Below are 98257 nucleotides of genomic sequence, written 5' to 3'. Positions count from 1 at the left end.
TTGCGGCTGCCTGTCGATCGACCGGTGTAGCCTTGCGAACCCTGCCGATATGGCAGGACGCAAGGGGCCGGGGCCGAGGTATTGGCTGGGGTGAGTTGGCAGCCAAGTGCGAGACGCTGCGGACCGGTAACGTTCAGCGGCGGTATCGTTTGTCGCTGACTTTCTCGATCCACTCGACGGCGTTGCCATCAATTGCTTGCGCCGTCCTGCCAGACGGTTCGTTCCTTCTAAAGATGCGGCTGCATTTCAGCGGGCCAAGCGAAATAAGGAAATACGTCGAACTGCTCCGGGTGCGGCAGTCATCAACCTCTTCAGCCCCCCGAAACGCTGAGCATTGGAGCCGTTGCGCGTTGCCACAGGCTGATCGGATTGATCCGGCGGTTGGCGATACCTTTCTTGCGGCAACGAAGGACGAAAACGGTGTCTAGGCCATCGGTAATGGTAGCCTGTTCAAAATTTCGCCAATCGTTGGCTGATCGCCCGCACGGTACTGCATTCGGACAGCATGACCCAAGACTTTACATTAAGTATTCGAATTTGTTCGCTTTCGGCGCAGTTGGTCCCGCCCATCATTGAACCGACACGAATCTCATGACCGATTTCCTGCCAAGCGATCGCCGTGTGAAGCTTGTCAAACTCACCCCAAAGGTGCCGCAATATCGAGGAATGCTAATGATAAGGTAATCATAAGCGACCTCCCGAGATACTCGCGCTCCCACGCACTGATCCGGATCAGCTGATTGCCTCTCCTCAGGTAATTATAGCCCACCAAATCCGGCATTGCCTGCGTCCTCCGATCGGTTTGGTCGGATCGGATGAGGCATTCCGGCCCGCCGACAGCCTGCGGATCGATTCGGTCTCGTGTCCGGTTCAAGGGCATCGACCCGTCTGAGTCCGCTCAGCAATTCATGTGGCCGGATGTGGCTAGCTGCATCTGACAGTGCAGAGTTGCCGCAAGCGTGTTTTCCGATTTCTACGTCGAAGTATCGCCGCTGCACGATGCGGGAGGCAAACCGCTTTTCTCACCTGCGCCTGCTGCCATTATCTCGTCTGTGTCATCGCCGAACAGGAAACAGACGGGACAGACAATGACCTGTGTTCTGCCACAGGTAAGCACTGTTCCTGAGCCCGTGACCTTAGACAGAATTGACCGCGCTCTGGATACGCTCGCCCTAGCTATCCACAAGGCTGGCAACAAAGGACGAGCGTATCTCCCGATTTACGAGCGTCTTGAACGGGAGAAGAAGAAATTGATTGCAGAGATGGGCGCAATGCTGCGCGTCCAGGAACGGCTCAAACGATCTCGGGATCGAAAGGCAAAGCAATTTTTTTGAGTTCGTCTCGTCGCCATTGCAACGATCCGCCCGTACCATACTCTACACGCTCTATCGTATGGCCCATCAAGATTTTGCGAAGCTCGCTGTCGATACCTGCCTCCTTCATACGATCCTCGAAACTGTGCCGGAGCGAATAAATCTTGTGCTTCGGTGTCGGGAAAAGTTTGTGTGTTTTAAAGAATTTATTGAGGTTTGCAGAAAGCGCCTCTTCACGATTGCGGTAGCGCGGAAAGCCCTGCGGATTTTTCTTAAAAACTTCCAGCGCGACGCCTACCAGCGGTACATCTCGCACTGACCATTCGGTCTTGATCTCGCGCGGATCATCGGCGTCCTCTCGTGGGGTAATACGAACATACGGAACCGGCGTGTCAAGGAAGATCACGGTCTCATCAAGATTGCATATCTCGCTTGGGCGTGTGCCTGTCTCGATCAGCGCCAGAACGCAGCGACGCGCTTGAGCATCCAGGGATGCTAAAGCGCCCGGCCTCATGATCTGATCGGTTATCCATTTGGGTTCGAATGACGGCCGTTTACGACGGCGCTTGCCACGCTCCGAAAAGCGGAGGTCATCGAATGGGGTGCCTTTTTGTTCCTCGCCCAAATGAGCGAAATAACGCCTGTAGAGATCCCGCATGTTGCCGAGGTCTCGATTGCCGGCAGACGCCGAATGTGTCGCGGCTCCGATGTCTGGCGGCGGCGCGATGCGCTTGAGCCAGAACCGGTAGAAGGTCAGTCCGTCTTCACGCGTGACGTCGCCGATCGGCTTGTCACCAACCAGGGCAACGAAATTGTTTACGGCTCTCTGCTTTACCTTCTTCCACATTCGGCGCTGCGACTGGCTCTTACCCGCGACTTCATGGGCCATGATCTCATCGGCGTAGAGATCAAAAGCTTTGGAGACTTTGACCGGCGGCACCTGCACCCCGCCGAGGAGAGCGTCGGCGACCGCGGGGGCCGCTTGAACGCGCTCCAGCGCCTCGACACGCTTTAAAATTGAATCGACATTCTGAAAGCCTGCCACCTGTCCATTTGAAAGGTAGGAAACGCCCATGGCTTCAGCCCGGCGAACGGCGTCGCGATACTGATCGAGTGCTGACCTTGTCTCGCCGCCGCAAAGAAGCACCGCCCACAGGGTCTTGTCCGCGTCTTCGAGCTTGTCGCGCATGGCACGTGCGAGGCGGCGTTCGTCCGTTCCCAGGGACTTGCGAATGAACCTGCCGCGATCGTCGATGCCGACCATCTTGGCGGGCATTCGCCGATGATAATAGAAAATTCCGTCGCGCTGGACGAGGTAGCGATCCGGGTCTCTGGCGGGCTCTGCGACGGCCTCTTTTCGCATGGGCCAAACTCGCGATGTATCTCAGTTTGTATCCCAAATTGTATCGCATTTCGGCAAGAACGCCAAGCGCCCTCATCAACGGGTGCTCTGCCGGACTGGAGTTTCAATGGCTTAGAGGGCCAAGTTCACGAATTTGATGGTGCGGTCGAGAAGACTCGAACTTCCACGGGTTGCCCCACAGCGACCTCAACGCTGCGCGTCTACCAATTCCGCCACGACCGCACGTGGTAGGAGCCGGAACCAACCGGCCCGCGGCGTGTAGCAAATCGTTTCCGGTGAAACAAGTGCGCGGCCAGCAATAATCGGCCGGACATCGGCATAACTCTTCAAGGGCCGAACGTGCCGGAACTGGACGTTTGTACCGATTGCCGCCATATGAGTGGCGAGACGAGATATCATGACAGAACGCAGCCAGATCGCCACGTCGTTCCTGCCCTTGCCCGGCTCGGCGCCGGTCGAATGGCGCATCGAGCCCGGGCTCACCGCCTATCCCGATGCGCTCGCCGTGATGGAGGCGCGCGCCGAGGCAATCCGCAGCGGCGCCGCCGGCGAGATGGTCTGGCTGGTCGAGCACCCGCCGCTCTACACCGCCGGCACCAGCGCCCGCATCGAGGACCTGATCGAGCCGGACCGTTTCCCGGTCTTTGCCGCCGGGCGTGGCGGCGAATACACCTATCATGGGCCGGGCCAGCGAGTCGCCTACGTCATGCTCGACCTGAAGCGGCGGCGCGAGGATGTCCGCGCCTTCGTCGCCGCACTCGAACAATGGATCATCGGCTCGCTGGCCGCCTTCAACGTACGCGGCGAACGCCGCGAGGACCGCGTCGGCGTCTGGGTGGTTCGGCCGGACCGCCCCGCTTTGCCCGACGGCTCGGCGGCCGAGGACAAGATCGCCGCCATCGGCATCAGGCTGAGGCGCTGGGTGAGCTTTCACGGCATCGCCATCAATGTCGAGCCGGACCTTAGCCATTTCAGCGGCATCGTGCCGTGCGGCGTCCAGCATCACGGCGTCACCAGCCTTGTCGACCTCGGCCTTCCCGTGACCATGGCCGACCTCGACCTGGCGCTGAAATCCGCTTTCGAGGACGTGTTCGGGCCCGCCGCGGTGTCGCCTGTCGAAGTGTCCCGCAAGGCCGGCTGAAACACTCGCCCAATGCCTGCGCCAATATGCGAAGGCGGCCCTCGCTCATCAGCATCGAGCCCGCCCTTGAGCTCAATCCTCACATCGCGCCGATCCAGATTGCCATGGAAATGAGGAACGTGCTCATGCACACCAGCGAGACGACATCCTGAACAAGATCGGTCATAACTCTCTCCTGTTGTTAGTATGTTCGTATTTTGTTCTAATTTTGTTCGAATGTCAACGATCGCAGTCCGGGCGTCACCCGAATTGCGCTCGGTCATTTCGACAGGGTTAAGAAAGGGTTGAGAAGGAGATGCCGAGCGTTTCGGGGCCGACAGGCGCGCGAAAGCGGCGGGACGGCGCACGGCAGCTCGCGGGCCGTCATCGCCTCAATTGCAGCGCACCCTAAAGCGGCACAACCTTGCCGTCGGACAGCGTCACGCGGCGGTCCATGCGCGAGGCGAGCTCGTGATTGTGGGTGGCGATGAGCGCCGCCAGGCCCGATTGCCGGACCAGTGCTGCCAGCGCCTCGAACACATAGGAAGCGGTCACCGGGTCGAGATTGCCGGTCGGCTCGTCGGCCAAAAGCACCAGCGGCGCATTGGCGACGGCACGCGCAATGGCGACCCGCTGCTGCTCGCCGCCGGAGAGCTCGGAGGGGCGATGCTGTGCCCGCTTGCCGATCTGCATATAGTCGAGCAATTGCGCCGCCCGCTCGGCCGCCTCCTTGCGCGGCAGCCCTTTTATCAGCTGCGGCATCATGATGTTTTCCAGCGCAGAAAACTCAGGCAACAAATGATGGAACTGGTAGACGAAGCCGACATCGTTGCGGCGGATCGCCGTGCGCTCGTCGTCGGAAAGCCGGCCGCAGGCGCGCCCCGCCAGGATCACGTCGCCGGCGTCCGGTCGCTCCAGCAGCCCGGCCGTGTGGAGCAGCGTCGACTTGCCGGTGCCCGACGGCGCCACAAGCGCCACCATCTCGCCACGCTTCAGCGAAAAATCGGCGCCGTTCAGGATGGTCAGCTTGCGCGGCCCCTGTACATAATGGCGTTCGACGCTCTTCAGCTCGATAATGGCCTCGGCCATCATTCGTACCTCAGCGCTTCGACCGGATCGAGCCTGGCAGCGCGCCACGCCGGAAACAGTGTCGCCAGGAACGACAGCGCCAAAGCCATGAGAACGACCGAGATCGTCTCGCTGGCATCCATGCGCGCCGGCAGCTGGCTCAGGAAATAAAGCTCGGGATTGAACAGCCGCTCGTTGGCCAGCCAGGAGAAGAACTGGCGGATGCGCTCGACGTTGAGGCAGATCACGATGCCGAGCAGCACGCCGGCGATGGTGCCGACAACGCCGATCGCAGCCCCGGTCATCAGGAAGATGCGCAGGATCGCGCCGCGCGTGGCGCCCATGGTGCGCAGGATGGCGATGTCGTGGCCCTTGTCCTTCACCAGCATGATCAGGCCCGAAATGATGTTGAGCGCCGCCACCAGCACGATCAGCGTCAGGATCATGAACATGACGTTGCGCTCGACCTGCAGCGCGTCGAAAAACGTCTTGTTACGCTCCCGCCAATCGACGAGGGTGATCGGCCGTTGCGCCGCCTCTTCGACCTTCGGCTTCAGCGCGTCGATATTGTCGGGATTGTCGGCGTAGATCTCGATCGTCTGCGCCCTGCCGTCCATGTTGAAATAAAGCTGCGCTTCCGAAAACGGCATGTAGACGATGGAGCTGTCATATTCCGACATGCCGACCTCGAAGATCGCGGTTATCGGATAGCCTTTCATGCGCGGCGTCGTGCCGAGCGGCGTGACGTCGCCCTCGGGCGAGATCAGCGTGATGGTATCGCCGAGCACAAGGCCGAGATTCTCGGCCATGCGGCTGCCGATGGCGACTCCCTCGCCGGTGTCGAAGCCGACGATCGAGCCCGCCTTGATGTTGTTGGCGACGATCGTGATCTTGCCGAGATCCTCGCCGCGTATACCGCGCACCAGCGCGCCGGTGCCGCCGCCGACATTGCCTTGCGCCAGCACCTGCCCGTCGATCAGCGGAATGGCATATTTGACGCCGGGCACGCCGTTGATGCGGCCGGCGACCTGGTCATAGTCCTCCAGCGGCATGTCGAGCGGCTGCACGATCAGGTGCCCGTTGACGCCAAGGATGCGCGTCAGCAGTTCGGCGCGAAAGCCGTTCATGACCGCCATGACGACGATCAGCGTGGCAACGCCCAGCATGATGCCGAGGAAGGAGATCGAGGCGATCACCGAGATCACCGTCTCCTTGCGGCGCGAGCGCAGATAGCGCCACGCCACCATGCGCTCGAAGCCGGAAAAGGGTCCTGCCGCCGAAGGTTTGGCTGCTGCCGCTTCACTCATACGGCGGCACCGAAACGCTTTTTCACGTCGCCGATCGGCAGCGTCTCGCGCTCGCCGGTCCTGCGGTTCTTGATTTCGACCTCGCCGGCGGCGACACCACGCGGCCCGACGATCACCTGCCACGGGAGCCCGATCAGGTCGGCGGTGGCGAACTTGCCGCCCGGCCGCTGGTCGGTGTCGTCGTAGAGCACCTCCTTGCCGGCGGCGGCAAAGGCGGCATTCAGCTCGCGGCAGACGCGGTCGCATTCGGCATCGCCAGCCTTCATGTTGATCAGGCCGACATCGAACGGTGCCACCGCCTCCGGCCAGATGATGCCGTTATCGTCATGGCTGGCCTCGATGATCGCCGCGACCAGCCTGGACGGGCCGATGCCGTAGGAACCGCCAGAAACGAAATGATCCTTGCCGTCCGGCCCGGTCACCTTGGCGCCCATCGGCTTGGAATATTTGTCGCCGAAATGGAAGATATGCCCAACTTCGATGCCGCGCGCCGAGACCCTGTCGCCTTCGGAGAGCTTTTCCCATGCCGCCTCGTCATGCATTTCGTCGGTGGCGGCATAGGGCGTCGTCCACGTCTTGACGATGCCGCCGATCTCGGCGTCGTTCGAAAAATCGGTATCCGCCCCCGGCACCTCAAGCGAGAGATAGTCGCGATGGCAAAACACCTGGCTCTCGCCGGTGTCGGCCAGGATGATGAACTCATGGCTGAGGTCGCCGCCGATCGGCCCGGTGTCGGCGCGCATCGGAATGGCCTGCAGCCCCAGGCGCGTAAACGTCCTGAGATAGGACACGAACATGCGGTTATAAGCGGCCTTGGCGCCTTCATAATCGAGGTCGAAGGAATAGGCGTCCTTCATCAGGAACTCGCGCGAACGCATGACGCCGAAGCGCGGGCGCACCTCGTCGCGAAACTTCCACTGGATATGATAGAGGTTGAGCGGCAGGTCCTTGTAGGACTTGACATAGGAGCGGAATATCTCGGTGACCATCTCCTCGTTGGTCGGCCCGTAGAGCATATCGCGGTCTTGCCGGTCCTTGATGCGCAGCATCTCCTTGCCGTAGTCTTCATAGCGGCCGCTTTCGCGCCACAGCTCGGCCGATTGGATGGTCGGCATCAGGATTTCGAGTGCGCCGGCGCGATTCTGCTCCTCGCGAATGATCCGGCAGACCTTGTCCAGCACCCGCTTGCCGAGCGGCAGCCAGGAAAAGCTGCCCTGCCCCTGCTGGCGGATCATGCCGGCGCGCAGCATCAGCCGATGCGAGACGATCTCGGCCTCGCGCGGATTTTCTTTGAGAATGGGCAGGAAATAGCGCGACAAACGCATGGACTGGTCCGTGAGAGAGGATGGCGGCGCCGGAATCGGCGCAGCGCAGGCTTGCTTGCCCCGGCTTCATAGCCATTTCATGGCGGAATGGAAACCCGGCCCAAGCGCTGCACAGGCGCCGCAATTGCCGCACGCGGCTTGCTGGGCGTTTCGCAAGCAACGCCTGCCGTACTATTGTGCACTGCAGCACGAGATTGCCTGTTTCCGGGCAAAATTCTTCGTGACATTTTCACCCGCCTTAGGCTAGTGTGCCCCCATAACCGAGAGGGTAGAGAAAAATCTGCCCTCCTACGCGGTCAAAGTCTTGGGAGGATGCGATCTAGGCGCGGTAACTCGCTGCCGCCGGACACCGGAAACAGATCGGACGCGTTTAAATTGCAAGGCCTCGCGCCTTGCATTTTTTTTGTGCAATCATCTGGTTAGCACGACAGATTACCAAACTACATGACGTTGCGTCAGCCCAAACCCGCCCCGGCCTTTACTTTGGATTGACCTTGCTGGCTCAGCTTGATTTCAGAGCCTCGGCTAGGCTGGGATAGTCGGACACGGTAGGTAGCCGGCTAATGCGCTGGGCTCTGGTTGAAATCCGGCACGATGTGCGGGATGTCGTCGATACCGAGGCCAAGCCCTCTCGTGATGCCGTAGAAGATACCCATGAGGACCAGCGTGACGATCGTCGTGCGCAGCGCCGCGCGCAGCATGTGCGGTCCGCGCGGTGCGCTCGGAACCGTGCCAAGCGTCACGTCCCGATCCTCGTCCTGCGTCCGCATGCTGAACGGCAGGACGGCGAACAACACCACCCACCATGTGGCGAAGAACAGGGCGACAAACGAAACCCAACTCATGCTTGCTCCAGTTCGACCAGCGTGCCGAAGAAATCCTTGGGGTGCAGAAACAATACCGGCTTGCCATGTGCGCCGATCTTCGGATTGCCGTCGCCCAGCACGCGCGCGCCGCTGGCCTTGAGACGGTCGTGCGCCGCAACAATGTCGTCCACCTCATAGCAGACATGGTGCATGCCGCCGGACGGATTCTTCGCGAGGAATGCGGCGATCGGCGAGGCTTCGCCGAGAGGCTCGAGCAACTCGATCCTGGTGTTGCCGACGTCGACGAACACCACCGTAACGCCATGCTCCGGCAGCGCCTGCGGCGCGGTCACGCGAGCGCCAAGCGTATCGCGATAGACCGCCGCAGCCGCGGCCAGATCCGGCACCGCAAGCGCGACATGGTTGAGGCGTCCGAGCATAGCGTACTCCCGGGTTAGGGGAGTAGGGGAGTAAGGCAGTAGGGGAGTAGGGAAAAAAGGATCTAGAAGTGCATCTGTTTGCGCTCCTACCTCCTACTTCCCTACTCCCTTACTGCCCTACTCCCCTACTCCCTTGTTCGTCACCTCGTGACGAACACCGTCACCAGCGGCTTCTTGCCCCAGGCTTCGTTGGCCGCGCCGCGCACCGCGCGCCGCACTGCCTCCTGGACCAGGTCGAGGTCTTTTCGGCGCTGGCGGGGGATGGAGTCCACGGCGCCGATTGCCGCATCGATCATCAGGTCTTCCAGGCTCTCGCCGCTGCCGTCGGCCTCGGCGACGCCGATGGCGACGAGATCGGGATCGCCGGCAAGCTCGTATTTGTCGTCGAGCACGACATTGACGGCGACATGGCCGGCAAAGGACAGCTTGCGGCGGTCGCGAATGCCCATCGCCTGGTCGGTGCCGATCAGCCTTCCGTCCTTGTAGATGCGGCCGAACGGCACCTGGTCGATGATGGCGGCGGCACCCGGATACAGCCTGAGCATGTCGCCGTCGCGCACCTGCGCGACCTGGCCGATGCCGGACGTCGACATCAGCGAGCCCTGCGCCACCAGATGCGCCGCTTCGCCATGCACGGGAACGCCGATCTGCGGCCGCACCCATTCATACATCTTGCGCAATTCGCTGCGGCGTGGATGGCCGGAGACATGCACCAGCGCATCGCCGTCCTCGATGATCTTGATGCCGAGATCGATCAGGCGATTCTTGATTTCGAGGATCGCCTTCTCGTTGCCGGGAATGGTGCGCGAGGAAAACACCACCGTGTCGCCGGCCGTCAGCGCCACCGACTTCATCTCGTCGCGCGACAGCTTGGCAAGTGCGGCAAGCGGCTCGCCCTGGCTGCCGGTGCAGATGATGACGAGGTTTTCGCGCGGGATGAAGCCGTAATCCTCCTCGGCGATGAATTCCGGCAACCCGTCCATATAGCCGAGTTCATCAGCCACATCGATGACGCGCTTCATCGAGCGGCCAATCACCAGGCACTGGCGGCCGGCATCCCGCGCCGCCTTGGCGATGGAGACGATACGCCCGACATTGGAGGAGAAGCTGGTGACGGCGACCCGGCCCTTGGCGTTCTGGATGACGCTCTTGAGGCCCTCGCCCACCGCCACTTCGGACGGCGATTCCCCTTCCCGCATCGCATTGGTGGAATCGCAGACCAGCGCCAGCACACCCTTGTCGCCATAGGCTCGGAAGCGCGCCTCGTCGGTCATCGGCCCGACCGTCGGCGCCGGATCGATCTTCCAGTCGCCGGTATGGATGACGACGCCGGCCGGCGTCGTGATCGCCAGCGACATCGGTTCGGGAATGGAGTGCGCAACAGGGATGGCCTCGATCTCGAACGGGCCGACGGTGAATTTCTCGCCGGCCCGGTAGATCGTCACCGGGATCTTCGGCGCCCCTTGCTCGCCCTGCCGCTTGGCTTCCAGCAGGCCGGCGCTGAACGGCGTCATCCACACCGGCGCCTTGAGCTTCGGCCAGATGTCGTGGAGCGCGCCGTAATGGTCCTCATGCGCATGGGTGATGACGATGCCGCGCAGATTGGCGACATTCTCCTCGATGAAACGCGTGTCGGGCAGAACCAGGTCGACGCCGGGCAGGGTTGCATCGGGAAAAGTGACGCCGACGTCGACCACGATCCATTCGCGCGCATTGGCCGGCCCATAGCCGTAGAGGGCGAAGTTCATGCCGATCTCGCCGACACCGCCGAGCGGCACGAAGACAAGTTCGGCGTTTTCCGCTATCGCCATGGTCTTTCCTTCCTTGCCGGTCAAAATTGTGGGCCGGTCAAAATTGTCGGCCGGTCAAAATTGTCGGCCGGTCAAATTCAAGCTGGTCAAATACCTGGCCAGTCAAACGTATTGGCCAGTCAAACGCCGGCCGAGGCAACCGCGCCGAAATGCACGTCGCCGGCGGCGATCGTCAGAACCGAACCTTGATCGTCGCGGATCACGAAACGGCAGTCCTCGTCAATGGTCTCGAAGGTGCCGCGCACCACATTACCGTCAATTCTGACAGCAACCTGCCCGCCAAGCCCCGCCGCACGCGCCAGCCACCGCCGCCTGACGGCGGCAAGCCCGCGCCCTTCGTTCCACAGCCGCGCATTCTCGCTCCATGTATCCGACAGCGCCAGGAACAGCGTCTCGGCATCGCAAGCAGACCCCAGCGCGCTGAGCGACGTCGCTGGATAAGGCAAATCCTCAGGGTATGCCACCACGTTGACGCCGACACCGACAGCCACCGCGGAACGGCCACCATCCAGCATCGCCGATTCCAGCAGGATGCCGGCGAGCTTGGCGCCCGAGGCAAGCACATCGTTGGGCCATTTCAGTTCGAAACGGTTCTTGCCTTGGCTCGCACCATCGAGGCCGATCGCGATCCTGCCCTTCGGCACGACAGCGTCGAGCGCGTCGGCCAGCGCCAGTCCGGCAACGAAGCCGAGCGTCGCGGCAAGCCGAAGCTCGGTGTTGGTGATCACCAGCAACGTCGCTGCCAGATTGCCCTCGGGCGTCGCCCAGGCGCGGCCACGGCGGCCACGCCCGGCTTCCTGCTTTTTGGAGACGACCCAGAGTTTGCCCGGATCGCCGGCCCGTGCATGCTCCAGCGCCAGCGCGTTGGTGGAGCCGACCGTGTCGTGCGCCTCGAGCCGGAACCCGTCCGAAGCCGCGGTTGGAGCCAGCCTGAAAGTCATTCCGTCAGAAGAAGGTCTTGGCCGCGGCTGCGGCGTAGGTTCCGATCGGGCCGCCGATCAGCACGTAGAACAGCACGAAGGCGCCACAGACACCGAGCACGACGCGCAGTTCGGACGCCATCGGCACGAAGCCGCCGACCGGTTCGTCGAACCACATGATCTTGATGATACGCAGATAATAGTAGGCGCCCACCACAGAGGCGAGCACGCCGATGATCGCCAGCGCGTAGAGGTTGGCATTGATGGCGGCGAGGAACACGTACCATTTCCCCCAGAAGCCGGCGAGCGGCGGGATGCCGGCCAGCGAGAACATCAGGATGGTGAGGATCGTCGCCATGATCGGATTGGTCGCCGACAGGCCGGCGAGATCGCTGATCTGCTCGACATTGCCCTCCTTGCGCCGCATGGCGAGGATGAAGGCGAAGGTGCCGAGCGTCATCACCAGATAGATCAGCATGTAGATGGCGACGCCGCGCACGCCATCCTGGCTGTTCGCGGCAAGGCCGACCAGCGCATAACCCATATGACCGATGGAGGAATAGGCCATCAGCCGTTTGATGTTGGTCTGGCCGATGGCCGCAAAGGCACCAAGCGCCATCGAGGCGATCGAGATGAAGACGATGATCTGCTGCCAGTCGGCGGCGATCGGCTTGAAGGCGCCCATGGTGACGCGCACCATCAGCGCCATCGCCGCCATCTTCGGTGCCGCCGCCAGAAAAGCCGTCACCGGCGTCGGCGCGCCTTCATAGACGTCGGGCGTCCACATATGGAACGGCACCGCCGAGATCTTGAAGGCAAGGCCGGCCAGCACGAAAACCAGGCCGAAGACGAGCCCAAGCTGGCGCTCACCGCCGCTCAGCGCCGTGGCGATCTCCTGGAAGCCGGTGTTGCCGGTGTAGCCGTAGACCAGCGAGATACCGTAAAGCAGCATGCCCGACGACAGGGCGCCAAGGACGAAATACTTCAGCCCGGCCTCGGTCGAGCGCAGATTGTCCCGGTTGATCGCCGCCAGCACGTAGATCGCCAGCGATTGCAGCTCGAGGCCGAGATAGAGCCCGATCATGCCGTTGGCCGAGATCATCAGCATCATGCCGAGCGTGCAGAGCAGGATCAGCACCGGATATTCGAACTTGTCGAAACGCTCCGCCTGGGCAAAGCGGACCGACATGACCAGCGTCACCGCCGAGCCGACGAGCGCCAGCACCTTCATGAAGCGGGCGAACGGATCCTGGATGAAGGCTTCGCTATAGGCGTTGCCCTGTCCCGGCGAAAAGACCAGCCAGGCGCCGGCGATCACCAGCACGGCGACGGCAAGGCCGCTCACCGTGACAGTGGTGTTGGCGCGCGAATAGGCGCCGAGCATCAACAGCGCCAAGGCGCCGATGGCGAGGATCAGCTCTGGCGTCGAGAGCGACAGGCTTGAGAGAAGGTCCGGCGTCATGGTTCGCAAAACCCCCAGTCAGTTCGCCGCCGCGGTCTGCGCGGCGCCGATGGATGCGGTGACATTGGTAACGAGCGCCTTGACCGATTCGGCGGTCGCGTCGAAGATCGGCGCCGGATAGACGCCGAAGAAGATGACCAGCGCGACCAGCGGATAGATGATCACCTTCTCGCGCGTCGACAGGTCGAGCAGGCCTTTCAGGCTTTCCTTGGTCAGCGCGCCGAAGATCACCTTGCGGTAGAGCCAGAGCGCATAGGCCGCCGAAAGGATGACGCCGGTGGCGGCGAAGAACGCTACCCAGGTGTTGACCCGGAACACGCCGAGCATGGTCAGGAACTCGCCGACGAAGCCGCTGGTGCCGGGCAGGCCGACATTGGCCATGGTGAAGATCATGAACACGGTTGCATATTTCGGCATGTTGTTGACCAACCCGCCATAGGCGTCGATGTCACGCGTATGCATGCGGTCGTAGACGACGCCGACGCAGAGGAACAGCGCGCCGGAGACCAGGCCGTGCGACAGCATCTGAAAGATCGAACCCTGGACGCCTTCCTGGTTCATCGCGAAGATGCCCATGGTAACGAAGCCCATGTGAGCGACCGACGAATAGGCGATCAGCTTCTTCATGTCCTCCTGCATCAGCGCCACCAGCGAGGTGTAGATGATGGCGACAACGGAGAGCGTGAAGATCAGCGGCGCGAACATTTCGGATGCGATCGGAAACATCGGCAGCGAAAAGCGCAGGAAGCCGTACCCACCCATCTTGAGCAGGATGGCGGCCAGGATCACCGAGCCGGCCGTCGGCGCCTCGACATGCGCGTCCGGCAGCCAGGTGTGCACCGGCCACATCGGCATCTTCACCGCGAAGGACGCGAAGAAGGCAAGCCATAGCCAAGTCTGCATATTGGCCGGGAAGTTGTGGGTCAGAAGCGTCGGGATGTCGGTGGTGCCGGACTGGAAGAACATCGCCATGATGGCGAGCAGCATCAGCACCGAGCCGGCCAGCGTATAGAGGAAGAACTTGAACGAGGCATAGACGCGCCGCTTGCCGCCCCACACGCCGATGATGATGAACATCGGGATCAGGCCGGCTTCGAAGAAGACATAGAACAAGACGATGTCGAGCGCGCAGAACACGCCGATCATCAGCGTCTCGAGCAGCAGGAAGGCAATCATATAGGCCTTGACGCGCTTCTCGATCGATTCCCACGAGGCGAGGATGCAGAGCGGCATCAGGAAGGTGGTCAGGATGACGAACAGCATGGAGATGCCGTCTACGCCCATATGATAGGAGATGCCGGAATCCAGCCAGGCAAACTTCTCGACGAACTGGAAGCCGGGCTGCGAATTGTCGAAGCCGGTCCAGATGAACAGCGAAATCACAAACGTGAACGCGGTCGTGAACAGTGCTATGGCGCGGATGTTGCGGCGCGCGTTCTCGCTGTCGTCACGCACGAAAAGGATGAGCAGCACACCAACCAGCGGCAGGAAGGTGACCAGCGATAGGATCGGCCAGGCGGTCATCAGAGCATCATCCAGGTGACGAGTGCGGCAACGCCGATCAGCATGGCGAAGGCATAGTGGTAAAGATAGCCGGTCTGCAGCTTGACGACCCGGTTGGTGACGTCGACGACGCGCGCCGAAATGCCGTCCGGCCCGAGCCCGTCGATGACGGTGCCGTCGCCGGTCTTCCACAGGAAGCTGCCGAGGCGCTTTGCCGGCCGCACGAACAGGAAGTCGTAGAGCTCGTCGAAATACCATTTGTTGAGCAGGAAGGCGTAGAGCAGGCGATGGTTGGCGGCGACGCTCCGAGGCATTTCCGGCGCGCGAATATAGAACTGCCAGGCAATCGCAAAGCCGATCAGCATGGCGATGAACGGTGACAGCTCGACCCACAACGGCACTTCGTGGATTTCGTGCAGGATGTGGTTGTCCGGCAGCGTGAACAGCGACGCCTTCCAGAATTCGGCATAGCCCTCGCCGAAGAAGGCGCCGTGGAAGATCACGCCGGCAAACAGCGCGCCCGCCGCCAGGATGAACAGCGGCACCAGCATGACCGGCGGCGATTCATGGACATGGTGCATGACCTCGTGGCTGGCCCGCGGCTCGCCGTGGAAGGTCATGAAGATCAGCCGCCAGGAGTAGAAGGAGGTGAAGCAGGCAGCAATGACCAGCAATATGAAGGCAAACGCGGCGACCGCATTGTGGCCGGCGAAGGCCGCTTCGATGATGGCGTCCTTGGAAAAGAAGCCGGCCGTGCCGATGATCGTTACCGGGATGCCGACACCGGTCAGCGCCAGCGTGCCGATCACCATCATCCAGTACGTTTTCGGAATGAGCGTCCTCAGGCCGCCCATCTTGCGCATGTCCTGCTCGTCGGAGACGGCGTGGATGACCGAGCCCGAGCCGAGGAACAGCAGCGCCTTGAAGAAGGCGTGCGTGAACAGATGGAAGATCGCCGCGCCATAGGCGCCGACGCCGAGCGCCACGAACATGTAGCCGAGCTGCGAACAGGTCGAATAGGCGATGACGCGCTTGATGTCGTTCTGGACGAGACCGACTGTCGCCGCGAAGAAGGCGGTGAAGGCGCCGATGAAAGTGACCACGGTCAATGCCGAATGCGACAGCTCGAACAGCGGCGACAACCGCGCCAGCATGAACACGCCTGCCGTCACCATGGTCGCGGCATGGATCAGTGCCGAGACCGGCGTCGGGCCTTCCATGGCATCCGGCAGCCAGGTGTGAAGCGGCACCTGCGCCGACTTGCCCATGGCGCCCATGAACAGGAGCAGGCAGACAACCGTCATCGCAGCCTGCTTGTCGAGCGCATAGCCGAGGAAGGTCAGCACGGCCGGGCCTTGCGGCGCGCCTTCCGCCGGAATGAACGTCGCCGCATTGGCGAAGATGGTGCCGAGATTGACCGAGCCGAACAGCACGAACACGCCGAATATGCCGAGCGCAAAGCCGAAATCGCCGACGCGGTTGACGACGAAGGCCTTGATCGCAGCCGCATTGGCCGACGGCTTCTTGTACCAGAAGCCGATCAGCAGATAGGAGGCAAGGCCGACGCCTTCCCAGCCGAAGAACATCTGCACGAGGTTGTCGGCCGTCACCAGCATCAGCATGGCGAAGGTAAACAGCGACAGATAGGCGAAGAAGCGCGGCCGGTCCGGATCGTGATGCATGTAGCCGATCGAGTAGATATGGACCAGCGACGACACCGTGTTGACAACTACCAGCATCACCACCGTCAGCGTGTCGATCCTGAGCGCCCAGGACGCCTCCAGCCCGCCCGACTGGATCCAGCGCATCACCGGCACGGTGAACACCTCTCCGCCGCCGAAGCCAACCGAGAAGAAGGCGACCCACGACAGCACGGCCGCGATCACCAGGAAGCCCGAGGTGATGTATTCGGAAGCCTTGGCCCCGAGCGAGGTGCCGAACAGGCCGACGATCAGAAAGCCGAGCAGCGGAAGGAAGACGATGGCCTGATACATGGTGGTTCCGTCAACCCTTCATCATGTTCACGTCTTCGACCGCGATCGAGCCGCGGTTGCGGAAGAAGACGACGAGAATGGCAAGGCCGATCGCCGCTTCGGCCGCCGCGACCGTCAGCACGAACAGTGCGAACACCTGGCCGACCAAATCGCCGAGCGCCGCCGAAAAGGCGACGAAATTGATGTTGACCGCAAGCAGGATCAGCTCGATCGACATCAGGATGACGATGACGTTCCTGCGGTTCAGGAAGATGCCGAACACGCCGAGCGTGAACAGGATCGCCGATACGGTCAGGTAGTGCGCGATGCCGACGACCATCTCAGACTCCTTCGCCCGTCTTGACCTTGCGGATTTCCACTCCGGTTGCCGCCGTGCGGCCGACCTGGGCGGCGATCGACTGCCGCTTGACGCCCGGCTTGTGGCGCAGCGTCAGCACGATGGCGCCGATCATGGCGACCAGCAGCACCAGCCCCGCTACCTGGAAGTAATAGAGGTAATCCGTATAGAGGATGTCGCCGAGCGCTGCCGTGTTCGACCGCGCGGCCAGGTCCGGAATGGGTTTCGCGACCGTCGCCGCCAGTTTCGGCGCGAATGTATAGCCGCCGAGCACCACGATCAGCTCCGCCGCCAGGATCAGCCCGACCAGCGCGCCGATCGGTGCATATTGCAGGGCGCCTTCCTTCATTTCGGCGAAGTCGACGTCGAGCATCATGACGACGAACAGGAACAGCACCAGCACCGCGCCGACATAGACGACGAGCAGGATCATCGCCAGGAACTCGGCGCCGGTCAGCATGAACAGGCCGGCGGCGTTGAAGAAGGTCAGGATCAGGAACAGCACCGAATGCACGGGATTGCGCGCCGAAATGACCATGAACGCCGATGCCACCGCGACAAAGGCGAAGAGGTAGAAAAAGGCCGCCTCTAGTCCACTCAGCATGGGTTCCCCCGGGTTTCCTGTCAGAACAGGACGTTCGTCCTGTTTTTTGCCACCGCCTCCGGTCGGCAAGTTGCGTGTTCCTTAAACCAGGCCCCTCGCCCCGTCCATGCGTCAAATATCAGCGGTAAGGCGCATCCAGCGAGATGTTGCGCGCCAGCTCACGCTCCCAGCGGTCGCCATTGGCCAGGAGCCTGTCCTTGTCGTAATAAAGCTCCTCGCGCGTTTCCGTCGCGAATTCGAAATTCGGCCCCTCGACAATGGCGTCGACCGGGCAGGCTTCCTGGCAGAAGCCGCAATAAATGCATTTCACCATATCGATGTCGTAGCGCACGGTGCGCCGTGTGCCGTCGTTGCGGCGTGGGCCGGCTTCGATGGTGATGGCCTGTGCCGGGCAGATCGCCTCGCACAGTTTGCAGGCGATGCAGCGTTCCTCGCCGTTCGGATAGCGGCGCAGCGCATGTTCGCCGCGGAAGCGCGGGCTGACCGGCCCCTTTTCATGCGGATAGTTGATCGTCTCCTTCGGCGCGAAGAACTGGCGCATCGACAGGAAGAAAGCGCTGACGAAATCCTGCAAAAGCAGTGACTTGGCGGCCTGGGATAATGCTGACATCAGGCAAACCCGGTGAGTTTGAGAAAGGCGGCGGTGGCGACCACCATGAACAGCGAGATCGGCAGGAAGACCTTCCAGCCGAGCCGCATCAGCTGGTCGTAGCGATAGCGCGGCACGAACGCCTTCACCATGGAGAACATGAAGAACACCAGGCAGACCTTGAGCACGAACCAGATGAGCCCCGGCACCCAGGTGAAGGGTGCGAAGTCGAAGGGCGGCAGCCATCCGCCGAGGAACAATATGGTGGCCAGTGCGCACATCAGGACGACGGCGACATATTCGCCGAGGAAGAACAACAGGAACGGCGTCGAGGAATATTCGACCATATGGCCGGCGACGAGTTCCGATTCGGCTTCCACAAGGTCGAAGGGCGGCCGGTTGGTCTCGGCCAACGCCGAGATGAAGAAGACGATGAACATCGGGAACAGCGACAGCCAATGCCAGTCGAGGAAGGTGTTGGGCAGGCCGAGCCGCGTGCCCAGCCCGTCCTGTTGCGACAAGACGATGTCGGACAGGTTGAGCGAGCCGACGCAAAGCAGCACGGTGACGATGACGAAACCGATCGAGACTTCGTAGGACACCATCTGCGCCGCCGAGCGCAGCGCGCCAAGGAACGGGTATTTCGAATTGGAGGCCCAGCCGCCCATGATGACGCCATAGACCTCGAGCGAGGAGATGGCGAAGACATAGAGGATGCCGACATTGACGTTGGCGATCGCCCAGCCTTCATTGACCGGGATCACCGCCCAGGCAGAGATCGCAAGCACCGCCGACACCAAGGGCGCCAGCAGGAAAACGCCCTTGTTGGCGCCGGACGGGATCACCGGTTCCTTGAAGACGAATTTCAGCAGATCGGCGAAGGCCTGCAGCGTGCCCCACGGGCCGACGACGTTCGGGCCGCGGCGCAATTGCACCGCCGCCCAGATCTTGCGGTCGGCGTAAAGCACATAGGCGACGAAGATCAGAAGCACGACGATCAGCACGACCGATTTCAGAAGAATCAGCAGCGCCGGCAGCACGTAGAAGGAGAAGAAGGTGTCCATGTCTACTCCGCCGCCTGCCTGAAGCCGTTCTTCGCCAAGGCCGAACACTCCGCCATCACCGCTGACGCCCGCGCGATCGGGTTGGTCAGGTAGAAATCCTTGACCGGCGAGGTGAAGGTGCCCTTGTTCAGCCTTCCGCCGAGCTTGGCCACCCTGGCGATGTCGGCCGGGTCGCCGGCAGCGACATGGTCGATGCGGGCGAGATGCGGGTATTCGCCATAGAGCTTTGCGCGCAGCTGCGGCAGCGAATCGAACGGTAGCTTCTTGCCCAGCACATCCGACAGTGCCCGAAGGATCGCCCAGTCCTCGCGCGCTTCGCCGGGCGCAAAGCCGGCCCGGTTGGTCTGCTGCACGCGGCCCTCGGTGTTGACGAAGGTGCCCGACTTCTCGGTATAGGCGGCACCCGGCAGGATGACGTTGGCGCGATGCGCGCCCTTGTCGCCATGCGTGCCGATATAGACGACGAAAGCGCCGCCGGTCTTGGCCATGTCGATTTCGTCGGCACCGAGCAGGAACAGCACATCGGTCTCGCCGAGCATGCCGGCGACATTCCTGCCGCCCTCGCCCGGCACGAAGCCGACATCGAGGCCGCCGACCCGCGCCGCCGCGGTGTGCAGTACGGCAAAACCGTTCCAGTCGGCCCTTGCGGCATTGACGGCGACGGCGAGCTTCGCCGCCTGGCCAAGCACGGCCGCGCCGTCCGGACGCGCCAGCGCACCCTGGCCGACGATGATCAGCGGATGCGTCGCCTTCTTCAGTAGCTGGAAGAACTTGCCGTTGCCGTCGGCCAGATCCTTCAGCGATTCCGGCCCGGCGCCGAGCTGCTCGTAATCATAGCGCGTATCGCCGACGTCGCCGATGACGCCGACCGGCAGATTGCCGGCCCGCCAGCGCTTGCGGATGCGGGCGTTGAGCAAGGATGCCTCGAAGCGCGGATTGGCGCCGATGATCAGCACCGCATCGGCCTGTTCGATGCCTTCGATGGTCGGGTTGAACACATAGCTCGCCCGGCCGAGCGACGGATCGAGTGCGGCGCCGTCCTGGCGGCAGTCGGTGTTCTTCGAGCCGAGCGAAGCCATCAGAAGCTTCAGCGCGTAGATCTCCTCGACGGCGGCAAGATCGCCGGCAATGGCACCGATCTTTTCGGGTGCCGCATTCGACACCGCTTCCTTGATCGCGGCAAAAGCCTCGGCCCAGCTTGCCGGGGCCAGTCTGCCGTCCTTGCGCACATAGGGGCGGTCGAGGCGCTGCGTGCGCAAGCCGTCCCAGACGAAGCGGGTCTTGTCGGAAATCCATTCCTCGTTCACCGCCTCGTTGGTACGCGGCAGGATGCGCATCACTTCGCGGCCCCGGCTATCGACACGGATCGCGGAGCCGACGGCGTCCATCACGTCGATGGATTCGGTCTTGGTCAGTTCCCACGGCCGTGCCTGGAAGGCGTACGGTTTGGAGGTCAGCGCACCGACCGGGCAAAGGTCGATGACATTGCCCTGCAGTTCCGAAGTCATCGCGCTTTCGAGATAGGTGGTGATCTCGGCATCCTCGCCGCGGCCGATCAGGCCGAGCTCGGATATGCCGGCAATCTCGGTGGTGAAGCGGACGCAGCGCGTGCAATGGATGCAGCGGTTCATGATCGTCTTGACCAGCGGCCCGATATACTTGTCTTCGACCGCCCGCTTGTTCTCATGGTAGCGCGAGGAATCGACTCCGAACGCCATCGCCTGGTCCTGCAGGTCGCACTCGCCGCCCTGGTCGCAGATCGGGCAGTCCAGCGGATGGTTGATCAGCAGGAATTCCATCACGCCTTCGCGCGCCTTCTTGACCATCGGCGTGTTGGTGAAGATTTCCGGCGGCTCGCCGTTCGGGCCGGGGCGCAGGTCGCGCACGCCCATGGCGCAGGACGCCTGCGGCTTGGGCGGGCCGCCTTTCACCTCAATCAGGCACATGCGGCAATTGCCGGCGATCGACAGCCGCTCGTGGAAGCAGAAGCGCGGCACTTCTGCGCCGGCGTCCTCGGCCGCCTGCAGCAGCGTGTAATGGTCGGGTACAGTGATCTCTTTCCCGTCGACCTTGAGCTTTGCCATTTCGCCTCAAACCCCTGCGGACGTTCCGCAATCTTTCCTTCCGGGCGCAGCCGAGACCGCGCACGATATTGAATTCACTTTTTGGCCCCGGCCAACGCGGCCGCCTGACCGATCCAGCCGTCACGGCCGATGCGGCCCTTCAACGACAGGTAATCTTCGACCCAGGCGATCTCTTGCGGCGTCCACGCGGCGATCTGGGCGTATGTCCAGATGCCAAGGCCGTTCAGCAACTTTTCCAGTTTCGGCCCGATGCCCGATATCGCCTTGAGGTCGGCGGGCTTGGCTGGCCGATCCATCGGCCTGGGCTGCTTGAAATCTTCCGGCATCAGCCCGGCCGACGCATCCGCTGCAACGGTGCTCGCATTCGCCAAGCTCCGCGCCGCGGTGCTCGTCGCAATGTCGGTCACATCGTTGGCGAAGGACTGCGCCTCGGCAATCAGGGTTTTGGTCGCTGCGCGCGCCTTTGTCGAGGAGCTTTTGCCGGTCGCGGAAAAGCGTTCCGTCCGGGCCTCGAAATCCTCGGCGACCGGCTGCCAAAGCCGCTGCGAGGTTTCGGCCGCGCCCGAAAGCACGCCCATCCAGATGCCAAAGGCGTGGTTGGCAAGACCGATGCCGAGTGCCGTCATCGCCGCCGCGCCCGCGACAGGATGCGCCAGGAGATTGACGGCATTGGCCATCTCCTTCGGCATCATCCTGGTCAGATCCTGGTTCATCTTCAACAACGGGTCCATATCGGGCGTAAAATCGTCGGGTGTCGAAAACAGCGACATAGGTGGTCTCCTGGTCGTTTCCGTCTGCCCCGCGCTCGTTTCCTCGTGTCGGACATTCGTCCGCATTTTGAATACTTCTATTCCGCCGCCGCCAGCACCGGTTCGGCACGGTGCGCGTTGCGCGAAAACTCGTCGATGCGCCGCTCCACCTCGCCGCGGAAATGCCGCATCAGGCCCTGGATCGGCCACGCCGCCGCGTCGCCCAGTGCGCAGATCGTGTGGCCCTCGACCTGCTTCGTCACGTCGAGCAGCATGTCGATCTCGCGCTTCTGCGCTTCGCCGCGCACCAGCCGCTCCATCACCCGCCACATCCAGCCGGTGCCTTCACGGCAGGGCGTGCACTGACCGCAGCTTTCGTGCTTGTAGAAGTAGGAAAGCCGCGCGATCGCTTTCACGATATCGGTCGATTTGTCCATGACGATGACAGCCGCCGTGCCGAGGCCCGATTTCAGATCGCGCAGCGCGTCGAAATCCATCGGCGCGTCGATGATTTGCTCGGCCGGCACCAGCGGCACCGAGGCGCCGCCCGGAATGACCGCCAGCAGATTGTCCCAGCCGCCGCGGATGCCGCCGCAATGTGTCTCGATCAGCTCGCGGAACGGGATCGACATCGCCTCTTCGACGGTGCACGGATTGTTGACGTGGCCGGAGATGCAGAACAGTTTCGTGCCGACATTGTTGGGCCGGCCGAAGGACGAGAACCAGGCGGCACCGCGGCGCAGGATGGTCGGCGCGACAGCGATGGACTCGACATTGTTGACTGTCGTCGGGCAGCCATAGAGGCCGACATTTGCCGGAAATGGCGGCTTCAGCCGCGGCTGGCCCTTTTTGCCCTCGAGGCTTTCGAGCAGCGCCGTCTCCTCGCCGCAGATATAGGCGCCGGCGCCGTGATGCATGTAGATGTCGAAATCGTAGCCGGATGTGTTGTTCTTGCCGATCAGCTTGGCCGCATAGGCCTCGTCGATGGCGCGCTGCAGCGCCTCGCGCTCGCGGATGAACTCGCCGCGCACATAGATGTAGGCTGCGACCGCGCCCATGGCGAAGCCGGCAAGCAGGCAGCCTTCGACCAGCGTGTGCGGGTCGTGGCGCAGTATGTCGCGGTCCTTGCAGGTACCGGGCTCGGACTCGTCGGCATTGACGACGAGATAGCTCGGCCGGCCGTCGCTTTGTTTGGGCATGAACGACCATTTCAGCCCGGTCGGGAAACCGGCACCGCCGCGGCCGCGCAGGCCCGATGCCTTCATCTCGTTGACGATCCACTCGCGCCCCTTGGCAACGATGCCGGGCGTGTTGTCCCAGGCGCCGCGCGCCATGGCACCGGCCAGCGACTTGTCGAAGCGGCCGTAGATGTTGTTGAAGATGCGGTCTCTGTCCTGAAGCATTGCTCGTTCCTCAGACCGGCTTCTTGCCGGTCGGCCGGCTCTTGTTTCCGAGCGACGGTTTGGTCGCCTTGGCGGCAGCCTTCGCCGGTTTAACCTTGGCCTCCGGCGCTTTGAAAGCAGACGCCGGCTCGGCCTTGTTCTTGGGGCCTCTGCGCTGTTTCGAGACGTCCTCGACCTGCGGTTCGGCCTTGTTGGCATTGGCGGCCGAATGCAGAGGCGCTGCGACGCTCGCCGCCCTTTCCGCCGCGGGCGCGACTTTCGTCGCCGACGGCGATTTCAGCGCCGGGTTGGTCTCGACCGCGTCGGTCTTCGGCTTGCTGGCATTCGAGGGCGCAACCGGCGCCGGCGCGGCAGGAGCAGCTGGCGGAACTGATGCTGCGGCGGCAGCCGCCGGCTCTGCATCCTTGGCGGCCTTGGTCGCCGCCCTGGTTTCCCGGTCGCGGGTCGCCTTGAGGATCGCCTTTTCGCTCTTGAGGGTCGTCAGGCCGCTGGCCGGCTCCGAGGTGATGCGGCCGTTTTGCGGTCCTGGCGTCACCGAAGCACCTTTGCCGGCGTCATAGAGGTCGATGATCTCGGCAAGCCGCTCCGGCGTCAAATCCTCATAGGTGTCCTTGAATATCATCACCATCGGTGCGTTGACGCAGGCGCCGAGGCACTCGACCTCCTCCCACGACAGCGTGCCCTTGTCGTTGGTGTGAAACTGGTCGTGATGGATCTTCGAGCGGCAGACATCCATCAGCGCTTCCGAGCCGCGCAGCATGCAGGGCGTGGTGCCGCAGACCTGGATATGCGCGCGGGTGCCGACCGGATTGAGCTGGTACTGGGTATAGAAGGTGGCGACTTCCAGCCCACGGATATAGGGCATGTCGAGCATGTCGGAGATCGTTTCGATCGCCGCCTTGGTCACCCAGCCTTCCTGTTCCTGCGCCAGCATCAGCAAGGGGATGATCGCGGATTGCTCGCGTCCCTTCGGATATTTCTTGATCCACTGCTTCGCCGCTGCCGCATTCGCCCGGTTGAAGGCGAAGGAGGCTGGCTGGAGGCTGGCTTCTGCGAGACGGCGGACTGACATGGAGTTTCGCTTTTATGTTTCTTATTGAACCGAACTGGAGACGCGATAGCAGTTCTCAGATTGCCCTAACACGCATACAAACTCTTCCTTACCGCGCTTCAGACGGATGTATTCATCATAACGATCGTCAACCCAAGAGACACAGTAAGGCCTCGGCCGGCTGGGCACTTGGGCAACAAACGACTCGATCGGACACGGAAGAGAATGAAAACCCATCCCCTCATCCATCGGCGCATGCCTCTCGTATGTACGCCCCATCAGCAAGTCGCCCTCCGAGACCAGCTCAAACCCGATCTTGAGCAGGTCTCGCGAAAGCAATCGACCATCCGGGGCCCAAGCAGGAACTTGGGCCGCCATGGTCAGAACCGCTGCGGTAACAAGCGCGTTCATTGCTACCGATCCACCTCACCAAACACGATGTCGAGGGAACCAAGCACAGCGGTAACGTCGGCCAACATGTGGCCGCGACACAAAAAGTCCATGGCCTGGAGATGCGCGAAGCCGGGCGCGCGCAGCTTGCAGCGATAGGGCTTGTTGGTGCCGTCGGAGACGAGATAGACGCCGAACTCGCCTTTCGGCGCCTCGACGGCCGCATAGACCTCGCCGGCCGGCACGCGGTAGCCTTCGGTGTAGAGCTTGAAGTGATGGATCAGCGCTTCCATCGAGCGCTTCATCGCCGAACGCTTCGGCGGCACCACCTTGCCGTCGAGGTTCGACACCGGCCCGCTGCCCTCCTTGCCGAGCAACAGGTCGACGCACTGGCGCATGATTTTTGCCGACTGCCGCATCTCTTCCATGCGCACCAGATAACGGTCGAAACAGTCGCCGTTCTTGCCGATCGGAATGTCGAAATCCAGCTCGGCATAGCATTCGTAAGGCTGCGATTTGCGCAGGTCCCACGGCGCGCCCGAGCCGCGCACCATGACGCCGGAAAAACCCCAGGCCCAGGCGTCCGCCAAGGAGACGGTGGCAATGTCGACATTGCGCTGCTTGAAGATACGGTTGCCGGTCAAAAGCGCGTCGAGATCGTCGACCGATTTCAGGAATGGGTCGATCCACTTGCCGATGTCCTCGATCAGCTTCTGCGGCAGATCCTGATGCACGCCCCCGGGGCGGAAATAGGCAGCATGCATGCGCGAGCCCGAGGCGCGCTCATAGAACACCATTAGCTTTTCGCGCTCGACAAAGCCCCACAGCGGCGGCGTCAGCGCGCCGACATCCATCGCCTGCGTCGTCACATTGAGGATGTGCGACATGATGCGGCCGATCTCGGAGTAGAGAACTCGGATCAACTGCCCCCGCTTCGGCACCTCGATACCGAGCAGCCGCTCCGCGGCAAGCGCGAAGGCATGCTCCTGGTTCATCGGCGCGCAATAGTCGAGCCGGTCGAGATAGGGCACGGCCTGCAGGTAAGTCTTATGCTCGATCAGCTTTTCCGTGCCGCGATGCAACAGCCCGATATGCGGATCGACGCGATCGACGACTTCGCCGTCGAGTTCTAGAACCAACCGCAAAACACCATGGGCAGCAGGGTGCTGAGGCCCAAAGTTGATATTGAAGTTGCGAACGGAAGTCTCAGCCATTTTGGCGTCTCAATTCGTCTTGGCTTTTTCGTCGCCTGGAAGGACGTAATCCGTCCCCTCCCAAGGGCTGAGAAAATCGAAATTGCGGAATTCCTGTTTGAGCTCGACCGGCTCGTAGATGACGCGCTTGGCTTCGTCGTCGTAACGCACCTCGACGAAGCCGGTCAGCGGAAAGTCCTTGCGCAGCGGATGGCCTTCAAAGCCGTAATCGGTCAGAATCCGCCGCAGATCCGGATGGCCTGAAAACAGCACGCCGTAGAGATCGTAGGTCTCGCGCTCGAACCAGTCGGCGCCGGGATAAATCCCGGTGATCGACGGCACGAGCGTCTCTTCGTCGGCCTGGACCTTGATGCGGACGCGGATATTCTGTCTCGGCGACAGCAAATGATAGACCACGTCGAAGCGCTTTGCCCGCGACGGATAATCGGCGCCGCAAACGTCGATGATCGAGATGAACTGGCATTTCGGATCGTCGCGCAGGAAGGTGACCACCTCGATCAGGTCGCGCGGCTCGACTGGGATGGTGAGTTCGCCATAGGCGAATACCGCCTCGCCGATCCGGCCGACCAGTTTCTCGCCGAGATAGGTCGAGAGATCATTCAACGCCTGGGTCATGACAGCCTCGCCAACCAGTCCAGAATCTTGCGTGAGTCTTCCGGATCTTTCTCACCGAACCAACCGCTCTCCGTGGCCGCGTCAATGGTCAAAAAAACCTGGCATTCATCATCGTCACCCAGCTCGCCAAAAAACAGCTTTCCGACAAACTGCCGGGTTTCGAGGTTTGCCGGGTCCCCGTTCAGGGCAACGCACTCCACAAACAACTTTTCGGTAACTGCTCCCTGGCCCGGCGCCGAAGAGGAAAGCTTGGCCGACATTTCAGCAATCAGGTTCTTGGTTCGATCGCCAAGCGAACGCAGTCTCACGTCGCCATGATAAAAGACTATTCGTGGGTCGCTTGTCGGCTCAGCCTCCCAATCATTTAGTCGAATGTCGACACCGAGACCAGCAGCACCAAATTTCGTATCTGCTAAAAGCGCAGAAGAATAAAACGTCGAACCGGCGTCCGTTTTTACAAATCGCTGTTCAGACGTCTTGAACATCAAATCCAGCCAAGGCTTAGGGTTGCCATGAATAATCCCATCTTCATCCACGGCGATTTACCGCTCGATCGTGCCGGTGCGGCGGATCTTCTTCTGCAGCAGAAGGATGCCGTAAAGCAGCGCTTCGGCGCTCGGCGGGCAGCCGGGCACGTAGATGTCGACCGGCACGATGCGGTCGCAGCCGCGCACCACCGAATAGGAATAATGATAATAGCCGCCGCCATTGGCGCATGAGCCCATCGAGATGACGTAGCGCGGCTCCGGCATCTGATCGTAGACCTTGCGCAGCGCGGGCGCCATCTTGTTGGTCAGCGTGCCGGCAACGATCATGATGTCGGACTGGCGCGGGGACGCGCGCGGCGCGACACCGAACCTCTCCGAGTCATAGCGCGGCATCGACGTATGGATCATCTCGACGGCGCAGCAGGCGAGGCCAAACGTCATGAACATCAGCGAGCCGCTGCGCGCCCAGGTGATCAGCGCCTCGGTCGAGGTGACGAGAAAGCCCTTGTCGGCGAGCTCGTTGTTGATCTCCAGGAAGAATGGATCGTCGGACCCTACCGGCCTGCCGGTGTTGGGGTCGATGAGGCCCTTGGGCTTCGGCGCGACGAGCGTGCCGGAACTGTCGTTCAATCCCATTCCAGCGCTCCTTTTTTCCATTCATAGGCAAAGCCGATGGTCAGCACCGCCAAAAACACCATCATCGACCAGAAACCGAGCATGCCGATCTGACTGAACGACACCGCCCAAGGAAACAGGAAGGCCACCTCCAGATCGAAGATGATGAACAGGATCGACACCAGGTAGAAGCGGATATCGAACTTCATGCGGGCGTCGTCGAACGAGTTGAAGCCGCACTCATAGGCCGAAAGCTTTTCCGGATCGGGGTTGCGGTAGGCCACCAGGAAGGGTGCGGCGAGCAGCGCCAGTCCGACGACCAGCGCCACGCCGATGAACAGGACGATGGGCAGGTACGAACTCAACAATGCGTTCATTCTGCAGCTTTCCGTTGCGGCCAATCCACTCTGATTACAGCACCGGACCCACTTGCGGAAGCGTGACAGTTTAACCACTGAACCGTTTTAAGGGGGCTCTATGCTGCAACGCGGCGAGGGTTAGCGCAGCGCTTTCGGCGAAGCAAGTCAAACCTTGTTCAAATCGCGGTGCTGGAACGGCATATCCGGGAAAACTGGTCCGATCCGCTCCTGTTTGATTTCCTTCACTTTTTACTCCACTTTTCTCTCCTGACATGGATGCCGCCAAAACCCTGTTAGCATGGCACGGAATCGCAGGTCATTTTCTCGTCTAACATCGTCTGGATGCCGCCTTCATGAAGGAAAAAATCTCGCTTGCCATGGCCCGTCGCATTGCGCTCGCGGCACAGGGATTCAACGACCCGCGCCCCACCGGCACGCCTGACCGCCGGCATCTGGCCCGCGTGCTTGCCCGTACCGGCCTGCTGCAGATCGATTCCGTCAGCGCCGTGGTGCGCGCCCATTATATGCCTCTTTATTCGCGGCTTGGCCCTTACAAGCTGGCGTTGCTCGACAACGCCGCCGTCACGCGCAAGCGCATGGTCTTCGAGTATTGGGCGCATGAAGCCTCGTTCTTGCCGGTCGAGACCTATCCGCTGATGCGCTGGCGCATGCAGCGGGCCGAACGCGGCGACGAAATGTACAGCGGACTGGCCAAATGGGGCCGCGAGCACGCCGCCTATATCGAAGACATCTCTCGCGAGGTCGCCGAACGAGGCCCGATCGCAGCGTCGGCTTTCGAAGGGCAGAAGGGTTCGGGCGGCTGGTGGGGCTGGAGCCATGCCAAGCACGCCTTCGAATGGCTGTTCTGGGCCGGCCGCATCACCACTGCGCATCGCCGCGGCTTCGAGCGGTTCTACGATCTGCCGGAGCGCGTGCTGCCGCCGGCGGTACTCGCGCTACCGGTTCCCTGTCCCGAGGATGCACATCGCGAATTGCTGCGCATCTCGGCCCGCGCCCACGGCATCGCCACGGCAGGAGACCTGCGCGACTATTTCCGGCTGTCGCCGGCCGACATCAAGGGCCGCATCGAGGAGTTGGTCGAGGCCGGCGACCTGTTGCCGGTGAGCGTCGAAGGCTGGAACAAAACAGCCTATCTCCACAAGGACGCCCGTTTACCGCGCAAGATCGAGGCGCGCGCCTTGCTCGCGCCGTTCGATCCTGTCGTCTTCGAGCGGTCGCGCACCGAGCGCTTGTTCGATTTCCACTACCGCATCGAGATCTACACGCCGGCCGAAAAGCGCCGGTATGGCTATTACGTGCTGCCGTTCCTGTTCGGCGACAGCATCGTCGGGCGCGTTGACCTCAGGGCCGACCGCCCGGCCGGCGTACTGCGCGTCCATGCCGCCTATGCGGAGCCCGGCGCCTCGCTGCAAACCGCAGCCGAGCTTTTCGAAGAATTGAAGCAGATGCAGGGCTGGCTCGGCCTGGAACGCATCGAGGTGACCGCTGCCGGCGACCTCGGCCGTTCGCTCGCGGATATCGCCGCGTCATAGACGTGCGTTGACACGACTGCCTCCACAAGCCTAAATCCGTTCCAGACGGTCCCCTGCCCGCAACGGCAAGGGCCAAGAGGGAATGCGGTGCGAAATCTCGATTTCAAATCCGCGGCTGTCCCCGCAACTGTAAGCGACGAGCCTCGGCCGAAAACCACTGGGATATTCCCGGGAAGGCGGCACCCAGGCGATGACCCGCGAGCCAGGAGACCTGCCGTCTAGGACATAAGAATCCGATCGCCTGGCGGGTTTTCCGGGCAAGGAGCCTGATTTGGAACGCGACAGCAGTTTTCCGGCTGAGACAGCGGATTTATTGTCCGGCCATGGCGATTCCCCGGCCGGCGTTACCGTGATCGTCTGCTCGTCCTGCCGGGACGAGACCGGATCGGACGCTCATCCGCGCGCCGGCGAGCTGCTTGCCGAGGACACACGCCGCGCCGCTTCCGGCGAAAACATCAATATCCGCACCGTCGAATGCCTCGGCAACTGCAAGCGCCGGCTCAGCGCCGCCATGCTGCGCGACGGCTGCTGGAGCTACGTCTTCGGCGACCTGACCACGACCAGCGGCGCCGATCTCGTCGCTGGGGCAAAGCTCTTCGCCACCGCGACGGACGGTCTCATTCCATGGCGCGGCCGCCCCGATTGCCTGAAGCGTGGCCTGGTTGCCCGCATCCCACCCCTCGACCTTTTGAAGGATCAGATATGACCGCTTCCGTCTCCCGCGTGCCCTGCACCGTCGTCACCGGCTTTCTCGGCGCCGGCAAGACGACGCTGATCCGCCATCTGCTCGAAAATGCCAAAGGCAAGCGGCTGGCCATCATCGTCAACGAGTTCGGCGATATCGGCATCGACGGCGAGATCCTGAAGGGCTGCGCCATCGACACCTGCCCCGAGGAAAACATCGTCGAGCTGGCCAATGGTTGCATCTGCTGCACCGTCGCCGATGATTTCGTCCCGGCGCTGGACCAGATCCTGTCGCTGACGCCGAGGGTCGACCACATCCTGATCGAGACATCCGGCCTCGCTTTACCCAAGCCGCTGGTCCAGGCCTTCCAGTGGCCGTCGGTGAAAAGCCGCGTGACGGTCGACGGCGTCATTGCCGTGGTCGACGGACCGGCGCTGGCTGATGGCCGCGTAGCCAATGACATGGACGCCCTGCAGGCCCGGCGCGCACAGGACGAGACGCTCGACCATGACGATCCGGTCGAGGAAGTGTTCGAAGACCAGCTCGCCTGCGCCGACCTGATCATCCTGTCGAAGAGCGACCTGCTGGACGCCGCCGGCTCGGCCCGTGCCAATGCCGTCATCGGCAAGCACGTTGCGCGGGCGGTGAAGATCGTACCGACTTCGCAAGGCAAGGTCGACCCGTCGGTGCTGCTCGGCCTCGGCCTTGCCGTCGAGGACGACATCGAGAACCGCAAGACCCACCACGACGACGAGCTCGACCACGAACATGACGATTTTGACTCGTTCGTCATCGACATCGCGTCTGTGTCCAACCCGGACGAGCTCGCACAACGGGTCGCCACGGCGGCGGAGGAAGAAAACGTGTTGCGCGTCAAGGGTTTCGTCGAAGTCGGCGGCAAGCCGATGCGGCTCCTGCTGCAGGCCGTCGGTCCGCGCGTCAACCACTATTACGACCGCGCCTGGACCGCTGAAGACGACCGCCGCTCGCGCCTGGTCGTCATCGGCCTGAAAGGGCTGAACCGCCCGGCCATCGAGCGTATCCTCGCCGGCTGACCCCAGGTACGAGCCGCGATGCACATCCTCACCACCACATCCGCCTCGCTCGACGATCTCGCCGAGCCCGTCGATCTCAGGCAAACGCCTGCGGATGTCGTGGCGCTGTCCTTCACCGACAGCGACCTGGCCGGGCTGGCGGCGGCGTGGAAGGCAGATGCGCACCGCCTGCCGTCGATGCGGCTCGCCGCCTTGCGCGACCTGCGCCATCCGATGTCCGTCGACCTGTGGATCGACAGCGTCGCCCGCCACGCCAAGGTCATTCTGGTCCGCATCCTCGGCGGCTATGACTGGTGGCGCTATGGCTGCGACCAGCTCGCCGTTATCGCGCGAAATCGCGGTATCAAGCTGGCGCTCCTACCGGGCGAGAGCCACGACGAGGATTTGCGACTGATCGAAGGCTCGACGCTGCCGCGCGAGGAGTTGGACGCCCTGCTTGGCTATTTCCGCGAGGGCGGGCCGGCAAATATGACGGCGCTGGTGCAGAGGCTGGCAAGTCTCGCTGGATCGGGTGCGGCGGTAGCCGAACCTGTTAGCGTGCCAAAGGCGGGATTTTACGAGCCGGGACTGGGGGTAGTAGAACGCGGCGTCCCCCTCCCCCTCGAGGGGAGGGTCCGGCCGCAGGCCGGGGGTGGGGTCCTCTCCGAAGCGCGCCTACACAAAACGTCGCGCACTGCCGTGACGACCGCACCCGGCCCTGCGGGCCACCCTACCCTCGAGGGGAAGGGGGACGTCGTGCCAATTCTCTTCTACCGTTCGATGCTGCTCGCCGCCGATGTCGCGCCCATCGACGCGCTTTTCGAAGCCCTGCGCCACCGCGGCATGGCTCCCGTGCCTCTGTTCGTCTCCAGCCTCAAGGACCCGGCGTCGCTCGCCTTTGTCGAAACCGCGCTCGCAACCCTGAAGCCTGCCGCCATCATCACCGCCACAGCTTTCGCCTCGGGTGCCGAGCCCGGTGTCGAAACCCTGTTCGACCGCGCCGGCGTGCCGGTGTTCCAGGTCATCGTCGCGACCACCCGCCGCGACATCTGGCAAACCAATCAGCGCGGCCTGGCGCCCGCCGACCTTGCCATGCATGTCGTCCTGCCCGAGCTCGACGGCCGCATCCTGGCCGGCGCCATTTCATTCAAGAGCGAAAGCGAAACCGACCCGGCGCTGGCCTTCCGCGCCTTCGCCAACCGGCCTGAGCCCGACCGCGTGGCGCAAGTGGCGAACCGTGTCGAGGCCTTCGTGCGCCTGCAGCGGACGCCGCGTGCGGAGCGCAAGCTCGCCATCCTGATCCCCGACTATCCGAGCGCCCCCGGTCGCACCGGCTACGCGGTTGGTCTCGACGTGCCGTCCAGCGTGCTGGCAATGCTGCACGACCTGAGCGAACAGGGCTACGCCGTTGAAAGGATTCCGCAAACGCCGCGCGAGTTGCTAGAGGTGCTGGAAAAGGACAGCCAAGGGTTGGCCCTACACGACTATCAGACCTTTTCGAAGGAATTGCCTGCAGCGGCAATCGCTGCGGTAGAGGCGGCTTGGGGGAATGCGGCAGATGAGACAAGTTTGTGCGAGGCACCCCCCTCTGTCCTGCCGGACATCTCCCCCTCAAGGGGGGAGATTGGCAGTTTCGCCGACGGCTCTCTCTCAACATCCTTGGTGATTGGCGAAAGCAGAGACAACAGCGCAATCTCCCCCCTTGAGGGGGAGATGTCCGGCAGGACAGAGGGGGGTGTTCAGGCGCCTAGCGCCGCAAAATTCGCCTTCCGCGCAGCCACCTTCGGCAACGTCACCGTGGCACTCGCACCTGACCGCGGGCGCTCAGCCGACCGCCGCGCCGACTATCACGACCCGACGCTGCCGCCGCGCCATGCGCTGGTCGCCTTTGGCCTCTGGCTGCGCAAGTCGCTCGGCATCCATGCAATTGTCCATGTCGGCGCCCACGGCACGCTGGAGTGGCTGCCCGGCAAGACCGTGGCGCTCAGCGAAAACTGCTTTCCCGAGATAGTCACCGGTCCCCTGCCCGTCATCTATCCCTTCATCGTCTCCAACCCGGGAGAGGCAGCGCAGGCCAAGCGGCGCATTGCCGCCGTCACGCTCGGCCATCTGCCGCCGCCGCTGACCGGCGCCGGGCTGGACGAAAACCAGCACAGGCTTGAACGACTGGTTGACGAATATGCCCAGGCCGACGGGCTCGACCGCCGCCGCCGCGACCGCCTGGCGAAGCTGATCGTCGAGACGGCGGAAAAGACCGGCCTCGCCTCAGAGGCAGGCGTCGCCAGGACCGACGCAGCCGACGAGGCTTTGCGCCGCATCGACGCCTGGCTCTGCGATCTCAAGGATTTCGCCATCAAGGACGGCCTGCACATTTACGGCCGCGCGCCGGAAGGCGAGGCTGATCCGTTGCGGCGGCAAAGTGCGGCAGCTGAAAAAACCGCGCTGCTTGCCGCCCTCGATGGCCGCCACGTCGCTGCCGGTCCGGCCGGTGCGCCGGCGCGTGGCCGGAGCGATGTGCTGCCCACCGGCCGCAATTTGTTTACCGCCGACCCGCGCACCATGCCGACGCCGACCGCCTATGATCTGGGCAAGATGGCAGCGGAAGAAGTGGTCCGCAGCTACATGCAATCGCATGGCGACTGGCCGCGCTCGCTGGTCATCGACCTGTGGGGCTCGGCCTCGCTGCGCACCGGCGGTGAGGAGATCGCGCAAGGCCTGGCGCTAATGGGCTGCCGGCCGCAATGGGATTCCGCCACCGGCCGCATCACCGGCATAGATGTGCTGCCGCCGGCAACACTCGGCCGTCCGCGCATCGATGTCACCTGGCGCATATCGGGCCTGTTCCGCGACATGTTCCCGACCCAGATCGCGCTGATCGACGCCGCGGCCAACGCGGTGGCGACCCGCGACGAGGACGATTCGGAAAACCCGCTCGCCGCTAGGACCCGCATCGACGGCAAGATCGGCCCGCGCATTTTCGGCACCTCGCCGGGCACTTACGGCGCGGGCGTCGAGGACTTGTTGTCGAGCGGCGACTGGGCCGCGCGCGAAGAGATCGGCCGCACCTATCTCGCCGCCACCTCGCACGCCTATGGCGGCTCCGAGGGCAAAGGCATTTCGGCGCCCGGCGCGTTCGAGGATCGCCTCGCCGAGGCCGACCTTCTGGTTCATAGCGGCGACGACCCCGGCCGCGACATCCTCGAAGGCTCGGCCGACGTCGCCTTCATCGGCGGCTTTTCGGCAGCACTTGCCGCGCTCGGCAAAAACGCCGACGTGATCGTGCTCGACACCACGGACCCGCAAAGACCGAAGCCGCGCTCGGTTGGTGAGGCCGTATCCCGGGTAGTTCGCGCCCGCGCGGTCAACCCGCGCTTCATCGCCGGCCAGATGCGTCATGGCCCGCGCGGCGCCTCGGAATTCGCCGAGACGGTCGACCGGCTTGTCGGCTTTGCTGAGACTACCCATGCCATATCGGGCACGCTGATCGAGGCGATGCACGACGCCTATCTTGGCGACCCCGTGGTGCGCGCCTTCATACTGCGCGAGAACCCGGCGGCGGCGAAGGTGATTGCCGAGCGTTTGCTGTCGGCACGGCGGCGCGGGCTCTGGCATCCGCTGCGCAATTCGATCGATGACGATCTCGCCGCACTGATTGCCGAAGCGCAAGCTCTGGGAGTGGCGGCATGAACGCTTTCTCGCGCCGTGGCGCCTGCCCTGCCTTGTCCGCGCCGATGCAGACCGGCGACGGGCTGCTGGTGCGGCTCAATCCGGTCGCTGGAGGACTGTTGCCGAAATCGTTGATCGGACTCTGCGAATCTGCCTTGCGCCATGGCAACGGTATCATGGAAGTGACCGCCCGCGGCAGCCTGCAGATCCGCGGCCTGACGTCGGCAAGCGCGCGGCTGCTGGCGATGGAGGTCGATGCGCTCGGCATCGCGGTGCGCACCGGCGTGCCGGTCGAGACCGGCCCGCTGGCCGGGCTCGACCAGGAGGAGATAGCCGACCCGCGCCCAATGGCGCAGCGGATTCGGGCGGCAATTGAGGACGCCGGTGTTACGCAACGGCTTGGCCCGAAGGTGTCGGTGATTGTTGACGGCGGCGGGCAGCTGACAATGGATGCGGTTACGGCCGATGTCAGGCTGGTCGGGGTGCGGGCCGCCGACGGAATTAAGTGGCGGGTATCGCTCGCCGGAGATGCGCAGGGTGCCACGCCGCTGGCGATGTCCGAGGAAGATGCGGCTTGTGACATCGCCGTCGCCATTCTCAGGATGGTTGCCGAAAAGGGCCGCGATGCCCATGCGCGGGATTTGACGGCGAGGCAGCTGAGATCTCTCGCAAGTTGGCGATCCGTCGCGCCCCCCTCTGTCCTGCCGGACATCTCCCCCACAAGGGGGGAGATCGGCAGCTTCGCCGGCGGCTTCCCCCCAGCACCTTCGGCGATTGGCGAAATCGGAGACGAAGGCGCAATCTCCCCCCTAGAGGGGGAGATGTCCGGCAGGACAGAGGGGGGCGCGAAGGATCGCCGGCCCATCGGAGTTTTCGATCTGGCAGCCGGCAGTACCTCCCTCGGCATCGGCCTGCCGTTCGGCAGCATACCAGCGCAAAAACTTATCGATCTCACCCAATACGCCCTCATCCTCGGCACCACCGAAATCCGTCTGGCGCCGGGTCGCACGCTGCTTTTGCTTGGCCTCTCCCCAGCCGCATGTCTTTCACTCCAGAAAACCGCCGCAACCCTCGGCTTCGTCACCGACGCAGCCGATCCGCGCACCAGGATCGCCGCCTGCCCGGGTGCTTCCGCCTGTGCCTCGGGCCGCATCGCGACACGCAACATCGCCGAGACCATCGCCGTGGAAGACCGCGATATCCTCGATTCCTCGCTGACGCTGCACATCTCCGGCTGCGCCAAGGGTTGCGCCCATCCCGGTCCGGCGGCGCTGACCCTGGTCGGTGGCGAAAACGGAGCCGGACTTGTCGTGGACGGGACGGCAAAGGCATTGCCCGCCGGATACAGGCCGGGCTACGACGCCGCGCACGGCATCGGCCGCGTTGCAGCGATGATCCGCAGCGCACGACATTCCGGCGAAACCGCTGCCGCCTGCCTGGCAAGGCTCGGCGCGGCCGGCATCACCGAAATCTACCGACAGGAATGAGCATGCCCGCCCAGAACGCCTACGACTACATCCATGACGGCACGGCGATCTACGAGCGCTCCTTCGCCATTATCCGCGCCGAGGCCGACCTGTCGCGCTTTTCCGAAGCCGAGGCCGAAATCGCTATCCGCATGATCCACGCCTGCGGCCAGGTCGATGCTTGCAGGCACTTCGTTTTCTCGAGCGATTTCGTCGCCGCCGCGCGCACGGCCCTGGGCGCCGGCGCGCCGATCTTCTGCGACGCGCAGATGGTCTCGCACGGCGTCACGCGCGCCCGGCTGCCGGCCGGCAACGATGTGATCTGCACGCTGCGCGATCCGCGGACCGCCGACATCGCGAAAAAGATCGGCAACACCCGCTCGGCCGCCGCGATCGACCTGTGGGGCGAGCGCATGGCCGGTTCGGTCGTCGCCATCGGCAATGCGCCGACAGCCCTTTTCTATCTGCTGGAAAAACTGCGCGACGGCGCGCCGAAGCCGGCGGCGATCATCGGCATGCCGGTCGGGTTTGTCGGCGCCGCTGAATCGAAAGATGCGCTGGCCGAAAATTCCTATGGCGTGCCTTACGCCATCGTGCGCGGCCGGCTGGGCGGCAGCGCCATGACCGCCGCCGCCCTCAATGCATTGGCGAGGCCGGGCCTATGAATGCGATTGCAAAAGGCAGGCTTGTCGGCGTCGGCACCGGACCCGGCGACCCGGAACTCTTGACGCTGAAGGCAGTGCGCGCGCTGGCTGAGGCCGATGTCGTCGCGCATTTCGCCAAGCGCGGCAACAACAGCAACGCCCGGGCCATCGTCGAAACCCATTTTCGCCCCGATTTGATTGAACTGCCGCTGCTCTATCCGGTGACGACCGAGATCGACAAGGACCACAGCGATTACCGCTCGCAGATCACCGATTTCTACGAGCAATCGGCCGAAAAGGTCGCCGCGCACCTCAGCGCCGGCAGGATGGTCGCTGTGCTTTCGGAAGGCGACCCGCTTTTCTACGGCTCCTACATGCATCTTCATGTCCGGCTGGCGCACCGTTTTCCGACCGAAGTCATTCCCGGCGTCACCGCCATGTCCGGCTGCTGGTCGGCGACCGGCCTGCCGATCGTCCAGGGCGATGACGTGCTGACGGTGCTGCCGGGCACCATGAGCGAATTCGAGCTGACGCGTCGCCTCGCCGACACCGACGCTGCGGTGATCATGAAGGTCGGCCGCAACCTGCCCAAGATCAGGCGCGCGCTGGAGGCAACCGACAAGCTGGCGCGGGCCATCTATGTCGAGCGCGGCACCATGCCGGGCGGTGTCTCGATGCGGCTTGCCGACAAAAAGGATGACCAGGCGCCTTATTTCGCCATCGTGCTGGTGGCCGGCTGGTCGGGCCGGCCAAGCGCATTGAAAGCCGAAGCATGAGCGGCCGCCTCACTGTCATCGGCCTCGGGCCCGGCAACGCCGACCAGGTGACGCCGGAGGCAAGCCGTGCCGTTGCCGAGGCAAAATTCTTCTATGGCTATAAACCCTATCTCGACCGGCTCGATCTGCGCCCCGACCAGATTCGCGTCGCTTCCGACAATCGCGAGGAACTCGCGCGCGCCAGGGACGCGCTGCTGAAGGCTGTGGAAGGCCACGATGTCGCCGTCGTGTCGGGCGGCGATCCCGGCGTCTTCGCCATGGCCGCGGCTGTCTGCGAGGCGATCGAGGCGGGCCCGCCCGAATGGCGCGCGGTCGACATCGCCATCGTGCCTGGCATCACCGCCATGCTCGCCGTTGCCGCCCGCATCGGCGCGCCGCTCGGCCATGATTTCTGCGCCATCTCGCTGTCCGACAATCTGAAGCCGTGGGACCTGATCGAGCTACGCCTGCTGGCGGCAGCCGGCGCCGGCTTCGTAATCGCGCTCTACAACCCGATCAGTAAGGCGCGCCCATGGCAGCTAGGCCGCGCCTTCGAATGCCTTGCTGCGATCCTGCCCGGCACCACGCCGGTGATCTTCGGCCGTGCCGCCGGCCGTCCCGACGAGCGCATCGAGGTTTTTCTGCTGGCCGACGCCGATGCCGCGAAGGCCGACATGTCGACCTGCATCATCATCGGCTCGCCGGAAACCAGGATCATCAAGCGGGGTGACAAGGCCGCGCTGGTCTACACGCCGCGTTCGGCAGCGGGCCCAAGAACATGACCGACCAGAAAATGATCGACCATCTCGGCAAGAGATTCGACGGTCTCAGCCGACGTGACGTCCGGCAGCGCCGGCCTGCGGATCATCACCGCCTCGATCCCCAGCGCTCGCGCCGCCGCGATCTTGCCGTAGGTCGCCTCGCCGCCGCTATTTTTGGAAACAACGACTTCGATGCCACGGCTTCCGAGCAGCGCGCGCTCATCGACCTCATGAAACGGCCCGCGCGCCAAGAGATAGGTCGCGTCAGGCACAGCGAGCCTGGGCTCGACCGGGTCGACACTGCGGATGAGATAATGATGCTGGGGGGCGGCCTTGAAGGCAGCGACCTCCTGTCGCCCGAGCGCCAGGAACACGCGGCGCGGCACCGATCCCAAAGCCGTCACCGCGCTGGCAACGGTGTCGACCAACATCCAGCGATCACCTTCGACCGCCTCCCATCCGGGACGCCTGAGCGCAACGATAGGCACGCCGGTCATGCGCGCCGCTTCCGCCGCATTGCCGGAGATTCGCGCCGCATAGGGATGCGTGGCGTCGATCAGCAGGTCGATCTTGTTCTGGCGGAGATATGCCGCCAGCCCGCCGGCACCGCCGAAGCCGCCGACCCGCACCGGCACCCCCTGCGCGGCCGGGTTTTCGGTGCGGCCGGCCAGCGACAGCATGACCGAAATATCCGCGCGCGCGGCCAGCTTTCCGGCCAGTTGCCGGGCTTCGGTGGTTCCGCCGAGGATCAGAATGCGGTGGGTCATCATGCCTGCTGAAGCTCCGCGCGGCGCCAAGCTCACCTCAAAGTGGCTCACGATCATCGGCATCGGCGAGGACGGTGTAGCGGGTCTCGGCGACGAGGCCAAGCGGTTGATCGCGGAGGCCGAATTCGTCTTCGGCGGCAAGCGCCACCTTGCCCTCGTCGCGTCGCTCGCCAAAGGTGAAGCGCGCGCCTGGCCGACACCTTTCGATGCCGAGCTGCGCGACGTGCTGGCGCTCTCCGGCAGACGCGTCTGCGTGCTGGCCTCCGGCAATCCCTTCTACCACGGTGTCGGCGTCACCCTCGCCCGCAAGGTCGCGGCAGAGGGTATGCGGGTGATCCCCGCGCCCTCGGCCTTTTCGCTGGCCGCCTCACGCCTGGGCTGGGCGCTGCAGTACGTCGAGACCATTTCGCTGCATGGCCGCTCGCTCGACCTGATCCGGCCGTTGCTGCATCCTTGCACCCGCATTCTCGCGCTGACCTCGGACAGCGATGCACCGGAAGCGATTGCCGGTCTGCTGACAGAGCTCGGCTTCGGCGCCTCGCAGCTGACCGTTCTGGAGGCGCTGGATGGGCCGAACGAAAGGCTGCGCTCGGCGAGCGCCGGCACTTTCGCCCTCGAAAAGATCAACCCGCTCAACGTGCTCGCGATCGAAGTTGAATCGACTTCGCAAGCACGCATCCTGCCGCTGACATCAGGCCTTGCCGATCATTTGTTCGAGCACGACGGCCAGATCACCAAGCGCGAAGTGCGCGCCGTCACCCTGTCCGCTCTCGCGCCAAGACGCGGCGAGTTGCTGTGGGATATCGGCGCTGGCTCAGGCTCGATCGGCATCGAGTGGATGCTGGCCCATCCCTCCATGCGTGCGATCGCCGTTGAGGCAGATCCGGCCCGCGCCGCGCGCATCCGACGCAACGCCGCGGCTTGCGGCGTTCCCGGTCTTGCCGTCGTTGAAGGTTCGGCACCGCAAGCGCTTGGGCTGGAGACGCCCGCGGCGATCTTTATCGGCGGCGGCGGCAGCGATGCCGGCGTGCTGGAGGGAGCCATGGATGCCTTGCCAGCCGGCGGCCGCCTCGTCGCCAATGCGGTGACCCTGGAGATGGAGGCACTGCTGCTTTCCCGTCACGCCGCGCTCGGCGGCGAACTCACCCGCATCGCTGTATCCCGTGCTTCGCCGGTCGGTTCGATGCAGGCGTGGCGGCCGGCTATGCCGGTTACCCAATGGAGCTGGGTGAAGCCATGATGGTCGCGGGCATCGGCAGCCGCAAAGGCGTCAGCGCAACGGACGTGCTTGCCGCGGTAGAAACCGCGCTGGAGGCGCACGGGCTTGCCCTGTCGGCGCTTTCGGCCCTCGCGACCGCGTCTCTCAAGCAGGATGAAGCGGCAATCTTCGCCGCCGGACGCGAACTCCGCCTTCCGGTGATCGTCGTCGAGCAGGATGAACTCAAAGCCGCATCTACGACCAGCCGTTCCGACCTATCGCAGGAGCATGCCGGCACGCCGTCGGTTTCCGAAGCCTCGGCGCTTGCCGCCGCCGGCAAAGGCGCAAAACTGCTCGGGCCGCGCACCGTGCTCGGTGCTGTCACTTGCGCCATCGCCATCAGCGGAGATGCGGCATGACCGTTCACTTCATCGGTGCCGGCCCGGGTGCTGCCGACCTCATCACCTTGCGCGGCAGCCGCCTGCTCGGCAGTTGTTCCGTCTGCCTCTATGCCGGATCGATCGTCGCGCCGGAGCTGTTGCAGCACTGCGCGCCCGGAACGCGGTTGATCGACACCGCGCCGATGTCGCTCGACGAGATCGAGGCCGAATATCTGGCCGCCCACGCGGCCGGCCATGATGTCGCCCGCCTGCATTCCGGCGATCTTTCGGTGTGGAGCGCCGTTGCCGAGCAGATCCGCCGGCTGGAAAAGCACGGCATTCCTTACACGCTGACGCCGGGCGTGCCGTCCTTCGCCGCTGCGGCGGCAGCGCTGCGCCGCGAGCTGACCATTCCAGAAGTCGCGCAAAGCCTGGTGCTGACCCGCATCTCCGGCCGCGCCTCGAAAATGCCTCCCGGCGAAACGCTGGCCGGCTTCGGCCGCACCGGCGCCACGCTGGCCATCCACCTTGCCATCCACGCTATCGACCGGATCGTCGCCGAACTGACGCCGTTCTATGGCGCCGATTGCCCGGTGGCGGTCGTCTTCCGTGCTTCCTGGCCGGACGAGCGCGTGCTGACCGGCACGCTGGCCACTATCGAGGCGCAACTGGCCGCCGATCCGATGGAACGCACGGCAATCATCTTCGTCGGCCGCTCGCTGGCGGCGGAGGGCTTTGGCGAAAGTTCACTGTACGACGCGCACTACCAGCGACGCTTTCGCGGACGGGACGGATTGTGAGCGGCAGCAACAGAAACACCATCGTCGAGCAGGCGCTCACCCGGCTCAACTTCAAGCCGCGCCAGCTTGAGCCCGGCCACGTCTGGCTGGCCGGCGCCGGCCCCGGCGATCCCGGCTGCCTGACGCTGGAAGTGCTGGCCGCCCTCGGACAGTGCGACGCGCTGGTTTATGACGCGCTGGTCTCGCCAGAAGTCGTCGCTGTCGCCGAGGGCGCGGAACTGTTCTATGCCGGCAAGCGCGGCGGCAAGCCGTCGATGAAGCAGGACGACATCACCGCTCTGCTGGTCCGGCTGGCGCGCGCGGGCCGGCGCGTCGTCAGGCTGAAGGGCGGCGACCCCTACATTTTCGGGCGTGGCGGCGAAGAGGCGCTGGCGTTGGCCGGGGAAACTATCCCGTTCCGCATCCTGCCTGGCCTGACGTCCGGCCTCAGCGCGCTGGCCGCGACCGGCATTCCCGGCACCATGCGCGGCATCAACAAGGCGCTGATCCTGGCGACCGGCCATGCCGCCGGCACCGATGATGATCTCGACTGGGCGGCAATCGCCCGCACCGGCCAGCCGGTGGTCGTCTATATGGGTATGGCCAACCTGCCGCTGATCGCCGCTTCGTTGCTAGAGGGCGGCCTGCCGTCTTCGACGCCCGCCGCGGTCATCGTTGCCGCGACGACGCCGCAGGAGCGTATCGTCGTCGCCACGCTCGCCACGATTGCCGAGGAAACGGCCGCAGCCGGCTTGACCTCGCCGGCGCTGATCGTCGTCGGCGGCATCGTCGGGATGCGCGCGGCACTAGCGGGTGAGCCATGACCCGCGCCATCATCATCGGCGCGCCGCGCTCGGGCTCGGGCAAGACCAGCGTCACCATCGGCATTTTGCGCGCACTTGCCCGGCGCGGCCTGAAAGTGCGCGGCGCCAAATCCGGCCCGGACTATATCGATCCTGGCTTCCACACCGCAGCCACTGGCCTGTCCGGTGTCAATCTCGACAGCTGGGCAATGCCGCCCGCCCTGCTCAACGCACTGGCCGGCGAAGCGACCGAAGATGCCGATTTTATCTTCCTCGAAAGCGCCATGGGCCTGTTCGACGGGATCCCTGCTGCTCCAGGCCGTTCCGGCTCGGCTGCCGATCTTGCCCGGCTTTACGGCCTGCCGGTGCTGCTTGTGCTCGATGTCTCCGGTCAGTCGACCACGGCAGCGGCCGTCACCAAGGGTTTTGCTACCTACGATCCGGATGTGCGCATGGCCGGGGTCGTACTCAACCGGCTGGGCAGCGAGCGCCACCGCCGGCTATGCGGCGATGCCATCGAAGCACTCGGTCTGCCTGTCGTCGGCGCTATCCTGCGCGATCCCTCGCTCAACCTGCCCGAGCGCCATCTCGGCCTCGTCCAGGCCGGCGAATATGAGAATCTGATGGCGCATCTCGACCGGCTGGCCGACATGGTCGAGCGCTCGCTCGACCTCGACTCCATTATGGCGCTGGCGGCGCCATTCACGCCCGCGCCGGGCAATTTCGACGACGCGCTGCCGCCGCCCGGCCAGCGCATCGCATTGGCCGAGGACGCCGCCTTCACCTTCCTCTATCCGCACGTTGCCGCGCATTGGCGCAAGGCCGGCGCCGAGATCGTTCCGTTCTCGCCGCTCGCCGATGAAGCGCCTGGCGACAATTGCGATGTCTGCTGGCTGCCCGGCGGCTATCCCGAACTTCATGCCGGCCGCCTCGCGGCCGCGGCGAATTTCAGGGCCGGCATGGCGCGGTTCGCCGCCACGCGGTCGGTGCACGGCGAGTGCGGCGGCTTCATGGTGTTGGGCGAAGCGCTCGAGGACGCGTCGGGCGAGACGCATCCGATGCTCGGCCTGCTCGGTCATTCGACCAGCTTCGCCAAGCGCAAGATGAACCTCGGTTACCGCGAGGCGCGGCTGCGGTCCGGCTGTCCGCTCGGCGGCCAAGGCACGCTGATCCGCGGCCATGAATTCCACTACGCGCAGATGATTGCGACCGGCAATGACGAGCCGTTGGCCGACCTCGCCGACGGTCAAGGAAATCCGCTCGGCGCCTCGGGCTACCGGCGCGGCAATGTCAGCGGCACGTTCTTCCATGCCATTGCGAGGGGCGGATGAAGGCCTCGCAACAGCAAATTCTCGACGACATCGCGCTTTGCCTCGTCTTCTTTACCCGGCTGCCGCTGCCGCGAGCCGACTTCCGTGGCCGCAGCCTTGCCGCTGCGATCTGGGCTGCACCCGTTGCCGGTCTCGCCGTCGCTCTGGCCGGTGCGCTGGTCTACGCCGGCGGCACGAGGCTCGGCCTCGCCGCTGGCCCTGCTGCAGCGTTGGCCCTTGCCGCGATCTTGCTCGCTACCGGCTGCCTGCATGAAGACGGGCTTTCGGATGTCGCCGACGGCTTTGGCGGCGGCAAGACGCGCGACAGGAAACTCGAGATCATGCGCGACAGCCGCATCGGTGCCTACGGCGCCTGCGCGCTCGGCATCTCGCTGCTGATCCGCTGGAGCGTACTCTCTGGATTCGTCGGCCCGACTCATGTCTTCTGGGCCCTCATTGCCGCGCATGCCGCGTCGCGCGGCCTGCCCGGCGCCTTCATGCACCTGCTGCCACCGGCCCGCAGCGATGGCCTCTCGGTTGATGCAGGCGCAGTCACGGCCGAAACCGCCGGTATCGGTACCGTACTCGGTGCGATCGCGCTGCTGGCGCTTGGGTTCAGTGCTGCCATGTTCGCGCTCATCCTGCTTGCGTTCTTGTTTGCCGCGTTTCGAGCGCTTTGCCTCAACCAGATCGGCGGCCAGACCGGCGACACCGTCGGCGCCCTGCAGCAGCTCGGCGAGATCGCAATCCTGCTCGTCGCTTCCGTTTCCCTGTCTTGACTCTGTTTCGGAGATTTTGCCCCCATGCCTTTCAAATCGCTCGATGAACTGCGCGCCGCCTGCCTCGACCTGCACAGCGGCAGCGACGCCGCGGCCAACGCCGTCGCCCACCGCCAGGACACGCTGACCAAGCCGCAAGGCAGCCTCGGCCGGCTGGAGACAATTGCCGCCTGGCTGGCGCGCTGGCAGGGCCGCGACATGCCAAAACTCGACCGCGTCAAGGTCTTCGTCTTCGCCGGCAACCACGGCGTCACCGCGCAAGGGGTGTCGGCTTTCCCTTCGGAAGTCACCGTGCAGATGGTGGCGAATTTCGCCGGCGGCGGCGCCGCCATCAACCAGCTTGCCCGCGTGGCCGGCGCCGAACTCGACGTCATCCCGCTCGACCTCGACCGCCCGACCGGCGACTTCACGCAAGAGCCCGCAATGGACGACGAGGCCTTCCTTGCCACCGTCTCGGCCGGCTACGACACGGTCAGCAGGGAACTCGACCTCGTCTGCTTCGGCGAAATGGGCATCGGCAACACCACGCCGGCCGCGGCCATCTCGACCGCGCTGTTCGGCGGCGGCGCGGAAAGATGGACCGGACGCGGCACCGGCGTCGACGACGCCGGCCTCGTGCGCAAGATCGTCGCGATCGAGGCCGGCCTCAAGCGCCACGCCGAGGCGCTAGCCGATCCGCTGAAGGTAGCGGCAGCCCTCGGCGGCCGCGAGCTCGCGGCGATCCTTGGTGCGACGCTGGCAGCGCGTCATCTCGGCGTGCCGGTATTGCTCGACGGCTTCGTCGGCACCGCTGCCGCGGCACCATTGGCGAGATTGCATCCTGCCGGCCTCGCGCACACACTGGCAGCCCATGTCTCGGCCGAATCCGGCCACCGTCGTCTGTTGGAGGCGCTCGGCCTGCCGCCGCTGCTCGACCTCGGCATGCGGCTCGGCGAAGGCTCCGGCGCCTGCCTCGCAGTCAACATTGTTCGTTCAGCGCTCGAATGCCACGCCCGCATGGCAAGTTTTGCAGAGGCAGGGATCTCGGAGAAGTAAGGACCAGACGGCTGCGATGAATGAACCGCCATATCCTTTTCGTGACCCGAAGCAGGGCATTCGCGAAATCTATGCCCGAATTGTCCGCGATTTCGATCGGAAGGCTGGGGCCTTTGCCGGGCTCACATACAGTTCACCATGGATGTTGGCCACAGAGGATTGGGCTGAACGATCAGGTCATTCGGTCGAGGACCTATGCGAGATGATTTCTCAAAAGCGGATTTCCTACTTTTCCAAGGAACCCGCGGATCCAGAAACCGTCCGGATTTTTGAGGATTTTCGCAACGCGGCTGAGGAGTGGAGAGAAGAGACCGGCTACGCTGATCTGCCCACGCGCCTCACCCCCGAGATGAGAAGATTTACGAATTACAAGGAGTTAAAAGCACACACGTGGAGACTGTGGAGTTCCATGGGGCTGGATCGACCGTCACACGATTATTTTCTTCGTGACCTCAGCTTTAGGGGCATGATGGAAGATGCTTTTGGCCACGAGGTTCTAGTCGGGATGAAACTAAAGCTTGGATATGGTGGGCCTATCCGGCTGGATTTTCACTTTCCTTACTACGCAGACGATGAACCTACATCCTTTGGACTGGGCGGTCTCTCGGGCGAGGCGCTATTCAATGCACTTCGACTGCCCAGGCATCCTGAACTCGAATGGATCGCAGGCAAGAGCAAAACAAACTTCGATGCCGTCGACGGCGTGATAGCCATAACGCGAGCAATCCTGACCTATCTGAGGCCCACCATCCAATAGTCGGGCGAGTCGACTAGTCGCTGGCCGACATGTGCGACGGGCAAAACGCTGTCTCGCGCCGCGGCTCGTTCTAAGGTCTTTCCACCAAATCCTGGAGATTTTTGGTGGGTGCGCACAGGATTGAACTGTGGACCCGCTGATTAAGAGTCAGCTGCTCTACCAACTGAGCTACGCACCCACTCGGCCGGCAAAACCGGCGTTGGCGGGCATATAGCCGCCGACATCCGCCATGTCCAGCCCCGTGGGATTCATTTCCCGACAAATCGCCGAAGTGCCGAGGTCGTCAAACAAAAAGCCTGCCTTCAGCCACCTTCACCGCATGGCCGCCGATGCGGGCGGCCGCCAGTTTGCCGCCTTCGACATTCAGTTCGAGGCGAATGCGCGAAGGCCGGCCCATCTCCAGCCCCTGCTCGATCCACAGTTGTGAAACGCCGTCGGTCGGGCCGTCGAAATGCATGATCGCGCCAGCGAACGCGGCCGCCGCTGAGCCGGTCGCCGGGTCTTCGTAGGACGGATTGCCGGGCACCATCATGCGGACATGGAAGGCACTGTCATGGTGCACCGTCTCGCGGCAATAGACATAGGGGCTGGCGAAGGCCCATTCGCTCTTGCGTGGTGCGAGCTCCGACCAGGCCTGGTTGTCCAGCCTGATCCGGGCGGCCGCCTCCAGATTGGCGACGGGGATGGTCACGTAGGGCACGCCCGCCGACCAGAACGAAACGCGGTGGTTCTCGAAGCCGATCTCGTGCGGCCCAAGGCCAAGGGCCGCGCCGATCGCCTCGGGATCGGCCGACAATGCCAGCTGCGCCGGCAGTTTCGCCAGGTCGAACTCGGCAAGGGTCGAACCGTCGTGCTTGCTGACAGCGCAGCGCACCGGGCCGATATTCTCCTCGAGCACGAAGATGCCGGCGGCCTCTCCCGCCATTTCGGCGAGCGCTATCGCCGAGCCGACGGTTGGGTGGCCGGCGAACGGCATTTCATAGTCGGGCGTGAAGATACGGATGCGGGCCCGGTGCTTCGGGTTGTCCGGCGGCAGCACGAAGACGGTTTCGGACAGGTTGAACTCGCGCGCCACCGCCTGCATCGCCGCAACGTTGAGCCCGTCACAGTCGAGCACGACGGCCAGCGGATTGCCGGCCAGCCGGTTGGTGGTGAATACGTCGTAAAGCAAGTAATTCCGCGGCTGCATCTCAGTAAGTCCTCTGCCTCATTCCAAACATGAGCGAAATTTAATTTGAATTTTGAACCATAAGGCCTGATTTGTGCACTGATGGGATATCACTGAACATAGGGGTCCGGCGTGGACCAGATTGTCAATCTGCCAAAGACGGAATCCGCTTCCGCCATCGAGACGGCGCTCGGGCTCGACCACCAGGGCCTGAAGACAAAACGTCGCGGTTGGCTTTACGCAGTGTTCGCACTGCTTGCCGTCGCCGCGAGTGTCGTCGGCTACCAGTGGTATGCGGGCTCGCCCGACAAGATCGAGTATACCACGACACTGGCCGCCATGGCCGACCTTACCGTCGCGGTTTCGGCTACCGGCACGCTGCAGCCTCTCACCCAGGTCGATATTTCCAGCGAACTCTCCGGCGTCGTCCGCTCGGTTTCGGTCAACGAGAACCAGCTGGTGAAGAAGGGCGATGTGCTGGCCGCGCTCGACACCGCAAAGCTGGAGGTGCAGATAGAGCGCGCCCAGGCCTCCGCCAAGGCAGCGGCGGCGAGCGTCGAGGACGCCACCGTGACCCTGGCCGAAAACGAAAAGGCGCTGGTGCGCGCGGCGCAGCTGACCAAGCGCGGCATGGCGACGGACCAGTCGCTTGAAGCGGCAACCGCCACGCGCGACCGCTCGAAGGCAGCGCTCGATATCGCCAAAGCCAACCTCGCCATGGCCAATGCCGATCTCAAGGCGCAGCAGACGGATCTTGCCAAGAGCACAATCTACGCTCCGATCGATGGCATCATACTGACGCGCTCGGTCGATCCCGGCCAGACGGTCGCCTCCTCGCTGCAGGCGCCGGTGCTGTTCGTCATCGCTGCGGATTTGAAGAACATGGAATTGAAGGCTGCGGTCGACGAGGCCGATATCGGCGCCGTCAAACCCGGCCAGCATGCGCGCTTCACCGTCGATGCCTTCCCGGAACGGCCGTTCGACGCCGAGATCCGCGACATCTCCTATGCCTCGGTCACCACCGACGGTGTCGTTACCTATGATGCAAGGCTCGACGTCGACAATAGCGAGCTTCTGTTGCGGCCCGGCATGACAGCCACCGTCTCGGTCGTCACCAAGCAGGCCAAGAACGTGCTAACCGTGCCATCGATCGCCTTCCGCTACCGGCCGGCGCAAACGGCGGAGCGCGGCTGGAGCCTCACCGACCTGTTCACCGGCCGCATGGGGCGCCCGGGCGGCAACCGCCAGCGCCAGGCGGCGACGAAGCCCAGCGACGGCTCGCGCACGCTTTACGTGCTGGAGAATGGCCGGCCGCATCCGGTCAACGTCAGGGTCGGCTCGACAGATGGCGAACTGACCGAGATCGTTTCCGGCCTGGAGAAAGGCGCGCAAGTCATTACCGCCTCGCAGCAGCGGAGCTGATCGTGGCATCGGGCGCGACCCTCATCGGCTTCGACAAGGTCTGGAAAAGCTATGGCCAGGGCGAGGCCCGGGTGCATGCGCTGGCCGGCGTCGACCTCGCCATCAGGCGCGGCGAATTCGTCGCCATCATGGGCCCGTCCGGTTCGGGCAAATCGACGGCCATGAACATCATTGGCTGCCTCGACACGCCGACCGCTGGGACTTACAGCTTCGAAGGCATCGACGCCGGCCGTCTCGACCGCAACCGCCGCGCTCAGCTGCGCAACCTCTATGTCGGCTTCGTCTTCCAGGGCTATAATCTCTTGCCGCGCACCACGGCCGCCGAGAATGTCGAACTGCCGCTGATCTATCGCGGCGCCGGTGCCCGCGAGCGCCGCGGCCTTGCCATGCAGGCACTTGCCGAGGTCGGCCTTGTCGGCCGCGAGCATCATACGCCGGCCGAGCTGTCCGGCGGCCAGCAGCAGCGCGTGGCGATCGCGCGCGCCATCGTCACCAGGCCGACGCTGCTCGTTGCCGACGAACCGACCGGCAATCTCGACACCGCCCGCACGCACGAGATCATGGAACTCCTGACGCAGCTGAACAGCGAGCTCGGGCTGACTATCGCCATGGTCACGCACGAAGCCGATGTTGCCGGCTATGCGCAGCGCACGATCCGTTTCCTCGATGGCCATGTCGCCTCCGACACAGCCAATCTCGAGATGGCCTAGCCATGATCTGGGAAACCGTCCGTCTCTCACTCCGCTCCATCCGCCGCAACGTGCTGCGCTCGTTCCTGACGCTGCTCGGCATCGTCATCGGCGTCGCCGCCGTCATCGCCATGCTGACCATCGGCTCGGGTACCACCGAGAAGGTCAAGTCCGATATTTCCAAGCTCGGCAGCAATCTGCTCGTCATCCGTTCCGGCCGTCCGGCCGGGCCCGGCGGACCTGGAGGGCTCGACCAGGTGGTCCGGCCGCTGGGCGACAAAGATCTTGCAGCGCTTGCCGCGCATCTGGACGGCTCGCGCGCCATCTCGCCGGCGTCGCAAAAGCAGGTGCGCGTCATTTTCGGCACCGAAAGCCTGACCTCGGGCGTCACCGGAACCGACAGCGCCTATCTCGATGCCCGCGACTGGAAGCTGGTTTCGGGCCGCCCGTTCAGTGATTCGGAAACCCGCTCGGGCACCGGCGTCTGCCTCATCGGCGAGACGGTGCGCCAGCAGTTCTTCGGTGCCGGCGACCCCGAAGGCGAGATCATCCGCGTCAACCGCACCTCCTGCAAGATCATCGGCCTGCTCGAACCGAAGGGCTATACCGGTTTCGGCCAGGACCAAGACAATGTCGTGCTGATGCCGCTCGCCGCCTATCAGCGTCGCATTGCCGGCAATCGCGACATCGAATCGATCTATGTCGCCGCCGACGACGGTACGCCAACCACGGTGCTGCAGCAGCGCGTCGAGGACATCTTGCGCGACACACGCCGCATCACGCCCGACCGTGACGATGATTTCTCGATCCGCGACATGACCCAGATCGCCGATGCCATGGCCAGCGCCACCACCACCATGACTGGCATGCTCGGCGCCGTCGCCGGCGTCAGCCTGCTCGTCGGCGGCATCGGCATTATGAACATCATGCTGGTGTCGGTAACCGAGCGCACGCGCGAGATCGGCATCAGGCTCGCCATCGGCGCCCACGAAAAGCACATCCTCATCCAGTTCCTGGTCGAGGCAACCGTGCTGTCGCTGCTTGGCGGCATCATCGGCATCCTGATCGGCCTGGCGCTGGCCGGCCTCGCCTCGGTGACGCTGACGATCCCGTTTGCGCCGAGCCCGGCGGTCATCCTGCTTGCCGTCGGCTTTTCCGCGCTGATCGGCATGGTGTTCGGCTTCTTCCCGGCGCTGCGCGGCGCGCGGCTTAACCCGATCGACGCGCTGAGGCATGAATAGGCATTGCAGCAAGTGTCGCCTCCAGACGCTGCCAATTTTTTATGCAACCTGCCCTTGTCGCAGCACATTCTGCAATGATAACAATGCTGTTGGGGACTAAGGGGGAACAATGGATGAGCAAGAAAGCGCGACTGGCTCTGGCGATTGTGATCGTCGAAGCCGCCTTGGCAGGGCTTTGGTGGAATTTGATCCTTTATGGGATGGAGAATCCCGATCGCGTCACCGCTGACTTCCAGCAGGTAATTGGGCAGACGATGGGAACGACGATGGGCGCGCTCCTGGGTCTCGGCGTGCTGTTGTATTTTGTTGCCGCCCGCAACGACCGCAAGGCTATTGAAGGTAGGCTACGACGTTAGAGTTGGAAACCTTGCTCGCTCGCAAAGTGCCATTCGATCAGCGGTCTCATATGCGGCATCAACCCGTCCGGCAGGTCGGCTGCATTGCGGATGATGACGGGGCCTTCGATTTCAGGCTCTGACTCGGCCGCGACGAAAGCGCTGATCCGCTGTGCCAGGTCGTCGGCGGAGGCCGTCTCTCGGTAGCGGCGAAAGATCACCGTGCCGCTTGCCGTCGACAGGGCGTAATGGCGCCTGCCGCGTGTCGCGCCTGACAGGTCGAGACCGGTCTCTTCGCGCACCTCGCGGATCATGTTGAAGTCGACGTCGACAAGGCCATCGCGGAAATCGCTTGGCTCGAACGAACCGGCGGCGAAGTAGACGCGCCCCGCATTGACCGTATGCGGCGCCATGCGGATCGCCACAAGCGCATTGTCGCCGGCGACCAGCATGGCATGGGCATAGGCGTGCTCGGCCCCGGCCACCTGTCGATTGCCGCGCCAAAGCATGAAGGTCGAATACCGCACCGCATGGCAGCGGCCAACGAGGCGATTGTCGCGATAGCTGAGAGCGGAAAGCAGCACCACGATGCCGTCGAAAAGCGCCGGCTTGGCTGCGGTCTCACGCCGCCAGTTTGCGGCGATCGCCTCGGCATTATCGCGCTCGAACGGGTGCGGGCCGGGATCGAGCCTGACGTCGATGGCATCGACCGGCAGGATGACGTTGCGCGGCAGATCGAAACTCACGCCAGTCTCACACCATGTCGAGGGCAATTGCTACCGGGCAATGGTCGGATGCCTTCGGCCGGTCCCACCCGGCACGTGGGAAGCGCTCGACCTCCTGGCCCGCTGGAAATATGGTGCGCCAAGGCTGGCCGTTGCGGATGATATCGGGAACCGCGGTGGCGTTCTGCCTGGCCAGCGCCCTCGACAAAAGGATGTAGTCGAGCTGGCAGAGATGCCGCTCTTCCGGTCCGCGTGTGTGATAGAAAGTCCAGCGGTCCATTTCCGGCCGCCGCTCGACCGCGTTTTCACAAAAGCCGCCGGCAGTGAGCACATCGATGCAGGACCGGCTCTCGTCGATGACCTCGAAACGGTAGCCGTCGACGGCATCGCCGGTAATCTTCACGCGCTGCCGGTAGTCGTTCATATCGCCGCAGATTGCCCAGCGCTTGTCGGCGGCATGGTCCTTGCCGAAGCGCTCCTCGATGATCCGGCGCACTGCTTGAGCTTCGGCGATGCGCAGCGGCATGGTCGCCTCGCGGCCGTCGAGGCCGTTACGGGGCGAGCCCATCGACTTGAAATGCACGAGATACAGCGTCAACGGTGCGCCAGCCACCGTCAGATCGATTTCCAGGCAGTCGCGCCGGAAGATGCGCTCATTGGCCTGGTGACCAAGCGCTGCCAATTCCGCCGTGTGCAGCCCGAATTGCTCGAACGTGACATAGGCGTAGCTGGTCATGCGCACGAATTCGATCGGCTGGCCCTGCGCGGTCTCGTTGCGCATCATCACGGCGACGTCGATGCCGCGCGAATCATTGCCGGCGGTGGTGTATTTCTGCCGGTAGCCTTGCCCCACCATCTTGAACAGATAGCCATATTCGAAGGCCCTCAGCGCCTCGATATTGTCGACCTCCTGCATGCAGATGATGTCGGCGCGGGTGGCCGCGATCGCCAGCGCCGTCAACTGCCGCGTGTCGTCGGATTGGGCGATGGCCCGCGCCTGCTCGAGCATCTTGTATTCGGCCTCGCTCTGGATGTCGAAAAGCGCCAGCGTGCGATCTTCGTTGAGCTGATTGCGGTATCCGGAATAATCAAACCTGTTCATCAGGTTTTCGACGTTGAAGGTGGCAAGGCGCAGCGACATGGCTTTGACCTTTGCCCGCAAGCGCGCGCGAAAACAAGGGCGCAGAAATCAGGCGGCTCTGATTGATCGCGCGCTCGTTATGGTTGACGGAACCTTTTTGTTCATCTTCCGTTCAGATGGAAAGTTCCATCAATAGGCCCTTCCCCGGGGTATTCTGGGCGTGGGGCCTGAATCTTCGGAGAGTGCGATGAAACCGCTCTTTTTATCTTCTGTCAGATCCGGGCTGATGGCCCTCGGTCTGATCGCCGGCCTCTCGGCCCCCTCGCTTGCCGGGCCGATGCCCAAACCCCTGCTGCCGGTGGCGGGCAATGCCGCCGACATCGTGCAAATTCGTGAAGATTGGGCAGGCGGCAATGACAGGCAGATCTGGCGTTGGCGCAATCACGGCGTTCGGCAATGGCACGGCGGCAATGATTGGAGATGGCGGTCCAACAATTTCCGCGGCCGTCATTTCTCGAGACACTGGGACAATGGCGGCTGGGACGACAGCTGGCGTTGGCGCCATCACCGCCGCCATTACCGCGGCGGTTACTACGATGATGGTGCCGGCGCCGCGATTCTTGGGCTGGGCCTGGGGTTTGGCCTCGGCAGCCTGTACAACAATTACAACTACTACGATGCGCCCGCACCGCGGCGCTACTACCGGACACAGCGGCTTTCCAGCGCGCATGTCCAATGGTGCTACAATCGCTACCGGTCGTACCGCGCCTGGGACAACACGTTCCAGCCCTATAACGGGCCGCGCCAGCAATGCTACTCGCCCTATAGCTGAGCAGGCCGGTAATAATATCGTCTGGCGCCGCGCGTTGCGGCGCCGATTTTTTCTTACGGCCAGCAACCGCGAAAAATCGCCAGCCTCCACTGGTGATAACGCTATTTTTATCAGGCAGGTCTAATAATCCTCCCGATCAGAACGCCCGAGACGCGAAGATGGCTGGATTGCGTGCGATGGCCGAGGACGAACAGAGGGACAAACACCGGCAGCGCGTCTTGAAGGGCGCGGCGATCCTGACCGGCATGACCAACTCCGAGGTCACATGCACACTGCGCAACATGCATGCCGGCGGTGCCGAATTGAAGGTCTCGATCGACGCGCGCGTCCCCGATGAGTTCCTGCTCTATGTTCCGACCGACGGCATTGCCTACAAGGCGGTGGTCCGCTGGCGCCGCGAGGACCGAATTGGGGTGATGTTCACCGGCACCGAACCAAAGCCCAGCTGGCACTACGGCTGAGATCCCGGCGCTATCCGGGTGGCAGGACTCGCAGTGTCTGCTCGTCAAACAGCGGCTCATCCTGGCCGACGCGAACGAATAGAAGCTTTCGCAGTTCGGGTGATTGCACCTCGAAATACTGAATGCCGTCCGGGGCTTCGCCCCATTCGCCGCAAGGCGGTTCGCCGACCTCGTCAGGGTCGGCAACGGCTTTCAATTCACTGAGATAAACGGCATCGGGACTGAAGACATACCGCAGGGTGCGCGTGGGCGCGACCCTTCGGTGTAAGGCATGAGCACGCAACGTGTGCTGATGGCTTTCTCGGTCTTCTGCGTAAAAATGCGCTGCAACGCAGCGTCAGCGGCCTCGCCCGGCAGCATATCGAAGACTTCGACGACGGGATCGGCCGGCCCGCCGTCGCTGTATTTGATGGCAAGAGCATTGCCGCCAAGCTCGAAATGAATCCGGCGAAAACCGAAATCGCAGCGCTGCACCCAGGCAGCCAGCCCGACATCCTTGTCCGCCAGCCGTTCCCAAGCGCATTTGTCGACAGGCGGACGCGACGGCTTGCTTTGGTCGGCACGAGCGCCGGTTGCCATGGCCATAAGGACCGGCAGGGCGAAGATGCAGGCCGGCAGTCTCTTGCTATTCATCGCTACAACCCGTCAAGCTAAAGGCGTCCCAGGCTGAACCATCGGGATTGGCTTTGGCGAAATCGGGCCATTCGGTAAAAATCGCGCCGAAGTCAGGCAACAGCAACCCTGCCGGCGCCGGCGAGGCTTCGCGGGAACTCAACTGCTCGGCACCGCCTGCATTGAACGCATAGACCTGCCCATCCCACACTCTGCACAGCCCGGTGCCGTCCACGAGACCAGCCTCACGATCGTCGTCGGTGCAGGTGTGCCGGATCGTGCCCACAGGAAACGAGTACTTGCCATTGGTCCAGGTAATGTCCGACGGCAGACGAATGTCGGTGTTGGGCACGATCAACGAAAAGACCTCGGTCGTCAGCGCGGCCGGCTCGTTGTTGGTTGGCCGGAACTGTATCGTCGCTCCCGAACGCGGCTCGCGATAAGTCGCATGGCTGAGCGAACATTCTGTTGCGTTCGCTGCTTGCAACAGGCTCAGCATGCTCAGAAAAATAGCTGCTGCTTTGTGGATGATCATTTAAGTCCCTTGGAGCAGCATCATTGTGAAGTCTGAGCATCGATGCTTTAGCATGGCCCAAGGCCACGTCGAAAAGAAGAATCGATGATGCGAAATCTCTTGATGCTCATTTCGATCTTAACATTTTCGTGCGGCAGCGCCTTTGCCACGGAACCCTATGTGGGCACATGGTCCGGGGACAGATCGAACTGTACCGCCGTTGCGGATGTTCAACGCCAGACTGTCTACACATTGTACCGCGACGCGCTGTCGGTCCCTGCTCTCGGCTGCGAACACGCAACGTTTCTCAAGACGCCTACGGGCTGGGTGGCGCGGGCCAGCCAATGTTACGGATCCGACCCGTCGGCCGAAGAGCCGTTCTCCCGTGTCATCCATATTGTGGTCGACGGGGCGACGGTGAGATTGACATGGCCTGGCTTCGACAGCGGAGTTCTTGTCAGATGCTGAAGACAAGTGCCCTTCCTCTGAATCTACAGCGTCTAGGGCGGCAGCTTCAGCATTAGATCACCCCGACAAGCAGCGCGGCTCCACCTATCAAGCCAACGGCGCAGACCCACAGGAGCCAAAGCCCGCTCACCCTGCATTCGAGAACCGCTGCAACTGGGTTGTCGGGATCGTAGTGGACCTCAACCTTGTCGCCCTGAAGATAGCGCTGTGATTGACCGCTGACGAGCCTCGGCAGCGAAGCCGTCACGTTTGCGCCGAAAGCGATGCGATCGGCGGCGTAGCGCTGGCCGGCGACGCTATAGCTGTAGACGATGCGGGATTTGAAGACTGTTCGCCAGGGCCGATAGCCGCCTCCGGACCTGTCGCGGGTCTCGAATTTCTGCAGGCCCGAGGCGTCGATGCGTCCTGCCGTGATGGGCCATTTGGCCGCCTGTTCCGCAAGTGACTTCTGGGCAAAGCCCATGCGCAGGACAAATAATCCCATGAAAAGCAGCAGGGCCGCGGCGCCGAGGTTCTGCGGCTTGGGCAAAAACGGCCGGACCGCTTCGAGGACGCCGCCGACGGAGAAGACCAATACAAGCGCGCCGACCACCAGCCCGGCCGAAAGCTGGACCATGAACTTGAAGGAGCCGTCAGGCATGGTGCGTTCGATCACGGCCTTGGCTGGATCGGCCGGATTGTAGAAGACGGTTACGCCGGCCCCGTTTGGAAATTTCGCAAGGGTTTCCGCCACGGCAAAGTTTCCAAGGTTCTCCTGCACGCTGTAGTGCGAACTGCGAAATGTCTTGCCGTATTCGAAGGTGATTGCCGGGAAGTTGCGGATTTCGGTCGACCCTCCGCTGTCCGAACCGGATCCCGAACTGGTCACCTCGCGAGCCTCGACCCGCGACGAGATGATCTTTCCCGGCGTAGGAGACCAGCGGCTGACCGCCCTCACCTCCCACCACTTCAGCAAGGTGACGAGGGAGAGCATGCCGGCAACCGCGCAGGCAAACCCGACCAACAGAAATTTGAGTTCCAACTCTCACCCCCTTGGCACTTTTGTGCCATGCCCCGCACAGGCATATCACGGTGATGAGGATAGTGCGCCTGTGCAGAAGCCTGGAAACCACACAATCTTGATGCGAAAAGGCCGGCGGATCGCTCCGCCGGCCTTTCTTGATTGGCAATGAAATTGCGATCAGTTCTTGGCCTTGTCGACCAGCTTGTTCATGGAAATTCCCACGCGCCCGCAGGGCGAAGCCCGAGGACGGGTAACGAAACGAACGTGGATTTCCTTCAGTTCTTGGCCTTATCAACCAGCTTGTTCTTCGAGATCCACGGCATCATCGCGCGCAGCTTGGCGCCGACTTCCTCGATCTGGTGGCTGTCGTTGTTGCGGCGGATGCCCTTGAAGCGCGACATGCCGGCGCGGTATTCCTGCATCCATTCCGAGGTGAACTTGCCGGTCTGGATATCCTTCAGCACGCGCTTCATCTCGGCCTTGGTCTCGGCAGTGATGATGCGCGGGCCCGAGACATATTCGCCCCATTCGGCGGTGTTCGAGATCGAGTAGTTCATGTTGGCGATGCCGCCTTCGTAGATCAGGTCGACGATCAATTTGACCTCGTGCAGGCACTCGAAATAGGCCATTTCCGGCGCATAGCCCGCTTCCACCAGTGTCTCGAAACCGGCGCGGATTAACTCGACCAGACCGCCGCACAACACCACCTGCTCGCCGAACAGGTCGGTCTCGCACTCCTCGCGGAAATTGGTCTCGATGATGCCCGAACGGCCACCGCCGACGCCGCAGGCGTAGGAGAGCGCCAAATCGAGCGCATTGCCCGAAGCGTCCTGGTTGACCGCGACCAGGCACGGCACGCCGCCGCCCTTCTGGTATTCGCCGCGCACCGTGTGGCCCGGGCCCTTTGGCGCGATCATGACGACGTCGACCGAGGCTTTTGGCTCGATCAGGCCAAAATGCACGTTGAGGCCGTGGGCGAAGGCGATCGCCGCGCCGTCGCGGATGTTCGGCGCGATCTCTGATCTGTAGATGTCGGCCTGCAGCTCGTCGGGCGTCGCCATCATCATCAGGTCGGCCCATTTGGCGGCATCGGCCACACTCATCACCTTGAGCCCGTCGGCCTCGACCTTCTTCGCGGTCGCCGAGCCGGCCTTGAGGCCAATGGCGATATCCTTGACGCCGGAATCCTTGAGGTTGAGCGCATGCGCCCTGCCCTGGCTGCCATAGCCGATGATGGCAACCTTCTTGCCTTTGATCAGGTTGAGATCGGCGTCGCGATCGTAATAGACACGCATTTTTCTTCCTTCCCGTTTTGAATTCAGAGGCCCTGCGGCCCGGTTTTTGCCCCGTAAAGAGCGAGAAACTGCTGCGTCGCCCGGACGGCATCGCCGCCGATCGCCGCATCAGTCAATTCCAGCCGGTCGCCGAGCAGCAGGCGGATCTGCACGTCGCGGGCGACCAGCCCGAAAAAGGTGCGGAAAGCCATCTCAGCGTCGGAAAACTCGAGGAAACCAGCTTCCTTGCCTGCCTCCAGCACCGGCTTCAGCCGCCTGGCCAGCGCGAAGCGGCCGTTCTCCAGCACGATGGCGCCGAGATCGTCCTTCCCCGAACTAGCATGGCCGACCGCCACCCGGTTCAGCGCGATCGAGGTGTCGCTCGAAATTACCCTGAGCCAGTCCGAAGCGAAGCGTTCGAGGCTCGCCGTCAGCGAGGCAAGATCGAGTCCCTTGCGGTCGACCGGCACTACCCGCACCTTGGACGCCTGCCATTGCACCGTTGCCGTCAACAGCCCGTCGCGATCGCCGAACCATTTGTAGAGCGTCTCCTTCGAGCAGCTCGCCCGCCGCGCCACGGCGGTCATGGTCAACTGATCGCCCTCTTCGACCAGCAGGCGAAGGGCGGCGTCGAGCACGGCCTTCTGCCGCTCTGTCAGCGTCTCGCTGGTGTCGATGTCGGTCACAGCGTGCAACACAGTCTTTCCTCAGGAGGCGAACTCACCCGCAGTTCAGATACGAACTCAACAGCGTACCGTACGTTACGGTTCGGCTTTATGGCGTATTGCCCGACCCGGCGCAAGCCTTTATTTCTGTAGCTTGCTCCATGCGGGGCATTACGGGAGACACGGATCATGCTCGCCGGATTGCTTGCCTTGACCGTTGCCGCTGTGTTTGCAGGCGCGGCTATCTACGTCAGCGTCGCCGAACAGCCGGCGCGGCTTCGCCTCGATGACAAGGCATTGCTGCAGGAATGGCAGCCTTCCTACAAGCGCGGCGCCGCCATGCAGGCCTCGATCGCCGTCATCGCCTGTATTCTGGGCCTCGTCGCGTGGTGGCAGACCGGCAATCTCGCTTATCTGGCCGGCGCCGTGCTGATCATCCTGCCTTGGCCATGGACGCTGCTGGTGATGATGCCGGCAAATCGGCTGCTGGAGGTGATGGACGCTAACACCGTCAATCCTGAGGCTCGGACAATGATCGTCAAATGGGGCAATCTGCATCTGGTCCGCGTCGGGCTTGGGGTTCTGGCGACATTGGCATTCCTTTGGGGCAGTGCCTGACCTCGCAGATCCGCGCCATCTTCGGCACGAAGGCGTGTCACGCCAGGGCGGGCGGATCTCGCAGGCGCCCAAGCAGAGCCGACAGCGTGTCCAGATCATCGTTGGAAAGCTGGGAGCCGACCAACTCCGATATCGAGCGGCCGTAGACGACCCACATGCGGCGGCGCGTCTCGCGCCCCTTGCCGGTGATGCGGATGGTTTGCCCGCGGCCGTCATCGGCAACTGGAAGCTTCTCGACCTGCCCGTCGGCTTCGAGCCGCGCCAGCAGCCGCGAGATGTTGTATTGCGCAAACAGGGTGCGCTCGGTGAGTTGGAACGGCCGCAATCCGCCCTCGCCCGCCTCGGCAAGCTCATGCAGCACGTCGTACCAGGCAAGCGGCGGCAGGCCACTGTCCTTCAGCGCGTCCTCGGCACTTTCCAACAACTGGCGCGAAACCCGCATCAGGCGGGCCCAGGCTTTGATTGCTGGAGGTGAAGGAATCCCGGTCATGATTACATCGTAGGCGATAGATGCAACTGCATCAAGCTTGACGATCGATGCAAATGCATCTATATAGATGCAATCGCATCAATCATGAAAGGCAATTCCGATGAAGCATGAAATCTGCAGGATCGCCGACATTCCGGAAACAGGCAGCCTGATCGCTCCGTTTTTCGGCCGCGAGGTCCATGTCTACCGCAGCGGCGAGCGTATCCGCGCCGCCGCCAACGTCTGCCTGCACTTCGGTGGCCCGCTCGACTGCAAGGACGGCAAGCTCGTCTGCCAATGGCACGGCGCCTCGTTCGACATGGCGAACGGTGATCGCCTCGAAGGCCCAGCGCCGAAGGGCTCCCGCCTGATGTTCCTCTCCACCCGCGTCGAGAACGGCGCCTTGAACTATGTCTGGGGAGAGTGAGATGACCGACAAGCTCATCCTCGTCAGCCACCATCTTTGTCCCTATGTGCAGCGCGCGGCGATTTCGCTTCGCGAAAAGGGCGTGCCGTTCGAGCGCATCGCCGTCGATCTCGCCAACAAGCCTGCCTGGTTCAAGGCGATATCGCCGCTCGGCAAGGTGCCGCTGCTTCGCGTTGAGCATGACGGCCAGGAAACGGTGATCTTCGAATCGCTCGTCATCCTCGAATTCCTCGAGGAAAGCCAGCCCAATCCGCTGCATCCCACCGATCCCTATGCCCGTGCCCGACATCGCGCCTGGATCGAGTTTGGCTCGGCAATCCTCAATGCCATCGGCCGCTTCTATTCAGCGCCTACGGAAGCCGCGTTGCTCGCCGAAAGCGAGGCGCTATCGGCGGTGTTCGATCGCCTGGAAGTGGAACTGGCGAATGGCGCGGTTGGGCCGTGGTTCGCCGGTGATCGCTTTTCACTGGTCGACGCGGTCTACGGGCCGATTTTCCGCTATTTCGACGTCTTCGACCGGATCGGCGATTTCGGCATCCTGGACGGAAAGCCGCATGTCCAGGTGTGGCGCGAGGCGTTGCGCAAACGCCCATCCGTGAAGGACGCGGTCGCTCCCGATTATCCGCAACGCCTCCATACATTCCTACGGGCGAAGGGCTCGCACCTTTCGGAAATCATCCGCCGAAACGATCCGGCCACCGGGCTTCCGCAAGCCCGATCGGCTTGAATGGATTGATCACAGTGCCTGTAATCATCGAGGCAAGGATATTCGTTTCCGGCGGAATGCTTGCCACTGGCCACCAGCCTGTCGCGGACGCAAGCCTCCAGCGCAGTATCGATACGTCCGTTCCGATGAGCGCGTAACTGATCGCCGCGCCGGCAATCGCGATGTCCAGAGAATTGCCCATTTGCCCGACCCGACCCAGGCCGGACAATCCTTCAGCGTTGTCGCTAAATCAAGCCGCTGTCTCGGCCTTGAGACTCAGCCTTCGGCAGCATCGAAAACCTTCCGCGCCTCGCGTACAGCGCCGTGATTGAGCTCGGCCCATTGGATCAGCTGGTGCAAGGGTCCAAACATCGAGCGCCCGAGATCGGTGAGGCTGTATTCAACGCTCGGCGGTTTGGTCGGAAAAACCTCGCGATGCACATAGCCGTCGCGCTGCAGATCGTGCAGCGTCTGGGTGAGCATGCGCTGTGAAATATCGGGCACGAGGCGCCGCAACTCGCCAAAGCGGTACGGCTTCTCGGCCAAGGCCTCCATCAGCAGCGAACTCCATTTGTTGCTTATGCCCTGGATCACGTCGCGAACCGGGCAATCCGCAAGGTTTCCGCCACCGCTGCCTGCTTTGTAGATCTCGAGCTTCGATCTCAGATTGACGATCTTGCCGTCCATGGCTGGTTCCCTGGCTGTGCCTACCTCCCGCAAAACTGCCTTCTTTACGAGGATGGGTCAATTCCTATTTTAGTGCTGGTCTCTTTTTGAGACTAACATATGCACCCGCCGCTCCGGCGCAACGTCAGGACCTTTCATGACCGACACCCTTCTCGTCACCGGCGCCTCCGGCCAGCTTGGCCGCGGCGTCATCAATCATCTGCTTGACACGCTCAAGGTCTCCCCTCAGCGCATCATCGCCGCTACCCGCAATCCGGAAAATCTGGCCGATCTGGCAGCCCGAGGCGTCACCATCAGGACGGTCGACTTCGACGACACCGCATCGTTGGCCAGTGCATTTACCGGCGCCGACAGGGTTCTGATCATTTCGACAAACGAGCTCGCCATTCCGGGCAAGCGCCTGAAGCAACATGAGACCGCGGTCGCCGCCGCAAAAAGCGCGGGTGTTTCGCATCTGCTCTACACATCGATGCCCAATCCGGAGCCAGGATCGCCGGTGCTGTTTGCGCCCGATCACCACGGCACCGAGCAGGCGATCAAGGCGAGCGGTATCCCCTCCACCATCTTCCGCAACGGCTGGTATCAGGAGAACCTGTTCCTGGCGCTGCCGCACGCCATCGCCTCTGGGCAGTGGTACACGTCCGCTGGAGACGGCCGCATTGCCCACGGCGCGCGCGACGATATGGCTGCCGCGATTGCCGCCGGCCTCGCTTCGAGCGCAACCGAAAGCACGACATACACGCTGACCGGCCCCAAGGCCCACACGATGGCCGAGATTGCAGCCCTCGTCACCGAGGTCACCGGCAAGCCGATCGACGTTGTCCAGCTTTCGGATGAAGCGCTGACCGAGGGATTGAAGGCAGCCGGCGTTCCCGAAGCTTTTGCGCCCGTGATCGTTTCCTTCGATACCAACACCCGCTCCGGCCGGATCGGCATGGTGACCGACGCGGTCGAGACTCTGTCCGGCAGGAAGCCGCAGCCGCTGAAGGAATTTCTTGAAGCAAACAAGGCGGCTCTGGTGAACTGAGCCTCACAAATGGCCGTGCCCTTCGAAGGGCATGGCCGCTTGTTCAAATAGCCACCTGCGTCCCGATCTCGACCACCCGTCCGGTCGGGATTTGGAAATATTCCGTCGCATCGGCCGCCGAGCGCGCCAGCCCGATGAACAGCTTGTCCTGCCAGACCGGCATGCCGGAATTGGGCGATGCCTTGAGCGAGCGCCGCGACAGGAAGAAGGATGTCGTCATGATGTCGAACTTCCAGCCCTGCTTGCGGCAGATCGCCAGCGCGCGCGGGATATTGGGCTGCTCCATGTAGCCGAAGGTCAGCGTCACCCGCATGAACAGCTCGTTGACCGTCTCCATCTTGACGCGCTCGCTGTCGGGCACGACAGGCTGCGGCGCCGTCACCACCGAAAGGATGACGTTCTGTTCGTGCAGCACCTTGTAGTGCTTGAGGCTGTGCATCAGCGCCGTCGGCGCACTCAGCGGATCGCTGGTCAGGAACACTGCGGTGCCCGACACCAGATGCGGCTTCTTCTTCAGCAGATTGCCGGCGAGGAAATCCAGCGGGATCTCGTTCCGGCGGGTCTTTTCGAACAAATAGCGGGTGCCGCGGATCCATGTCCACATGGTCAGCACAATAACTGCGGCAATGGCAAGCGAGGACCAGCCCCCTTCAAACACCTTGACTATGTTGGCTGCAAAGAAGCCGGTATCGACGAAGGCGAACACCGCCATCAAGGCGACCGCGACGCCGAGCGGCCATTTCCAGATGCGCGTCATTACAACAAAAAGCAGTATGTTCGTCACCAGCATGTTGCCGGTCACCGAAATACCGTAGGCCGAGGCCAGGCGGCTGGATTCGCCGAAGCCGACCACCAGCAACATCACCACCAGCGCCAGCATCAGGTTGATGCGCGGCAGATAGATCTGGCCCGACTGTTTTTCCGACGTGTGCTGGATGACGAAACGCGGCAGCATGTTGAGCTGCACCGCCTGCCTGGTCAGCGAGAAAGCGCCGGAGATCACCGCCTGGCTGGCGATGACGGTCGCCGCCGTCGCCAGCACGACCATCGGAATAAGCGTCCAGCCCTGGTTCATCTCAAAGAAGGGATGGCCGACAACACCGCCATTTGCGAGCACGAAGGCACCTTGCCCGACATAGTTGAGCAACAGACAAGGGAACACAATTGCCAGCCAGGCGAGCACGATCGGCTTGCGGCCGAAATGGCCGAGATCGGCATAGAGCGCCTCAGCGCCGGTGACGGCGAGGAAGACCGCACCAACAGTGACGAAGGCGACGTCGGGCGAGTTGACCAGGAACGACACGATGTAATGCGGGCTGATCGCCAGCAGGATTTCCGGATCGGCGATGATGTGGTTAATGCCGGAAAGGCCGATGGCCAGGAACCACAGCGCCGTGACTGGCCCGAACACCAATCCTACGCCGCCGGTGCCGAACCGCTGTACCGCAAACACGATCGCCAGGATGGCCAGCGTCAGCGGCACCACATAGGGCTGGAATGTCGGCGTGACGACATTCATGCCTTCGACCGCCGATAGTACCGAGATCGCCGGCGTAATGACTGCGTCGCCGAAAAAAAGCGCCGCGCCGACAATGCCGATGCCGAGGATCACCGCCGAGCGCGTCGGGAAACTGTTGCGCGCCAGCGCCATCAGCGACAGCACCCCGCCCTCGCCGCGATTGTCGGCACGAAGCACGAACATGATGTATTTGATGGTGACGGTGATCGTCAGCGACCAGATGATCAGCGAGAGTACGCCCAGGATGTCGCCACGGTTGGCGACGTTGCCGCCGGCTGATGCATGCAACGCCTCTCGGAATGCATAGATCGGGCTGGTGCCTATATCGCCGTAAACCACACCGAGTGCGCCCAGCATCAGCACCTTGGTGCTGTGCTGCTCGACCTCAGAATGGCTCGATTGTTCGACAGGTTCTGCCTCGTTACCAGCATTGGCAAGGGCCATGGACGACACTCCGATAAGCGGGCGGTGCTCTACGCTTGCTGCGCTGCAATATCAAGTGCCGTCACGTAATGGCTCCGTCCCGATATTGCGAGTCGTCCACGACTTGGCAGACCCAGTCCCATCGGCAGACTACCTGGAATGTCGCAACGGACACGTTTTTAAATAGCCACCTGCGTCCCGATCTCGACCACGCGTCCGGTCGGGATCTGGAAATATTCCGTCGCATCGGCCGCCGTGCGCGCCAGCCCGATGAACAGCTTGTCCTGCCAGACCGGCATGCCGGAATTGGGCGAGGCCTTGAGCGAGCGCCGCGACAGGAAGAAGGATGTCGTCATGATGTCGAACTTCCAGCCCTGCTTGCGGCAGATCGCCAGCGCACGCGGGATGTTGGGCTGCTCCATATAGCCGAAGGTCAGCGTCACCCGCATGAACAGTTCGTTGACCGTCTCCATCTTGACGCGCTCGCTGTCGGGCACAACCGGCTGCGGTGCCGTCACCACCGAAAGGATGACATTCTGCTCGTGCAGCACCTTGTAGTGCTTGAGGCTGTGCATCAGCGCCGTCGGCGCGCTCAGCGGATCGCTGGTCAGGAACACTGCGGTGCCCGACACCAGATGCGGCTTCTTCTTCAGCAGATTGCCGGCAAGGAAATCGAGCGGAATCTCGTTCCGGCGGGTCTTTTCGAACAAATAGCGGGTGCCGCGGATCCAGGTGGACATGATCAGCCCCATGGCGCAAGCGACTGTTATCGAGACCCACCCGCCTTCGAGGATCTTGACGATGTTTGCGAGGAAAAATCCGGTATCGATCGTGCCAAACAGCAGTGTGAGCGCCGCCGCCAGTGCAAGCTGCCATTTCCACCGGAACCGCATCACGACAAACAGCAGGATGGTTGTCATCAGCATTTCGCCAGTCACCGAAATGCCATAGGCGGAAGCCAGCGAACTCGAACCGCCAAAGCCGACCACCAGCAACATCACGCCCAGCGCAACCACCAGATTGACGCGCGGCATGTAGATCTGGCCGGATTGCATTTCGGACGTATGCTGCACCTCGATGCGCGGAAGCAGATTGAGCTGCACCGCCTGGCGGGTCAGCGAGAAAGCGCCGGAGATCACCGCCTGACTGGCGATCACGGTCGCTGCCGTGGCCAGCCCAACCATGGGCATCAGCGCCCAATCAGGCAGCATCTGGAAGAATGGATTGGTGGGTTTGCCGCCGTTGGCCAGAACGAACGCGCCTTGTCCGAAATAGTTGAGGAGCAGACAAGGGAACACCACGGAAAACCATGCCAGCACGATCGGCCTGCGCCCGAAATGACCGAGGTCGACATAGAGGGCTTCGGCCCCGGTGACCGCCAGGAACACCGCCCCGACCGTGACGAAGGCACCGGTGGGCGTATTGGCCAGATAAGCGACCGCGTAATAGGGATTGATCGCCAGCAGGACCGACGGGTCGTCCAGCAGATGGTACACCCCGGCGGCGCCGATCGCCAGGAACCACACTGCCGTCACCGGTCCGAACACGGCCGCCACCCTGCCGGTGCCAAAGCGTTGCACGGCAAAAAGCATTGCCAGGATGACCAGCGTGATCGGAACCACATAGGTTTCCAGCGTCGGGGTCACCACTTCCAGGCCTTCGACCGCCGAAAGCACGGAGATGGCCGGCGTTATGATGGCGTCGCCGAAAAACAGCGCCGCGCCGCACAGCCCGATCCCCAGGATGAGCTTGGCTCCATTGGGATAAGCGCTGCGCGCAAGCGACATCAGCGACAGCGTGCCGCCCTCGCCCTTGTTGTCGGCTCTGAGAACGAAAGCGACGTACTTTATCGTGACGATGATCGTCAGCGCCCAGACGATAAGCGACAGCACGCCAAGGACGTCGTTGCGCGCTACCGGTCCCGACGATGCGTGCAGCGCTTCCCGAAATGCATAGATTGGGCTGGTGCCGATATCGCCGTAAACCACGCCCAGCGCGCCCAGCATCAGCACCTTGGTGCTGTGCTGCTCGACGGTGGAGTGGCTGGATTGCTCGATGGGTTCTGCCTCGCTACCGGCGTGAGCAAGGGCCATGGACGACACTCCCATAGACGTGCGGACGCGCTGCCATGCCGGGAACGCACGGCCTATCGGCTCGCCTCTCTCTACCAGCCACAAGCCTTCAGAAACCGCCTGACCGTTGCGGCCATGCCATACTCCAACGCATCGGCTGTCAACCCATGTCCGATCGACACTTCGGCCAATGCTGGGATGCGCCTGGCCAGTGCCGGCAAATTGCTGACCACAAGGTCGTGCCCGGCATTGACCTGGAGCCCTGCAGCAAGAGCGGCATCCGCCGTCTTTCCCAATTTCTCCAATTCCTTCGCCGCCTTTGCCGAATCGGAATGATAGCTGCCGTATGGACCCGTATAGAGTTCGATCCGGTCGGCACCGGTGTCGCGAGCGGCATTCACGCCATCGGGGTCCGGATCGGAAAACAGCGATACGCGAAAGCCTCCCTTCTTCAGGCGCTTGACGACCGGTGTCAGGAACGCAGCCCCGGCGGCGAAGTTCCAGCCATGGTCGGAAGTCGCCTGCACCGGGTCGTCGGGCACCAGCGTCACCTGTTCCGGCTGATGCTTTTCCACAAGCGCCAGGAACTCCTCAGTCGGATAGCCCTCGATGTTGAATTCCGCACTCGGGAACTCGTCGTCGATCAGCGCCCTGATCTCAGGCAGATCGGAATGCCTGGTGTGCCGCTCGTCGGGTCGCGGGTGCACCGTCAGCCCATGCGCACCGGCGGCAAGGGCGATGCGTCCGAGCCCCGTCACGCTTGGCCACGGCAGGTCCCGCCGGTTGCGCAGCATGGCGATGGCATTGAGGTTGACGGAAAGCTTTGCAGGCATTTGCACGGTTCCAGGCTGATCTCGGCGCGCATCTATAGCGCCTTTAAGGGGAACAGACAGAGGGTTTCAGGTGTTCCAGGGGAACGAAGAAAATCGAGCGCAAGGAGTTTCCTGTTGAATTTTCTCGATGCCGTGCCGGCGATCCGCCGCATCGATACCGATCGCGAAGACCTCTTCGCCATCGATGTCGTCGGCCATGTCGCAGCGGCTGATGCCGAAAACCTGTTCGGATTGCTGGAGGCAGCCTACGCGCTGCACACGAAAATCGACGTGCTGGTGCGCCTGATCGATCATGAGGGTGTCGACTGGACCGACGTATCGGACGAGACGATCGAACAGGGCATAGCTCACGCGGTGGAGCATATCGGCCGCTGCGCGGCGGTCGGTGAGCCGAACTGGATAGCGGAGGCAAGAGCCTTCTTGCCAGCCTCTTTGCCTATCGAACTCCGGCATTTCGAGGCTAAGGACGAAACCGCCGCCTGGGAATGGCTTGGCGCCAGACCGATCGCCCAGCGCTGATACGGCCGCCCTATCGGACGATCGTCAGCCGTTCGGCCGCGCGCGTGATGGCGGTGTAAAGCCAACGCTGCCGGGTTTCCTTGAATGCCCAGCTTTCGTCGAAAAGCACGATCTCGTTCCACTGCGACCCCTGCGCCTTGTGCACGGTCAGTGCGTAGCCATAATCGAAATCATCGAAGCGCTTCTTCTGCTGCCAGGGAATGTCGGCGTCCGGATCTTCGAACGCCGCCTTGAGCAGTTTGATCTTGGCGACGCCGCGATCCGGATCGTCTTCCTCCGGCGAGACCAGCAGATTGATGCCGGGCTTGACCGTCTCGCGCGACGAGGTCATCACCTTCCACAGCGAGCCGTTGAGCAGCCCCTTGGCTGGATCGTTGCGCAGGCAGACCAGCTTGTCGCCGGCTTGCGGATAATCGGCGTTGAACCCCTTCAGCTCGCGCAGCCGCTGATTATAGCGACGGCGCGTGCGGTTGGTGCCGACCAGCACCTGGTCCGCCTTCAGCACCAATTCCTGGGTGACGTCTTCCTTGCCGATCACTTGCGCCGCGCCATAGTCGCCGCGCATGAACTCGCGGCCCTCGCGCACATCGAGCGCAAGCCGGATGATCGGGTTGTCGCGCGCCTGGCGATGGATTTCGGTGAGCAGAATGTCCGGTTCGTGGTCGGTGAAGAAGCCGCCGCCGGAGATCGGCGGCAACTGGCCGGGATCGCCAAGCACCAGGATCGGCGTGCCGAAGCTCATCAGATCGCGGCCAAGCTGCTCGTCGACCATCGAGCATTCGTCGATGACGACGAGCTTGGCCCGCGAGATCGGGCTCTGCCGGTTGAGCGAAAAGGTCGGCGACATCGAGGTTTTGCCGGTCACCTCGTCCGCTACCGATTCCTCGCCTTTCGGCCGGTAGATCAGCGAATGGATTGTGCGGGCATTGACCGCGCCCTTGGAACGCAGCACCTGCGCCGCCTTGCCGGTAAAGGCGGCGAACTGCACCTGGCCGTCGACATGCTCGGCGAAATAGCGCGCCAGCGTCGTCTTGCCGGTGCCGGCATAGCCGAACAGCCGGAACAGCTGCGGCTTGCCGGCTTTCAGCCAGCCGGCCACCGCCTTCAGCGCCTCGTCCTGTTGAGGAGAAAATTCCATCAGCGCGACAGACCGGATTCGCGAGGGAAAGACGAGGGAAAGACAAGGTGACTGCCGTCACCATCAATTTCATCGCCAGCAATCACGCCGGTGCGACAGGATCAGGCTATCAGCGACAAACAGGAACGTAAAGAGAACAACGCCGAGCGATGGCAGCTTACCCAGCCCGCTGTGGGTCGTTCTCCAGCAGGATCGGCTTGCCATGCGGCGTAGCATGCGCGGCGCGTTCCCAGGCAGCAGCAAGGCTGTCGACATCGTTTCTACCGGCAACGCCTTTGGTCGACAGCAAATTCTCCAGCGCCGCCAGCCAGTGCTCGTAATAATCATGGCCGTCGCTCGCGGCGCCCGGCCGCTTCACCTCGGCCGATAAGGCGTCCGCCCATTCGGTCCACGAAAACAGCCCGTTGTCGTGTAGCGCCACCGTCATGGCGAAGGCCTCTGCTTGCCACGGCTCGGCGAAGACCGGCGCCTCGACACCGGCGGGCAGCACGGCGGCTGAGTTCGTCTCACGCCGGTTCAAGGTAGCTCTCCCAGGCATCGATCGACACGACAAGTTTCGGGTCGGCGCCCTCGCCCCAGATTTCGCTGCCGGTGAAAGCCACCGTATAGACCCATTGCGGGTTTTCGCCCTGGCCGTGCGCATTGGTGTCGGGAAAGACAAAGCCGTCACGCATGGCCTCGATGACGCCTCGCTTGCCGCGCGCGTAACGCGGCAGCCTGGTGTGGCCGGTCGGATGAAAGTTCTTGGTTCGCACGAGGTCGCCTGCCTTGAATCGCGGCGGGACGGCGAGCGGCCGGTCGCAAGGCCCGCCCTTGGCCAGCACCGCCGAAACGTCTTGCGCCTTCAGGACCCGCTTGGGTGTCGCTGCCGGGTCGACCGCATCGCCCCTGGCCAGATCGCGGTCGCTGACGAAACCATGGCGTTTGAGTAACACCTCCAGCGCCTTGATCCAGATTTCGTAATAACTCGACGCATAGTAGTCGGCCGGGTGCAGCGATTCCCGCGCGTGCCGGCTCTCGTCGATGGTCCAGGCGCCCATGGCGCCGGCGCACAACGTCACGCCCAGCGCCCGCCTTTCCCAATCGGCATGGAAATAGGGTTCGTCCTGTTCAGGCGCGACCGGCCCGAAACCCATCTGGCCGCCGAGATCCTGCGGCCCGTTCATGCCGGTTCCCGCGCCAGCGCCGTGCCGATCATGGCATCGCGCGTCACCAGATCGGCGAGCCGTGCCTCATCCCAGCCCTCTGTGTCCCTGGGCCGCATCGGCACCACCAGATAGCGCAGCTCGGCGGTCGAATCCCACACCCGGATTGCCGTCGTCGCCGGCAAGGTCAGCCCGAATTCGTCGAGCACGCCGCGCGGATCGATCACCGCGCGCGAACGGTAGGGCGGCGCCTTGTACCAGACCGGCGGCAGGCCGAGCACCGACCATGGATAGCAGGAGCATAGCGTGCAGACGACGAGGTTGTGCGTGTCGGCCGTGTTGAACACCGCCTGCATGTGTTCGCCTTGCCGGCCGGTGTGGCCGAGCGATTCGATGGCCGCCGTCGCATCACGCTTCAGCCATGCGGCAAACCCGGGATCAACCCAGGCCTTCGCCACCACCTTTGCGCCGTTGCGCGGCCCGACCTTGGTTTCGTAGGTATCGACGATGACGTCGATCGCCGCTGGATCGATCAGCCCCTTGCGGGTGAGAATCGTCTCCAGTGCGCGCACACGCGCCGCAAAAGCATCAAGCTCGTTGTCGTGGTCGTGATTGTGCAGCATGGCATCAAATTACGATCGCGGACCTCCGGCCGCAAGCACCACGGCTTGGGCCAGTGCTATTCGGCTGCCGCCTTCTGCGGCACCGGTTCTTCCTCGTCGTCGAACAGTGACGGCTGGTCGACCGCCTCGACCGGGCTCGGCTCGCCCCGGTGCCCCGCCCATACGCTGACGAGCCAGCCGGAAAAATGCTCCATGTAGACGTAGATGACGGGCGTGACGAACAGCGTCAGTGCCTGCGAGGCGACAAGGCCGCCGACCACCGCCACGCCGAGAGGCTGGCGCAATTCCGCGCTGGCGCCGGTGCCGAGCGCGATCGGGATGGTACCCATCAGCGCGGCAAGCGTAGTCATCATGATCGGCCGGAAGCGCATCAGGCAGGCCTTGTGGATGGATTCGACAGGCGACATCCCCTCGCGCCTGAGTTCCAGCGCCACGTCGATCATCATGATGCCGTTCTTCTTGACGATGCCGATCAGCATCAGGATGCCGATCACCGCGATCACCGACAGATCCATCCCCGCCAGCCGCAACGCCACCAGCGCGCCGAGCACCGCCGATGGAAGCCCGGTCAGGATGGTGAGCGGATGGATGAAGCTCTCATAGAGCATGCCGAGCACGATATAGATGGTCAGGATCGCGCCGCCGATCAGCAGCCCCTGGTTGGAAAGCGAATCCTGGAACGTCTTCGCCGTGCCCGAGAAGGCGGTCGAGATCGTCGGCGGCATGCCGATCTTGTCCTTCAGCGCGTTGATGTGGCTCACGCTGTCGCCGAGGGCCACGCCCTGCGGCAGATTGTAGGAGATGGTCACAGCCGGAAGCTGGCCGAGCTGGTTGACGGTCAAAGCACCGGCGGTCCGATCGACGCGAGCGAACGCACCGAGCGGCACCAGGCTGCCGCTCGCCGTTCTCACCTTGATGGCCAGCATCCGCTCGGGCGACCACTCGATCTTCGGGTCGAGCTCCATGATCACGTCGTAGCTGTCGGCCGAGCCGAAGATGGTCGACACCTGCTGGGTGCCGAAACCGCCATAGAGACTGGAGCGCAGCGTGTCGGTATCGACGCCGAGGTTCGCCGCCTTGTCGCGGTCGATCACCAGCGTCGCCTGTAGCGCGTTGTTCTGCAGGTCATTGGTCACGTCGGTGAAGGCGGCATGATCGGCGGCCATTGCGTCCGTCAGCCTTTGCGCCCAGACGTTCGTCAGGCCGGTATCGAGGCCCTGCACGGCAAGCTGGTAGGCACTCGCCGAAGAACGCGCGCCGAGCCGCAGGTTCTGCACCGGCTGCATGTAGGTTTCGATGCCGGGCACATTGGCAAGCTGGCGCCGCAGATCCGAAAGCACCTTGTCGATGTTGGGGCGCTGGTCCTTGTCCTTCAGCTGCACAAAGAGCTGGCCCTGGTTGAGCGCATTGTTTCCGCTGCCCGCCGACCAGCCGACATGCGCGACATAGGGCGAATGGGTGAAGACATCAGCCACTTGCCCCTGCAGCTTCACCATGGCGTCGAACGAAATGTCCTGGCGCGCGATGGTCGTCACCGAGACCTGGCCGATATCCTCCTGCGGGAAGAAGCCCTTCGGCGATATCTGGATCAGCCACACCGACAGCCCGGCGGTTACCAGGAAGACAAGGAAAACCAGGAAATTGTGGCGCAGGCAGAATGTCAGCAGCCGGTCATAGCCCCGCATGAAGACGTTTTGTCTATGGCCTTCACCGTGCGCTGCTTTCTGCTCGGCTTTCGATAACGACAATAGCCGCGAGCACAGCATCGGCGTCAGCGTCAGCGAGACGAACATCGATGCCAGGATGGCGACCGTCACCACCACCGCGAACTCGTTGAAGATGCGCCCGATCACGCCGCCCATCAAAAGCACGGGAATGAACACGGCGACCAGCGAGATCGAGATCGAGATGATGGTGAAGCCGATTTCGCGGGCGCCCTTGAGCGACGCCTCCATTGCCGAGAGCCCATCCTCCTCCATATGCCGGAAGATATTTTCCAGCATGACAATGGCGTCGTCGACGACAAGGCCGACCGCCAGCGTCAGTCCCATCAGCGAGATGTTGTCGATGGAAAAGCCGAACAGGTACATCACGCCCAGAGTGGCGATGAGCGAAATCGGCACCGCCACGGCCGGGATCACCGTCGCCGTCACCCGGCGCAGGAACAGGAAGATCACCATCACCACCAGCGCGATAGTGAGCAGGAGCGTGAACTGCACGTCGTCGACCGCCTCGCGGATCGATGTCGAGCGATCGTTGAGCAACTGGATGCTCGCAGCTGCCGGCATCTGACCCCCGAAGGAAGGCAGCATCGCCTTGACGCGGTCGACGACATCGACGGTATTGGCATCCGGCTGACGCTGCACCGCCATGATGATGGCGCGGGTGCCGTCATACCAGCTTGCCGTCGTCGTGGTCTCGACCGAATCGATGACGCGGGTCACCTCGCCGAGCCGCACCGGATGGCCGTTCTTGGTGGCGATGATGATGTTGGAGAATCCCGCCGCGTTGGTCAGCTGCGTGTTCGCCGTGATGGTCAGCTGCTGTTTGTTGTTCTTGAGCACACCGAGCGGCGTGTTGCTGTTGGCCGAGGCAATGGCCGTCTGCAGCTGGTCGATCGAGATGCCGCGTGCGGCGAGCGCCGTCGGATCGATCTGGACGCGGACGGCATATTTCTGTTGGCCGTAGATCGAAACCTGCGCAACGCCGTCGATCGTCGACAGCGACGGCGAAATCACATTCTCGGCAAAGGCATCGAGATCGGTCAGCGGAATGGTGTCGCTGACCAGCGACATCAGCAGGATCGGCGCGTCGGCTGGATTGACCTTGCGATAGCTCGGCGGGCTGGTCATCTCCGGCGGCAATTGTCGTTGCGTGCGTGCGATCGCCGCCTGCACATCGGCGGCGGCTGCATCGATGTCGCGGTTGAGCACGAACTGAATGGCGATCGAGGTCGTGCCGAGCGAATTGGTCGTCGAGATCGAATCGATGCCGGCGATAGTGGCAAACTGCTTGATCAGCGGCGTTGCCACCGAGGTCGCCATGGTTTCCGGCGAGGCCCCAGGCAGCGAGGCCGAGACGTTGACAACCGGAAATTCCGCGCTTGGCAGCGCCGCGACCGGCAGGAATTTGTAAGCAAATAGCCCGCCCAGAACCAAGGCGAACGACATGAGCAGCGTGGCGACGGGCCTGCGGATGCAGAATTCGGAAATCATGGCTGTGTTCCGCCCGTCCTGTCGGCCTCCGCGACCTTCGGAGTCGCCTGGTCGTCGGTACCGGTCGAGGCCTTGCCTTCGCGGACCGCCGCGCCGTTTTTCAGCTTGGTCTGGCCTTCGACGACGACACGCTCGCCGCTTTCCAATCCTTGGCTGATCGCGGTGTTGGCGCCTTCTGTCAGCGCGACCTGCACGGGCCGCATTTCAACGGTGTTGTCCGGCTTGATCACATAGACGAACGGCCCCTTCTGGCTGGGCTGGACGGCGACCGTCGGAACGGACGTCATTTGCGGCATGATGCCGGCATCGAGCACAACATTTACATATTGGCCCGGCCACAGCGAAAGATCGGCGTTGGGCACGCTGGCCCGCGTTGCGATGGTGCCGGATGCCGTGTCCACGCTGGAATCGACGAAATCCAGCGTTCCCTTGCCGATCGGCTTCGGGTCGCCGTCCTTGGTCAGCGTCACCGCGCCTTGCTGCGGCGCCGCCAGCGCCTTGTGCAGTAAGGCAAGATCGCTTTCCGGAAGATTGAAGTTCACCTGCAGCGGGTCGACCTGCGTGATCGTCACCAGCGGCGTCGACGTGCTGCTGCCGTTGCTGGTGGTGACGAGGTCGCCGACCGCGACGCTGACCGCGCCAAGCCTGCCGGAAATCGGCGCTTTGATCGTGGCAAAGCCAAGCTGGACCTCGTCCGCATCGATCGTCGCCTTATCGGCGTCGACAGTGGCCGCGGCGGATTTCTGCGCCGCGACGGCCTGATCATAGGTCTGCTGTGTTCCGGCCTGCCTGGCGACGAGATTTTTGGCGCGCTGAAGATCGGCCGTGGCGCTGGCAAGCAGCGCCTGGTCTTTTGCGAGCGTCGCCTGATCGCGTGCCAATTGGGCCTTCAATGAGCGATCGTCCAGCGAGAACAGAAGGTCGCCGGCCTTCACCATCTGTCCGTCCTTGACCGCGATTGCGACGATCTGGCTTGAGACCCGTGCGTTGATGCTGACCACGGCGGGAGAGGACACAAAGCCGATGGCATAGCGCCGGACCGGGAAATCGGCCGTCGAGGCGGTGGCGGCAACCACCGAAGTCGAACGCGCGGCATTTGCCGCTGCAGCGGGCTTGTCCGCCGCCGCCGTCGTCTGCTTCGCCGACAGCATCTGCTGAAGACCGCTCATTGCGGTGGGCGAATGATAAAGCCACGCCGCCGCGGCAACGCAGGCTGCAGCAATCACCGCAAATACGATCTTTCCGCGCATCGACAAAAGGCCTCTCGATCCGACACGCCGCTATCCGGTGGCCGCAGTCTAGCTCAACTCGCAGCCTCTTGCCGCGCTTTTGCCAGATAATAGAGAATGCCGAAGGCGAAAAAGGGCCAAAAGCCGTCATTACGAAGATTTAATGTGCAGTGCACAATAAAACGGCAGCTAACGCAGCATCGGCCACAGCGTCGCCGCAAGCATCACGCCCATGGCGATGTTGAACCATTTGAGCCGCACCGCATCAGCCAGAAAACCGCGCAGCGCCATGCCGAAACCGGCCCAAGTCGAAATGCTCGGCAGCATGACGACGGCGAAAGCGGCCGCGATCAGCACCACGGACACAAACGGGCGTTCCGGATTGGTATAGACGGCCATGGCCGTAATCGCCATCACCCAGGCCTTAGGATTGACCCACTGGAAAGCCGCAGCCTCGATGAAGCGCATCGGCTGGCCCTTCGCCTCGCCTTCGCCGCCGAGCGAGCGCGACATGGCGATCTTCCAGGCCAGATAAAGCAGGTAGAGGCCGCCGGCGATCTTCAACCCGGTATGCAGCACCGGAAAGGCCGTCAACACGGCCCCAAGCCCGAAGCCTACGGCAAGCAACAGCACGAGGAAGCCGAAGCCGATGCCGAGCATGTGTGGCACGGTTTTGACCAAGCCGAAATTCACGCCCGAGGCCAAAAGCATGAAATTGTTCGGACCCGGCGTGATCGAGGTCACGAAGGCATAAACCAGCAGAGCAAGGAATGCATCGAAGGTCATGGAGGATCGCAATGATCAATAATACTGAAATACTGACTTAAATCGATGAGGTGCTGAGTGCAAATGCAATTCGTTGGTCCACGCGCCCTAAGCGTTCCTTCATTTCTTAGGCCAATATCCGCTGAGAACATCTATCTGCGGTAGGCTGCACCGACCATAGATCTGAATCCGGGGCAGTTTCGCGCTGACGGCGCACGCGTCGCAGCCCTTTGCGTCTCGGCGTATTCTCCGGAATCTTGACGCTGTGCGCCAGACCCAGGATCGCCAGAACCTGAATGAATAGCCAGCCGAGATCGATCTGTCCGGGTTCCAGACCAAGCCGTGCAGACTCGGGAAACGCGTGATGGTTGCCGTGGAAACTCTCGCCGAACGTTACCAGCCCGAAACGCGGCAAATTGTATCCTTGCACGGCAACGTCGTCGACGCGCCATCCTTGCTCCCCATCTCGGTGCGCAAAATGCCCAACCAACCAATGCCCGGTAAGCGACACTGAAACGCGCACCGCGATTCCCCATACCACCCAATCCCAGCCGCCAAGCGCGAAAAAGAGGATCGCCCAGGGCAGTTGTTGCAGCATCCAGGTGCGTTCGACGAACTTGTAGAACCGGTCATTCCTGATCGAGGGTTCGATGACGAAGGTGGGTGGATTGCGCAAAGCGACCGCGCAATGCATCTGCCAGAAGGCATCGGTGAAAAATGGCCGACGATGGGCATGGAGATCGTGACATGCGGTCTGGCGCTGAGCCCAGTCACGAATATCGTGAGCATAGATCATCCCAAAAGGACCGGCCATGCCGACGAGCACGCCAAGGTAGACCAGCGCATGCTCGACCCAGATATGAACCTTGAACGAACGGTGGATGAGCAGACGGTGCATCCCCACCGAGTGTCCGGCGCAGATTGTCGCCGCCGTTGTCGCAACGAATAAGGCGAAGGCACTCCAGCTAAATGTCATCGGTCCCAACACAATGGCGGCGATCGTCATCGCCCCGACCCAGATCGACTTTGCCGGCACCCACACGACTTTGCCGTCTTCGGCGTCACTGTCCTGTTGGGAAATCATTCTGCCCGTGGATATGGTTTTCATCGGTACCCCTCCTCCTGCATGAACATTTCCGGACCACAGCCTTGCCTTCTGGCGCGTCTTCCGTTACTTAGGCAGTAAGCTAATCGTCTACTACTACGAATTAGGTATTTAGGCAATAGTCTAAATGAAAATAAGAAAAGCGGACCGAGGCGCAGCCAACGCCTCGGCATCACAAGGTGGAAGACAGTGATCGAAGATGCAGAGCACGCAGCGGATGCCGAAACGGCTGCTCACGCAAATGGCGCGATACAGCGCGTGTTTGAAGCGCTATCTTCAGCGCCCCGGCGCAAGATGCTCGCCTATCTTGCGCACTCTTCCCTAACGGCGGGCGAGATCGCGGCGCGCTTCGAGATGTCGAAGCCGTCGATCTCGCAGCATTTGAGCATTCTGGAGACGGCCGGGCTCATCGCCAAGGAGCGGCACGGACAGTTCATCCACTATTCTCTGGTCCAGAACAATCTTGTGAACACGCTGAATGGATTTGTTCAGGATGTCTGCCCGGTATCGCGCCCTATCAAGAGAGAAAGCAAAGAACTTGGTCGAGGCGAGGCAGCGCAAAGATCGCACTTGCGCAAATCTGAAAAGCCCTAGCGGCTTTGCATCGTTTTCATGAGCGCCTTGGCGTATCGGCAGGCGTCAAATTCCACAGCGATCTCGCAAGACTTTTTGTAAGCGGCCATCGCCTCGGCTTCGTCCACAGAGACGCCTTCACCATGCTGAAGGGCGCTGCCATACATGGTGCAACCCCAGGCATCGCCCTCATTGCAGCTCAGCTTGAATGTGCGATAAGGGCAAGATTCATTGGCACTACCGGCGGCAAGCAGTTTGTTTAGCCCAAGCCGACCCAAGAGAATTCCCGCGCCGCGATTTGTGCAGCCGCCGATACTGCCAGTAGCGCAGGCCTGGGCGAACATCTCCTCGGTCCATTGCTTGTCTTCTGGCGAGTGCTCCTGGATGACCCTGGCCGTCTCGAAACAGGCTTCGCCCCTGCGTCCGTCGAAACACCGCTTGGCACAGGCCAAGACGTCTTTCTCACAACCTTGGTAATCTATTCCCGGCGTGGAAAAGAGCGCGTCATCGACGCCCGACGCCCTGCGCCAAATATCGGCCGGGCATTGTTGGAAATAGTAGCTCGGTGTGCCCCTGCGGTCGATTTCTTCAAACAATTTCGGCAGCACTGACTTGTCGAATACCGGCTCCTGGCTGGCCGCCGCCGTCGTGACCGCAAGAACGATTGCGCCGGCGCCTGCTAGAATTGCCGCCGCGAGCATTATGATCACATCCCTTGCGGGCCGCGGTTCATCGCCGCCACTCCGGTACGGCAGATTTCAACCAGCCCGAGCGGTTTCATGATGGCGATGAACTGATCGAGCTTGGAGCCCTTGCCGGTGATCTCGAAGATGAAATGCTCGGTGTTGGCATCGATGACGCTGGCGCGGAATGCATCGGCGAGCCGGAGCGCCTCGACGCGGGCTTCGCCGGTGCCGGCGACCTTGACCAGCGCGAGTTCCCGCTCCAATGGCCGCTCCTGTCCGAATTCCTGCGACCGCACGGTGAGATCGACGACGCGGTGCACCGGCACGATGCGCTCGAGCTGGTGCTTGATCTGCTCCAGCACGTGCGGCGTGCCGCGCGTCACGATGGTGATGCGCGACAGGTGCTTTTCGTGCTCGGTTTCCGAGACCGTCAGGCTCTCGATGTTGTAGCCACGTCCGGAAAACAGGCCGATGACCCGCGCAAGCACGCCCGGCTCGTTGTCGACCAGGACCGAAAGCGTGTGGTTCTCTGGTTTTTCCGTCTCCTTGGCGATGAAATAGGCGGAGCCGGTCGGTTGCAACTGTGCGTTCATGACATCAATCTCGATTTCAAACTTTTGCGCTAATCTGCTGTTTTCGCACAGCTTCCTTGAACCAGGCTACACCAGTTCCCTGCCCTTGGCGTCGATAGCGTTGGCCACAGCTTCGTCCGTCGCCTCGCCCGGCAACAGCATCTCGTTATGCGCCTTGCCGGACGGGATCATCGGGAAGCAGTTGGCGAGCGTCGCCACGCGGCAGTCGAACAGGACGGGCTTCTTGACCGCTATCATCTCCTTGATGGCGTCGTCGAGCTCGTCCGGCTTGTCGCAGCGAATGCCGTGGCCGCCATAGGCTTCGGCGAGCTTGACGAAATCCGGCATCGCCTCGGTGTAGGAGTGCGACAGCCGGTTGCCGTGCAGCAGCTGCTGCCACTGCCGCACCATGCCCATATATTGGTTGTTGAGGATGAAGATCTTGATCGGCGCCTCGTGCTGCACCGCGGCGCTCATCTCCTGCATCGTCATCTGCACCGAGGCGTCGCCGGCGATATCGATGACCAGCGCATCCGGGTGCGCGATCTGCACGCCGAGCGCGGCCGGCAGGCCGTAGCCCATCGTGCCCAGTCCGCCAGAGGTCATCCAGCGGTTCGGCTTCTCGAAATGATAGTGCTGTGCCGCCCACATCTGATGCTGGCCGACCTCGGTGGTGATGTAGGTGTCGAGGTCCTTGGTCAGCGCATAGAGCCGCTGGACGGCATATTGCGGCATGATCACCTCGTGGTTCATCTTGTAGGCGAGCGAATCGCGCGCGCGCCATTTGGCAATCTGCTCCCACCACGGGTGAAGCGCCTTCTTGTCGGCCTTGGCGGTTGCCCGCCACAGCCGCACCAGATCCTCCAGCACGCGCCCGACATCGCCGATGATCGGCACGTCGGTGTGGACGTTCTTGTTGATCGAAGACGGGTCGATGTCGATGTGGATCTTCTTCGAATTCGGCGAAAACGCCGTCAGTCGCCCGGTGATACGGTCGTCGAAGCGCGCGCCGATGCAGAGCATGACGTCGCAATCGTGCATCGCCATGTTCGCTTCATAGGTGCCGTGCATGCCGAGCATGCCCATCCAGTTCTTGCCCGATGCCGGATAGGCGCCGAGGCCCATCAGCGTCGAGGTGATCGGAAAGCCGGTGAGGTCGACCAGCTCGCGCAGCAGATGACTCGCCTCCGGGCCGGAATTGATGACGCCGCCGCCCGAATAGATGATCGGCTTCCGGGCAGCCGCCATCAGCTCGACCGCCGCCTTGATCTTCTCCAGATCGCCCTGGACCTTCGGCTGGTAGCTAGTGCGCGGCGCCGTCTGCGGCGGGACATAGATGCCCTTGGCGAACTGAACGTCCTTCGGGATGTCGACGACGACCGGACCGGGGCGCCCTGTCGTTGCCACATGGAAGGCCTCGTGGATTGTTGCCGCGAGCTCGTTGACGTCCTTCACCAGCCAGTTGTGCTTGGTGCAGGGCCGCGTGATGCCGACCGTGTCGCACTCCTGGAACGCATCGGAGCCGATCAGCGAAGTCGGCACCTGGCCGGTCAGGCAGACCAGCGGGATCGAGTCCATCAGCGCGTCCTGCAATGGCGTCACCGCATTGGTGGCGCCCGGCCCCGAGGTCACCAGCATGACGCCGGCCTTGCCGGTCGAGCGCGCATAGCCTTCCGCCGCGTGGCCCGCGCCCTGCTCGTGGCGGACGAGGATGTGCTCGACCTCGTCCTGCTGGAAGATTTCATCGTAGATTGGCAGAACCGCGCCGCCCGGATAGCCGAAAACATGCTTGACGCCATTGTCCTTCAGCGCCTGCACCACCATTTCGGCGCCCGTCATTTCGCTCCTTGGCATTTCAGTTCTTGGCATTTCGCGCCGCTCATTCTGTCCACTGCTCATCGTTCTGGTCCCGTACTGTTCGCCATCTGGCGATTGCTCGTCGTTTAGTCGTGTTTCGGGCAATAAAAAAGGCCCCCGAGGGAGCCTGTGTCTTGCGCATGGGAGGTCATCGCCCGGCGGTTACACCGCCTTGCCCACGCGCTTTCCTACGAGAATGAGTGCCTTTTTCATGGTGGCGGACAATAGAATTGGTTTGACGCCGCTGTCAACGGCGAATGTGCACTTGGCCTGACGTCGGCACATCCGCCCATTGTGCACCCGCGCCGCCTTTCCGCCGCGCGGGTGTTCCGTTTCAGGCGCAGAGCACCACACCCCTCGCCTTGGCCCAGCGCTCGATGATCTTGCGCTCCTCGAGCGAGGCGAGACGATTGCCGAATCCGCGCACCTGCACCGCACGGTTTTGCGGGTCGAGTTCGATCGTCAGCAACCGCTCGATCTTGCCGAGCGCCGAGCGCCGCAGCACCCAGATCGAGGCATTGCCGGCGATGCATTTGGCCGCGTATATCGAGACGCAATGATGCATCGCCCGGCTCTCGGCGACCAGATCCTCGGCTGTCCTCAACTGACGGACGAAGAAACGCTCGCCATGCGCCTTTGCCTCTTTGGTCGACGGCTGCCAGTCCCAGTCGTCGAGGCACGAGCCGTCCCAGGCGCGACCCTGCGACTGCGTCCCGGCAGTACGCGTGGCCCGCCCGGCAGCGCGGCGGCGCATTGCCTCGATGCGTTCGATCGCGGCAATGTCTCGATGCCATTCCAGCATCTGCCGACGCAGCGAGGCGAGCGTGCGACCCTTCAGGCTGTACGCCGCATCGCGCTGGTGCACGGCGCCGATATAGTCGCATAGATCGTCGATCTCCTCCTTCGACGCGGGTTGCCCGCAGAAGAACCGTGTCACCTCGCGCCAGAAGGCCAGATCGTTACGTGGCGTGCGCGCGATTTTCGACTTGGCAAGTCGGGCCGCCAATCCGGAATCATCCGTGTAGGACCGGGCGATCGCCACCCAAAATGCCTCGTCGAACGTGAAATCGCTGGGCAAGTTCAAGAAGCAATGCACCTCCTTGCGAGACAGCCACGCACGGGCGCCCGCCTTGTAAAGCGAGTCACCACGCGCCACTGCGATATGCCAAGCCTTGCGAAGCGTAATCTCGCCGGCATTCAACCCCGAGCTGTCCAGCCAGATCCCCTCGAGCGCGGCTGTAACCGGGTAGCGCGCATAGAGATGACGCGCCGCGGCCAGCCGCAGCCGCGCGGGGTCGCGCGTCTTCAGCATTGGACGCCACAGCGCGCCGTCGCGGATCGCCATGCCGGCAAAGCCCCGACGTGCCTCGTCGAGCGCCCGCTCGAAATCCGGAGCGGGACGCGGGACGGGAAAAACCCGCCGCAGCGTTACGGCATATGCTTCAATGCGTTCGCGCTCGGCATCCTGCCTGCGCTGGATCATGGACTTTGCCATGGCCGTTCTTCCTGATTGGAACCCTGTCGGCCGCACGCAATTCCAGCGTCGGCACGGAATGTGTCGATCTGGATCGCCGGGTCATTGACAGGTCTCCTTTCAGGACGACGGATCAGAATGGGCGGCTTCTCTAAGCTCGCCGCCAATTTGACGCAAGAGCCATTCTTTCCATGCCCGCGATGGTCTGACGGGTGTTGCAAAGGTGCATCGTTGTCGCCATCACCGTGTCCGGCCGACGCGTTTCCAGTAGATGAGGGTGCCTGTCAGCCCGCCATGCGGCTTCAGCGCATAATCCGGTATTTCGCCGGCCAGCGTGAAGCCGAGCTTTTCATAGAGGCCGGAAGCCCCCTCCTCTTTTGCCGTGTCGAGGACCAACAGCGTGCGGCCTTTCTCCACGGTAACGGCTTCCGCCGCCTCCATCAGGCGGGTTGCGATGCCCTTGCCGCGATAATCGAGGCGGGTCATCAGTTTGGCGATCTCGGCCCGGTGCGGCTGGTTGGGAGGGCAGTCGAGCAGCAAGGTGACGGTGCCGACCAGAGCCTCGCCGTTCCAGGCCCCAAGCACCGCCCTTTCGCCTCTGGCGGCCGCATGAAGCGACCTGTTCCAGAAGGCCGCGGCCATCTCCGGCGCCAGCGGATGCATGAAGCTGACCGAGCCGCCGGCAGCGACTGTCCCGATCAGCAGATCCGCCAGCATTTTTTGCGTTCCGTCAGTATTGCTGAGTGGTCTGATTTCGATCGAACTCATGTGGTTCCCCTGCGCCGTCCGTCAATCGAAATGACTGGTCCGCTTCCGCTTCCTGGCCCGCCGGATTTCCGCGATGCGATCGGCGTCTTCCTCTTGCAGATGTCGCCCGCGTTCCAGCAGTTCGAGCGTGTATTCCTCATAGGTCAGGCCCAGCCGCTCGGCCTTGTCCAGCCGCATCAGCATGATCTCGCGGCTTGGCGCTTTCCACGCCTGGGCATGGGCGGTCCGCCAGGCAAGAAACACATAGGGCTCACCCTTGCCCCAGGGCGGACCGTTATAGTCGTCGAGCGGCGGACCGCCATTGTCGGAGCGTTTCGGACGGCGCGCCTTCACCTCAGCTCCTGGCCAACGCAACCAGATAGTCGGCGGCGTCCGGCCCCGGAGCGTGAAAGACGCAATCGGATGGCGCGCCGAGCGCCAGGCAGTCGCCCGGTTCGAGCCGGTGAACGATGTCCCCCTCGGTGAATTCCAGCCCCCCGGAGATCAGCCATATCTGTTGCCTGATGAAGGCATAGGACGCCGCCGGGAAACTTACCTTGGCGCCGGCCGGCAACTGGATCCGGATCAGTTCGAGGGGTATGTCGGAGACCGGCGAAAGATGCCGACGCACATAACCCGTAGCCGGATCGCGCCAGAGCGGCTGGTCACGTTCGCGAAGCAGGCCACCGCCCTGCAATTCCGCCCTTGCGATCAATGTGGACAGCGTCATGCCGAAGGCGGCCGCAATGCGCACAAGGAGTGCCGCCGTCGGGCTGGTCATGCCGCGTTCCACCGTGCTCAGCATGGCTTTCGAAACATCGGACCGCTCCGCCAGCTCTGCCAGGGACCAGCCTCGAGCCACTCTTTCGGCATGTATTCTTCTGCCGATGGTCGAGGAGATGTCGTTCGCTATATCATCCATTAATCCAATATATCGAAATTTTTCTACGGAGCAACGGCCGTTTCATCCATTTTTCGCAAACTCCTTAATGTCCGCTAAACCATCCGGCCTCATCCCACCTTAACCCCGTTCGCCTAGACTCATCGCTTGGGAAAAGGGATCGGCGTGTCCATGCTCGTTGAACGCGAAGCCTCCATCGGGGAACCGACTTTGCTGGAGCGCCGCAGGGCGGAGCAGAACGACAAGCGCATTCTGGGCAATGTCGTGCAATGCGACGGCGCGCGCGCCACCATCAGCGCCTATGCCGACGATATCGAAGGCACGGTCACCGGCCTGTGGAGCGTCGGCAAGATGATCTCGATCAATCTCGGCGCGTCACGAACCGTCGGCCTGGTCTACGAAATCGGCAAGTCGGATCGTGCCTGGAGCAGCGAGGGCCAGAATCCGATCGAGGTCAGCATCGAATTGATCGGCGAGGTGCGCGACGGTGCTGAACCCGGCGCGAAGCCGATCTTCGACCGTGGCATCACAACCTACCCGCATATCGGCGCCATTGCCCATCGTATCCGCAGCCGCGACCTGCAGGCCGTCTACGATCTCGCCGGTCGTCATTCGATCACCATCGGCACGCTGTCGCAGGACGAGGCCATCGACGCCAATATCGCCATCGACGATACGCTGGCGCGCCATTTCGCCATTGTCGGCACCACCGGGGTTGGCAAATCGACCGCCGTGTCGCTGCTCTTGCGCAAATCGATCGCCGCCCGGCCCGACCTGCGCGTGCTCATCCTCGATCCACACAACGAGTTCGCCGCGTCGTTGCCCGAATATTGCCTCAGGGTCGATTCGACGACGCTCGACCTGCCCTTCTGGATGTTCAAGCTCGAGGAATTTGCCGAGGTGCTGTTTCGCGGCCGCGAGACGGTTCCGGAAGAGGTCGACGCCTTGCGCGATCTCATTCCCGCGGCCAAGAATCTCTACCGCAATCCGAACTCCGGCAACTATCTACGGCGCAGCACCGATGCGCTGACCGCCGACGCGCCAGTGCCCTATCGCATTGCCGACCTCATCAAGCTGGTCGACGAACGCATGGGATTGCTGGAAAGCAAGAACGATCGCCCGACCCTCAGGTCACTGAAGACACGTATCGAATCGGCGGCATCCGATCCGCGCTACCGTTTCATGTTCAACTCGCGCCTGATCGAGGACACCATCCACGAGACGATCGGCAACATCTTCCGCGTGCCGCATCACGGCCGCCCTGTGACCTGCTTCGAAATGGCCGGCATGCCGTCCGAGGTGGTCAATTCCGTATGCTCGGTGCTGGCGCGGCTGGCCTTCGACCTGGCGTTGTGGAGCGAAGGCCGCCTGCGCCTGCTCTTCCTGTGCGAGGAAGCGCATCGCTATATGCCGGCCGATCCGCGCCTCGGTTTCGCGCCGACGCGGCACGCGCTGTCGCGCATCGCCAAGGAAGGCCGCAAATATGGCTGTTATCTCGGCGTCGTCACCCAGCGCCCGGGCGAACTCGACCCGACCATCCTGTCGCAGTGCTCGACGTTCTTTGCCATGCGGCTCGCCAACGAGCAGGACCAGGCGATCATCCGCTCGGCGATCGCCGACTCCTCGGCTTCGACGCTGGCGTTCCTGTCTTCCATGGGCCAGCGCGAGGCCATTGCCTTCGGGGAAGGCGTGGCGACGACGATGCGGATGAAGTTCGAAAAGCTCTCCGAGGATTTGATCCCCGGCACCGCCAAGCGCGCGGACGCCTTGCAGTCCGAAACCGGCGACGAGGTCGACCTCGTGGCGATCGTCGAACGGCTGCGCAACGTGCCGAAATCACAGCAGGCAATGCCTTTCGCGGAAGTCGTCGATCCGGGCCGGCAGGCCGGCGATTCGGACTATCGCAAGCCGTCGGCCGCACGCACCCAGCGAAACGACGATTTCGACTTGCGCTACGGCCTCAAGCCGGCGACCTTCGGCCTGCGTCCCCCAGAATGATTGAGCCGAGCGACTTTTAGGCAGCGCTCGCAGATATCAAAGCTGAGTTTCGATGGCTGTCTTGTCTATAACTGACCACACCTGGCGAATTTTCCCTCTCTGAAACTCATAAAATACGTTCTCGGCAAACGAAATTCTCTTCCCGCTTACATCGAGCCCAAGGAACGTTCCCCTTGGCGCGCAGTCGAAGCTTAGCCGGCTCGCTACATAAGGCGGATCGGCAACCAATAGCTGAATGTCGAAGTAAAGGTCCGGAATTTCGTCGAAGTCTCTCACCAACATTTCGAGATAGCCGGACAATCCGAGCTTGCGACCGTTGTGGGTCACTTCATCATGAACAAACCGCCCCAGATTTGGCCAATCCTGCTTGTTCAGGCATGCAATATAGCCTCGGTAAAGACCGGAGAGATCGGATTTAGTCACGGCAACACCTCTATTTCCGGCAAGCCCCGCAAAGGCAGCATCTCAGCTTGACTGGGTGACGTCGGTCTGCGTGCACCGGAAACGCAGAAAACGATACCAGACGGCCGGCATCAGGAATTCAATGACGGAATTTCAGGCACAGACGCGGTTGCGCCCTTGCCTCTTCGCCTCATAGAGCTGGCGATCGGCGCGGCGATAGAACTCCTCGGCGGTTTCCTTGCGATCCCAGACGGCAAGCCCGACGCTGGTGGTGATTTTCAGTCGGACATTGCCCGTCAGCACCGACATGTTGGCGATCGCCTTGCGGATGCGCTCCGCGAATTTGGATAGCAGCTCGGCGTCCATATTGGGCGTGACCACCGCGAACTCCTCGCCGCCCAGGCGCGCCACCACGTCGTGATAGCGTGTCATGTCCTTGAGACAGTTGGCGACCGCCCGCAACACCTCGTCGCCGACATCGTGGCCGTGGCTGTCGTTGACCTGCTTGAAATGGTCGAGGTCGAGGATCATCAGCCCTACTGGTTTCTCGATGCGACGGAACTCTTCGAGATATTCCTTCAGCGCATCGTCGAAATAACGCCGGTTCTGCATGCCGGTGAGGCTGTCGGTGAGCGCCGCGTGCTCTAGCGTTTCCGAACGCGCGCTGAGCGAAACGGTCATGGCGCGCAGCTTGCCTTCTTCCGTCGCCTGCTTTCGGATCAGCGGGTAGATGAAGAAAATGCCGAAGAACAGCGCAGTCGCCAGCAGCACGCCCGTCGCAAACAGCAGCTTGTTGAGATAGACGATTTCATCGAGTTCCGAAGGCGTATTGCTAATGTCGGCGGCCAGGGTTTGCAGGAGCCCATAGGCGTAAAGCGTCACCAGGCCGGCGGCCAGGATCACAAAAATAAAGACGAAAAAGGCTGATTCCGCCTTGTGGAAACGCATCTGCTCCCCGTTGGAAAGTTCGTAACGATCTTATGGCATGCGGGAACTTACGGACAGTTAACCTGGACAACTTCAACGCGAAATGTCCCCTCGGTGTCGACTTTTCAGGTTGCGCTCGAACGAGGGAGTGAGAGCATCGAGTCGATCCCCTCACCAGGACGCAATCTCTGCCATTCCGGGCCCAATTGGTGCCTGAACCAGGTCGCCTGCCGTTTGGCATATTGCCGCGTCGCGATTTTCGCGCGCTCGATGGCCTCGGGAAAACTGAAGGCGCCGGCCAGCGCGGCCTGAAGCTCGCGAACACCGATTGCTTTCATCGCCGGCAGGTCGGGATCGAGGCCGAGCGCTGAAAGCTGTTTCACCTCGTCCAGTGCCCCCTTGTCCAGCATGCGGTCGAAGCGAGCATCGATCCGCTCCACCAGCGCCGCTCGCTCCGGCTCGATGACGAAAAAGCGCGCGCTGCTCCTGTCGATCAACGGCCGGCCACGCGCGGCCTGCCAGTCCAGGATGGAACGCCCCGACGCGTCGAGCACCTCCAGCGCCCGCACGATGCGCTGGCCATCCGTCGGCTTAAGCATCATGCCGGCCGCAGAATCCTCGCGCAACAGGATGCGGTGCAATCTCACTGCGCCCTGTTCCTGGAGCTCGTAGCGCCAGCGATCGCGGATCGACTTCGGAATGTCGGGCATCTCCGAGATACCTTCCGTGAGCGCCCGGAAATAAAGCCCGGTACCGCCGACGAAAATCACTGGCCGCTCCGAGAGCGTGCCGTCATCGATCAGCTTCGTGACATCACGCAACCAGGCGCCGGTGGAATAGGCGGTGGACGGATCGACGTGTCCATAAAGAAAGTGGGGGACGCGGGCGAGTTCGGCAGGACCAGGCCGCGCCGTCAGCACGTCGAGCACCGAATAGCCTTGCATAGAATCGGTGTTGACGATGACACCGCCATTGCGCTCGGCGAGGTCGAGTGCGAGCGCCGACTTGCCGCTGGCGGTCGGCCCGGCTATCAGGATCGCGTTCTTCACGCGGCCTTCGCCCGCCTGTCCGCTGGAATTTTCGATGCCGCTGATCGCCACGCTTCTATCCCATCCCGCCGGCCGCGCATTGACGCCGACGCTAGCGAATATGGCCTCGCGGTCGGTCGGCGCAAGCGCTGTTCGCTGGCTGGCCGAAGGCATCGCCTGCGAACTCGACTTGCCGGAGACCGCCGACGCTTCCGAAATAACGGCGCGCCTGCAGGCCGCGCTTGCTTCCGAACCGATCGACGTGGCCGTCCAGCCGGCTGAGAACAGGCGCAAGAAGATCCTGATCGCCGACATGGATTCGACGATGATCGACCAGGAATGCATCGACGAGCTTGCCGACGAGATCGGCGTCAAGGATCGCGTCGCCGCCATCACGGCGCTATCCATGAACGGCGAGATCGCATTCGAGCCGGCCTTGCGCGAGCGCGTGGCGCTGCTCAAGGGTCTCGATGCCGCAATCATCGACCGCATCATCGACAATCGCCTGACGCTAGCCTCCGGCGGCCGCACGCTCGTCCAGACAATGGCGGCCAATGGCGCCTGGACGGCGCTGATCTCCGGTGGTTTCGACATCTTCACCACCCGCATCGCAGCATTGCTCGGCTTTCACGAAAATCGCGCCAACCGCCTGATCGAGCAGGATCGCCGCTTCACCGGCTTGGTCGCCGAACCGATCCTCGGCCGCGCCGCCAAGGCCGAAGCCCTTATCGAGATTTCCGCCCGCCTCGGCCTGACGCCTGCCGATGCCATTGCCGTCGGCGACGGCGCCAACGATCTCGACATGATCCGTCTTGCCGGCATCGGCGTCGCCTTGCATGCCAAGCCGGCCGTGGCAGCCGAGGCAAAGATCCGCATCGACCACGGCGACCTCACCGCCTTGCTTTATCTGCAGGGTTATCGCCGGGAGGAATTTGTCGAATGACGCCGATCCGCACCGAGCGCCTGATCCTGCGCAACTGGGGAGATCGTGACCGCGAGCTCTTCCATCGCATCAATTCCGACGAGCGCGTCATGGAATTCTTTCCGTTTCGGCGTGACCGTGCCCAGTCGGACGCCAAGATGGAGGAGTTGCGCGCGGCTATCGATCGCGACGGCTTCGGCTTCGCGGCCGCTGAGATCGCAGCCACAGGTGAATGCATCGGCTTCGTCGGCATAACCCGAACCGATCATTTGCCATTCCTGCCGCCCGGCACGATCGAGATCGGCTGGCGGCTGGCACCCGAATTCTGGGGCCGCGGCTATGTCACCGAAGCAGCCGAAGCCTGGCTCACCTATGGCTTTGAAAGACTTGGCCTCGACGAAATCGTGTCCCTCGCAGTCAAGGATAACAGCCGGTCCACTGCCGTCATGGAGCGCCTAGGCATGATCGCCGACCCGGCCTCCGACTTCGACCATCCCGGTGTTCCGGACAGCCACACCGCACTCAGGCGACATCTCTTCTACAGGCTGTCACGCACAGACTGGCAGGCAAGATAAAGAGCGGCCCGCTAGCCGCCCTTTTTCGTTTCAAGATCAGAGTGTTGCAGGCTCTTCCGGACTCAATCCATCCGGATTGTCACAAACCTCAGCTCGCCGGTCTTCGACGCCAGCATCAAAAGCGCGTTCTTGCGCCCCTGCTCCTTCAGCGCGCCGATCCGGTCCATGACGTCCTTGGGCGTTGCGACCGATTCCTGCGCGATCTCGGTGATCACTTCGCCCGGCTGGATGCCGCGTTCGGCAGCCGCCGAATCCTTGGAGACGTCGGTCACGACGACGCCGGAGACGTCGGCGGCAATGCCGAACTTCGTGCGCGTCTCCTCATTGAGCTCGCCGATCGTCATGCCGAGCACGGCAGCCGTCGAAACCGCAGGCGCCTTGTCGGCATCGTCCTGGTCGGTGTTGCCGTTTTCACCGCCGCTGGCAAGCTTTTCGCCGTCCTCGAGCCGGCCGAGCGTCACCTTGACGGTCTGCTCGACCCCTTTGCGCACGATGATCACGTCGACCGCCTTGCCGACCGGGCTCTCCGCCACGACGCGCGGCAGGTCGCGCATTTCATGGATGTCCTTGCCGTCAAATTTGATGATGACGTCGCCGGCCTGGATTGTGCCGTTGTCGACCGGCCCGCCCTTGATGACGCCGGCGACCAGCGCGCCCTTGGCGGTCGCCATGCCCAGGCTTTCGGCAATGTCGTCGGTCACCGGCTGGATGCGCACGCCGAGCCAGCCGCGCCGCGTCTCGCCGAACTGGCGAAGCTGGTCGACGACGCCCGAGGCAAGCTGCGACGGGATCGAGAAGCCGATGCCGATCGAGCCGCCCGATGGCGAGATGATTGCCGTGTTGATGCCGATGACCTCGCCGCTGCTGTTGAACAGCGGTCCGCCGGAATTGCCGCGGTTGATCGCGGCATCGGTCTGGATGAAGTCGTCATACGGGCCGGAATTGATGTCGCGATTGCGTGCCGAGACGATGCCGACCGTCACCGTGCCGCCGAGACCGAACGGATTGCCGATCGCCATCACCCAGTCGCCGACACGCATCGTGTTGGAATCGCCGAACTTCACCGCCGTCAGCTTGTGCCCTTTCGGATCGACCTTCAGCACCGCGACATCGGTCTTGGTGTCGGTGCCGACCAGCGTCGCCTTGAGCGTCACCCCATCGGAGAAATTCACCTCGATGTCGTCGGCATCGGCAATGACGTGGTTGTTGGTCACCACGATGCCCTGCTCGGCGTCGACCACGAAGCCGGAGCCCAGCGACTGCACCTTTTGCCCGCCGCCGCCCTTGTCGCCGCCACGGTTCTTGAAGAAATCGTCGAAGAAGTCCTGGAAGGGCGAGCCCTCCGGCAGCTGCGGCATCGGCACTGCGCCCGGCCCCTCAGTGCCTTTAACAGTCTGCGACGTCGAGATGTTGACCACGGCGCCAAGCAGGCCGGCGGCGAGATCGGCAACCGAGGGCGGCCCGTCGGCTGCCATCGTCGGCGCCACGAACGACGGAACGGCAACGGCGCCGACCAGAAGCGCAGCGGCCCCGGCGATGAACGTCCGCCTCGCTGCACGCAGAAGGGTGGTGGATGTCATCGAAAGGCCTCCGGGTGTTCTGAAAAAAAACCGCTTCGGCAAAAATGCCGGTCCGCGTCATGTTGGCAAGAAATAAGGCACGTTTGCGGCTATGGCTACCGCCAGAGAATAAATCCTCTGTTACGCCGGCTATCCCTGCACCGGCCCTACTGGCCGGTGCTTGGCTGCGCTGCCGGTGGGGCGGGAGCGGCAGGTGCTGGCGCTGGTGCCGCCGGTGCCACAGGCGTTTCCTTGCTGTCCGGGTCGCGGAAGAAGCGGAAGAACTCGGAATTCGGCGACAGCACCATCGTCGTTCCGGCGCTGTTCAGCGCCGTGCCATAGGCATTCATCGACCGATAGAAATCGAAGAAGGCCGGATCGCGCTGATAGGCCCCGGCAAACGTGGCACTGCGCTGGGCTTCACCTTCACCGCGCAGGATTTCAGACTCTTTTTGCGCTTCGGCGACGATTTCGACCACTTCGCGGTCGGCGCGAGCCCTGATCCGCTGCGCTGCCTCATTGCCTCGCGCCCTCAGCCGCTCGGCTTCGGCGAGACGTTCGGCCTTCATGCGATCGAAGGTCTGCTGCGAGACTTCGGCCGTGAGATCGGTGCGGCGGATGCGGACATCCTCGATCTGCAGGCCAAGCGAGGTGGCATCGGGCCTCAGCTGATCGCGCACCTCGCGCATCATCACCGCGCGCTCTTCCGAGAGCGCCGCCTCGAAGTCTCGCAGGCCATAGACGCGGCGCAAGGCGGCGTCGAGACGCGTCCTCAGCCGGGCCTCGGCCAGTTCGATCTGGCCGGACACCGCGGCGCGGAACACGCGCGGATCCGAGATACGATAGGCGATAAAGGCATCGACCTCATAGAATTTGCCGCCCGAAACCTGGACACGGATGTTGTCGAGGTCGAAGCGCAGGACCCTGTTTTCGATCAGCTGCACGGTGTCGGCATCGAAGAAGGAGAATGGCGCCTTGAAATAGATGCCCGGCTGGTTCTTGACGTCGACGATTTCGCCGAACCTGAGCACCAGCGCCTGCTGGCGCGCATTGACGACGAAGACCGACGAGTAGAGCAGGAACAGGATGACCGCGGCGATGACCGCAATGACGGGAAGACGGTTGGCCATCACTGGTTTCCTCCGGTGGTCGGTGTCGGCGCCTTCTGCTGCAATGCCGGCAGCGGCAGGTAGGGAACGACCCCTTGCCCGTTGCCTTGCTCGACGATGACCTTGCTCGAATCCTTCAGCACCCTCTCCATCGTTTCCAGGTAGAGTCGCTTGCGCGTCACCTCCGGCGCCTTGGCATATTCGTCATAAACCGAGATGAAGCGCTGCGCCTCGCCTTCGGCCTCCTGCACGACCCGGTTTTTGTAGGCGGCCGCGTCTTCGCGGATCTGTGCGGCCGCACCGCGTGCCTGGCCGAGCTTCTGATTGGAATACTGATTGGCCTGCTCGACGAACTTGTCCTCGTCCTGCTCGGCGCGCTGCACCTCGTCGAACGCGTCTGCCACCTCGCGCGGTGGCGCGGCGTCCTCGATCGAAATGGCGTTGACGTTGAGGCCGGCCTTGTAACCATCCAGCGTCGTCTGGATGATCTCACGCACCGACGCCGCGATGCCTTGCCGGTCGTCGCGGAAAATGTCCTGCGCCGGGCGCCGGCCGACCGCTTCGCGCATCGCGCTTTCGGCGACCTGCTGCAGCATGCCGTCCGGGTCGGACACGTCGAATAGATAGGCCTTAGGGTCGGAGACCTGATAGGCCACAGAGAACTGCACATTGACGATGTTCTGGTCGCCGGAAAGCATCAGGCCATTGCCGCTGGAACTGCCGCCGCCGATACTGACAAGCTGCTCGGCGATGTTGGCGGTCTCGACCGTTTCGATGGGCCACCAATGGAAATGCAGGCCAGGCTGCGACAGCTCCGCCTTCGGCTTGCCGAACCTGAGTTCCACCGCAACTTCGTCGGGCTGCACGGTGTAGACCGCCTTGAACGCCCATAGCACCACCAGCGCCGCGGCAATCAGCCCGAACACGGCAGGGCTCGCGCCACCGCCGCCCGGCAGCGCGCGCCGCAACCTGTCCTGCCCGCGCCGGATGATATCCTCGAGATCGGGAGGCGAGCCCTGCGGGCCGCTGGGTCCTTTTGGTCCCTGACCCCAAGGCCCCTGATTGTTGCCGCCGCCCCACGGGCCGCCGCCGCCGCTCTTGTCGTTCCAGGGCATGAATGTCCTTTCGCTTGGAATTCCCTCAAGCGCCGGCTCACCGGCGCAAAATCCAATATTATTATTCTATAGGGATGCAGCGGCACGCTTTCAACGCGATCGGCTGCCGCCACTGTCCGCCTTTTGGGTCCATCTAGACCTGTCGCGACCCCTTTGTCGCCTTCAATGCACGTCGCGGCGCCGCTCGTAAACCGAATAGCGTGTCGCATGGCTGTCCTTTTCGCCAGCCTCCACCTCCTGCGAGCGGACGATCCGCCACAGCGCCGGATCGATCGGCGGGAAATGGGCATCGCCGTCGACCGCGGCCAGAACATGGGTCACGTGCAGCCGATCGGCCAACGGCAGCGCCTGAGCGTAGATCTCGCCGCCGCCGATGACGCAGATCTCGTCGGCGCCGGCCATGCAGCGCCCGCGCACCGTCGCCAGCGCGATTGCGTCCTCGATCGAGTGCGCGACTTCGACGCCCTCGGCGCGCCATGCCCTGTCTCGTGTCACCACGATGTTGAGCCTGCCCGGCAATGGGCGGCCGATGCCTTCATAGGTCTTGCGGCCCATGATGATGGGCTTGCCCATCGTATCGGCTTTGAACCGCTTGAGATCGGTGGACAGCCGCCACGGCAACCCACCCTCGCGCCCGATCACGCCGTTCTCGGCGATGGCGACATAAATCGCGAGGTCCATCAGCCGCCGTTTCCGCCATCGGATGGCTCCAGCAGCAATATGTCGATGTCGTGCTCGGGGTAGAAGTTCTGCGCCTTCATCTCGAACGTCGTCGGTCCGATCTTCCTGACGTTTTCGCCGCAAAACGAGACCAGGTTCTTCGGATCGCCCTTGTCGACGGTCAGCTTGAACGTGCCGATGTTTCCCGACGCCCAGTTGCCGCCCGTGGTCAGGATATAGGCGATGCGGTTCTCGAAATATTTGGGGTAGCCGTCGGGATCGTCCTTGGCTGCCTTGCGCACGGCATTCTCGAAGGCATCGTCCATGCAGTAGCGTGTCTTGTAGGCGGCATACTGACCCTGGAACTGGCCGTCATAGAAGAAGCTGACCGAGGAGGTGCCGCCGACGCTCGGCTTGTAGCGATGCGAGACATGGACCGCCTTGTTGGCCGGAAACGTCGAGCGCCACCAATAGGTCGAGCGCAATTGCCAGAACGGCGTATAGACGGTCTTCATGCCCGAACCGTCGTCGGCAGTGTCCTCGATGATGATGCCGCGGTTGACCCAGTCGTCGGCGACCGCTTGCGGCAGCTTTGCCAGCGCTGCCTTGGCCCCATCGCCGAACGGATAGAATGGCACGGCCTGCGCCTTCAGGTCAGCGCCGATGTCGATGCCGAGCGCGAACACCTTCTGCTCGAGCTGCGGCTTTGCCGGCACCCCGTCGATCGTCACTTCGAAGCCGAGGAAATTGTCGCTCTGCGCCTCCGGAATCGCCGGTATTTCTTCGGGATCGCCTTCGATGTCGGGCATCGGAAAGGCGACGATCGCATCGACATCCTTGTCGGTGTTGTTGCGGAAGACGTAGTCGACCGTCACCTTTTCCGGCGAGATGTAGAGATCCTCGCTTTCCATCGCCACCGCATCGCTGCGCGAAAGGATCAGCCCACCGGTGCCGAGTTCGGCGACCGAATCATTGGCGAGCGCAGGCGTAGCCGAGAGCGCCAAGGCTGCGGTCAGGACGTAACGGAACATGGAAGCTCCCCCGGCGAGATGCCAACATGACTCTAGCTGTTCAATGTGGCGTTTCAAAGCCTTTCGGCAAATGCGCCGGCGCCCGCCGGCATGTCGTGTCGGTCTAGACACGCCGGTCCCGATCGGGCAGGAGTTCGCCCATGCGCAAGCTTCTCGTCATCGGCATCGGCGCCGGCAATCCGGAGCACATGACGGTCCAGGCCATTAACGGTCTCAACCGGGCCGACGTGCTGTTCATTCCCGACAAGGGCGCCAAGAAGAACGATCTCGCCGAATTGCGCCGCCAGATCTGCGACCGCTTCGTCATTAATCCGAACTCGCGCCGTGTCGAATTCGAGGTGCCGGTGCGCGCCGAGCCGGCGCCTTCCTACCGCTCGACCGTCGACGACTGGCACGAGGCGATCGCCGCGATCTACGAAGGCCTGATCCGCGACGAACTCCCTGAAGATGGCTCCGGCGCCTTCCTGATCTGGGGCGATCCGTCGCTCTACGACAGTGCGCTGCGCATCCTCGACCGCGTGCGCCTCAGAGGCAGTGTAGCGTTCGAGCTGGAGGTCATCCCTGGCATCACCGCCATCCAGGCACTCGCAGCCAGCCACAAAATGGCATTGAACCGGATCGGCGACGCCATTTTGATCACCACCGGCCGCCGGCTCGCCGAGGAAGGTCTGCCCGAAAACGCCGGCAGCACCATCGTCATGCTGGACGGCAAATGCGCCTTCAACACGCTGGACGACAACGACGTCACCGTCCACTGGGGCGCCTATCTCGGGACGCCCGACGAGATCGTCATCTCGGGCCGGATTGGCGACGTCGGCGACAAGATCGTGAGCACCCGTGAGCAGGCCCGCCGGAAAAAAGGCTGGATCATGGACACCTATCTGCTGCGCAAGCCGGGCGAGCCTAAGAAGTAACAGGGATCACACGCGGCATGAATTCCGCCGGCGTCACGCTGCGTCGATCTCGGCCTGCAGCGCCTCCATATGCGCCGCCGCTGCTGAAGACGCAGCCCGCTCGATCGCGCGGAAGCGGCTGACCACAGCAAGCCCAACCGATGTCAACTGGGCGCCACCGCCTTTTTTGCCGCCCGTCTGTGCCGCAACCAGCGGCTTGCCGAACACGCGGTTCATGTCTTCGACCAGATCCCAGGCGTGCTTGTAGGACATCTCCATGCCGCGTGCCGCGGCCGAAATCGAGCCGAAGGCGGCGATCTGTTCCAGAAGCTCGATCTTGCCCGGTCCGATGCGGCCATCTGGATCGAGATTTATCCGCAAACTCAGCGACGGCATTTGCTCCTCCGCGGTGACGCTATTCTACAAGTTCTGCAGCGATACCGCTATTCCAAAACGATATAGCGAATCATCGGCCGTTCACTCATCCGCCTCGGCGGGCAGGCCGGCGCCGGTATTCGCCCGGTCGAAGCTCACCGTCTTGACCACGGCGAAGACCTGTCGACCAAGCCGAAGCCCCAGTGTCTGCCGCGACTGTTCGGTGATGCGGGCAAGCACGGTTGCGCCATTGCAGTCGAGGCCAATCTCGACCGTAGGCCCTTCGCCCGGCTCTATCGCCACGATCGTGCCCGGCAATATGTTGAGCGCGCTGAGGCCAACCGGCTGCTCGGTGGCGATCATCACGTCGCGGGCACGGATGCGGACGCGCACCGGCGCACCGGCTGGCGTTGCCAGAAGCGGCACCCGGATCTCGCCCGCCAATGAGCCTAGCACCGTCATGCCAAAGGCTTCGTCGTGGCGCAGAACCGCGGTATCCAGCACGGCACCGCCCTCGCCGCGCTCTTCGGCCGGCAATAGATCCAGACGCTGCATGATCGCTCCGGTCGGACCGGAAGCGGCGACCTTTCCTTGCATCAGCACCACGACGTCGCTCGCCAGCCGCGCCACTTCGGCGATAGAGTGGCTGACATAGACGATCGGGATTTTCGTCTCGTCGCGCAGCCGCTCGATATAAGGCAAGATCTCGGCCTTGCGCCCCTCGTCGAGCGAAGCCAGCGGCTCGTCCATCAGCAGCAATTTCGGACTGGCAAGCAGCGCCCTGCCGATTGCCACACGCTGCTTCTCGCCACCGGAGAGTTTTGCCGGCCGCCGGTCGAGCAAATGGCCGATCCCGAGCAGTTCGACCACGCCATTGATATCCGCGTAACGCTCGGCAGCCGGCGTGAACCAGCGGCCATAGCGCAGATTGCTCGCCACGCTCATATGCGGAAACAGCCGCGCATCCTGGAACACCATACCGATCCGCCGTTTGTGCTTCGGCACGAACAGACCGGCATCGCTATCGACCAGCACGCGGCCGTCTGCCGCGATACGACCTTTGTCGGGGCGGATCAGCCCGGCAATCAAATTGATCAGCGTCGTCTTTCCGGAGCCGGAAGGCCCGAACAGCGCAGTCAGCCGCCCGGCGCTTTCGAAGCGGGCATTGACGGTGAAATCGCCAAGCCGGTGGCTGATGTCGACCTGAACCGTCATTCGATGTCCATCCGCCGGCCGACGCGCCGCGCCAGCACTTCCGAGGCAACAAGTGCCGCCATCGAGATGACGATCGAGATCAGCGTCAGCCTGAGCGCGCCGGCGTCGCCGCCGGGAACCTGCGTGAAAGTGTAGATCGCCGACGGTAGCGTCTGCGTCTCGTTCGGAATGTTGGAGACAAAGGTGATCGTCGCGCCGAATTCGCCCATCGCCTTGGCGAAGGAGAGGATCGCACCGGCGATCAGGCCGGGCAGGATAAGCG

The 98257-nt window shown here is 62.9% G+C and carries 101 protein-coding genes, 2 tRNA genes and 1 riboswitch (1 of these 104 running past the window's edge); of the genes, 36 read left to right on the top strand and 67 right to left on the bottom strand.

Going from position 1 to position 98257, the window contains the following annotated elements; all coding sequences use genetic code 11:
• Both NKI47_RS10355 and NKI47_RS10350 read left to right on the top strand, forming a co-directional pair.
• Positions 1-428 (top strand): hypothetical protein (locus NKI47_RS10355; protein WP_352589723.1); only part of this gene is annotated, 428 nt, incomplete at its 5' end.
• A 531-nt stretch (positions 429-959) separates the two neighbouring features.
• On the top strand, positions 960-1334 hold the full coding sequence (locus NKI47_RS10350; protein WP_352458232.1) for a hypothetical protein: 375 nt from the start codon (positions 960-962) through the stop codon (positions 1332-1334).
• On the opposite strand, the gene NKI47_RS10345 is transcribed toward NKI47_RS10350, so the two are convergent.
• Together NKI47_RS10345 and NKI47_RS10340 are read right to left on the bottom strand one after the other, a co-directional pair.
• Positions 1294-2676, bottom strand: coding sequence for a DUF6538 domain-containing protein (locus NKI47_RS10345; RefSeq protein ID WP_352458233.1), 1383 nt, complete (start codon positions 2674-2676; stop codon positions 1294-1296). The genes NKI47_RS10350 and NKI47_RS10345 overlap by 41 nt on opposite strands.
• Positions 2677-2813: 137 nt before the next feature.
• Positions 2814-2898 (bottom strand) — tRNA-Leu (locus NKI47_RS10340).
• 175 nt (positions 2899-3073) lie between these two features.
• On the opposite strand from NKI47_RS10340, the gene lipB reads away from it, so the two are divergent.
• Complete coding sequence (lipB, locus tag NKI47_RS10335) at positions 3074-3817, top strand: lipoyl(octanoyl) transferase LipB (RefSeq protein WP_023676608.1); 744 nt, start codon at positions 3074-3076, stop codon at positions 3815-3817.
• Between the two features lie 387 nt (positions 3818-4204).
• Here lipB and NKI47_RS10330 read toward each other — a convergent pair whose 3' ends face one another.
• The 24 genes from NKI47_RS10330 to NKI47_RS10215 all read right to left on the bottom strand — a co-directional run bounded on the left by NKI47_RS10330 (position 4205) and on the right by NKI47_RS10215 (position 28012).
• Entirely contained in the window at positions 4205-4888 is a 684-nt protein-coding gene (locus tag NKI47_RS10330; protein WP_023676610.1) for an ABC transporter ATP-binding protein, read from the bottom strand.
• The gene (locus NKI47_RS10325) at positions 4885-6171 is read right to left on the bottom strand and encodes a lipoprotein-releasing ABC transporter permease subunit (protein ID WP_352458234.1); all 1287 of its coding nucleotides are present in this window, start codon (positions 6169-6171) and stop codon (positions 4885-4887) included. The genes NKI47_RS10330 and NKI47_RS10325 overlap by 4 nt, the downstream gene beginning before the upstream one ends.
• On the bottom strand, positions 6168-7496 hold the full coding sequence (gene proS / locus NKI47_RS10320; RefSeq protein ID WP_352570374.1) for a proline--tRNA ligase: 1329 nt from the start codon (positions 7494-7496) through the stop codon (positions 6168-6170). The genes NKI47_RS10325 and proS overlap by 4 nt, the downstream gene beginning before the upstream one ends.
• A gap of 560 nt (positions 7497-8056) precedes the next feature.
• Positions 8057-8341, bottom strand: a complete 285-nt coding sequence (locus NKI47_RS10315; RefSeq protein ID WP_023676613.1) for a DUF1467 family protein — start codon at positions 8339-8341, stop codon at positions 8057-8059.
• Entirely contained in the window at positions 8338-8742 is a 405-nt protein-coding gene (gene mce, locus NKI47_RS10310) for a methylmalonyl-CoA epimerase (RefSeq protein ID WP_023676614.1), read from the bottom strand. The genes NKI47_RS10315 and mce overlap by 4 nt, the downstream gene beginning before the upstream one ends.
• A 140-nt stretch (positions 8743-8882) precedes the next feature.
• The gene (locus NKI47_RS10305) at positions 8883-10553 is read right to left on the bottom strand and encodes a ribonuclease J (protein WP_352589718.1); all 1671 of its coding nucleotides are present in this window, start codon (positions 10551-10553) and stop codon (positions 8883-8885) included.
• A 119-nt stretch (positions 10554-10672) separates the two neighbouring features.
• Positions 10673-11494 carry a biotin--[acetyl-CoA-carboxylase] ligase gene (locus NKI47_RS10300; RefSeq protein WP_352589715.1) on the bottom strand — a complete coding sequence of 274 codons (822 nt, stop codon included), beginning with the start codon at positions 11492-11494 and terminating at the stop codon, positions 10673-10675.
• A 4-nt stretch (positions 11495-11498) separates the two neighbouring features.
• On the bottom strand, positions 11499-12935 hold the full coding sequence (gene nuoN / locus NKI47_RS10295) for an NADH-quinone oxidoreductase subunit NuoN (protein ID WP_352589712.1): 1437 nt from the start codon (positions 12933-12935) through the stop codon (positions 11499-11501).
• An 18-nt stretch (positions 12936-12953) separates the two neighbouring features.
• A complete protein-coding gene (locus tag NKI47_RS10290; RefSeq protein WP_352450009.1) occupies positions 12954-14459 on the bottom strand; it encodes an NADH-quinone oxidoreductase subunit M in 1506 nt (501 codons plus the stop codon).
• Positions 14459-16432 carry an NADH-quinone oxidoreductase subunit L gene (gene nuoL, locus NKI47_RS10285; RefSeq protein WP_023676619.1) on the bottom strand — a complete coding sequence of 658 codons (1974 nt, stop codon included), beginning with the start codon at positions 16430-16432 and terminating at the stop codon, positions 14459-14461. Before nuoL ends, NKI47_RS10290 begins: the two co-directional genes overlap by 1 nt.
• Positions 16433-16442: 10 nt before the next feature.
• Positions 16443-16751, bottom strand: a complete 309-nt coding sequence (nuoK, locus tag NKI47_RS10280) for an NADH-quinone oxidoreductase subunit NuoK (protein WP_023676620.1) — start codon at positions 16749-16751, stop codon at positions 16443-16445.
• Between the two features lies 1 nt (position 16752).
• A complete protein-coding gene (locus NKI47_RS10275; protein ID WP_023676621.1) occupies positions 16753-17373 on the bottom strand; it encodes an NADH-quinone oxidoreductase subunit J in 621 nt (206 codons plus the stop codon).
• A 118-nt stretch (positions 17374-17491) separates the two neighbouring features.
• Positions 17492-17983, bottom strand: coding sequence for an NADH-quinone oxidoreductase subunit NuoI (gene nuoI / locus NKI47_RS10270; RefSeq protein ID WP_023676622.1), 492 nt, complete (start codon positions 17981-17983; stop codon positions 17492-17494).
• Positions 17983-19026, bottom strand: a complete 1044-nt coding sequence (gene nuoH, locus NKI47_RS10265; RefSeq protein WP_023676623.1) for an NADH-quinone oxidoreductase subunit NuoH — start codon at positions 19024-19026, stop codon at positions 17983-17985. Before nuoH ends, nuoI begins: the two co-directional genes overlap by 1 nt.
• A 2-nt stretch (positions 19027-19028) precedes the next feature.
• Positions 19029-21110 carry an NADH-quinone oxidoreductase subunit NuoG gene (gene nuoG, locus NKI47_RS10260; protein ID WP_352589708.1) on the bottom strand — a complete coding sequence of 694 codons (2082 nt, stop codon included), beginning with the start codon at positions 21108-21110 and terminating at the stop codon, positions 19029-19031.
• Positions 21111-21184: 74 nt separating this feature from the next.
• Complete coding sequence (locus NKI47_RS10255; RefSeq protein ID WP_352589705.1) at positions 21185-21880, bottom strand: helix-hairpin-helix domain-containing protein; 696 nt, start codon at positions 21878-21880, stop codon at positions 21185-21187.
• Between the two features lie 77 nt (positions 21881-21957).
• Positions 21958-23262: an NADH-quinone oxidoreductase subunit NuoF gene (nuoF, locus tag NKI47_RS10250; RefSeq protein WP_023676626.1), complete on the bottom strand. Its 1305-nt coding sequence runs from the start codon at positions 23260-23262 to the stop codon at positions 21958-21960.
• Between the two features lie 10 nt (positions 23263-23272).
• Entirely contained in the window at positions 23273-24334 is a 1062-nt protein-coding gene (gene nuoE, locus NKI47_RS10245; RefSeq protein ID WP_352589702.1) for an NADH-quinone oxidoreductase subunit NuoE, read from the bottom strand.
• 21 nt (positions 24335-24355) lie between these two features.
• Positions 24356-24724 carry a hypothetical protein gene (locus tag NKI47_RS10240; protein WP_352589699.1) on the bottom strand — a complete coding sequence of 123 codons (369 nt, stop codon included), beginning with the start codon at positions 24722-24724 and terminating at the stop codon, positions 24356-24358.
• Between the two features lie 2 nt (positions 24725-24726).
• Positions 24727-25917, bottom strand: a complete 1191-nt coding sequence (locus NKI47_RS10235; protein WP_352589696.1) for an NADH-quinone oxidoreductase subunit D — start codon at positions 25915-25917, stop codon at positions 24727-24729.
• Positions 25918-25926: 9 nt separating this feature from the next.
• Positions 25927-26532 carry an NADH-quinone oxidoreductase subunit C gene (locus tag NKI47_RS10230; protein ID WP_352570385.1) on the bottom strand — a complete coding sequence of 202 codons (606 nt, stop codon included), beginning with the start codon at positions 26530-26532 and terminating at the stop codon, positions 25927-25929.
• Positions 26529-27068: a hypothetical protein gene (locus NKI47_RS10225; RefSeq protein ID WP_352589693.1), complete on the bottom strand. Its 540-nt coding sequence runs from the start codon at positions 27066-27068 to the stop codon at positions 26529-26531. The genes NKI47_RS10230 and NKI47_RS10225 overlap by 4 nt, the downstream gene beginning before the upstream one ends.
• 6 nt (positions 27069-27074) lie before the next feature.
• Entirely contained in the window at positions 27075-27656 is a 582-nt protein-coding gene (locus NKI47_RS10220; protein ID WP_023670824.1) for a NuoB/complex I 20 kDa subunit family protein, read from the bottom strand.
• Positions 27647-28012: an NADH-quinone oxidoreductase subunit A gene (locus tag NKI47_RS10215; protein WP_023798850.1), complete on the bottom strand. Its 366-nt coding sequence runs from the start codon at positions 28010-28012 to the stop codon at positions 27647-27649. Before NKI47_RS10215 ends, NKI47_RS10220 begins: the two co-directional genes overlap by 10 nt.
• A gap of 335 nt (positions 28013-28347) precedes the next feature.
• Here NKI47_RS10215 and NKI47_RS10210 point away from each other — a divergent pair, with 335 nt between their 5' ends.
• The 8 genes from NKI47_RS10210 (at position 28348) to NKI47_RS10175 (ending at position 38579) form a co-directional block, all read left to right on the top strand.
• Positions 28348-29547, top strand: a complete 1200-nt coding sequence (locus NKI47_RS10210; RefSeq protein ID WP_352589690.1) for a winged helix-turn-helix domain-containing protein — start codon at positions 28348-28350, stop codon at positions 29545-29547.
• A 29-nt stretch (positions 29548-29576) separates the two neighbouring features.
• Positions 29577-29780: riboswitch (cobalamin riboswitch) on the top strand.
• 38 nt (positions 29781-29818) lie between these two features.
• On the top strand, positions 29819-30253 hold the full coding sequence (locus tag NKI47_RS10205; RefSeq protein ID WP_352589687.1) for a DUF1636 family protein: 435 nt from the start codon (positions 29819-29821) through the stop codon (positions 30251-30253).
• Complete coding sequence (gene cobW, locus NKI47_RS10200) at positions 30250-31287, top strand: cobalamin biosynthesis protein CobW (RefSeq protein WP_352589684.1); 1038 nt, start codon at positions 30250-30252, stop codon at positions 31285-31287. Before NKI47_RS10205 ends, cobW begins: the two co-directional genes overlap by 4 nt.
• A gap of 18 nt (positions 31288-31305) precedes the next feature.
• Complete coding sequence (locus tag NKI47_RS10195) at positions 31306-34953, top strand: cobaltochelatase subunit CobN (protein ID WP_352589681.1); 3648 nt, start codon at positions 31306-31308, stop codon at positions 34951-34953.
• Positions 34950-36419 (top strand): precorrin-3B synthase, encoded by a 1470-nt coding sequence (cobG, locus tag NKI47_RS10190; RefSeq protein ID WP_352570390.1) that lies wholly within the window; start codon positions 34950-34952, stop codon positions 36417-36419. The genes NKI47_RS10195 and cobG overlap by 4 nt, the downstream gene beginning before the upstream one ends.
• Complete coding sequence (locus NKI47_RS10185; RefSeq protein WP_502896971.1) at positions 36416-37063, top strand: precorrin-8X methylmutase; 648 nt, start codon at positions 36416-36418, stop codon at positions 37061-37063. Before cobG ends, NKI47_RS10185 begins: the two co-directional genes overlap by 4 nt.
• Positions 37060-37818 (top strand): precorrin-2 C(20)-methyltransferase, encoded by a 759-nt coding sequence (locus NKI47_RS10180; RefSeq protein ID WP_352589675.1) that lies wholly within the window; start codon positions 37060-37062, stop codon positions 37816-37818. Before NKI47_RS10185 ends, NKI47_RS10180 begins: the two co-directional genes overlap by 4 nt.
• A complete protein-coding gene (locus NKI47_RS10175; RefSeq protein ID WP_352589672.1) occupies positions 37815-38579 on the top strand; it encodes a precorrin-3B C(17)-methyltransferase in 765 nt (254 codons plus the stop codon). Before NKI47_RS10180 ends, NKI47_RS10175 begins: the two co-directional genes overlap by 4 nt.
• Here NKI47_RS10175 and NKI47_RS10170 read toward each other — a convergent pair.
• The gene (locus tag NKI47_RS10170) at positions 38543-39325 is read right to left on the bottom strand and encodes a cobalt-precorrin-6A reductase (protein WP_352589669.1); all 783 of its coding nucleotides are present in this window, start codon (positions 39323-39325) and stop codon (positions 38543-38545) included. The two genes, NKI47_RS10175 and NKI47_RS10170, sit on opposite strands and share 37 nt — an antisense overlap.
• Before the next feature lies 1 nt (position 39326).
• On the opposite strand from NKI47_RS10170, the gene cbiE reads away from it, so the two are divergent.
• Genes cbiE through NKI47_RS10130 form a run of 8 tightly spaced genes read left to right on the top strand, consistent with a single transcriptional unit; the run spans position 39327 to position 46366 of the window.
• Complete coding sequence (gene cbiE / locus NKI47_RS10165; RefSeq protein ID WP_352589666.1) at positions 39327-40565, top strand: precorrin-6y C5,15-methyltransferase (decarboxylating) subunit CbiE; 1239 nt, start codon at positions 39327-39329, stop codon at positions 40563-40565.
• The gene (locus NKI47_RS10160) at positions 40562-40942 is read left to right on the top strand and encodes a cobalamin biosynthesis protein (protein ID WP_352589663.1); all 381 of its coding nucleotides are present in this window, start codon (positions 40562-40564) and stop codon (positions 40940-40942) included. Before cbiE ends, NKI47_RS10160 begins: the two co-directional genes overlap by 4 nt.
• Positions 40939-41703, top strand: coding sequence for a precorrin-4 C(11)-methyltransferase (gene cobM, locus NKI47_RS10155; protein WP_352589660.1), 765 nt, complete (start codon positions 40939-40941; stop codon positions 41701-41703). The genes NKI47_RS10160 and cobM overlap by 4 nt, the downstream gene beginning before the upstream one ends.
• Positions 41700-42506, top strand: coding sequence for a uroporphyrinogen-III C-methyltransferase (gene cobA / locus NKI47_RS10150; protein ID WP_352589658.1), 807 nt, complete (start codon positions 41700-41702; stop codon positions 42504-42506). The genes cobM and cobA overlap by 4 nt, the downstream gene beginning before the upstream one ends.
• Positions 42503-43816: a cobyrinic acid a,c-diamide synthase CobB gene (locus tag NKI47_RS10145; protein ID WP_352589656.1), complete on the top strand. Its 1314-nt coding sequence runs from the start codon at positions 42503-42505 to the stop codon at positions 43814-43816. Before cobA ends, NKI47_RS10145 begins: the two co-directional genes overlap by 4 nt.
• Positions 43813-44574: an adenosylcobinamide-GDP ribazoletransferase gene (locus NKI47_RS10140; protein WP_352589653.1), complete on the top strand. Its 762-nt coding sequence runs from the start codon at positions 43813-43815 to the stop codon at positions 44572-44574. The genes NKI47_RS10145 and NKI47_RS10140 overlap by 4 nt, the downstream gene beginning before the upstream one ends.
• Before the next feature lie 24 nt (positions 44575-44598).
• On the top strand, positions 44599-45609 hold the full coding sequence (cobT, locus tag NKI47_RS10135; protein WP_352589650.1) for a nicotinate-nucleotide--dimethylbenzimidazole phosphoribosyltransferase: 1011 nt from the start codon (positions 44599-44601) through the stop codon (positions 45607-45609).
• Positions 45610-45625: 16 nt separating this feature from the next.
• Positions 45626-46366, top strand: coding sequence for a hypothetical protein (locus NKI47_RS10130; protein WP_352589647.1), 741 nt, complete (start codon positions 45626-45628; stop codon positions 46364-46366).
• A gap of 102 nt (positions 46367-46468) precedes the next feature.
• Here NKI47_RS10130 and NKI47_RS10125 read toward each other — a convergent pair.
• Positions 46469-46544 (bottom strand) — tRNA-Lys (locus NKI47_RS10125).
• Positions 46545-46649: 105 nt separating this feature from the next.
• Entirely contained in the window at positions 46650-47555 is a 906-nt protein-coding gene (locus tag NKI47_RS10120) for a PhzF family phenazine biosynthesis protein (protein ID WP_352589644.1), read from the bottom strand.
• Between the two features lie 111 nt (positions 47556-47666).
• Here NKI47_RS10120 and NKI47_RS10115 point away from each other — a divergent pair, with 111 nt between their 5' ends.
• The 4 genes from NKI47_RS10115 to NKI47_RS10100 all read left to right on the top strand — a co-directional run bounded on the left by NKI47_RS10115 (position 47667) and on the right by NKI47_RS10100 (position 51242).
• Positions 47667-48956: an efflux RND transporter periplasmic adaptor subunit gene (locus tag NKI47_RS10115; RefSeq protein WP_352589641.1), complete on the top strand. Its 1290-nt coding sequence runs from the start codon at positions 47667-47669 to the stop codon at positions 48954-48956.
• Between the two features lie 2 nt (positions 48957-48958).
• Positions 48959-49666 carry an ABC transporter ATP-binding protein gene (locus NKI47_RS10110; RefSeq protein ID WP_352589638.1) on the top strand — a complete coding sequence of 236 codons (708 nt, stop codon included), beginning with the start codon at positions 48959-48961 and terminating at the stop codon, positions 49664-49666.
• Between the two features lie 2 nt (positions 49667-49668).
• Positions 49669-50886: an ABC transporter permease gene (locus tag NKI47_RS10105; RefSeq protein ID WP_023676652.1), complete on the top strand. Its 1218-nt coding sequence runs from the start codon at positions 49669-49671 to the stop codon at positions 50884-50886.
• Between the two features lie 113 nt (positions 50887-50999).
• Positions 51000-51242 carry a hypothetical protein gene (locus tag NKI47_RS10100; RefSeq protein WP_023676653.1) on the top strand — a complete coding sequence of 81 codons (243 nt, stop codon included), beginning with the start codon at positions 51000-51002 and terminating at the stop codon, positions 51240-51242.
• On the opposite strand, the gene NKI47_RS10095 is transcribed toward NKI47_RS10100, so the two are convergent.
• Positions 51239-51967, bottom strand: a complete 729-nt coding sequence (locus tag NKI47_RS10095) for a hypothetical protein (protein WP_352589635.1) — start codon at positions 51965-51967, stop codon at positions 51239-51241. The two genes, NKI47_RS10100 and NKI47_RS10095, sit on opposite strands and share 4 nt — an antisense overlap.
• Positions 51968-51974: 7 nt before the next feature.
• A complete protein-coding gene (locus NKI47_RS10090; RefSeq protein ID WP_352589632.1) occupies positions 51975-53087 on the bottom strand; it encodes an endonuclease/exonuclease/phosphatase family protein in 1113 nt (370 codons plus the stop codon).
• Between NKI47_RS10090 and NKI47_RS10085 the strand changes: the two genes are divergently transcribed.
• From NKI47_RS10085 to NKI47_RS10075, 3 genes are all read left to right on the top strand, one after another.
• Positions 53086-53223, top strand: a complete 138-nt coding sequence (locus tag NKI47_RS10085) for a hypothetical protein (RefSeq protein ID WP_352570411.1) — start codon at positions 53086-53088, stop codon at positions 53221-53223. The genes NKI47_RS10090 and NKI47_RS10085 overlap by 2 nt on opposite strands.
• A gap of 51 nt (positions 53224-53274) precedes the next feature.
• Positions 53275-53859: a BA14K family protein gene (locus tag NKI47_RS10080; RefSeq protein WP_352589629.1), complete on the top strand. Its 585-nt coding sequence runs from the start codon at positions 53275-53277 to the stop codon at positions 53857-53859.
• A gap of 176 nt (positions 53860-54035) precedes the next feature.
• Positions 54036-54320 carry a PilZ domain-containing protein gene (locus NKI47_RS10075; protein WP_352570507.1) on the top strand — a complete coding sequence of 95 codons (285 nt, stop codon included), beginning with the start codon at positions 54036-54038 and terminating at the stop codon, positions 54318-54320.
• A gap of 192 nt (positions 54321-54512) precedes the next feature.
• Here NKI47_RS10075 and NKI47_RS10070 read toward each other — a convergent pair whose 3' ends face one another.
• The 5 genes from NKI47_RS10070 to NKI47_RS10050 form a co-directional block, all read right to left on the bottom strand.
• The gene (locus NKI47_RS10070) at positions 54513-54953 is read right to left on the bottom strand and encodes a hypothetical protein (RefSeq protein ID WP_352589626.1); all 441 of its coding nucleotides are present in this window, start codon (positions 54951-54953) and stop codon (positions 54513-54515) included.
• Complete coding sequence (locus tag NKI47_RS10065) at positions 54946-55467, bottom strand: hypothetical protein (protein ID WP_352589623.1); 522 nt, start codon at positions 55465-55467, stop codon at positions 54946-54948. The genes NKI47_RS10070 and NKI47_RS10065 overlap by 8 nt, the downstream gene beginning before the upstream one ends.
• 499 nt (positions 55468-55966) lie before the next feature.
• Positions 55967-56935, bottom strand: coding sequence for a DUF3592 domain-containing protein (locus NKI47_RS10060; RefSeq protein WP_352589620.1), 969 nt, complete (start codon positions 56933-56935; stop codon positions 55967-55969).
• 257 nt (positions 56936-57192) lie between these two features.
• Complete coding sequence (gene ilvC, locus NKI47_RS10055) at positions 57193-58212, bottom strand: ketol-acid reductoisomerase (protein ID WP_352483016.1); 1020 nt, start codon at positions 58210-58212, stop codon at positions 57193-57195.
• Between the two features lie 23 nt (positions 58213-58235).
• The gene (locus tag NKI47_RS10050; RefSeq protein WP_023720781.1) at positions 58236-58889 is read right to left on the bottom strand and encodes a TetR/AcrR family transcriptional regulator; all 654 of its coding nucleotides are present in this window, start codon (positions 58887-58889) and stop codon (positions 58236-58238) included.
• Positions 58890-59045: 156 nt separating this feature from the next.
• Between NKI47_RS10050 and NKI47_RS10045 the strand changes: the two genes are divergently transcribed.
• Positions 59046-59474 (top strand): anthrone oxygenase family protein, encoded by a 429-nt coding sequence (locus NKI47_RS10045; protein ID WP_023720782.1) that lies wholly within the window; start codon positions 59046-59048, stop codon positions 59472-59474.
• Positions 59475-59511: 37 nt separating this feature from the next.
• On the opposite strand, the gene NKI47_RS10040 is transcribed toward NKI47_RS10045, so the two are convergent.
• The gene (locus NKI47_RS10040; protein WP_352495188.1) at positions 59512-59964 is read right to left on the bottom strand and encodes a MarR family winged helix-turn-helix transcriptional regulator; all 453 of its coding nucleotides are present in this window, start codon (positions 59962-59964) and stop codon (positions 59512-59514) included.
• A gap of 100 nt (positions 59965-60064) precedes the next feature.
• Between NKI47_RS10040 and NKI47_RS10035 the strand changes: the two genes are divergently transcribed.
• Together NKI47_RS10035 and NKI47_RS10030 are read left to right on the top strand one after the other, a co-directional pair.
• Complete coding sequence (locus NKI47_RS10035) at positions 60065-60370, top strand: Rieske (2Fe-2S) protein (protein ID WP_352495187.1); 306 nt, start codon at positions 60065-60067, stop codon at positions 60368-60370.
• A 1-nt stretch (position 60371) separates the two neighbouring features.
• Complete coding sequence (locus tag NKI47_RS10030; protein ID WP_352589616.1) at positions 60372-61097, top strand: glutathione S-transferase family protein; 726 nt, start codon at positions 60372-60374, stop codon at positions 61095-61097.
• Between the two features lie 255 nt (positions 61098-61352).
• Here the strand turns inward: NKI47_RS10030 and NKI47_RS10025 are convergent, their stop codons facing one another.
• The gene (locus tag NKI47_RS10025) at positions 61353-61763 is read right to left on the bottom strand and encodes a winged helix-turn-helix transcriptional regulator (protein ID WP_023720786.1); all 411 of its coding nucleotides are present in this window, start codon (positions 61761-61763) and stop codon (positions 61353-61355) included.
• A 136-nt stretch (positions 61764-61899) separates the two neighbouring features.
• On the opposite strand from NKI47_RS10025, the gene NKI47_RS10020 reads away from it, so the two are divergent.
• Positions 61900-62790, top strand: coding sequence for an SDR family oxidoreductase (locus NKI47_RS10020; RefSeq protein ID WP_352589614.1), 891 nt, complete (start codon positions 61900-61902; stop codon positions 62788-62790).
• A gap of 43 nt (positions 62791-62833) precedes the next feature.
• Here the strand turns inward: NKI47_RS10020 and NKI47_RS10015 are convergent, their stop codons facing one another.
• The 3 genes from NKI47_RS10015 to NKI47_RS10005 form a co-directional block, all read right to left on the bottom strand.
• Positions 62834-64753: a potassium transporter Kup gene (locus tag NKI47_RS10015; protein WP_352483013.1), complete on the bottom strand. Its 1920-nt coding sequence runs from the start codon at positions 64751-64753 to the stop codon at positions 62834-62836.
• A 158-nt stretch (positions 64754-64911) separates the two neighbouring features.
• Positions 64912-66825 (bottom strand): potassium transporter Kup, encoded by a 1914-nt coding sequence (locus NKI47_RS10010; protein ID WP_352483011.1) that lies wholly within the window; start codon positions 66823-66825, stop codon positions 64912-64914.
• Between the two features lie 71 nt (positions 66826-66896).
• On the bottom strand, positions 66897-67637 hold the full coding sequence (locus NKI47_RS10005; RefSeq protein ID WP_352589610.1) for a pyridoxine 5'-phosphate synthase: 741 nt from the start codon (positions 67635-67637) through the stop codon (positions 66897-66899).
• A gap of 114 nt (positions 67638-67751) precedes the next feature.
• On the opposite strand from NKI47_RS10005, the gene NKI47_RS10000 reads away from it, so the two are divergent.
• Entirely contained in the window at positions 67752-68156 is a 405-nt protein-coding gene (locus tag NKI47_RS10000) for a SpoIIAA family protein (protein ID WP_023720790.1), read from the top strand.
• A gap of 10 nt (positions 68157-68166) precedes the next feature.
• On the opposite strand, the gene NKI47_RS09995 is transcribed toward NKI47_RS10000, so the two are convergent.
• The 8 genes from NKI47_RS09995 to NKI47_RS09960 form a co-directional block, all read right to left on the bottom strand.
• Complete coding sequence (locus tag NKI47_RS09995) at positions 68167-69294, bottom strand: ATP-dependent DNA helicase (RefSeq protein WP_023720791.1); 1128 nt, start codon at positions 69292-69294, stop codon at positions 68167-68169.
• A gap of 157 nt (positions 69295-69451) precedes the next feature.
• On the bottom strand, positions 69452-69832 hold the full coding sequence (locus NKI47_RS09990; protein WP_051409715.1) for a nitrile hydratase accessory protein: 381 nt from the start codon (positions 69830-69832) through the stop codon (positions 69452-69454).
• On the bottom strand, positions 69801-70460 hold the full coding sequence (nthB, locus tag NKI47_RS09985) for a nitrile hydratase subunit beta (RefSeq protein WP_352589607.1): 660 nt from the start codon (positions 70458-70460) through the stop codon (positions 69801-69803). The genes NKI47_RS09990 and nthB overlap by 32 nt, the downstream gene beginning before the upstream one ends.
• Positions 70457-71062, bottom strand: a complete 606-nt coding sequence (gene nthA / locus NKI47_RS09980) for a nitrile hydratase subunit alpha (RefSeq protein WP_023720794.1) — start codon at positions 71060-71062, stop codon at positions 70457-70459. The genes nthB and nthA overlap by 4 nt, the downstream gene beginning before the upstream one ends.
• A gap of 56 nt (positions 71063-71118) precedes the next feature.
• Complete coding sequence (locus NKI47_RS09975) at positions 71119-74277, bottom strand: efflux RND transporter permease subunit (protein ID WP_352589604.1); 3159 nt, start codon at positions 74275-74277, stop codon at positions 71119-71121.
• A complete protein-coding gene (locus NKI47_RS09970) occupies positions 74274-75527 on the bottom strand; it encodes an efflux RND transporter periplasmic adaptor subunit (protein WP_352483005.1) in 1254 nt (417 codons plus the stop codon). The genes NKI47_RS09975 and NKI47_RS09970 overlap by 4 nt, the downstream gene beginning before the upstream one ends.
• A 168-nt stretch (positions 75528-75695) precedes the next feature.
• Positions 75696-76292, bottom strand: a complete 597-nt coding sequence (locus NKI47_RS09965; protein ID WP_352589601.1) for a LysE family translocator — start codon at positions 76290-76292, stop codon at positions 75696-75698.
• A 106-nt stretch (positions 76293-76398) separates the two neighbouring features.
• On the bottom strand, positions 76399-77379 hold the full coding sequence (locus tag NKI47_RS09960) for an acyl-CoA desaturase (protein ID WP_352589598.1): 981 nt from the start codon (positions 77377-77379) through the stop codon (positions 76399-76401).
• 186 nt (positions 77380-77565) lie between these two features.
• Here NKI47_RS09960 and NKI47_RS09955 point away from each other — a divergent pair, with 186 nt between their 5' ends.
• Positions 77566-77970: a metalloregulator ArsR/SmtB family transcription factor gene (locus NKI47_RS09955; RefSeq protein WP_352589595.1), complete on the top strand. Its 405-nt coding sequence runs from the start codon at positions 77566-77568 to the stop codon at positions 77968-77970.
• Here the strand turns inward: NKI47_RS09955 and NKI47_RS09950 are convergent.
• The 7 genes from NKI47_RS09950 to NKI47_RS09920 form a co-directional block, all read right to left on the bottom strand.
• Positions 77967-78650 carry an SEL1-like repeat protein gene (locus NKI47_RS09950; protein ID WP_352589592.1) on the bottom strand — a complete coding sequence of 228 codons (684 nt, stop codon included), beginning with the start codon at positions 78648-78650 and terminating at the stop codon, positions 77967-77969. The two genes, NKI47_RS09955 and NKI47_RS09950, sit on opposite strands and share 4 nt — an antisense overlap.
• A gap of 5 nt (positions 78651-78655) precedes the next feature.
• Positions 78656-79228: an acetolactate synthase small subunit gene (gene ilvN, locus NKI47_RS09945; protein ID WP_023676680.1), complete on the bottom strand. Its 573-nt coding sequence runs from the start codon at positions 79226-79228 to the stop codon at positions 78656-78658.
• 66 nt (positions 79229-79294) lie between these two features.
• Entirely contained in the window at positions 79295-81046 is a 1752-nt protein-coding gene (locus NKI47_RS09940) for an acetolactate synthase 3 large subunit (protein ID WP_352589589.1), read from the bottom strand.
• Between the two features lie 352 nt (positions 81047-81398).
• Positions 81399-82559: a PcfJ domain-containing protein gene (locus NKI47_RS09935; RefSeq protein WP_352589586.1), complete on the bottom strand. Its 1161-nt coding sequence runs from the start codon at positions 82557-82559 to the stop codon at positions 81399-81401.
• 219 nt (positions 82560-82778) lie between these two features.
• Positions 82779-83306, bottom strand: a complete 528-nt coding sequence (locus NKI47_RS09930) for a GNAT family N-acetyltransferase (protein ID WP_352589584.1) — start codon at positions 83304-83306, stop codon at positions 82779-82781.
• Positions 83307-83327: 21 nt separating this feature from the next.
• On the bottom strand, positions 83328-83639 hold the full coding sequence (locus tag NKI47_RS09925; protein WP_352570433.1) for a hypothetical protein: 312 nt from the start codon (positions 83637-83639) through the stop codon (positions 83328-83330).
• A 1-nt stretch (position 83640) separates the two neighbouring features.
• The gene (locus tag NKI47_RS09920; protein ID WP_352589580.1) at positions 83641-84207 is read right to left on the bottom strand and encodes a helix-turn-helix domain-containing protein; all 567 of its coding nucleotides are present in this window, start codon (positions 84205-84207) and stop codon (positions 83641-83643) included.
• Positions 84208-84357: 150 nt separating this feature from the next.
• Between NKI47_RS09920 and NKI47_RS09915 the strand changes: the two genes are divergently transcribed.
• The gene (locus NKI47_RS09915; protein WP_352589577.1) at positions 84358-86184 is read left to right on the top strand and encodes an ATP-binding protein; all 1827 of its coding nucleotides are present in this window, start codon (positions 84358-84360) and stop codon (positions 86182-86184) included.
• A gap of 36 nt (positions 86185-86220) precedes the next feature.
• On the opposite strand, the gene NKI47_RS09910 is transcribed toward NKI47_RS09915, so the two are convergent.
• The 3 genes from NKI47_RS09910 to miaA all read right to left on the bottom strand — a co-directional run bounded on the left by NKI47_RS09910 (position 86221) and on the right by miaA (position 88607).
• Positions 86221-86607, bottom strand: coding sequence for an ester cyclase (locus tag NKI47_RS09910; protein ID WP_023676687.1), 387 nt, complete (start codon positions 86605-86607; stop codon positions 86221-86223).
• Between the two features lie 132 nt (positions 86608-86739).
• Positions 86740-87534, bottom strand: a complete 795-nt coding sequence (locus tag NKI47_RS09905) for a GGDEF domain-containing protein (protein ID WP_023676688.1) — start codon at positions 87532-87534, stop codon at positions 86740-86742.
• A 104-nt stretch (positions 87535-87638) separates the two neighbouring features.
• The gene (gene miaA, locus NKI47_RS09900; protein WP_352589732.1) at positions 87639-88607 is read right to left on the bottom strand and encodes a tRNA (adenosine(37)-N6)-dimethylallyltransferase MiaA; all 969 of its coding nucleotides are present in this window, start codon (positions 88605-88607) and stop codon (positions 87639-87641) included.
• Between miaA and serB the strand changes: the two genes are divergently transcribed.
• Both serB and NKI47_RS09890 read left to right on the top strand, forming a co-directional pair.
• A complete protein-coding gene (gene serB / locus NKI47_RS09895; RefSeq protein WP_352450067.1) occupies positions 88597-89484 on the top strand; it encodes a phosphoserine phosphatase SerB in 888 nt (295 codons plus the stop codon). The genes miaA and serB overlap by 11 nt on opposite strands.
• Complete coding sequence (locus tag NKI47_RS09890) at positions 89481-90038, top strand: GNAT family N-acetyltransferase (RefSeq protein ID WP_352589573.1); 558 nt, start codon at positions 89481-89483, stop codon at positions 90036-90038. Before serB ends, NKI47_RS09890 begins: the two co-directional genes overlap by 4 nt.
• Positions 90039-90100: 62 nt before the next feature.
• Here the strand turns inward: NKI47_RS09890 and NKI47_RS09885 are convergent, their stop codons facing one another.
• From NKI47_RS09885 to NKI47_RS09865, 5 genes are all read right to left on the bottom strand, one after another.
• Positions 90101-91618, bottom strand: coding sequence for a DegQ family serine endoprotease (locus tag NKI47_RS09885; RefSeq protein ID WP_352575150.1), 1518 nt, complete (start codon positions 91616-91618; stop codon positions 90101-90103).
• Positions 91619-91764: 146 nt separating this feature from the next.
• On the bottom strand, positions 91765-92727 hold the full coding sequence (gene hflC / locus NKI47_RS09880; RefSeq protein WP_023676692.1) for a protease modulator HflC: 963 nt from the start codon (positions 92725-92727) through the stop codon (positions 91765-91767).
• Positions 92727-93821, bottom strand: coding sequence for an FtsH protease activity modulator HflK (gene hflK, locus NKI47_RS09875; protein ID WP_352589570.1), 1095 nt, complete (start codon positions 93819-93821; stop codon positions 92727-92729). Before hflK ends, hflC begins: the two co-directional genes overlap by 1 nt.
• A gap of 162 nt (positions 93822-93983) precedes the next feature.
• Positions 93984-94502 carry a dihydrofolate reductase gene (locus tag NKI47_RS09870; RefSeq protein WP_023676694.1) on the bottom strand — a complete coding sequence of 173 codons (519 nt, stop codon included), beginning with the start codon at positions 94500-94502 and terminating at the stop codon, positions 93984-93986.
• On the bottom strand, positions 94502-95512 hold the full coding sequence (locus NKI47_RS09865) for a DUF4424 domain-containing protein (protein ID WP_352589567.1): 1011 nt from the start codon (positions 95510-95512) through the stop codon (positions 94502-94504). The genes NKI47_RS09870 and NKI47_RS09865 overlap by 1 nt, the downstream gene beginning before the upstream one ends.
• Before the next feature lie 140 nt (positions 95513-95652).
• On the opposite strand from NKI47_RS09865, the gene cobF reads away from it, so the two are divergent.
• Complete coding sequence (gene cobF, locus NKI47_RS09860; RefSeq protein ID WP_352589564.1) at positions 95653-96426, top strand: precorrin-6A synthase (deacetylating); 774 nt, start codon at positions 95653-95655, stop codon at positions 96424-96426.
• 33 nt (positions 96427-96459) lie between these two features.
• Here the strand turns inward: cobF and NKI47_RS09855 are convergent, their stop codons facing one another.
• The 3 genes from NKI47_RS09855 to modB form a co-directional block, all read right to left on the bottom strand.
• Complete coding sequence (locus NKI47_RS09855) at positions 96460-96801, bottom strand: winged helix-turn-helix domain-containing protein (protein ID WP_023676697.1); 342 nt, start codon at positions 96799-96801, stop codon at positions 96460-96462.
• An 81-nt stretch (positions 96802-96882) separates the two neighbouring features.
• Positions 96883-97995 (bottom strand): molybdenum ABC transporter ATP-binding protein, encoded by a 1113-nt coding sequence (modC, locus tag NKI47_RS09850; protein WP_352589561.1) that lies wholly within the window; start codon positions 97993-97995, stop codon positions 96883-96885.
• On the bottom strand, positions 97992-98257 hold the 3' portion of the coding sequence (gene modB / locus NKI47_RS09845; RefSeq protein WP_023676699.1) for a molybdate ABC transporter permease subunit. It continues 439 nt past the right edge of the window; 266 of the gene's 705 nt are visible here — the last part of the coding sequence; the start codon falls outside the window, past its right edge; its stop codon occupies positions 97992-97994. Before modB ends, modC begins: the two co-directional genes overlap by 4 nt.

Source organism: Mesorhizobium sp. M0633, from assembly GCF_040320645.1.
GTDB lineage: Bacteria > Pseudomonadota > Alphaproteobacteria > Rhizobiales > Rhizobiaceae > Mesorhizobium.
Note: the sequence above shows the minus strand (reverse complement) of the source record. Positions and strands in the feature narration are given on the sequence as shown.

Bases quoted from the DNA above. Each gene is read 5' to 3' on its own strand.
- NKI47_RS10345 (WP_352458233.1), bottom strand. From the start codon at position 2,676: ATGCGAAAAGAGGCCGTCGCAGAGCCCGCCAGAGACCCGGATCGCTAC.
- lipB (WP_023676608.1), top strand. From the start codon at position 3,074: ATGACAGAACGCAGCCAGATCGCCACGTCGTTCCTGCCCTTGCCCGGC.
- NKI47_RS10330 (WP_023676610.1), bottom strand. From the start codon at position 4,888: ATGATGGCCGAGGCCATTATCGAGCTGAAGAGCGTCGAACGCCATTAT.
- NKI47_RS10325 (WP_352458234.1), bottom strand. From the start codon at position 6,171: ATGAGTGAAGCGGCAGCAGCCAAACCTTCGGCGGCAGGACCCTTTTCC.
- proS (WP_352570374.1), bottom strand. From the start codon at position 7,496: ATGCGTTTGTCGCGCTATTTCCTGCCCATTCTCAAAGAAAATCCGCGC.
- NKI47_RS10315 (WP_023676613.1), bottom strand. From the start codon at position 8,341: ATGAGTTGGGTTTCGTTTGTCGCCCTGTTCTTCGCCACATGGTGGGTG.
- mce (WP_023676614.1), bottom strand. From the start codon at position 8,742: ATGCTCGGACGCCTCAACCATGTCGCGCTTGCGGTGCCGGATCTGGCC.
- NKI47_RS10305 (WP_352589718.1), bottom strand. From the start codon at position 10,553: ATGGCGATAGCGGAAAACGCCGAACTTGTCTTCGTGCCGCTCGGCGGT.
- NKI47_RS10300 (WP_352589715.1), bottom strand. From the start codon at position 11,494: ATGACTTTCAGGCTGGCTCCAACCGCGGCTTCGGACGGGTTCCGGCTC.
- nuoN (WP_352589712.1), bottom strand. From the start codon at position 12,935: ATGACGCCGGACCTTCTCTCAAGCCTGTCGCTCTCGACGCCAGAGCTG.
- NKI47_RS10290 (WP_352450009.1), bottom strand. From the start codon at position 14,459: ATGACCGCCTGGCCGATCCTATCGCTGGTCACCTTCCTGCCGCTGGTT.
- nuoL (WP_023676619.1), bottom strand. From the start codon at position 16,432: ATGTATCAGGCCATCGTCTTCCTTCCGCTGCTCGGCTTTCTGATCGTC.
- nuoK (WP_023676620.1), bottom strand. From the start codon at position 16,751: ATGGTCGTCGGCATCGCGCACTACCTGACCGTATCGGCGATCCTGTTC.
- NKI47_RS10275 (WP_023676621.1), bottom strand. From the start codon at position 17,373: ATGCTGAGTGGACTAGAGGCGGCCTTTTTCTACCTCTTCGCCTTTGTC.
- nuoI (WP_023676622.1), bottom strand. From the start codon at position 17,983: ATGTCAGCATTATCCCAGGCCGCCAAGTCACTGCTTTTGCAGGATTTC.
- nuoH (WP_023676623.1), bottom strand. From the start codon at position 19,026: ATGGACACCTTCTTCTCCTTCTACGTGCTGCCGGCGCTGCTGATTCTT.
- nuoG (WP_352589708.1), bottom strand. From the start codon at position 21,110: ATGGCAAAGCTCAAGGTCGACGGGAAAGAGATCACTGTACCCGACCAT.
- NKI47_RS10255 (WP_352589705.1), bottom strand. From the start codon at position 21,880: ATGTCGCTGTTTTCGACACCCGACGATTTTACGCCCGATATGGACCCG.
- nuoF (WP_023676626.1), bottom strand. From the start codon at position 23,262: ATGCTTCAGGACAGAGACCGCATCTTCAACAACATCTACGGCCGCTTC.
- nuoE (WP_352589702.1), bottom strand. From the start codon at position 24,334: ATGTCAGTCCGCCGTCTCGCAGAAGCCAGCCTCCAGCCAGCCTCCTTC.
- NKI47_RS10240 (WP_352589699.1), bottom strand. From the start codon at position 24,724: ATGAACGCGCTTGTTACCGCAGCGGTTCTGACCATGGCGGCCCAAGTT.
- NKI47_RS10235 (WP_352589696.1), bottom strand. From the start codon at position 25,917: ATGGCTGAGACTTCCGTTCGCAACTTCAATATCAACTTTGGGCCTCAG.
- NKI47_RS10230 (WP_352570385.1), bottom strand. From the start codon at position 26,532: ATGACCCAGGCGTTGAATGATCTCTCGACCTATCTCGGCGAGAAACTG.
- NKI47_RS10220 (WP_023670824.1), bottom strand. From the start codon at position 27,656: ATGGGATTGAACGACAGTTCCGGCACGCTCGTCGCGCCGAAGCCCAAG.
- NKI47_RS10215 (WP_023798850.1), bottom strand. From the start codon at position 28,012: ATGAACGCATTGTTGAGTTCGTACCTGCCCATCGTCCTGTTCATCGGC.
- NKI47_RS10210 (WP_352589690.1), top strand. From the start codon at position 28,348: ATGAAGGAAAAAATCTCGCTTGCCATGGCCCGTCGCATTGCGCTCGCG.
- cobW (WP_352589684.1), top strand. From the start codon at position 30,250: ATGACCGCTTCCGTCTCCCGCGTGCCCTGCACCGTCGTCACCGGCTTT.
- NKI47_RS10195 (WP_352589681.1), top strand. From the start codon at position 31,306: ATGCACATCCTCACCACCACATCCGCCTCGCTCGACGATCTCGCCGAG.
- cobG (WP_352570390.1), top strand. From the start codon at position 34,950: ATGAACGCTTTCTCGCGCCGTGGCGCCTGCCCTGCCTTGTCCGCGCCG.
- NKI47_RS10185 (WP_502896971.1), top strand. From the start codon at position 36,416: ATGAGCATGCCCGCCCAGAACGCCTACGACTACATCCATGACGGCACG.
- NKI47_RS10180 (WP_352589675.1), top strand. From the start codon at position 37,060: ATGAATGCGATTGCAAAAGGCAGGCTTGTCGGCGTCGGCACCGGACCC.
- NKI47_RS10175 (WP_352589672.1), top strand. From the start codon at position 37,815: ATGAGCGGCCGCCTCACTGTCATCGGCCTCGGGCCCGGCAACGCCGAC.
- NKI47_RS10170 (WP_352589669.1), bottom strand. From the start codon at position 39,325: ATGACCCACCGCATTCTGATCCTCGGCGGAACCACCGAAGCCCGGCAA.
- cbiE (WP_352589666.1), top strand. From the start codon at position 39,327: ATGCCTGCTGAAGCTCCGCGCGGCGCCAAGCTCACCTCAAAGTGGCTC.
- NKI47_RS10160 (WP_352589663.1), top strand. From the start codon at position 40,562: ATGATGGTCGCGGGCATCGGCAGCCGCAAAGGCGTCAGCGCAACGGAC.
- cobM (WP_352589660.1), top strand. From the start codon at position 40,939: ATGACCGTTCACTTCATCGGTGCCGGCCCGGGTGCTGCCGACCTCATC.
- NKI47_RS10145 (WP_352589656.1), top strand. From the start codon at position 42,503: ATGACCCGCGCCATCATCATCGGCGCGCCGCGCTCGGGCTCGGGCAAG.
- NKI47_RS10140 (WP_352589653.1), top strand. From the start codon at position 43,813: ATGAAGGCCTCGCAACAGCAAATTCTCGACGACATCGCGCTTTGCCTC.
- cobT (WP_352589650.1), top strand. From the start codon at position 44,599: ATGCCTTTCAAATCGCTCGATGAACTGCGCGCCGCCTGCCTCGACCTG.
- NKI47_RS10130 (WP_352589647.1), top strand. From the start codon at position 45,626: ATGAATGAACCGCCATATCCTTTTCGTGACCCGAAGCAGGGCATTCGC.
- NKI47_RS10120 (WP_352589644.1), bottom strand. From the start codon at position 47,555: ATGCAGCCGCGGAATTACTTGCTTTACGACGTATTCACCACCAACCGG.
- NKI47_RS10105 (WP_023676652.1), top strand. From the start codon at position 49,669: ATGATCTGGGAAACCGTCCGTCTCTCACTCCGCTCCATCCGCCGCAAC.
- NKI47_RS10100 (WP_023676653.1), top strand. From the start codon at position 51,000: ATGAGCAAGAAAGCGCGACTGGCTCTGGCGATTGTGATCGTCGAAGCC.
- NKI47_RS10085 (WP_352570411.1), top strand. From the start codon at position 53,086: ATGGCTTTGACCTTTGCCCGCAAGCGCGCGCGAAAACAAGGGCGCAGA.
- NKI47_RS10090 (WP_352589632.1), bottom strand. From the start codon at position 53,087: ATGTCGCTGCGCCTTGCCACCTTCAACGTCGAAAACCTGATGAACAGG.
- NKI47_RS10080 (WP_352589629.1), top strand. From the start codon at position 53,275: ATGAAACCGCTCTTTTTATCTTCTGTCAGATCCGGGCTGATGGCCCTC.
- NKI47_RS10075 (WP_352570507.1), top strand. From the start codon at position 54,036: ATGGCCGAGGACGAACAGAGGGACAAACACCGGCAGCGCGTCTTGAAG.
- NKI47_RS10070 (WP_352589626.1), bottom strand. From the start codon at position 54,953: ATGAATAGCAAGAGACTGCCGGCCTGCATCTTCGCCCTGCCGGTCCTT.
- NKI47_RS10065 (WP_352589623.1), bottom strand. From the start codon at position 55,467: ATGATCATCCACAAAGCAGCAGCTATTTTTCTGAGCATGCTGAGCCTG.
- ilvC (WP_352483016.1), bottom strand. From the start codon at position 58,212: ATGCGTGTCTATTACGATCGCGACGCCGATCTCAACCTGATCAAAGGC.
- NKI47_RS10045 (WP_023720782.1), top strand. From the start codon at position 59,046: ATGCTCGCCGGATTGCTTGCCTTGACCGTTGCCGCTGTGTTTGCAGGC.
- NKI47_RS10040 (WP_352495188.1), bottom strand. From the start codon at position 59,964: ATGACCGGGATTCCTTCACCTCCAGCAATCAAAGCCTGGGCCCGCCTG.
- NKI47_RS10035 (WP_352495187.1), top strand. From the start codon at position 60,065: ATGAAGCATGAAATCTGCAGGATCGCCGACATTCCGGAAACAGGCAGC.
- NKI47_RS10030 (WP_352589616.1), top strand. From the start codon at position 60,372: ATGACCGACAAGCTCATCCTCGTCAGCCACCATCTTTGTCCCTATGTG.
- NKI47_RS10025 (WP_023720786.1), bottom strand. From the start codon at position 61,763: ATGGACGGCAAGATCGTCAATCTGAGATCGAAGCTCGAGATCTACAAA.
- NKI47_RS10020 (WP_352589614.1), top strand. From the start codon at position 61,900: ATGACCGACACCCTTCTCGTCACCGGCGCCTCCGGCCAGCTTGGCCGC.
- NKI47_RS10015 (WP_352483013.1), bottom strand. From the start codon at position 64,753: ATGGCCCTTGCCAATGCTGGTAACGAGGCAGAACCTGTCGAACAATCG.
- NKI47_RS10010 (WP_352483011.1), bottom strand. From the start codon at position 66,825: ATGGCCCTTGCTCACGCCGGTAGCGAGGCAGAACCCATCGAGCAATCC.
- NKI47_RS10005 (WP_352589610.1), bottom strand. From the start codon at position 67,637: ATGCCTGCAAAGCTTTCCGTCAACCTCAATGCCATCGCCATGCTGCGC.
- NKI47_RS09995 (WP_023720791.1), bottom strand. From the start codon at position 69,294: ATGGAATTTTCTCCTCAACAGGACGAGGCGCTGAAGGCGGTGGCCGGC.
- NKI47_RS09990 (WP_051409715.1), bottom strand. From the start codon at position 69,832: ATGCCTGGGAGAGCTACCTTGAACCGGCGTGAGACGAACTCAGCCGCC.
- nthB (WP_352589607.1), bottom strand. From the start codon at position 70,460: ATGAACGGGCCGCAGGATCTCGGCGGCCAGATGGGTTTCGGGCCGGTC.
- nthA (WP_023720794.1), bottom strand. From the start codon at position 71,062: ATGCTGCACAATCACGACCACGACAACGAGCTTGATGCTTTTGCGGCG.
- NKI47_RS09975 (WP_352589604.1), bottom strand. From the start codon at position 74,277: ATGATTTCCGAATTCTGCATCCGCAGGCCCGTCGCCACGCTGCTCATG.
- NKI47_RS09970 (WP_352483005.1), bottom strand. From the start codon at position 75,527: ATGCGCGGAAAGATCGTATTTGCGGTGATTGCTGCAGCCTGCGTTGCC.
- NKI47_RS09965 (WP_352589601.1), bottom strand. From the start codon at position 76,292: ATGACCTTCGATGCATTCCTTGCTCTGCTGGTTTATGCCTTCGTGACC.
- NKI47_RS09960 (WP_352589598.1), bottom strand. From the start codon at position 77,379: ATGAAAACCATATCCACGGGCAGAATGATTTCCCAACAGGACAGTGAC.
- NKI47_RS09950 (WP_352589592.1), bottom strand. From the start codon at position 78,650: ATGCTCGCGGCGGCAATTCTAGCAGGCGCCGGCGCAATCGTTCTTGCG.
- ilvN (WP_023676680.1), bottom strand. From the start codon at position 79,228: ATGAACGCACAGTTGCAACCGACCGGCTCCGCCTATTTCATCGCCAAG.
- NKI47_RS09940 (WP_352589589.1), bottom strand. From the start codon at position 81,046: ATGACGGGCGCCGAAATGGTGGTGCAGGCGCTGAAGGACAATGGCGTC.
- NKI47_RS09935 (WP_352589586.1), bottom strand. From the start codon at position 82,559: ATGGCAAAGTCCATGATCCAGCGCAGGCAGGATGCCGAGCGCGAACGC.
- NKI47_RS09930 (WP_352589584.1), bottom strand. From the start codon at position 83,306: ATGAGTTCGATCGAAATCAGACCACTCAGCAATACTGACGGAACGCAA.
- NKI47_RS09920 (WP_352589580.1), bottom strand. From the start codon at position 84,207: ATGGATGATATAGCGAACGACATCTCCTCGACCATCGGCAGAAGAATA.
- NKI47_RS09915 (WP_352589577.1), top strand. From the start codon at position 84,358: ATGCTCGTTGAACGCGAAGCCTCCATCGGGGAACCGACTTTGCTGGAG.
- NKI47_RS09905 (WP_023676688.1), bottom strand. From the start codon at position 87,534: ATGCGTTTCCACAAGGCGGAATCAGCCTTTTTCGTCTTTATTTTTGTG.
- serB (WP_352450067.1), top strand. From the start codon at position 88,597: ATGCCGCTGATCGCCACGCTTCTATCCCATCCCGCCGGCCGCGCATTG.
- NKI47_RS09890 (WP_352589573.1), top strand. From the start codon at position 89,481: ATGACGCCGATCCGCACCGAGCGCCTGATCCTGCGCAACTGGGGAGAT.
- NKI47_RS09885 (WP_352575150.1), bottom strand. From the start codon at position 91,618: ATGACATCCACCACCCTTCTGCGTGCAGCGAGGCGGACGTTCATCGCC.
- hflC (WP_023676692.1), bottom strand. From the start codon at position 92,727: ATGGCCAACCGTCTTCCCGTCATTGCGGTCATCGCCGCGGTCATCCTG.
- hflK (WP_352589570.1), bottom strand. From the start codon at position 93,821: ATGCCCTGGAACGACAAGAGCGGCGGCGGCGGCCCGTGGGGCGGCGGC.
- NKI47_RS09870 (WP_023676694.1), bottom strand. From the start codon at position 94,502: ATGGACCTCGCGATTTATGTCGCCATCGCCGAGAACGGCGTGATCGGG.
- NKI47_RS09865 (WP_352589567.1), bottom strand. From the start codon at position 95,512: ATGTTCCGTTACGTCCTGACCGCAGCCTTGGCGCTCTCGGCTACGCCT.
- cobF (WP_352589564.1), top strand. From the start codon at position 95,653: ATGCGCAAGCTTCTCGTCATCGGCATCGGCGCCGGCAATCCGGAGCAC.
- NKI47_RS09855 (WP_023676697.1), bottom strand. From the start codon at position 96,801: ATGCCGTCGCTGAGTTTGCGGATAAATCTCGATCCAGATGGCCGCATC.
- modC (WP_352589561.1), bottom strand. From the start codon at position 97,995: ATGACGGTTCAGGTCGACATCAGCCACCGGCTTGGCGATTTCACCGTC.